Origin of the sequence: Rathayibacter sp. VKM Ac-2927 (genome assembly GCF_022815525.1) — a bacterium.
GTDB lineage: Bacteria > Actinomycetota > Actinomycetes > Actinomycetales > Microbacteriaceae > Rathayibacter > Rathayibacter festucae.
In genome coordinates this window covers 454273-567795 of the sequence record NZ_JALGRT010000001.1, presented here as the reverse complement: position 1 = coordinate 567795, position 113523 = coordinate 454273, and the positions used below count along the sequence as shown (strand labels likewise).

The following is a 113523-nucleotide window of genomic DNA, read 5'->3' as shown; positions in this document are numbered from 1 at the left end:
TCGTCCTTGGTGAAGCGGTAGTAGGTGTCGCCGTCCTTCGCGATGGTCGAGTCGATCGTGCCGCGGCCGGTGCCGCGCTGGACGTCGATCCACGGCTTCGCCTCCGAGAAGGTGACGAAGTCGTCGGTGGTCGCGTACATCATCTGGTTGTAGGTGACGGCGGTGCGGTCGGCCGCGTTCGTCGTCGGGTACATGTTCGAGGCCCAGAAGACGACGTAGGTGTCGAGCTCGTCGTCCCAGTACGCCTCGGGCGCCCAGGTGTTGCCGGCGAAGTCGGTCGAGACCTTCACGTGGCGCTGCGCCGACCAGTTCACCAGGTCGGTCGACTCCCAGACCTCGATGTACTTCGAGCCCGACTTCTGCGCGGTGTCGAAGCCGCCGGCCAGGCCGTCGATCTTCAGGTCCGTCGCGAGCATGAAGAACTTGTCGCCCTCGTGCGAGCGGAGGATGAACGGGTCGCGCAGGCCCTTGGTGCCCTGGTCGGAGGTGAAGACGGGCTGTCCGCCGTTCAGGGTGTTCCAGTCGAGGGCGTCGTTCCCCTTCGAGGCGGCGAGGCTGACGCGCTCGGCGCCGGCGCCCTCACCGGTGAAGAAGGCCCAGACGTAGGCCTCGGTGTCGACCGTGCCCGTGGGCAGCGGCTGGAGGCGGAGGGTGAAGTCGCGGGTGCGCGTCACCGATCCGCTGGTCGCGGTCGCGCGGACCGTCACGTCGACGGCCGGGCTGCCCGCGGCGGGGCGCTCGACGACGATGGTGCGGCTGTCGGCGGTGCTGCCGTCGCGGATCGTCGCGGCGCTCGAGCCGATGACGCTCCAGGCGATGCTCGAGCCGAGGGCGCCGCGGGCCGGCACCGAGATGTTGGTGCGGACGTCGCCGGCCTGGGCGACGGTCACGGCGTCGAGGTCGCGCTGGACCTTATCGGCGTCGGCGAGCTGCGCGGTGACGAGCACCGGGTAGTCGACGGTGCGCGTGTCGCTGCCGGAGGTGAACGTGGCGGTGAGCGTCACGGCGGCGTCGGGGGAGCCGGCGGCCGGTCGCGTGACGACGGCGCCGCCTCCGGAGACCGCGATGGCGGCGCTGCTCGAGCGCCAGGTCACGGCGACGCCGGCGCTGCTGGTGGGCAGCGCGAAGTCGGCGGTCGCGGTCGTCGGGATGCTGACGGAGGCGACGGCGCGGTCGATCGCCTGCGACGAGTACAGCGCGGTGACCGCGTCGGCGGTGAGCGCGCTGTCGTAGACCGCGAAGTCGTCGACGAGGCCGTTCCAGCCGGCGTCGTTGTAGGTCGAGCGGCCGAGATAGCCGACCAGCGAGGTTCCGAAGGACGAGACGTTGCGCGCGATCGCGTTCTGGCCGATCCGGGTGCCGTTGACGTAGACCGAGAGGGTGCCGTTCGTGCCGTCGATGACGGTCGTGTAGAGCGAGTAGCCGGCGGGAGTGCGCAGGCCGGTGCTCGCGGCGTTCGTCGAGCCGGGGCCGACCTCGGTGCCCCACGGGGCGCCGGCGTTGGTCGCGTTCGTGACGACCGACTTGACGAAGCCGGCCGGGTTCGTCGGGTTGAGCAGGTAGTAGCCGGAGGAGTAGGACGCGCCGGCCGCGACCGGGGCGCCGAGGAACGCGGCCGCGGTGTTCGCGGGCCCGGTCCGGTTCGAGACCCAGGTGGAGATCGTGAGGTCCTTCTTGCCGACCAGGCCCGTCGTCGGGATGTCGACATAGGGGGCCGCGGCGGCGGAGCCGCCCGGCAGGCTCAGCGCGCCCGCGGCGACGGTGGCGCCGCTGCCGCGCAGGGTGCCGTTGTAGCCGTTGCCGCTGGTGTCGGCGACGGTCGTGCCGGTAGGCGCGGTGTCGAAGCTGTAGTGGAGCAGCGGCTGGGCCGTCGCTCCGGAGGCGGAGACCGGGAGGGCGGCTCCGAGCAGCGCGGTGGCTGCGATCGTCGTGGTCGCCAGAGCGGTCCGCAACGTCGATCGTGATCGTCTCATGCAGGATTCCTCGTCGTCGAGAGGGCGACGAGGCCGCGGGCCCTCGGGGGTGAGGGTGCCGGTGCTCCGTCGCACGGGTGGTGAGGAACCACACACTAAAGGCTCGCGAGGGCGACACGCGAGCACTTTGTTACCGTTAACAAATATTGACACGGCGGACGCCGCGGGAGTGCGCTCCGGGGACATCGCCGGACGCGGCGAGGGGGGCGGCGACCTCGCGATCGCCGCCCCCCTCCTCCGTCACGGAGCGTCAGTCGACGTGCTTGCCGGAGTTCGCGGTGGTCGCGGTGCCGCCGTTGGCGAGCAGGTCGCGGATGTCGGCGAGGAGCTCGAGCTCGGTCGGCGCCTTGTCCTCGGCGGCCGGGGCGTCGTCCATCTTCTTCTTGAACGCGGTGTTCTTGAGGTGGTTGATCGGCAGCACGAACGCGAAGTAGAGCACGAACGCGACGATGACGAACTGGATCAGGGCGGAGAGGACGGCGCCCCAGGCCAGGACGGTGTCGGGCTCGCCGTTCTCTCCGGCGCGGAGGGTCCAGCCGATGCCCTCGAGCGAGGACGCGTCGAAGAGCACGCCGATGAGCGGGTTGAAGATGCCCGTCACTATCGCGTTGACGATCGTGGTGAACGCGGCGCCGATGACCACGGCGACCGCCAAGTCGATGACGTTGCCGCGGAGGATGAACTCTTTGAAGCCGTTGATCATGATCTGTTCCGTTTCTGCCGGCGGGCGGAGTGAGGTGCGCGGAGGCGGGCTCGCTCCCGAGGGAGCGGCGGCCCTAGGAGGAAGAGGAGGAGGCCCCTGACCCGGAGGACGAGGGCTTGGAGGAGGAGGAACCCGAGGAGCCGGAGCCCGATCCCGATCCCGATCCCGATCCCGAGGATCCGGAGCCGGAGGATCCCGACCCGGAGGAGCCCGACGAGGCGCCGGAGCCGCCCGAGGACGATCCGCCGGAGCCCGAGCCGGTCGAGGCGGGAGCGGACGACCCGCCGCCCGACTCGCCCTTCGACTCCTTCGAGCCGGACCCGGACCCCGAGGCGCGCGAGTCGGTCCGGTAGAAGCCCGAGCCGTTGAAGGTCACGCCGACCGCGCTGAAGACCTTGCGCAGCGCGCCCTGGCAGCTCGGGCACTCCGTGAGGGTGTCGTCGGTGAACTTCTGCTGGATGTCGAAGGCGTTGCCGCACTGGGTGCAGCGGTAGGAGTAGGTGGGCACTGGTGCTCCTGAGGCGGGTGGCGGCGGGGGAGTGGGAAAAGAGGGGAGCGGGTCAGCGCGGGATGTCGACGATGCCCGAGGGGGTGACGACGCCGTCGACCGCCTGGTCGTGAACCTCGCTGGGCACGTGCTCGACGAACTCGCTGTCGAAGACCACGGCGTAGACCGGCGGGCACTTCTCCATCGAGCCGAGCGTCTTGTCGAAGTAGCCGCGGCCCCAGCCCATCCGCATGCCCGAGCGGTCGACGGTGGCGGCGGGGACGATGATCAGGTCGACGTCGTTGATCGCGATGGGGCCGAGCAGCTGCCCGACCGGCTCGGGCATCCCGAACAGGCCCTGGGTCTCGGTGTGGCCGTCGCCGACCGCCCAGTCGAGCAGGCCGTCCTGGCGGGAGATGGGGAAGAGGACCCGGATCCCGCGGCTCTCGGCCCAGCCGAGGAAGGGACGGGTGCTCGGCTCGTCCGGCGCCGAGAGGTAGCAGGCGATCGACCGTGCGCCGACCCGGGTCGCCAGCTCCTCGAGGTGCTCGGTGAGGTGCAGGGTGGCCTGCTCGCGGGCGGTCGCGGTCTGCGTGCGTCGGCGCTCACGGAGCTCGGCGCGCAGCGCCCGCTTCTCGTGGGTGATGTCGGCTGGCATGGGGCTCAGTCTAGATCGGGGGTGTCGGGCCGTCCTCGCGGCCGGAGCCGCGGTCGTGGAGGAGTCCGGAGTCGAGGTCGTGAGGAGTCCGGGGTCGCGATCGTGTGGAGTCCGGGGTCGCGATCGTGAGGAGTCCTGCGGCGGCTCCGTCCGCGAGCGGGGTACACCGTTGGCAAGCCCCTCTCGGGGCCGAAACGTGCCCGACCACGGCCGCCGCTAGTATGGCGCCCCATGGGCACTCGAATCCGCAAAGCCGTCATCCCCGCCGCCGGTCTCGGCACCCGCTTCCTGCCGGCGACCAAGGCCATCCCCAAGGAGATGCTGCCCGTCGTCGACAAGCCGGCGATCCAGTACGTGGTCGAGGAGGCCGCGGACGCCGGACTCCAGGACGTCCTCGTCATCATCGGGCGCAACAAGAACGCGCTCGCCAATCACTTCGACTCGGTCCCCGAGCTCGAGCAGAACCTCGCCAAGAAGCTGGACGACGCCAAGCTGGCGCACGTGCAGTACGCGAGCGACCTCGCCGACGTGCACTTCGTCCGCCAGGGCGAGCCGAAGGGCCTCGGCCACGCCGTCTCGCGCGCTCAGCGCCACGTCGGCGACGAGCCGTTCGCCGTCCTCCTCGGCGACGACCTGATCGACGCGCGCGACCCGCTCCTCACCCGCATGATCGACGTGGCGGAGCAGCGCGACACCACGGTCGTCGCGCTCCTCGAGGTCGACCCGGACCAGATCCACCTCTACGGCTGCGCCGCGGTCGAGACGACCGACGAGGACGACGTGGTGCGCATCACCGGCCTCGTCGAGAAGCCCTCCAAGGAGGACGCACCCTCCAACCTCGCGATCATCGGCCGCTACGTCCTCAAGCCCGACGTCTTCGGCGTGCTCGAGCACACCGCGCCCGGCAAGGGCGGCGAGATCCAGCTGACCGACGCCCTCGAGCGCATGGCGCAGGACCCGGCGGAGTTCGGCGGCGTCTACGGCGTCGTCTTCCGCGGCCGCCGCTACGACACCGGCGACAAGCTCGACTACATCAAGGCCATCGTGCAGCTCGCCTCCGACCGCGAGGACCTCGGCGTCGACCTCAAGCCCTGGCTGAAGGACTTCGTCGCGGGCCTCTGAGTGAGGAGCCCGCGTGGGCGGGCGCTGCTCTTCGAACGGCACGCTTCGCGTTCTGCACATGCCGATCGAGCAGCCCGCCTAGCGGGGCGTTCGTTCCATGCTGATCGAGTAGCCCGCGCAGCGGGCGTATCGAGATCCACCGTCGTCTGCAGCTGAGCCTGCAGACCCGCCCTTCTGGCGGACGTGGGTCTCGATACGCCCCTCCGGGGCTACTCGACCAGCATGGAGTGGCGGCCCCCCGCTGCTCCGGCCCCTGCCGCGTTCCGGCGCTCCGGTCCACCCCCTTCGACCGCCGCGACCGCGCAGTAGGGTCAGCACATGCCGCTGCCGATACCGACGCTCACCGAGGGTCGTGTCACCATCCGCCCGATCCGGGTCCGGGACGCCCGCCCCCTCGAGCGCGAGCTGATCGCGAACCGCGCCTGGCTGCGGCAGTGGGAGGCGTCCGACCCCCGCGGCGGCGCGGCCTTCGACGTCCGGGCCAGCATCCGCTCGCTGCAGCAGAACGCGCGCGCCGGCGGCGGCGTGCCGTTCCTGATCGACTGGGACGGTGAGCTGGCCGGTCAGCTCAACATCTCCAACATCGGCTACGGCTCGCTCTCCTCCGGCTCGATCGGCTACTGGGTCTCCGAGCGCTACGCCGGCCGCGGCATCACCCCGGTCTCCGTCGCGCTCGCCACCGACCACGCCTTCTTCGACCTCGGCCTGCACCGGATCGAGATCTGCATCCGCCCCGAGAACCGGCCGAGCCTGCGCGTCGTCGAGAAGCTCGGCTTCCGCTACGAGGGCCTGCGCCGCCGCTTCATCCACATCAACGGCGACTGGCGCGACCACTTCTGCTTCGCGCTGGTGGCGGAGGAAGTGCCGCGCGGAGTATTGCGCCGCTACCTCGAGGGCCAGGTGCCGAGCGACGTCGGCGTGCCGACCGACGCCGACCAGCGCGCCTCCCGCCGATCGGGCCTCTCCGGACCGCCCGACGGCGCCGGCGTCCCCCCGACGGGGAGCCGATTGATCCGCGATCCGCACGGACACACCTACCCGTAATGACGGACGGGAGCGTCCCGTGCTCTTAGCGTTGGTCGCATGAGTAGCGACTGGCTGGGCGGGGGCGTCGTCTGGGCGCTCGCCGCCGTTCTGTGGGTCGCCTATCTCATCCCCGCGTGGATGCGCCGGCGGTCGTTCTACGCGACCGAGCGCAACGCGGTGAGGCTCCAGCAGACCCTGCGGATCCTCGCCGAGACCGCCGAGGTGCCCGAGCACGTGCGTGCGGAGGCGACGGCCCGCGAGGTCGCGCTGCAGCAGCGCACCCTCCGGGCGACCGAGACCAAACAACGAGCCGAAGAGAAGGCACAGGCGATGGAGCTGGCACAGGCGGAGAAGGCGGCGCGCGAAGCGCTGCGGCGGGCGGCCGCGAGCACACGGCAGAGCACGCGGACGGCTCCCGGCGCGATGCGCTGGCGCCAGGGCGCGGCGCTGACGGTGCTGATCGGCCTCGTCGTCGCCCTCGTCGGGCTGGTCATGCTGCCCTTCGGCGGTGCGGGCGTCGTACCGCTCGTCGGCGTGCTGGTGCTCGCCGCCGGGCTGGGCACCCTGATCCTGCTCGCTCCGGGCCGTCAGCGCAGCGCCGCGCCCGCCGCGGTCTCGACCAGCACCGCCGAGGTGGCCCGCCGCCGTGCTGAGGTCTTCGAGGCCGAGCTCGCCGAGGAGGCCGCCGCCCCCGAGGAGGAGGCCGCCGCTGCCGAGGAGACGCGCTGGACACCGCAGCCGCTGCCCAAGCCCCTCTACCTGTCCCGCGGCACCGTCGCGGCCAGCGCGATGGCCTCGATCGACGCCGTGGAGCGCCTCCGCGCCGCCGCCGCGGACGCCGAGATCGCCCAGCGCGCCGCCGCCTCGGCCCCCGAGGTCGCGCCGATCCGCTCGCCCCGCGCGACCGGCCCGGTCCCTGTGACCGAGGCGCCCCGCCCGTCCTCGCGCTTCGCCTCGATGGGCGTCGTCGAGGGCGTCGACGCGATCGACCTCGACCAGGCCCTGCAGCGCCGCCGCGGAGCCTGACCGGTCCTCCGCCCCTCGGCCACGTGCTAATGTGGACGAGTTGTTCGGGCCGGTGACGGCTCGGAAGGCACGGGTCCGTGGCGCAGTTGGTAGCGCGCTTCGTTCGCAATGAAGAGGTCAGGGGTTCGAATCCCCTCGGATCCACCACCACACGGAAGGCCCGCTCGAGAGAGCGGGCCTTCCGTCGTTTCGGGGGCGGGTTCGTTCGAGTGAGCGTCTGCCGCGTCGGGCCGGCTCCGGTTGCCGGGCCGAGGGCGCCGACTTCGTCCGTGTTCTTTCGCCCGCCGTCACTGCGTCTTACGCCATCTGCCTGTTGAGCGAACCAGACGAGTATGGTTCTCTCACAACACCATCCGATGAACGGCACCGACGGTGCTGGAGAGCAGGCAGAAACATGGTTCGACGCAGGACGACGGCGATGGCAGTAGGCGCCCTCGTGGCAGGAGGCATCCTCGCGGGTAGTGCGGTCAGCGCCTCCGCCGTGACGGAGCGTCCCTCCGAGGGCGGGGTCTGGGATCACGGAACCCGCTCCGGCGGCATCTACGGAAGCGGCGGTCAGGTCTACTCCGAGTACCAGCACAGTGGAAAGAGCCACAAGGCGACGGCCTGCGGTCACGGCGGCTGCGCGTACAGCGGTTGGCAGCCGTCCTCGACGCTCGCCGTAGCGCACTGGTCGCCCCTGCGAGCTTCGGGCAACACGGCTTACTACGACGTCCTCGAGTAGGTCGTCCGCCCCTCATGTCGAAGATGAAACGACTCGTCGTAGGAGGCGCAGTGCTGGTGCTCGGCCTGGCCGGATGCGCGGCTCCTGGACCGTCAGCCGACGGGTCCGCTCCCGTCCGGGAGGTCCCCGCTTTCAGCGGTCCGTGGGCATCGGAGTTCGCCGCCTCCTACGACAGGGCGACGGATGACTTCACCAGGTCCGTCATCGAGGACGGCGTGGTCTCGGAGCAGGAGCGCTCGGAGATGATCGACCGCTTCACCAGGTGCGTCGCAGATCTCGGCTACGGCATCGACGAGTACGCGCTCGACGGGTCGTTCCACCTGACGTTCGCTCCGGAGACGGACGCCGATGCCGCCAACGAAGACGTGAAGGGCTGCTCCCGCAGCTCGGGCGAGACCGAGATCGGCGCCCTCTACAGCTGGACCCATCGCAACCCGGATCGAGCTGACGAGACCACGCTGATCGTGGAGTGCCTCGCCCGCTCCGGCGTCGTGCCCTCCTCCTATTCGAAGGGTGATTACGCGGACGACACGTCGCGCGACGACTTCCCCTTCGTCGACGAGGACGCAGGGCGGGAGGCGCTGCAGGGGTGCCGAATCGATCCCCTGGGAGTCGGCTCGTGAGCCGTCTGCTCACAGTCGGGGACCGGCCACTTCTTGCGATTCGTTCGTTCTTCGAGCATGGCTGACAAACGGGGACCCGGCCTTGTCGTCCTCGCGGCCGTCGTCCTCACCGGCGCCGCGTTCGCGATCGGTCTGACCGTCGCGGCGACGCCGGAGGTGCCGCCATCGGTCGCGTTCCCGAGCTCCGCTCCTGCGGAGTTCGAGCCGACCGCCCAGTCGACGGTCGATGCGCGGGCTGTGAAGCTGGCGGTGGATCAGGGCGGACGGGAGCAGCTGCATGTGCAGCGTTCCGGCACGATCACTGCCCTGGACTGCGCACCCGGGACCGCCATCGACTCCTGGGGCAGCGTCCTCGCGGTCAACGGCTCGCGGCTCCTCAGCATCGCCACTGCGACGCCGCTCTACCGAGACCTCCGCGTCGGCGACACCGGAGACGACGTCCTCGCGCTCCAGAACGAACTCCGCCGCTTGGGTCACGCGGTCCGGGCGGACGGCGTCCTCGGGCGGACGTCCGTGAAGCTCGTCGACACGCGGCTGCGCGAGCTGGGTGCGGCGACGGAGCCGGACGGCATCGCGAGGGAGAGCCTCGTCTGGCTGCCATCCCCGTCGGCTCAGGTGACTGGCTGCTCCGTCGAGCTCGGCGCCACGGTGGAGTCCGGCGCGGCGATCGCCGAGCTGGAGTCGACAGTGTTGGCGGCGGCCGTCGATCCGATCCCCGGTGATCTCCTGCCCGGTGAGCGCGTCGTGCTCGTCGCGGAGCATCGGCTGGCCGTGGATGGTCTCGGGGCGATCCGGTCCGCGGAGGATCTCCGCCTGCTGCGGTCGTCCGCGGAGTTCGAGCAGGCGGTTCGAGCCGTCGGCTCCGGCGCGGGCGGAGGTGCGAGCATCGTAGGTGGCACCGCCACGGTCGTGCTCGACGCGACCCTCGAACTCGCGCAGCCGATCGAGACCTGGGCTGTCCCTCCGGCCGCGATCTACGCGCTCGAGGGGCGCCACGGCTGCGTGCTGGCCGGCGGAGAGGGGGTCGCCGTCGAGGTTGTGGCGTCCGAGCTCGGGAAGTCCTTCGTCCGCTTCGCCTCGCCCGAGCCACCCGCGCGGATCAGCACGGCCCCGGAGAGGACGGGAGGATGCTGAACGGTCGGGATCGGCAGTCCGCCGAGACACTCGACTCCGGCGCGGTCTTCGTCGAGCTGGTGGCAGTGAGTCATTCGTTCGACGCCCGCGCACCGCTCTTCGCTCCGGTGAGCCGACTCCTCCTGCCGTCGCGGACCTATGCGCTCACCGGTCCTTCCGGCTCGGGGAAGTCGACGCTGCTCGGGATCCTGGCGGGATCCCTCGCGCCCTCGCTCGGAACCATCCGGACCTGCGGCGTCGCGCGGACGGGCCGGGTGCTGCAGAACCCGCACGGCACGGCGAGGCGCTCGGCACTCGACCATGTCGTCCTCCCCTTTTTGGCGAGGGGCGAGCGACGGTGGTCGGCCCAGGTCCACGCCGAGGCCCTGCTCAGCACCTTCGGTCTGGAGGAGCGCGCCGCGACGCCGTTCGCGCGGCTCTCCGGCGGGGAGGCGCAGCGGCTCATGCTCGCGCGGGCGGTCGCCTCCGCTCCCGACCTGTTGCTCGTCGACGAGCCGACCGCGCAGCTCGACTCGAGGAGTGCGGAGACCGTCATCGAGGTGCTCGGCCACGTCTCGAGCGGCGGGAGCATCGTCGTCGTGGCGACGCACGATCCGCGTGCTGCGGCCGCCTGCGAGACGGCCATCGAGCTGGCGCCCTAGTGCGGCTCTCGTCCGTCCTCACCGAGGCGCTCCGCAGCACGGCCGCCCGCACGAGCAGGCCGATCCTCGCGCTGGTGTCGTTCGTCGTCGTCGTCGGAGCGCTCTGCCTCTACGACGTGGTGACGGTGAGGTCGATCGTGTCCGAGTTCCGGGCGTTCCACTCCGCCGGTGCGACCATCAGCACGGTGGGGTCGACGCGAGGCATCTCCGGCAGGGCCTGCGAGAGACTCGCCGGAGTAGCAGGGGCCGGAGCGGCCGGCGCCATGTCGGACGGCGGAGGGGTCGTCTTCGAGGCGCTGCCGTCCACGACGGTCCCGAGCCGGAACGTCACGCCCCACTTCGTCGACCTCCTGCCGCATCGGATCGATCCCGAGATCGCCGGTCTGCTCCTCTCCCGTGAGGTCGCGGTCGCCCTCGGCACCGACGTCGGCCAGACGGTGGCGACGACGGCGGGTCCCGTCGCGGTCGCGGGGATCTTCGACTACCCCGACGACGGCCGCCTGCCGGGACTCGGCTGGTCGGTTCTCGCCGTCGTCCCGGCGGACGGGCTGTTCGACGCCTGCTGGCTCGACGTCCCCTTCGTCCAGTCGCCCACGGCGTCGTTCCTTCTCACCGCGGTCACCCCGAGTCCGGCCGAGAAGCCGTCCGTGAGTCGGCTGAACTCCCGACTGGGCGAGCCCTACGACGTCGGCGAGGCCGTCCGCACCAGGTCTTCCCTTCTCGCGGTGCCGAGTGCGGCAGTGCTCGGAGTCGTGCTCGGAGCGGTACTCGTCCGCCTCCGTCGCCTCGAGCTGGCCTCGGCGCTCCACGTGGGCGTCCGTCGATCGGCTTTGCTGGTGCAACTCCTGGCCGAGAACGCGCTTTGGCTGGCCGCTGCCTGGGCCGTGATCCCGGTCGGCGTGCTCGTTCTCGCTCTGCCCGAGAGCCCCGGCGATCGGGCAGCCCTGCTGCACGGCTGCCTCCGCCTGCTCGTCCTGGCCTCGGCGGCGACGGCCGCGGGCTGCGCGGCCGCGACGCTCCTTGTGCGGGAGAAGCGCCTGTTCCGCTATGCAGCAGAGCGCTGACAGCGCCGGGAAACTTCCCATGCCTTTTCTAGGCGTCAACGCGAGAGTTGTCGGCAGTTCGGTCGGGTCCGTCGCTCATTGATGAGACGCTACCGAACGCCGGATCCAATAGAGAGTGACGAAGTGTCAGACGAGGATGAGTATCGCATCGATCGTCGCCTAGCCTGCTTGTTTGCCGGATGCTGGTCGCAGGAAAGTCGTTCGCGGTCGTGGTCCACCGTGTGATCACCGCAGCGTCTTACGCGGCCGCTCCTCTCAGATACGGAGGCTACGCAGCCACTCCGCAAGGGACTGGGTGAGCCGCGAGCTTCGATGGTGAGATCAGGACCCGCCACCGATACGAGTACGGCCGCCGAGTACGGCAGCTCCCGCTGCCACCGCAACGACACCGACTGCAGCGACCATGCTGAGGGCGTGAAGGACGAAGGCTTTGTGCTCGGAGTCTTTGAGTGCTTCGTCGTCGATTGCGGTCTTGAAGAGTTGCATCACCGCGAAACGGTCAGCTGAGCTGAGGTTCTCACGATCGAGCTCCCTAGAGAGCATTGCGCGATAGTCGGCAAATGCCTTGTGAACCTTCTTCTGGCTCTTCCAGTTCGACTTGGCCGCTTCCGAAGCCTGGTCTCGAACGACGGAGAACGAGTCGAGAACAAGAGTTTTGAAGTCCGGGAACTGCTCGATGACCTTCAGTGCGAGTTCCTCGCTCATGTTCGGTAGCTCGGAGGCGAAATCAACGAACTTCTCCCTCGACAAGTTCCGCCACGAGTCGATACCGAGCCTTTGCTTGAGTTGCTCTTCGTTGTCGATGTCCATGGTCGGTCCTTCCGGCGCTAATGAAGACGAGATTTCTCGGTGGCGACGAGGCCACCCTCTCAACTTACGCACTTCTGGTCTTTCCTGGCCCGACAAGTTTGGCCGCGTCTAGTCGGTCCGCAAACGGGTCGGCAGACCCTCGCGCCTCAGAGAGACTCTGGCCCCGTCGTATCACACGCAAATCGCCACAGAGGATACGCAAGTTCGGGGTGGCTCCTGCTCAGCGGGCCGCCGCGTCCGGGTCGCGCCAGTTCTCGATGGTCTGCAGGGTCCAGAAGGCGGTGAAGAGAGCGAGGGCGATCGCCTCGACGATCAGCAGCCACTGCTCGCCGAGGAGCGCCGAGGCCCGGCCGGTCAGCAGGAGGACGATCGCGGCGGCGTCGACCGCGGCCAGGAGGACGGCGAGCGCGGAGTAGGCGAGCGAGTAGGCGCGGAGCGAGCCCGGTCCGCGGACGCCCTGCGAGCGCACCGCGTGCGCGTGGATGCCGGCCACGGCGGCGATGAGCAGGAAGAACAGCGCGGCGGCGGCGTAGTGGCCGAGGTCGGCGAAGGCCGGGGTGGTGGAGAACACGGCGAGGCTTGCGAGAAGCACGGCGGCACCGCCGGCGCGCAGCCAGGCGCCGCGGTCGAGTGCGCGGTCGACGGCGAGGAAGGCGAGCGAGGCGACCAGGGCCGCCGCGGCGACGACGAGGTAGGCGAGCATCCCGACGGCGATCGCGTCCTCCGTGCCGGGGGCGACGCAGCGCGCGACGCCCGCGGGGCAGCCGGTGCCCGTCAGCAGCGCCAGCTCGTCGGAGGGGATCGGCGCGGGCACCAGGGCGATGACGGGAGCGGTGAAGCCGGCGATCACGAGCAATGTGCGGCGGAGGCTGCGCCCGGCGAGGACCACGAGGCCGACCGCGACGGCGAGCAGCGAGCCGACGAAGATCGAGCGCACGGGGGTGTAGTAGGCGGCGCTGATGGAGCGCAGGGGGCCGAGCGTGGCGAGGTGCCAGGTCACTCCGACGCCGAGGAACAGCACAGCAGCGACGAGCGACACCCGGACGTAGCGGTAGGTTCGCAGCGACGAGACGGTGCCGTCGGCCCGCAGCGCGTCGGGGGAGTGCACGGGGCTACTCCGCGCGCAGGCCCGAGGAGGCGAGGGCGAAGTCGACGTCGATGCGGATCGCGACGCGGAGCGGGTTCTCGCGGGGCGTCCGATAGCGCTGCGAGTAGAGCTCGACGGCATGCGCGACGGCCTCGGGGTCCTCCTCGATAGTGGCCGGGCCGCCGAGGCTGAGCCAGCGGATGCCGTCGACCTGGCTGACGGTCGCGGTGCCGCCGCGGCGGACGTTGAGCACCTTCTGGCTCTCGCGCGAGGTGATCACACGGACGACGCCGTCCTCGTAGGTGAAGCCGACGGCGACGACGTGCAGCCGCCCCTGCTGCCACGGGGTCGACAGGGTGGCCAGGTGCCGCTGCGTCACGAACTCGAGGCCGTCCGCGCTGAGGATGCTCATCCCGCGAGCGTAGCCGGGCGGGCTGACCCTCCCCGCGAGATGCCACTTGTGCACGCGACACGCCGCGAAAGGCGTGCACAAGTGGCATCTCGCGAGGGGGCGTCAGGCGCGGAGGAGGAGGGCCTCGCCCTGGCCGCCGCCGCCGCAGAGGGCGGCGGCGCCGAGGCCGCCGCCGCGGCGGCGGAGGGCGAGGGCCAGGTGCAGGGCGAGGCGGGCGCCGGAGGCGCCGACGGGATGGCCGAGGGCGATGGCGCCGCCGTCGAGGTTGACCGCCTCGGGAGCGACGCCGAGGTCGTCGGCGGACTGCAGGACGACCGAGGCGAAGGCCTCGTTGATCTCGATCAGGTCGAGGTCGGCGACGGTGCCGCCGCGACGGGCGAGGGCGCGGAGGATCGCGGCGGACGGCTGCGAGTGCAGCGAGTTGTCGGGGCCGGCGACCTGGCCGTGCTCGGCGATCTCGGCGAGCCAGGGCAGACCGCGCGACAGGGCCCAGCCCTTGCTCGCGACGACGAGGGCGGCCGCGCCGTCGGTGATCGGGGAGGAGCTGCCCGCGGTGATCGTCCCCTCGGGGCTGAAGGCGGGGCGGAGGCCCGCGAGGATCTCGACCGTGGTCTCCGGGCGGATGCCGTCGTCCTCGGACACCAGGAGGTCCGGGCCGCGGCGCTGCGGGACCTGGACCGGCACGATCTCCTCGGCGAGGACTCCGGAGTCGCGGGCTGCCGCCGCGCGCTGGTGCGAGAGGGCGGCGTAGGCGTCCTGGCGCTCGCGGCGGATCCCGCGCTCGGCGTTGCCGTCGTCGGTGACGCGGCCCATCATCCGGTCGTCGAAGGGGTCGAGGAGGCCGTCGTGCAGGAGCGCGTCCTCGAGGGGCCGCGCGCCGACGCCGAGGCCGGAGCGGGCGCCGAGCAGGAGGTGCGGGGTGTTCGTCATCGACTCCTGACCGCCGGCGACGACCACGGAGGCCTCGCCGGTGCGGATCAGGCGGGCGGCGTCGATCACGGCGGTGAGGCCGGAGAGGCAGAGCTTGTTGATCGTGGTGGCGGGAACGTCCCAGCCGAGGCCCGCGCGGATCGCGGTCTGGCGGGCGGGGCCCTGGCCGGCGCCGGCCTGGATGACCTGGCCGAGGATCACGGCGTCGATGTCGTTCGGGTGCGCGCCGGAGCGCTCGAGGGCGGCGCGGACGGCGGCGGCGCCGAGGTCGACCGCGGAGAGCGGGGCGAAGGCGCCGCGGAACCGGGCGAAGGGGGTGCGGGCGCCGCCGAGGATGACGGGGGTGGTGTCGTCGGTGGTCATGGCGGGACTCCTTCGTCGGCGGGTGGATCTCGATACGCCCGCTGCGCGGGCTACTTGATCAGCATGCATCTGCATCCTGGGGCGGGTCGCTTTGGCGGAGGCATCTGCACTCTTGCTGGTCGAGCAGTCCCGCAGGGGCGTATCGAGACCCGGTGTCATCAGCAGGGCGGGGCTGCAGACTCGCGTTCTGAAGCTGGTGGATCTCGATACGCCCGCTGCGCGGGCTACTCGATCAGCATGTGGTGCGCGTATTACTCGATCAGCATGTGGTGCACGTAGTGCTCGATCAGCATGTGGTGCACGTAGTGCTCGATCAGCATGTGGTGTGCGTAGTGCTCGATCCGCATGAGGTGCGCGGGTCGCTCGATCAGCATGCAGTGGGCGGGGTGCTCGATCAGCGGTGGGTCAGGGGACGAGGAGGATCTTGCCGCGGGTGTGGCCGTCCTCGCTGAGGCGGTGGGCGTCGGCGACGTCGTCGAGGGCGAAGCGCGGGCCGAGCTCGATCGAGAAGCGGCCGTCGGCGGCGAGCTGCGCGGCGCGGGGGATGCCCTCGCGGCGCAGCGCCTTCTCCTCGTCGGTCAGCGGGACGGGGCTGCCGCCCATCCAGGCGCGGATGCCCAGCTCGGCCGCCCGCGCGCCGACGACGACGGTGCCGACGTGCTGGGGGTCGCTGACCAGCGCGAGGGAGGCGGCGAGCGCCTCGTCGGTGCCCGCGGCATCGAGCACGCGGTCCACTCCGCCGGGAGCCGCCGCGCGCAGGCGCTCCTCGAGGCCGGGTCCGTAGGCGACGGGCTCGGCGCCGAGCTCGCGCAGCCGCTCGTGGTTGGCCGGGCTCGCCGTCGCGATCACCCGCGCGCCCCGCTCCACCGCGAACTGCACCGCGGCCTGGCCGACCGCGCCCGCGCCCGCGTGCACGAGGAAGACCGAGCCCTCCGCCACACCGAGCGAGACGACCGCCTGGTGGGCCGTGCTGATCGGCACGCCGAGCGCGGCGGCCTCCTCGAAGCCGAGGCCCGCGGGCTTGCCGTCGAGGCTCTCGGGCGCGACGACGACGGACTCGCCGTAGGTGCCGGTCGCGCTGCTCACGATCACCTCGTCGCCGACGCTCCAGCCGGAGACGTCCGCGCCGACGGCGGTGATCACGCCGGCGCCGTCCGAGCCGAGGCGGCGGGGGAAGGGCGGCCCGGGGCGGATGCCGGAGCGCATCTTCCACTCGATCGGGTTCACGCCGGCCGCGCGGATCGCGACGACGACGCCTCCCTCGGGGGCCTCGGGCTCGGGCGCCTCGACGACCTCGAGCACCTCGGGGCCGCCGTTCTCGGTGTACTGCACGAATCGCGTCATGGCGTTCTCCTTCATCGGGCTGTGACCAGTCGAGCTGTGACCAGTCGAGCTGGGACCCATCGAGCTGTGACCGGGAAAAGGGCGGAGCCGGCCGGCTCAGCCCAGCAGCGTCTCGCGCACCTCGCGGCGCAGCACCTTGCCGATCAGCGAGGTCGGCAGCGCGTCGACCGTCACCACCCGCTTCGGCACCTTGTAGGCCGTCAGGTGCAGTCGGCAGAAGTCGCGCAGCGCCTCGGTCTCGACGACCGTCCCGGCGCGCAGCACGACCGCGGCCGCGACGCTCTCGCCGCCCTCCGCGCGGGGCAGGCCGATGACCGCGGCGCGCACGACGTCCGGGTGCGACTCGAGCACGCCCTCCACCTCGGAGGGCGAGACGTTGAAGCCGCCCGTGATGATCAGCTCCTTCGCCCGGTCGACGATCGTGACGAAGCCGTCCGCCGAGACCGTGGCGATGTCGCCGGTGCGGAGCCAGCCGTCGGGCAGCAGCGTCGCCGCGGTGTCCTCGGGGCGCTTCCAGTAGCCCTGGAACACCTGCGGTCCCTGCAGCAGCAGCTCGCCGGACTCGCCGGGTCCGCGGTCGACGGAGGGGTCGGCCGGGTCGACCAGGCGGATCCGGGTGCTCGGGAACGGAACGCCGACGGTGCCCGGCCGGCGGCTGGGGCCGACCGGGTTGCCGAGCGCGACGGGCGAGCTCTCGGTCATCCCGTAGCCCTCGACGAGGAGTCCGCGGCTCGCGCGCTCCCAGCGGTCGACGGTCGCGACGGGCAGGCTCATCGCTCCCGAGATCGCGAAGCGGATGCCGCGCAGGCCGAGCTCGCCGCGCTCGGAGGCGCGGGCCAGCGCGTCGTAGACCGGCGGCACGGCGGGCAGGAATGTGGGCGGCGACTTCTTCGCGGCGGCCTTGACCAGTCCGACGTCGAAGGTGGGGAAGAGCACGACCTTGGCACCGATGCTGATCGCGAAGGTGAGGCAGAGCGTGAGCCCGTAGGCGTGGAAGAGGGGGAGGACCGCGTAGAAGGTCTCGTCGCCCTCGCGCAGGCCGGGCACCCAGGCCTGGCCCTGCAGCGCGTTCGCGCGGAGGTTGGCGTGCGAGAGGATCGCGCCCTTCGGCGTGCCGGTGGTACCGCTCGTGTACTGGAGCAGCGCGGTGTCGGCGAGCGCCGGGCGCGGGTGCGAGCGGGCGATCCGGCGGCCGCCCAGGAGGCGGTCGAAGGGGATCAGCGAGCGGGTGCGCGGGCTCGTGGTGAGCTTGGCGCGCGCCTCCCGCGCCTTCGCCAGGGGCAGCCTCAGGGCGAGGCGCTTGCCGAGCGGGAAGGACGCGGTGAGGTCGACCGAGACGACGCGCTCGACGCCGAGGTCGGCGGGCAGCGCGGCGATGACGTCGGCGGTCTTGTTCCAGACCACCGCGACGCGGGCGCCGTGGTCCTCGAACTGCCGGCGCAGCTCGCGCGGCGTGTAGAGCGGGTTGTGCTCGACGACGATCGCGCCGAGCCGCAGCACCGCGTAGAACGCGATGACGTGCTCGGGGCAGTTGGGCAGCACCAGGGCGACGCGGTCGCCGGCGCGCACACCGAGGCGGCGCAGCCCCTCCGCGGCCCGGGCGACCTTCTCGCCGAGCTCGGCGTAGCTCGTCTCGGCGCCGAAGAACTCGAGCGCGATGCCGCGCTTGTAGCGGGCCACCGAGTCCTCGAGCAGATCGACGAGGGTCTGCGTGGGCGGGTCGATCTCGGCCGGGACGCCCTCCGCGTAGGAGGTCAGCCACGGCTTCATCGCCAGGTTCGAGGTTCCGGAGGTCACGGAGCGAGTATCCGGCACCCGCCTCCGGGGATCCTCCGAGCACTCGGCAGGGGGTGACGCGACACGGGCGCGGCGAGCAGACTGGCGGGATGACTGCAGCCATCGACCTCCTCCGCGACGCCTTCGACCGGGTGCACGGCACTGTGCACGCCGTTCTGGACGACAGCACCCCCGAGCGCCTCGGCTTCCGGGCCGACGCGCAGGCCAACTCCGCGGCCTGGCTCGTCTGGCACCTGACCCGGGTGCAGGACGACCACCTCGCCCCGCTCGCCGGCCGCGAGCAGGTCTGGATCTCCGGCGGCTTCCACGAGCGCTCCGGACTGCCGTTCCCGGCCGAGACGAACGGCTACGGCATGGAGCCTTCCAAGGTCGCGGGGCTCGCCGCGGTGCCGGCAGAGCTGCTCGCCGAGTACTACGACGCCGTGCACGGGCGGACGCTCGCCTACCTCGACACCCTCGAGGACGCCGACCTCGCCCGCGTGGTCGACGAGGACTGGGACCCGCCGGTGACCCTCGCGGTGCGGCTCGTCTCGGTGATCGACGACGACACGCAGCACGCGGGGCAGGCCGCGTTCTCGGTCGGCCTCGCGGAGCGCGCCGGGCTCTGAGCGACGCCGGCCGCCCCTACGGTGGGACGGTGCGGTGGGGGATGAGGGCCCGAGGGGTCGGGGCGGAGTCGATCCCGGCGGGTCTCGTGCTCGTCGTCGCGACGCTGCTGACCCTGGTCGGCTCCTGGATCCCCTCCTACTGGAACGACGAGGCCGCGACCCTGCGCCTCGCGCGGCTGCCGTTGCCCGAGCTGCTCGCCTTCGCGCAGCAGAAGGACGCCGTGCACGTCGTCTACGCGCTGCTGATGCACGGCTGGATCGCGATCGCGGGGGAGTCGGAGCTGGCCGTGCGCGCGCCGTCCGCCCTCGCGGCGGGGGCGGGAGCGGCGGGCGTGCTGGTGCTCCTGCGCTCGCTGGGCCGGCCGCGGGCCGCGCTGCTCGCCGCGATCGTGTTCGTGCTGCTGCCCCGGACGTCGTTCAACGGGACGGAGGCGCGCTCCTCCGCGCTCGCCACGGCGCTCGTCGTGTGGGCGGCGGTGCTGGTGGTCCGAGCGGCGCGGGACGGCGGAGTGCTGCGCTGGGTCGCGTTCGTCGCGGTGGCGGGGCTCGCGAACGCCGTCTTCCTCTACTGCGTGCTCGTGCTGCCGGCCTTCGTGCTGCTCGCGGCGGCCGTCGGGCCCCGGCGCGGCCGCGTCTTCGGTGCCGGCGTGCTCGGCGCCGTGCTGTCGGTCGGGGTAGCGAGTCCGGTGATCCTCACTGCGGCGGGGCAGAGCGGGCAGATCGGCTGGCTCCGCTCGCAGCCGGTGAACGCCTACACGGTGGTCGTCGAGTCGTTCTTCGGCTCGGCGTGGTGGCTGGCGGCGCTCGCCGTGGGGCTGCTGGTCGTCGCGGCGGTCCGGACGCGAGCGGTGCGGTCGCGCGCGACCGGGGCGGGGGCGGTCCACCCGCCGCTCGTCCTCGTGCTGGCCGTCTGGCTGCTCCTGCCGGCCGCGGTCCTGCTCCTCGGCACCGCGCTGATCGAGCCGATGTTCACCCCGCGCTACCTCAGCCTCAGCTCGCCCGCGCTGGCGACAGTGCTGGGGCTGGCCCTCGCCTCCTGGCGCCCGGTGACGGCGGGCGTCCTCGTCGGTGCCCTCGCCGTCGCGGCGCTGCCTGCCCTCGTCCTGATGCGGACGGAGACCGGGAAGCCGGCCGGCCAGGACCTCCGCGCCCTCGCGCAGACGATCCAGGCCGGCGCGCGCCCGGGCGACGCGTTCCTCCTCGGCGACAGCGGGACCGTGTCGCTGCGGCCGCGGATCGCCCTCGCCGCCTACCCCTCGGCCTTCGCCGGGCTCGACGACGTCGCCCTCGAGCGCTCGTACGCCGCGACGAGCACCTACTCCGACGTCCTGCTCGAGGACGACGCGCTGCGGGCCGCCCTCGGGGGCGAGCAGCGCGTCTGGACCGCCGCTCCCGCCTCCGACCCGGCGGCCTTCGACTGGCTCGCGGCGGAGGGCTTCGAGGCCGGCCCCGCCTCGACCGTGCCGACCGCGACGATCACGCTGTGGGAGCGGCGCTGACGCGTCCGCTCCGCCCCGAGCCGTTACCCTGGACCCCGGCACCGTCGCTGAGCGGCGGGGCTCGCGGTGCGAAGACCGCGCCACCGGAAGGACCTGCTCACGTGACGCTGCCCACCACCTCCACCCCCTCCGGCGAGACCGGCCTGAAGCGCAAGGGGCGCGACGTCGCCCCCGAGATCGCCCGCTCCTGGCTGCTCGTCAACGCGACCCGCACCGACACCTTCGACGCGGCGCACGCCTCACGCGCCGACCAGGTCGTCCTCGACATCGAGGACGCGGTCGACCCGAAGGCCAAGCCCGAGGCCCGCGCGGACGTCGCCGCCTGGCTCAGCGGTGAGAAGCGCGCCTGGGTGCGCATCAACGACCACTCCACCCCGTTCTGGTCGGACGACGTCGACGCGCTGAAGGGCCTGCCCGGCCTGGCCGGCGTCATGCTCGCGAAGACCGAGGCCGGCGAGCACGTCACCGAGACCTTCGACCGCCTCGGCGGCGCGACCCCGGTGCTCGCGCTGGTCGAGTCGGCCCTCGGCATCGAGGAGGCGGTCTCGATCGCCCGCGCCCGCGGGACCTTCCGCCTCGCCTTCGGCAGCGGCGACTACCGCCGCGACACCGGCACCAGCGCCGACGACCTGGCGATGGCCTACCCGCGCTCGCGCCTCGTCGTCGCCTCGCGCATCGGCGACCTGCCCGGCCCGATCGACGGCCCGACCGTCTCCAACAGCCACCCGGTGCTGCGCGAGCAGTCCGCGCTCACCGTCTCGCTCGGCCTCACCGGCAAGCTCTGCCTCGACACCGAGCAGCTCGCGGTCATCAACGAGGTCATCAGCCCGACCCCGTCCGACGTGGCCTGGGCGCGCGACTTCCTCGACGACTTCGAGGCCCGCGGCCGCGTCATCCGCGACGGCAGCGACCTGCCGCGACTGGGCCGGGCGAAGAAGATCGACAAGCTCGCGACCGCGTTCGGGGTCAACCCGCTCTGACGCTCGGGCCGCTGACACATCGGCGGCTCCGACCGCTCCGGCCCGCGGAGGGGCACACTGGGGATCGACGAGGAGGCCGGCATGGGTGCAGTCAGCACGTTCCTGTGGTTCGACGACCAGGCGAGGGAGGCGGCCGAGTTCTACACCGAGCTCGTGCCGAACTCGCGGATCCTGAGCACCGAGGTGCTGCCCGAGGGCTCGCCCTCCCCGGGCACCGTCACGGTCGTGACCTTCGAGCTCGACGGGCAGCTCTTCCGAGCGATGAACGCCGGCCCGCGCTTCCCGTTCACGGAGGCGGTCTCGATCGAGGTCTCGGTCGAGGACCAGGCCGAGGTCGACCGGCTCTGGGACGCGCTGATCGCCGACGGCGGCGAGGAGAGCCGCTGCGGCTGGCTCCGCGACCGGTGGGGGCTCTCCTGGCAGATCGTGCCGACCGCGCTCGCGACCGTGCTCGGCGGCTCCGACGCGGAGGGCGCGGCGCGGGCGCTGCAGGCGATGCTCGGGATGACGAAGCTCGACGTCGCCGCCCTCGAAGCGGCCTATGCCGGCGCCTGAGCGGGGGCGCCCGCGGCGCTCGTCCGCCTCGCTGCGCGCGGCCTATCTGCGCGACTACCGCTACGCCTACGGCTCGCGGTTCACGCATCTGCGCGAGGGCTGGGACGTCTCGCGCTACGCCTCGGGCGACGGCGCGCCCGTCCTGCTGATCCCCGGGATCTACGAGACCTGGCAGTTCCTGCGGCCGATCGCCGACCGGCTGCACGCGGCCGGGCATCCCATCCACGTGCTGCCCGCGCTCGGCTACAACACTCGGCCGATCGTCGCGTCGGCCGCGCTCGGGCAGGAGTACCTGCGCGAGCACGACCTGCGCGGGGTCGTCGTCGTCGTCGCGCACAGCAAGGGCGGCCTGATCGGCAAGCACATGATGGTCGTCGACGACCGCGACGAGGGCCGGATCGACCGGATGATCGCCGTCTCGACGCCGTTCAACGGCTCACCGCTCGCGCGCATCGCGCCGGCCCGGGCGCTGCGCGAGTTCGGTCCGCACCGGCCCGTGATCCGGACGCTGCTGGCCGAGCGCGACGCCGACCGGCGCATCGTCTCGATCTACGGGATGCGCGACCAGTACATCCCGGGCGGGAGCCGCCTCACCGGCGCGCGCGAGAACATCGCGGTGTCGGTGGTGGGGCACTTCGTGCTGCTGTCGCACCCGCGGGTGCTGGCGCTCATCGCGGCCCGGGTCGAGCCGGAGGACGACGCGCCGGGGACGGACGACGTCATTCCGGAGACGACCGTCGTCGCTCCGGAGTGACGGCCGGCCGGGTCAGGACCAGGGCGTGAGCAGCACCAGCGGGATCTGCCGGTCGGTCTTCGTCTGGTACTCGGCGTAGTCGGGCCAGGCCGCGACCGCGCGCTCCCACCAGGCGGCGCGCTCGTCGCCCTCGAGGACGCTCGCGGTGTAGTCCTTCTTCACCGGGCCGTCCTGCAGCTCGACGTGCGGCTCCTTGACCATGTTCAGGTACCAGACCGGGTGCTCGGGCGCGCCGCCCTTCGAGGCGACGACGACGTAGGAGCCGTCGTGCTCGACGCGCATCAGCGCGGTCTTGCGCAGCTTGCCGCTGCGGGCGCCGACCGTGGTCAGGACGATGATCGGCTTGCCGCGGAGGAGGTTGCCCTCCGCGCCGCCGGTGGCCTCGTAGAGCTCCGCCTGCTCGCGGGCCCAGGCGGACGTGCTCGGTTCGTATTCTCCAGTGAGGGGCATGAGTCGATCGTATTGCGCGCAGAACATCAGCTGAGAAGGTCCTTCATCGGCGATGAGCGACGAACTCGGCTCGCAGCTGATGTTCTGCACCGCAGCCGCACCGTCCGGGCTCCGGGTGTGCACGAGGATGGAGCGGTGCAGCCAGCAGACCAGCTCGACCGAGCCCGCATCGCGCTCCTCGGCGACGACCTCACCCGTGCCCGCTACCGCGTCGACGCCGTCCGCGAGCTGTGGGGCGAGGCCGCGGGCGAGGCGCTGCACCGCGGCGACCGGGTCCCGGCCCGGCGGGCGCTCGAGCGCAGCGGCGATTGCGGGCCGCTGGCCACGCTGGCCCGGCTGTTCCTCCTCGCCGATCCGGTGCCGACGGAGCAGGCGGCGGCGGCGTTCCCGTCGCTCGGTCTCGACGGCGCCCTGGAGCTGGAGCTCGTCCGCTCCGAGGCCGGAGCGGTGGTCACCGCCGCGCTCGACCTGCGGCCCTACGACCTCGTCGACCTGCACGGCGCCGCCTCCTGGTGGATCGCCTCCGATCTCGGCGAGCTCGCGCTCGGCCGGCCGCTCGACGAGGACCACGTGCTCGGCGTCGGCGGCGCGAGCCTGACCCTCGCCGGGCTGATGATCCAGCGGCCGGTCGGCAGCCTGCTCGACCTCGGCACGGGCTGCGGGATCCAGGCGCTGCACGCCTCCCGGCACGCCGACCGCGTGGTCGCGACCGACGTCTCGCACCGCGCGCTGGCGATCGCGGCCTTCAATGCGGCGCTGAACGGCATCGACTCGATCGAGTTCCGGCACGGCAGCCTCTACGAGCCGGTCGCGGGGGAGCGGTTCGACCAGATCGTCACCAACCCGCCGTTCGTGATCACGCCGCGGACCGCGGGCGTCCCCGCCTACGAGTACCGCGACGGCGGCCTCGAGGGCGACGAGATCGTCCGTCGGGTGATCGTCGGCGCCGCCGAGCACCTGGTGCCGGGCGGTGTCGCGCAGCTGCTCGGCAACTGGGAGTACCGGGCCGACGCGGACGCGTTCGACCGGGTCCGCGCCTGGCTGGCCGACGACCGCAGCCCGCTCGAGCAGGCGCTCGAACCCGGGCACGCCGGACTAGCCGCCTGGATGGACGGCACCGCCTCGCCGCTCGACGTCTGGATCGTGGAGCGCGAGCAGCAGGATCCGGCGATCTACGCCGAGACCTGGATCCGCGACGGCGGGACCACCCGCGGCGCGGAGTCCGACGCCCTCGTCGACGCGTGGCTCGAGGACTTCGAGCGGCGCGGCGTGACCGGAGTCGGCTTCGGCTACGCGACCCTGCGGCTCCCCGCGACGCCTCGGCCGCCGATCCGCCGCCTCGAGCGGCTCGATGCGGCGTTCGCGACCGCGGGGCTGGGCGGGCACCTCGCGCACTGCCTCGACGCGCTCGACGCGCTGTCGGTGCTCGACGACGCCGACCTCGCGCGGCTGGCGCTCGTCGTCGCCGGCGACGTGACGGAGGAGCGGCACTACTGGCCGGGCAACGACGACCCGACCGTGCTCCGGCTGCGCCAGGGCGGCGGCTTCGCCCGGGTGGAGGAGGCGGACACGGCTCTCGCCGCGGTCGTCGGGGCCTGCGACGGCGAGCTGTCGATCGCGGCGATCACGGCCGCGGTGGCCTCGCTCCTGCACGTGGAGGAGGCCGCCGTGCTGGACTCCGTGCTGCCGCGGGTGCGCGAGCTCGTCGCGACCGGGATGCTGCGGCTGCCCTGAGCGCGAGGCGTCGGGTCAGAACAGCGTGGCGGGGGCGTCCTCGGTGTCGACGGCGGGCGTCACGGCGGGGGCGGCTCCCGGCCAGCCCGGCCCGGAGTCCACGGCCGTGCGGCGCTGGTAGGCGGTCGCGGCGGCGCGGGCGCGCACGTCGGCGGCCTCGTTCATCCGGTGGTTGGCGTGCCCCTTCACCCACTCGAAGGTGACGGCGCGGCCCTGCAGCTCCTCGTCGAGCGCCTTGATGATCTCGACGTTCATCACCGGCTTGCCGTCGGCCTTCCGCCAGCCCTTCCGCTTCCAGCCCGGCAGCCACTCGGTGCAGGCCTTGATGGCGTACTGGCTGTCGCAGAGGATGTGCACGGGCTCGCTCTCCTGCGCGGTGGCGCGGAGCAGCTCGAGGACCGCGGTGAGCTCGCCGATGTTGTTGGTGCCGTGCGACCAGCCGCCGGCCGCCCAGCGCTCGTCGTCGACGTACCAGGCCCAGCCCGCGGGGCCGGGGTTGCCCAGCGCTGATCCGTCTGCGGCGGCGATGATGCTCACGTGCGGTCCTCCTCGGAATCGGTGCGCCCTCGCGAGCGCCCTTCGAGGGTAGTCGCCCGCGCCGACGCCGGTCGCCGGGCGCAACCCGGTACCCGGTGTCGGGGGCCGCTGGCAGGGTGGAGGGATGACCAGCATCCCCACCCTCACTCTCAACGACGGCACGAGCATCCCGCAGCTCGGGTTCGGCGTCTTCCAGGTCGACCCCGCCGAGACGGAGCGCATCGTCGCCGAGGCGCTCGAGGCCGGCTACCGGCACATCGACACCGCGGCGATCTACGGCAACGAGGAGGGCGTCGGGCGGGCGCTCGCCTCCTCCGGGATCGCGCGCGACGAGCTGTACGTGACGACGAAGCTGTGGAACGACGACCAGGGCCGCGACACGGCGGCCGGGGCGCTCGACGCCAGCCTGGAGAAGCTCGGCCTCGACGCCGTCGACCTCTACCTCATCCACTGGCCGAAGCCGAAGCAGGACCGCTACGTCGAGAGCTGGGAGGCGATGCAGGAGCTGCAGGCCGCCGGACGCACCCGCTCGATCGGCGTCTCGAACTTCCTCGTGCCGCACCTGGAGCGACTGCTCGCCGCGACCGAGGTCGTCCCCGCCGTCAACCAGATCGAGCTGCACCCGTACCACCAGCAGCCCACGGTCACCGCGTTCGGTGCGCAGCACGGCATCGCGACGGAGGCCTGGGGCCCGCTCGGGCAGAACAAGTACCCGCTGCTCGAGCTGCCGGTGATCACCGGCGCGGCCGAGGCGCACGGAGTGACGCCGGCGCAGGTCGTGCTGCGCTGGCACCTCGACCGCGGCCACATCGTCTTCCCGAAGTCGTCGACGAAGGCCCGCATCGTGGAGAACATCGACGTCTTCGGCTTCGAGCTCACGTCCGACGAGCGCGACGCGATCACCGCGCTCGAGCGCGCCGGCCGCGTCGGCGGCGACCCGAACGAGGTCTGACGCGGGGTCTCCTGGGGAAGATCGCCTCGTACGGAGGGGGAAGCCATGCTGATCGAGTAGCCCTCTCAGAGGGCGTATCGAGATCCACCACCGTCGGAACGCGAGTCTGCAGACCCGCCCAGTCGGTGATGGTGGGTCTCGATACGCCCCTGCGGGGCTACTCGACCAGCATGATTCCCCGCCGCCGGCGCGGCTGTTCGACCAGCATGATGTGCTCGCCGCCGTCCCAGTGCGGGTGCCCGCTTCCATGTTGATCGAGTAGCCCCGGAGGGGCGTATCGAGATCCAGGTGTTCGGAGTGCGGTGGGTCTCGATACGCCGCTGGCGCGGCCACTCGACCAACATGAGGCGCTAGGAGGCGCGGCGGGCGATGGTGACGCGGGTCGCGTACGGCATGGCGACGCGGTCGCCGGGCAGGGCGTCGACGACCTCGGAGACGGCGGCGAGGACCGCGGCGCGCTCCTCCTCCGGCATCGCGATGACGTAGCTGCGCGAGGCGAACATGTCGAGCAGCGCCGGACGGTCGAGCTCGTACTTCCAGTCGAACTCGGCGTAGGCGACGCGCTCCAGCGCCGAGCCCAGCGGCGGCTGCACCGTCTCGAAGCGCTCGGCGGCCGAGGAGCCGGCGACCTCGCCGAGGCGCCGCACCCACGGCACCGACTCGTCGCGGATGTTCCAGACCAGCGCGAGCACGCCGCCGGGGACCAGCAGCCGCGCGACCTCGGCGCTCGCGCGCTCGGGGTCGACCCAGTGCCAGGACTGTGCTGCGGTGACCAGCTCGACGGACGCGTCCGGCAACGGGATCGCCTCGGCCGTCCCCGCCAGCGCCCGGACCGACGGCAGCTGCGCGGTCAGCCGCTCCAGCATCGCCGCGTCCGGCTCCACGGCGGTCACGTCGAGTCCGCGCGCCACCAGAGACGCGGTGAACTTCCCGGTGCCGGCCCCGAGGTCCGCGACGCGCACCCGGTCGGAGGCGTCCGCGCCGGCCGCCCGCGCGCGCTCGGGCACGAAGGCACCGGCCACCCGGGCGGGCGCGTGCCCGATGAGCCAGTCCACCGCGTCGTCGGGGTAGCCCGGGCGCCCGCGGTCGTAGGCGTCGACGGCCGAGCCGAAGGACCGGCCGAGCTCGGCGGGAGAGGCGGAGGGTGTCGCGTCGGAGGGCGTCATGCCCCCGACGCTACGCCCTGGCGACTTGCCCCGGAGCTACGCGTCCGGAGCCGTCGCCCCCAGGGTCCGCGCGAGGACGTCCACCGCGTAGCCGTAGCCCGCGATGCCGGCGCCGACGATCACGGCGACCGCGATGTCCGACAGGTAGGAGTGCCGCCGGAACTCCTCGCGCCGGTGCACGTTGCTCACGTGCACCTCGACCAGCGGCAGCTCGGTGGCGAGGACGGCGTCGCGGATCGCGATCGAGGTGTGGGTGTAGGCGCCGACGTTCAGCAGCAGGCCCGCGGCCGTGCCGCGCGCCTCGTGCAGGCGGTCGATGATCGCACCCTCCGAGTTGCTCTGGAAGAACTCGATCTCGAGGCCGAGCCGCTCCGCCGCGCGGGTGGCGAGCGCCTCTGCATCCGCGAGCGTGTCGGAGCCGTAGACCGCGGGCTCGCGAGTGCCGAGGAGGTTCAGGTTCGGGCCGTTCACGACGAGGATCTTCACGCTCCGACCCTAGCGACCCGCGGGCGCGGACCGGTCAGGCGAGCGTCGCCGCGAGGCCGACCGGCAGCGCCGGCAGCTCGGCGCGCAGCCGGATCAGCTCCCGCGCGTGCTCGTCCAGGCGGCGGTCCTCGTCGCTCCGCGGCTCGAGCGCCGGTACAGCCTCGGCCGCCCCGTGGTCGCCGCGCACCACGAAGACGCTCATGCACTGCGTCGTCAGCTCGAGCTCGCCGGTCCGCGGGTCGCCGGAGCGCACGTGGATCGCGAGGTGCATCGAGCGCGGCCCGGTGTGGATCAGCCGCGCCTCCACCTCGACGAGGTGCCCGATCCGCACCGGCCGGTAGAAGTGGATGCCGCCGGAGTAGACGGCGACCGCGTCGCGGCTGCTCCAGCCCTGCGCGACGGCGTTCGCGGCCTCGTCGATCCAGCGCATCACGATGCCGCCGTGCGCGTTGCCGCCCCAGTTGACGTCTCCGGGCGCGGCCAGGAAGCGGAAGACGATTCGCGGGCCGGTCCCCGCCTCCGTGTACTCCTGCGCGCGCATCACCTCGTGCAGCGCGCGCCGGCCGTCGATGCGGGCGGCGGCGCCCTCGGCGAGGGCGAGGTCCGCGATCGTGCGGGGGCTCCACTCCGGCACCGGGCGCGGCCGCTTCTCCTCGTCGACGGCGACGAAGATGAGGAGGCAGTGCGTCGCCTCCTCGTAGCGCCCGGTGCGCGGGTCGGCCTGGGCGACGCGCACCAGCACGTGCATGCTCGTGCGGCCGGTGTGGATGACCTGCGCGGTCGCCTCGATCAGGTTGCCGACGGCGATCGGCCGGGTGAAGTGCACGTTGCCGACGTAGGCGGTGACGCAGTAGCCGCCGCTCCAGCCGACCGCGCAGGCGTAGCCGGCCTTGTCGATCCACTCGAGCACGCGGCCGGCCTGGGCGCTCCGGCCGTCGGCGGTCGCGTCCTGCGGCGCGGCGAGGAAGCGGAGGGTGATGCGGTCGTCCATGGTGCCCGTCTGGTCGTGCGGAGGAGGGGGATCTCCACATGCTGGTCGAGTAGCCGCGCCAGCGGCGTATCGAGACCCACGTGCTCGGCGGTGGTGGATCTCGATACGCCCCTGCGGGGCTACTCGATCAGCATGAAGGTCGGAGGGAAGTGGACCCGCGGAGGGGGATGCGAAGAAGGGGATGGTTCCCCTCCGCGGGCCACAGGGGCGCCGGCGCGCGGCCGGCGGGATCGGGATCAGGCCGCGTGGGCGGCCGGCAGCTCCTCGGCGAGCAGCCGGAGCCGCAGCGCCCGCAGCTCGGCGGTCAGCTCGGGCGGCAGGCGGTCGCCGAAGCGGGCGAAGAACGCCTCCGTCAGGGCGCACTCGTCGAGCCACGCCTCCACCGGGACGGAGAACAGCTCCTCCTTCGCGGCGGCCGAGAGGTTCAGCCCGTGCGTGTCGATCGACAGCGGCAGGTCGCCGATCGCGCTGGGCCGCGACTCCGCGAGCCCCTCGATCCGCCGGACGAGCCACTGCAGGACTCGGGCGTTGTCGCCGAAGCCGGGCCAGAGGAAGGAGCCGTCGGCGCCCTTGCGGAACCAGTTGACCTGGAAGATCGCGGGCGCCTTCTCGCCGAGGTCCGCGCCGACCGCGAGCCAGTGCGCGAAGTAGTCGGCCATGTTGTAGCCGCAGAAGGGCAGCATCGCGAACGGGTCGCGCCGCAGCTCGCCGACCGTCCCCTCCGCCGCGGCCGTCTTCTCGGAGGCGATGGTCGCGCCCAGGAACACGCCGTGCTGCCAGGAGGTCGCCTGGGTCACCAGCGGCACGTTGCTCGCCCGGCGCCCACCGAAGACGATCGCGTCCAGCGGCACGCCCTCGAAGGCGTCCCACTCGGCCGAGAGGGTCGGGCACTGCTGGGCCGGTGCGGTGAAGCGCGCATTGGGATGCGCGGCCGGGGTCCCGGAGGCGGGCGTCCACGGCTCGCCCCGCCAGTCGGTGAGGTGCTCGGGCACCTCGTCGGTGAGGCCCTCCCACCAGACGTCGCCGTCCTCGCGGAGTGCGACGTTGGTGAAGATCGTGTTGCCCCAGAGGGTGTGCACGGCGTTCGGATTGCTGCTCTGCCCGGTGCCGGGCGCGACGCCGAAGAACCCGGTCTCGGGGTTCATCGCCCAGAGGCGGCCGTCCTCGCCCTTCTTCATCCAGGTGATGTCGTCGCCGAGCGTCTCGACGCGCCAGCCGGGGATGGTCGGCTGCAGCATCGCGAGGTTGGTCTTGCCGCAGGCGCTCGGGAAGGCGGCGGCCACGTGGTAGCTGCGGCCCTCGGGCGAGACGATGCGGATCAGGAGCATGTGCTCGGCCAGCCAGCCCTCCTCGCGGCCCATCGCGGAGGCGATCCGCAGGGCGAAGCACTTCTTGGCCAGCAGGGCGTTGCCGCCGTAACCGGAGCCGAACGACCAGATCTCGCGCGTCTCGGGGAACTGGGTGATGTACTTCGTCGCATTGCACGGCCAGGCGACGTCGTCGCGGGTCGTGCCGTCGGCGTCGCGGAGCGGGAAGCCCACCGAGTGCACACCGCGGACGAAGGCGGTCTCCTCGGTGAAGGCGGCGAGCGGCTCAGCGCCGACGCGCGCCATGATCCGCATGTTCAGCACGGCGTAGGCGGAGTCGGTCAGCTGCACACCGAGCTGCGAGAGCGGGCCGCCGACCGGGCCCATCGAGAACGGGACGACGTACATCGTCCGGCCGCGCATCGAGCCGGCGAAGCAGGGGGCGAGCTCGGCCTTCATCGCGGAGGGCTCGCGCCAGTTGTTGGTCGGGCCGGCGTCGGCCTCGTCCGTGGTGCAGAGGAACGTGCGGTCCTCGACGCGGGCGACGTCGTCGGGGTCGGTGCGGGCGAGGAACGAGCCGGGCCGCCACTCCGGGTTCAGGGCGATCAGCTTCCCCTCCTCGACCATCCGGGCGGTGAGGCGGTACCACTCGGCAGGGGAGCCGTCGCACCACTCGATCGCGTCGGGCTGGAGGATCGCGGCCGTCTCGCGCACCCAGCGGCGCAGGGCCAGCGGGGCGGGCGGCACGACCGGTGCGGCGACCGGGGTCGGCGCGGTCATGGTGGTCGTCTCGAGGAGGAGGGTGTTGCTGTAGATGCTCATGCTGGCTCCGCTTTCGGTGCAGTCGTCGTCGACGGGGTGGGGAGTCGGTCCTCGTGGCGGTCGTGATCCGACGGTGCGAGGGGCGCTCTCTGGCGCCTGAAGCCAGGATGGAGGAGGATCGAGGGGTATTTGCGAGGCCTTGACCGTCAAGAACCGCGGTTTTTGCGCTTCCGTCACAACCGATCGCTGGAGCTCGCCGTGACCGACACCACCGACCCCGCCACCGTCCCCACCGCCGGGACCGATGCCGCCCTGCTCGGGCAGCGCATCCGGCACTTCCGCACCCGCCGCGGGCTGACCCTCGGGCAGCTCGCCGAGCGCGTGGGTGTCTCGGGCAGCCAGCTCTCCCTGATCGAGACCGGACGCCGGGAGCCGCGGCTCTCGCTGATGCAGGCGCTCGCCACCGCGCTCGGCGTCGAGCTCGCCGCGCTGCTCTCGGACGAGCCGCCGAGCGAGCGCGCCGCCCTCGAGATCGAGCTGGCGCGGGTGCAGAAGGGGTCGCTCTACCGCTCGCTCGGGCTGCCGGAGTTCAAGGTCAACAAGAGCCTGACCACGCCCGTCCTCGAGGCGTTCCTCGGCGTCTACCGCGAGCTGGCGCGCCGCAAGAGCGAGGCCAGCGCGACACCGGAGGAGGCGCGGCGCGCCAATACCGCCCAGCGGCTGCAGCTGCGCGAGCGCAACGCGTACCTGCCCGAGATCGAGGCGGTCGCCGGCGAGATGCTCCGCACGGTCGGGCACCGCGGAGGCGCGCTGACCCACAGCTCGGTCTCGAAGATGGCGCGGCACCTCGGCTTCGAGATCATCCACGTCGGCGATCTGCCGCACTCAGCCCGCTCGGTGATCGACCTCGCCAACGGACGGATCTACCTGCCGCCCGCCTCGATCCCCGGCGGGCACGGGCTGCGGGCGCTCGCCCTGCAGGCGATGGCGCACCGGCTGCTCGGCCACGAGCGCCCGGTCACCTACGCCGACTTCCTCCGGCAGCGGCTCGAGATCAACTACTTCGCGGCCGCCTGCCTGATGCCGCTGGAGCCCGCCGTGGCGTTCCTGGAGGAGGCGAAGCGCGAGCGCGACATCTCGGTCGAGGACTTCCGCGACGGCTTCGGCGTCACGCACGAGGCGGCGGCGCTGCGCTTCACCAACCTGCTGACCTCGCACCTCGATATCCGGATGCACTTTCTCCGCGTGCTCGGCGACGGCTCGATCCAGAAGGCCTACGAGAACGACGGCCTGCCGCTGCCGACCGACGTGACCGGTGCGGTGGAGGGGCAGACCGTCTGCCGCTACTGGTCGGCGCGCTCCGCCTTCAGCCGCACCAACCGGACGACGGAGTACTACCAGTACGTGGACACGCCGGCCGGCACCTTCTGGTCGGCCTCGCAGACCGGCACCACCGCCACGGAGGAGTTCTCGATCACGGTCGGCGTCCCCTTCGCCGAGGCGCGCTTCTTCCGGGGCCGCGACACCGACCGCCGCGAGCAGTCCCGCTGCCCCGACGAGTCCTGCTGCCGCCGCGCCCCCGCCGAGCTCGCCCAGCGCTGGGACGGCAACGCCTGGCCGAGCGCCCGCCTGCACGCCCACGTCCTCGCCCCGCTGCCCTCCGGCACCTTCCCCGGCATCGACGACGCCGAGGTCTACGCCTTCCTCGACACCCACGCCCGCGAGTCCTGACCCTCCTCCCCAACCCTGCCGCCCTCCGCGAGATGCCACTTATGAGGTGATTCCTCGGCGTGTCGTGGTCATAAGTGGCATCTCGCGGGAGGGGGCTGTGGAGAACGCGCGCGGGGGAGCGCGGGGTGCGGCAGGGTCCTCGCATGCAGGACGACACAGAGACAAGGATCGTGAACGCGTCGACGAGCGAGCTGGCGCGGCACCGGCTGGTGGCGGAGTACCCGGTCGGCGTCTTCCGGGGTGCTCGTGCCGCGATCGAGCCGGTGACATACGGCGAGAGGATCGCGGCGTTCGCCGCGGTGATGCGACCGGGCGAGTTCTTCTCGCACGTCACCGCCGCTCATCTCCTCCAGCTGCCCGATCGGCGGGCGACGGAGACCACTCCGCTGCACGTGTCGGTCACGCCGCCGATGCGCGCCGCCCGTCGGGTCGGCGTGAAGTCGCACCATCTCTGGGACGAGGCGGTGACCGTCGTCGACGCGGGCCATCCGGTGACGGATCCCGCCTCGACCTTCTGCCATCTCGCCGACTCGCGATCGCTCGACGAGCTGGTCGTCCTCGGCGATGCTCTCGTGCGGCCCGACGAGGAGCTCGGTCGCCGCGGCCTCCGCGTCGATCTCGAGATCCTCGCGGCGCGGGCGGCACGGTATCGCGGGCGGGGCGGCCGGCGCGCTCGGGAGGCGGTCGGGTTCGTCCGGGTCGGCTCCGAGTCGCCGAAGGAGACGCTCCTCCGGCTGCTGCTGATCCGCGCGGGGCTGCCCGAGCCGGAGCTCAACGTCGAGCTGTACGACGCGGACGGTGTCTTCGTCGCGCGGGTGGATCTGCTCTATCGAAATCAGTGGGTCGTCGTCGAATACGACGGCGATCAGCACCGGACGGACACGCGGCAGTACGAGCGGGACATCGCGCGCAGCGAGGCGATTCAGGCGCTCGGCTACCGCCACATCCGCCGGCCTCGTCGACCACCCCGAGGCGACAGCCGCCCGCGTCCGTCGCGCTCTCGGCCTCTGACCTCCAGCGCGGCATGCCACTTATGACGAGATTCTGCGGCGTGTCGTGTTCGTAAGTGGCATCTCGCGGGAGGGGGTGGGGAGGGCGGGGTCAGCCGGAGATCAGGGCGCGGGCCGTGCCCTCGTCGAGGATGAGGTCGGTGAGGAGGCCGGCGGCGAGGGCGCCGCGCAGGCCCGGGAGCTTCGAGGCGCCCGAGACGACGCAGATGCGGCGGGAGGCGCGGCGCACGGTGGAGAGGTCCGGGCCGCTTGCACGTTCGTTCATGGGGATGTCGTCCCAGGTGCCGTCGGCCCGGTAGAACACGGTGGCGACGTCGCCGACCACGCCGGACGCACTGAGCGAGGTGAAGTCGCTCGGCTCCAGGTAGCCGCCGATGTAGACCTTCGAGGGCACCGCCGCGAACGGCGAGCCGAGGCCGAAGAGCGCGACGTCCATCCGCTGCTGCAGCTCCAGCACCCGCTTGGTCGAGCGCTCGCGCCAGACCGCCTTCTTGGTCATCGGGTCGTCGAAGAACGCCGGCACCGGGAACTGCTGCACCTTCGCGGCGTACGCGTCGCCGAAGCGCCTCAGGATCTCGCTGGAGTAGTTGATGCCGGTGGTCTCGGTGTTACCCGCGCCGTTGAGCTGCACGATCTGGGTGTTGTGCGTCTCCTTGGCGATCAGGTGCCGGCTCATCGCGCTCATCGTCGAGCCCCAGGCGATGCCGACGATCATGTTCGAGTCGATGAACGGCCCGAGGATCCGCGCGGCCGACAGCGCGACGCGCTCGAGCCGGTCGATCTCGCTGGTGTGGTCCGGCACCGGGACGATGTGCGCCGTGATGTCGAAGTGCGCGCGCACCTCCGCCGACAGGGCGCTCGCCCGGTCGAGGGGGGAGCGGATCTGGATGTCCACCAGCCCCGTCGCCCGGGCGTGCGAGAGCAGCCGCGACACCGAGGAGCGCGAGGTGTGCAGCTCGTGCGCGATGGCGTCCATCGTCAGGTCCTGCATGTAGTACAGCTGCGCGGCCCGGAGCGCGTCGCGCGTCTTGTCCGGGTGGGTCGCGTGCGTCGTCTCGTCCAGCTCGACGACCGGTCGGACAGGGGTCATTGCCACTCCTTGCACGTATTTCCACCCGTCTTGACCGGATGTGTTGTCGGGTCAAGGATGGCTGTATTCCCTCGCGATATCAACCGTCCATCTGGGGCGGCCACACTCGCACGAGGCATTCGACGCAACACCTACGACACGAAGGCGAGTACGAAGTGGCACAGTCTGTCGGAACTCCCGGAAGCTCCTCTCTCCGCGAGAGCGTCTCCGCACTGCGGGACACCCCCCGCGCGACCGTCCTCGTGATCGGCGGTGGCATCAACGGCATCGGGACGTTCCGCGAGCTCGCGCTCAACGGCGTCGACGTCGCCCTCGTCGAGCGCGGCGATTACGTCTCGGGCGCGTCCAGCGCCTCGAGCCACATGATCCACGGCGGCATCCGCTACCTCGAGAACGGCGAGTTCCGCCTCGTCAACGAGGGCGTGCACGAGCGCAACGGCCTGCTCAAGATCGCGCCGCATTACGTGAAGCCGCTGCAGACCACGATCCCGATCTACTCGACGTTCTCGGGCATCCTGGCCGCGCCGCTGCGCTTCCTCACCCACAAGTCGGGCAAGCCCCAGGAGCGCGGCGCGCTGCTGATCAAGGTCGGCCTGACCCTGTACGACTTCTTCTCCCGCGACGGCGGCGTCGTCCCGCGCCACCAGTTCCACGGCCGCAAGCGCTCGCTGAACGAGCTGCCCAAGCTCGACCCGAAGATCAAGTACACCGCCACCTACTTCGACGCCTCCGTGCACGAGCCCGAGCGCCTGGCGCTCGACGTGCTGCGCGACGCGCTCGTCGGCGGCACGAAGGCCCGCGCGGCCAACTACGTCGAGGCCGTCGGCACCGCCGAGGGCGGCGTGCTGCTGCGCGACCGCGAGAGCGGCGAGGAGTTCGCCTTCCAGGCGGACGTCGTCGTCAACGTCTCCGGACCGTGGACCGACTTCACCAACACGGCGCTCGGCACGACCACGAAGTTCATGGGCGGCACCAAGGGCTCGCACATCGTCCTCGACAACCCCGAGCTGGTCGAGGCCTGCGAAGGCCGCGAGATGTTCTTCGAGCACAGCGACGGCCGCATCGTGCTGATCTACCCGCTCAAGGGCCGGGTCATGGTCGGCACCACCGACATCGAGGCCGACCCCAACGAGCCGGCCGTCTGCACCGAGGAGGAGATCGACTACTTCTTCGACCTGGTGAACCACGTGTTCCCCTCCATCCCGGTCACCCGCGAGCAGATCGTCTTCAAGTTCTCCGGCATCCGCCCGCTGCCCCGTCACGACGACGAGACCCCCGGCTTCGTCTCCCGCGACTACCGCATCGAGCCCTCGACCCTCCCCGGCGGGAAGACCCCCGTGCTGAGCCTGGTCGGCGGCAAGTGGACGACGTTCCGCGCCCTGTCCGAGCACCTCTCGAACGAGGTCTTCAAGCGCATCGGCGTCACCCGCCGCGTCTCCACCGTGAAGACCGCGATCGGCGGCGGCAAGGGCTTCCCGCGCACGGACGCCTCGCGCGCCCAGTGGATCAGCCAGCACCGCTCCGGTCTGTCCTCGGCCCGCACCGGCCAGCTGCTCGAGCGCTACGGCACCCGGGCGGAGGAGGTCATCGAGGCCCTGGCCGACGGTCACGACGAGGCGCTCGACTTCGACAAGGACTTCACCACCGGTGAGATCCGCTACCTCGCCCAGCGCGAGAGCGTCGTGCACCTGATCGACCTGGTCATGCGCCGCACCAACCACGCGTTCACCGGCGGCCTGAGCCGCGAGCTGCTCGAGGAGCTCGCCCAGCACACCGGCGAGGTCCTCGGCTGGGACGAGGCGGCCCGCGCCCAGGAGGTCGACGCGACCATCGAGCACCTGAAGAAGTACAACGGCGTCGATGTCGGCGGCACCTCGGTGCAGGTGCCGACGGCGGTCGCAGCCTCCTAGCGGGGCGACTGGCGCGGATCGACGGGAGTCCCGGTTCGAGGAGTGATCTCGAGCCGGGACTTCCGTCGTCACAACGCACAAACGTGCACGCGGCGTTCCTTGTCCCCGGTACGGGGCGCCGATAACTTCACACTCGTCGGGCATCGATGCCCGATGCGGACGCGCTCGCGCGTTCCGACCGATGAAAAGGAAATGGTCAACGTGGACAATCTCGGAGTGGTGTTCCTCGCGGAAGTCGTGGGAACGGCGATGCTCGTGCTCCTCGGCTGCGGCGTGGTCGCCAACGTCGCGCTCGTGAAGAGCAAGGGTCTCAACGGCGGGACCCTGATGGTCAACTTCGGCTGGGGCTTCGCCGTCTTCGCCGGTGTGATCGTCTCCTACAACTCGGGTGCGCACCTCAACCCGGCCGTCACGCTCGGCCTCGCGGCCAGCGGAGCGACGGAGTTCGGCTCGGGCGTCCCGGTCAACATCGTCTCGATCCTGATGTACATCCTCGCCCAGATGATCGGTGCGATCCTCGGCGCCGTCTTCTGCTGGCTCGCCTACAAGCAGCACTTCGACCAGGAGCCCGACCCGGCCAACAAGCTCGGCGTCTTCTCCACGGGTCCTGCGATCCGCAGCTACGGCTGGAACTTCGTCACCGAGGTCATCGGCACCTTCGTCCTCGTCTTCGTCGTGATCGGCTTCGGCGGCGGACGCCAGGGCGACGGCGGACTCGCGGCGCTGGGCGCCCTGCCCGTCGCCATCCTGGTGATCGCGATCGGCGCCTCCCTCGGCGGCCCGACCGGCTACGCCATCAACCCCGCCCGTGACCTCGGCCCCCGCATCGCCCACGCGCTGCTGCCGATCAAGGGCAAGGGCTCGAGCGACTGGAGCTACGCCTGGGTCCCCGTCGCGGGCCCGATCGTCGGCGGTGTCCTCGCCGGTCTCGCCTCGACCGCGCTGCTGCCGATCCTCTAGCCGGTCCTGCGGGCCGCTGCGGCTCGCGATCCGCACTCCACTTCACCCTGTTACGAAGGAGTAATCATTCATGGCTGACTACGTCATCGCTATCGACCAGGGGACCACGTCGTCCCGCGCGATCATCTTCGACAAGAAGGGCTCGATCGTCTCGACCGGGCAGAAGGAGCACGAGCAGATCTTCCCGCGCGCGGGCTGGGTCGAGCACGACCCGATCGAGATCTGGAACAACGTCCGCGAGGTCATCGGCCAGGCGCTCTCCCGCGCCGACCTGACCCGTCACGACATCGCCTCCGTCGGCATCACCAACCAGCGCGAGACCGCGGTGGTCTGGGACAAGACCACCGGCAAGCCCGTCTACAACGCCATCGTCTGGCAGGACACCCGCACGCAGTCGATCGTCGACCGGCTCGCCGGCGACGAGGGCGCGGACCGCTTCAAGTCGATCGTCGGGCTCCCGCTCGCGACCTACTTCTCCGGCACCAAGATCGTCTGGATCCTCGAGAACGTCGAGGGCGCCCGCGAGAAGGCGGAGGCCGGCGACCTGATCTTCGGCACCACCGACACCTGGGTCCTCTGGAACCTGACCGGCGGAGTCGACGGCGGCGTGCACAAGACCGACGTCACCAACGCCTCGCGCACCCTCTTCCTCGACCTCGAGACGCTCGAGTGGCGCGACGACATCCTCGAGGCCTTCGGCGTGCCGAAGTCGATGCTCCCCGAGGTGTGCTCGTCCTCCGAGGTCTACGGGCAGGTCGAGTCCTCCTCGCTGCTGCGCGAGGTCCCGATCGCGGGCATCCTGGGCGACCAGCAGGCCGCGACCTTCGGCCAGGCGGCGTTCGATCCGGGCGAGGCGAAGAACACCTACGGCACCGGAAACTTCCTGATCTTCAACACCGGCACCGAGATCGTGCACTCCAAGAACGGGCTGCTCACGACGATCGGCTACAAGCTCGGCGACGGCGAGGTGCACTACGCGCTCGAGGGCTCGATCGCGGTCTCCGGCTCGCTGATCCAGTGGCTGCGCGACAACCTGGGCCTCATCGGCTCGGCCCCCGAGGTCGAGGCGCTGGCCGCGACGGTCGAGGACAACGGCGGCGCGTACTTCGTGCCCGCGTTCTCCGGCCTCTTCGCGCCGTACTGGCGAGCGGACGCGCGCGGTGCGCTCGTCGGCCTCACCCGCTACGTCAACAAGGGCCACATCGCCCGTGCTGCGCTCGAGGCGACGGCGTTCCAGACCCGCGAGGTCCTGGACGCGGTCAACGCCGACTCCGGCGTCCCGCTGCAGGAGCTCAAGGTCGACGGCGGCATGATCGCCAACAACCTGCTGATGCAGTTCCAGGCCGACATCCTCGGCGTCCCGGTCGTCCGGCCGGTCGTCGCCGAGACCACCGCGCTCGGCGCCGCGTACGCCGCGGGCCTCGCGGTCGGCTTCTGGGAGAACCTGGACGACCTGCGCCAGAACTGGCAGGAGGACTCGCGCTGGACCCCGCAGATGGACCAGGACGAGGCCGCCCGCCAGTACCGCCTCTGGAAGAAGGCCGTCACGAAGACCTTCGACTGGGTCGACGAGGACGTGCAGTAGGCACTGCACCACTGAACGACGAGGGCCCGCGCACGCAGAGTGCGCGGGCCCTCGTGCGTGGGTCCACTGGGAAGAGACGCCCGCAGACATGCTGGTCGAGTAGCGCGCAGCGCGTCTCGAGACCCGCCCCCGGCGGAGCTCCGTCAGAGCAGCGGGCGGCGACGCCCCGTCGCGACCGCGACGAGCGCGAGTGCCAGCAGCCAGGCCGGGCCCGCCAGCACGGCCGCGACCGTGGGCGGCGCGGACGCCGACAGGGCAGCGAGGGGCACGACGTCCTCGAAGGCGGTGCCGCTCGTGAAGGTCCCGGCGCTGAGCGGCACCAGGGCCGCGAAGAGCACGAACAGCGGTGCCCGGACGATCGTGCCGACCAGCGCGCCCCAGATCGCACCACCGACACCGGCCACAGGCACGAGGGTCACGACGCCGAGGTCCGGAGTGACCCTTCCCGCCGAGACGACCGCGACGCCGGCGACTCCGATCGCGACCACCGCCGTCGCGAGCACCGCACCGGCACCCGCCGTCACCAGGAACCGAGCCGCGAGCGCCGGCCGGAGCCCCGACGAGAGCACATCGCGCGCGAGGATCCCCTTCTCGAAGGCGCTCGCCGTCCGCAGTGCTCCGAAGGCCGCCGCCCCGACGACGCCGCCCTGCAGCAGCGCCGCCGTGATCGCGTGCTCGAGCGAGGCCGCTTCTCCGGGTGGGAGCGCGCTGAGATCGACCTGCGTCACGGCGAGGAGGAGGGGGAGCACGGGCAGCAGTCCGAAGACCAGTCCCCAGAGCGGTGTCCGGCTCGCGACCACGCGCCGGAGCTCCGCGGAGACGGCGCGGTCGAGAGGTCTCTCCGCCGCCGCCCGTTTCACCGGGCCCGCCGCTGCTCGAGGATCCGCGCGCCGCCGATCGCCAGGAGCGCCCAGACGGCCAGGACGGCCAGGGCGAGCAGCGCGGGGAGCATCCCCTCGACCGGCGCACCGGTCGCTCCCGCGACGGCTCCGATCGGGAGCAGTCGCCCGACGTCACGGGCGATGGTGAGCAGCGGCGCGGCGAGGGCGGCGGGGAGGACCAGCACGATCGGGATGCAGGCGTAGTAGTTCCGCACCGCGTAGCCGATGCCGACGCCCAGCACGCCGCTCAGGGCACAGGCGAGGACGACGCCGACCGAGGCGGACAGCAGAGTGATGTCCGGCGTCAGGCGACGGCCGGCCGTCGCCAGGACCACAGCGGTGATCGGCCACCAGCCCACGACCGCCACCACCCCGAAGACCGCGCCCGAGACCGCGCCGGCCAGCGCCTTCGCCACCAGGATCGCGTCCCGGCTGCCGAGCAGCAGCGTCCGGTCGAGCGAGTGGTAGTACGTCTCCCGGGTGTAGGCGTAGGACCCGTAGAAGCAGGCGCCCAGGGCGGCGCAGGCGGCGAAGCCGAGGACGAGGCGTGTCGCCCCGGCGTCGTCGAGGCCGTCGAGACGGTCGGTGACGTCGGCCAGGTTGATGCCGAAGAGGGGGATCAGGATCGCGTAGGCGAGGAGCACCGGGAACGACGAGCCGCTGCGGGAGCGCAGGATCTCGGCCCGTGCAAGCGCGCCGGCCCCGCTCATCGGCCGGCCTCGCCGTCGACGAGGTCGAAGTAGCCGTCCTCGAGACTCCGCCCTCCCGAGCGGGTGAGGTCCTCGAGCGGGCCGTGGAAGAGCATCCGGCGGCGCAGGACGACGACCTCGTCGACGGTGTGCTCGAGCTCGGCGAGCTGGTGGCTGGAGACGAGGACCGTCCGTCCGCGCTCGGCCTCGGCGCGGATCAGGCGCCGCAGCCAGCGGATCCCCTCGGGGTCGAGCCCGTTCGCCGGTTCGTCGAGGACGAGGATCTCCGGGTCACCCGCCAGGGCCGTGGCCAGGCCGAGGCGCTGGCGCATCCCGGTCGAGTAGCCGCGGACCGGCCGCCGCGCCGCCTCGGCGAGGCCGACCGTCTCCAGCAGCTCGTCGACGCGGGAGAGCGGTGCGCCGACCGCGCGGCCGACGATCGCGAGGTGCCGACGGCCGGTGATGCCGTTCTCGAAGCCGAGGCCGTCGAGGTGCACGCCGACGACCCGCGCGGGAGCGCGCAGCTCCGCGAACCGGTGGCCGCCGATCCGCGCCTCACCGGAATCGGGGCGCAGCAGTCCGACCAGCCCGCGGAGCGCCGTGCTCTTGCCGGCGCCGTTCGGGCCGAGGAGCCCGACGACCGTCCCCTGCCGCACGGAGAAGCTGAGGTCGTCCACGACGCGGCGGCCGCGGAAGGTCTTGGTGAAGTGCTGGAAGTCGAGCGCAGAGCTCATGGGCGGGCCTTTCGAGGGAGGGGGGTCATCGTCGTCGAGCGGTCGTCCCGCCGGCGCCGAGCGGTCGCGCGGACAGGTCGTCCAGGAGCCGGTGCACGGGGTCGACCAGCGTCGGGTAGTCGCCGGAGACCGACCGCGCGAGCACCTTCGCGGCGGCGAAGGCGAGGGCGGGCAGTGCGGCGTCCGAGTGCAGCCGCTCGCCGAGCACCTCGACGAGGGAGCGCCGGGCGTCCGGGGCGGCGAGGCTGTGCACGTAGAGGGTCGCGACGTCGAGGTGCTCGGGTCCGCGCCCCCAGGCCTCCCAGTCGGCGAGGCCGAGCGGTGCGACGAGCAGGTTGCCGGGGTGCAGGTCGCCGTGCGCCGTCGTCCAGCACGGGGTGCCGCGCGGGAACCGGTCGCCGAAGAAGCTGTGCAGCAGCCGGTCCACCGTGGCGGGGACGGTCGACTCCCGCTGCGTCGGGACGGCGGCGAGCGCGTCGAGGATCTCGCCGAGCTCGACCCAGACCGCCGGATCGACCTCCGTCTCGAGGGCGAGCTCCGCCGTCGGGGACAGGGCGCGACCGGGCAGGCGGGTCATCAGCTCGGCGCGGAGCCGGAACCCCTCGACGGAGGGCGGGTCCCACTCCTCGACGGCGAGCACGACCGGCTTGGGCAGGGCCGGGAGCACGGCGCTGTCCGCCGTGCCGGTCCACCACGCCCCCTGGGCGAGCGCCGAGGGGGAGCTGACGAGACGGAGCCAGAGCGGCTCGCGGTCGCGCCGGACAGGACCGGAGAGGGTCCTGCCTCGCCAGCCGGGGACCGTGTCACCGTCCCTCGCGACGGCGAGCACGCGGAGGGCGTGCTCGAAGGCGCGCTCGAGCGCGTTCCCGCCGGTCACCGGCCGACCCCCAGCCGGCGGAGTGCGTCCCCGGCGACGAGATCGAGCACCGCGCCGCCGATCGTGCCGCCGCCGAGGGAGACCGAGGCGCCGCCCACCGGGGGAGTCCTCGCGGAGTCGGGCAGGGCGAGGGGATAGCCGACGGCCGGCACGTCGTCGAGCCCGGTGAGGGGCGCGAGCGCGGCGATCGGGGCGAGCAGCGGCTCCGCGGGCCCGCTGACGACGGCCGTCGACCGCGGGGACCGCACCGCGATCCCGTTGCTGGTCAGCCGAACCGGGGTGCCCGGCACGATCCTCGGGTCGGCCGAGGTCCGCACGAGGGAGGCCTCGCCGTCGCGGACGACGTAGCCGGCCTCGATGCGCTCCTCGAGGGGGAGGGCGCCGACTCCGGCGAGAGCGGCAGCGAGGACCGCGGACGCGATGGCGACCCGGAGCCCTCCGACCCGGGCCTTCCTCGCGGCTCGCGCGAAGCGGACGAGGGAGACGACGAGCGCGCCGGAGAGCGCCGCCGCGAACACCAGCGCGATGATCGCCCCCGGCTCCGTGAGGATCAGGACGGGGACGCTGCGGACGTAGGCCCAGCCGATCAGGAGCAGGGCGAAGCCGCGGCAGCCGACCCCGAACAGGACGAGCCAGGGGGAGGCGCGTGGCGCGGTTCCGCCCAGCAGGCGCAGGACGGCGTCGCCGACGGCGCCGATCGCGGTTCTGCGCAGGAACGGCCGGTCGAGGACCGCGACCAGGGCGAGATAGCCGTCGAGGTGCACGAGCGGAATGAGATTGGTCACCGCGCTGAGTGCGGCCGCGACGACGAAGCACGCGAGAGCGGACCGGCCCGTCGGCGCCCACAGCAGGGCGGTGGCGGCGCTCGCCGCGAGGACGAGGTGCACCGCCGGGCCGGCGAGCGCGACCGCCGCGCGGGAGCGCCGGTCGCCGAGACGCCAGCCGTCTGTGACGTCGCAGAAGAACGCGGGCGCGAGGTAGAAGATCATCAGCCCGGCCCGGCGGGGTCGTCCGCCGAAGGCGGCGAGGGACACCGCATGACCGGCCTCGTGCACCGCTCCCGCGAGCAGGAACGCGACCGACACCGCGAGCAGCGAGGGCAGCGGCAGCGGCTCGGCGAGGACAGCGGCGATCTCGACGGAGTGGACGATCGCGCTCACGCCGCCCAGGAGCAGCACGGCGCCGACGGCGGTGACCGCGAGCAGCCGGACCGGTCGTCGGCGCAGGAGCCGCGCGAGCACGAGCGCCGGCCGCGTCGCATCGAGCAGGGTCAGCTGGAGACTCGCCGGCGGTCGGAACTGCAGCCGATGCGACCGCGGCTCGCGGCGCTCGGAGCCGGCGAGGAGCCCGGCCGCCGCGAACTCGCGGAGCAGGGCGGCCGTCTCCTCCTCCGTCAGGGAGGTGCTCCCGGTGCCCTCGGTCTCGTCCGTCTCGTGCGCGCTCGGACGCAGCCCGGCGGCGAAGGTCGCCACCGCGGGACCGACCCGTGCGCGCGGGACGCCCCGCACCGAGAGGATCCACGGAGCGCCGGGAGCGATCGGCTCGTCGATCGTCACGGTGTCCGCCAGCCGGGGCGCGGGATCGCTCATGCCCGGACCAGCTGCAGCAGCGTCGAGTCCTCGGTCTCCACCAGCGCGGTCCGCGCGACGAGCCGCAGTCCCGCGCGCTCGGCCTCCACCGCGACCTGGTCGGCGTCGACGACGTTCACCCGCGAGCGGAAGAAGCGCGCCGCCGCACGCCCCTCGGGATCGAGACCGACCTGCACGACCTCGACGTCCCGGTGGAGACCGTCGGGGGTGACGGCGGACGTCACGACGGCCGCCCCCGGTCCGCCGGACGGCCCGGGCACGGCGCGGATGCGCGAGCTGCGGCTTCCGGCGACGTAGGCGTGGTCGGGGCTCGACGCGGTGATCAGGAGGATGCCGTCCGCTCCGAGGTGCTCGCGGGCGGCTCGGAGGAAGGCGTGCCGGCCGGCTCGGTCCAGGAGCGCGATGGACGTGGCGCCGAGGACGACGGCGCCGAAGCGCTCCGGCAGGTGGAAGCAGGTCATGTCGCCGACCAGCGCCCGGGAGCCGTCGGCGATCCTGGCGGCGGGCAGCGCCGCGATCCGCGACCGGAGGATGTCGACCATCGTCGGCGAGAGGTCGAGGCCGACGACGGGGCGGCCGAGGCCCAGGAGGGGCACCGTGAGGCGTCCGCCGCCGCAGGCCAGCTCGAGGATCGGCCCCTCGGTCCGGCGGACCGCTGCCAGCAGCGGGCTGATCTCGCTGCGGTCCTCCGCGGTGAAGTACTCGTAGACGACGGACCCGTCGGGTCCGTAGAGGTCCTCCGGCGCCACGGTGGCGGGGGAGAGGGCGCCGAGGAGGGCGGCGCTCGCCGCGGTGAGGGGCGGCGGGTCCGAGGGGTGCTGCATGGTCGCTCCAGGTCTGAGAGGGAGCGGTCCCGGACGCTCGAGCGTCCGGGACCGCGGGAGGTGCACGGTCGGCTAGGTCGCGAGCAGCACGATGCTGCCGAGCGCGATCACGATCCTCAGACCGGCGTCGGCGGTCCGCCAGCCGTCGGCCGGAGCGACCGCGGGTTCGATCTCCTGGAAGAGAACGGGATTCTCCATTTCTCACCTCCTCGGTGATGAGGTCCTCGGTGAAGAGGTGCTCTCCTCGAGAGCTAGGTCAGGACGATCGCGCCGAGCCCGAGGCCGACAGCGATCCCGAGCTTCGTGGCGATGTACCAGTCGGAATCGGGTGCGGCCATCGACTCGATCTCCTCGAATCGCAGGGGGGTGGGTGGTTGCATGCGTCGTCTCCTCGTGTCGTCGTCTGGAATCCGGATGTCATCGGTCGGTCCCGGTCAGGTGAGGAGACCGACGAAGACGCCCGCGACGAGGAGCCCCGTCGTGAAGCCGGAGGCCGCCGACTCCCAGTCGGGAGCGACCGCCTGCTCCAGCTCATGGAACTCGAGCTCGTTCGTGGTGTTCATGTGTTCACCTCCCTCGTTCGGTCGTAGGGCCCGCGCCGGCGGGAAGGCCGCGCGCAGGAGTCGGAGGGCGTCGTCGAGCGCCAGGCCGGGCAGCGCCGAGCTGTCCCAGCGGGCGACGATCGCGAGTGCCGCGTCGCGGAGGGCGCGGTCGGCGACGGCCGGAGCGGTGATCCCCCACCGCTCGGACCACTGGGCGCTGCCGACGACGGGATCGACGTCGAGCCCGAGGGGAGCGGCGAACCACTGCCAGACGGCCCGTCGTCGCGCGCGACGCTCCGGGGAGTCGCGACTCCACAGGACGGGCAGCAGCGGCATCGTCGCCGGCACCTTCCGCAGTCCCGCGCGACTGCTCACCTCGTTCGCGAGGTACCAGTGCGTCGCCGCGAAGGGATCGGCGGTCGCCGAGCGCAGCACGCCGTGACTGCTGGCGCTCGCCGCAGCGAGCGTCGCGCGGTCGGCGCGGCGGACGAGTCCGGCGCTCTCGGCGACGCGGCCGCCGGCCTCGCCCAGCGCCCCCAGCAGTCGCCTCGACCGATCGTCGGCGGAGTGGTCGGCGGGCGATCCGGACCGCGAGCCGATCAGTCGCAGGGCCGCCTCCGCCGCTCCCTCGAGTACGGAGGAGCGGGTCAGCGTTGCCGTGAGATCGGCGTCGAGTACGGCGGCGTCGGCCCGGAGTGCGTCGCCGACCACGACGGAGCGCAGGCCGCCGATCTCGCGGCAGGCCGCGGCGCTCGTCTCGCTGCCGGGTCCGATCGTCGTAGGTACCAGGACGAGACGAGGGACCTCCGTCGACGCGGGGAGGTCTGGAGCGAGAAGCCCGCCGTGCCTGCTCATCAGTCCGTCGATGCGCGATCGGAGGGCGCGGTCGGCGGCGAACAGGCGCGCCAGCGCCGCCACGTCGTGCAGCCTGCCGCCGCCGATGCCGACGAGGCGGTCGGGACGGACAGCGCGGAGGGCGCGGTCGACGGTGTCGAGCAGCAGACCCTGCTCGATCGCGACGTCGAGGACGACCACCGGTCCGTGCAGTCGCTCGGGCTCGACGGCTCCGCTCCGGACGAGCGCGCTGTCGAGCACGAAGAGGGTCCGCCGGGAGCCGGTGGTCGCTGCATCCGACGCCAGACCGGACCGCAGATCGGTGCTGCGGACCCTCATGCGTCGAGCGCCGCACTGATGATGCGCGGGATGTCGGCGAGGTCGCGGTCGCTGGACACCGCCGCAGGCAGGAATTGGATCCCGCCCGGCGCGGGATGCACGACCGCCCCGCGCCGCCGGACGTCCTCCACCAGGCCGAGGACCTCGTCGGCGTGGGCGACCCCCGCGATCCGCAGGGCCCGGAAGGACCCGACGCCGGAGGATCCGAGCACCCGAGGATGAGCGGACAGCGCGGTGACGGCGCGGTCGAGGCAGGTGCTCACGCGCGGGAAGCCGTCGGCTCCGAGGAGTTCGGGAAGCAGCGCGAGGCTCTGCAGGACGGCGGCGCAGACCGCGGGTGTCCCCGCCTGCGTCTCCGCATGGACGAAGGGGGCGTCCGCGGCGTCGATCTCCGCGAGGAGCCGCTCGCCGACGACCACGGCGGCCGCCGCGAGCGTGCCGTTCGTCAGAGCCTTCGACAGAACGACCGCGTCGGGCGCGAACGGCCAGCGCGAGGAGGCGAGGAACGGGCCGGTGCGGCCGAAGCCCGTCGCCACCTCGTCCGCGACGACGGGGACGCCCTCCCGGGACGCGCGCTCGAGCACCGCGAGGAGTGCGTCCGAGAGCGGGAGGGCGCCGGAGCCGAGGACGGGCTCCACGACGATGCCGCAGATGCGCCGTCCCTCCCGGTGGAGCAGCGACTCCAGCGCGTCCGGATCGTCGTGCGCCACGTGCCGGACCCCCGAGCGATCGACGCCGTAGACGTCCTGGCCCAGCTCGTCGCCGCTCAGGGCGTGGGCGCCGTAGGTGAGCCCGTGGTAGCTGCCGGACAGGCCGACGACCAGCCGGCGCTCCGGCCGACCGAGGAGCGCGGCCCGCTGGCGGAGCAGCTTCATGACCGCGTCGTTCGCGCTGCCGCCCGAGGTGGTGAGGAGGACGCGCCGGAAGGAGGCGTGCGGGAGCGCGTCGCCGACGACCGTGAGCAGTGCCGCGGCCGCCCGCTCCGCCCAGGGGTGACTCCGCCGGAAGAGGGACAGGTAGGAGGCCTCGGCCAGAGCCGCGGCGATGGCAGCGGTGAACTCCGGTCGGCCGCAGCCGAACGGCGCGTTCCACAGTCCGCTCGTGAGGTCGATCGCCTCGACGCCGTCGGCGAAGCGGATGCGCGTCCCCGTCGCGCTCACCGCCGCGACGGTCCTGGCCGCCGCCGTCGGCGAGACCAGGGGCACGAGGACCGGCGAGGCCGTCATGCTCCTCTCCGGAGGTGGACGCCCTCGTGCTCGAACCGCTCGACGAGCCGCGAGACGAAGGCCTCGTCGGCCGGCGTGCGCGGCTCGTCGTCCGGGCCGTCGCTCAGCAGCCGTTCGACGACGACCGCGGTGGCGGGTGCGAGGGCGAACCGCCGCAGGGTCCGGGGCTCCACCAGGACGCGCTCGTCGCCCCGGTGCAGGAGGATCAGGTCGGAGCGCGTGAGCGTCGTCACCTCCCCGTCCGGTCGGAGGGACGTTCCGAGCCCGACCACCGACCACGCCGGGCCGGTGTCGTCGGCGGCGGCGAAGGCGAGGCCGGCGCGGTACAGCGCCAGCCAGGGGCGGCGCGCGATGTCATCGGCGACACCGCCGCCCAGCGCGGCGAGCCGGTCGAGCGGACGGTACGACCTGTCGAGGGCGGCCGCGAGACCGTCGGGGTCTCGGGCGTCGCCGAGGACCAGCCCGTCCGGACCGAGCGTCGCGACCCCGTCCCGGCCGACATCGACGGCAGCGACGGGTCCGGCAGCGGGGTCGTCCGTCAGCGGCAGACCGCTCACGGCGACCGCGGCTCCCAGGAGCTGCGGGACCAGCCGACCGGAGGCGCGGGCGGCGTCGGCGTCCTCCAGATAGGCCTGCCAGCCGTTCGCATCGCGGAGCCGTGCGGTCGTCGCACCGGTGACCGGGAGGAACGCGATCGAGGCGTAGTCCTCCGTCTGGACCCGCAGCTCGCCGAACCAGGCGACGTCTCCCGGCTCGTCGAGTCCACCGCGGTAGTCGAGGACGGCCGCGCGGTCGCAGGTCGGGGCCTCGCGGGTCTCATCGTCGTCGGTCACGCTCTCGCTTGGGAGGAGCAGGACGTCCTCCGGCCCGAGCAGTGGCTCCACCGCTCCTCGCCACCGCCGGTCGGCGAGGCGCACGACCCGTCGAGCGTCGACCCGATCACCCGTCACCCACTGGAGGACGGCCCGGGCGACTCCGCGTCGATCCACCGCGGTCGCTCGCGTGTCGGCGTCGGCGAGACCGGTCGGAGTCGAGAGCGCCGTTCGCGAGCCGCGGTCGCCGCGATCGAGGGAGCGCGTCGCGTCTCCGTCGGAGCGGATCGGTCCTGGGCTGGTTGCCATACGTGGATGGTAGCCGACTGAAGCTCACGTCTGTCAAGGCCGACTCGCCGACCGAGCTGATGATCACCGATGCGCGCCACGGGCGAGCTCGGCGCGCGCCTTCGACACCGGGCGCCGACGTAGGTGCTAGACATACGAGTATGACGAACGCAGCAGCATGCAGACGACTCCCAGCACGGCGGTGGCTGTCGTGAGATCCCGATTCGACCTCGTCGTTCTCGTCGTCTTCGGTCTGTACGGCCTCGTCCGAAGCGTCCTCGACGCCCCCGCGGTCATCGCGGCACCGAGCGCCGTCGGGATCGCGTCGCTGTGCGCCTCCGCCTTGCTCCTCGTCGTGGCGATCGCGGCGCTCGCCCTCGAGCTGCGGCGCAGACGGAGGAAGCGCGCGGCGGCGGCCTCGACCGTCGCCGCCCGGACGGGCCGAGAGGCCGACTGCGAGCGGTAGAGCCGGAGGCGTCGGCCCGCCGACCTGCGTCAGCGCCCACCGTGCGCCGACCTCCCGTCATGCTGGTCGAGTAGCCCCGCAGGGGCGTATCGAGACCCACCCTCCTCAGAAGGCCGGTTTGCAGGCTCGTCCTCTGACGCTGGTGGATCTCGATACGCCCGCTTCGCGGGCTACTCGATCAGCATGAAGTCCGTGCGTCGAGTCCACTCATGCTGGTCGAGTAGCGCGGAGCGCGCGTCGGGACCCGGGCCGGGAGCGGCACGCACGTCGTGCGATCCGCGCCAGCGACAAGAGGGCCTCGCGCGCTGTGGCAAGGTCCCGGGATGACAGTGCCGAAGAAGAAGGAAGACCGCGTGCGCCGCTTCGCGCTCGCCCTGCTGGGAGTGAGCATGGGAGTCGCCGTCGTGACGACGATCGTCGGAGGGATCGACGATCCGTACGACGTTGTGACTCTCGGCGTGTGCGGCTCCTGTGCCTCCCTGGTGATCGTCACCTTGATCCGCGAACGATGAACCTCGCGCTGGCGCTCGGGCGGAGGCGTGCACAGAGGTAGCGCGCTGACGCTGCATCCGGACGCTCCGCCGAGGACGAGTGAACGGTCAGCCCGTCGGCCGAGGGTCAGCGCAGCCCCGCGACCGCGTCCAGCTCGTCCAGCGAGCCGATCCGCACCACCCCGAGCTCGACGGCCTCGGAGGGCAGCTCGCGCCCGTGCTCCGGCCCGCCGACGCGGTCGAGCCACACCCCGCGCAACCCGGCGCGTGCCGCGCCGATCGCGTCGGTGCCCAGCCGGTCGCCGACGTACAGCGCGTCGGCCGGAGCGACGCCGAAGCGCTCGCAGGCGACGTGGAAGATCCGCGCGTCCGGCTTCGTCACGCCGACCTCGCCCGACGCGACGAGGTGCTCGACCCGCTCCGTCAGACCGATCGCGTCCGTCTTGGTCGTCTGGAAGTCCACATCGCCGTTGGTGATGACGCCGATCCGGACACCCGCCGCGTCGAGCCGATCGAGCACCGGCAGGGCGTCGTCATGCAGCGTCCACGCCGCGACGTAGTGCCCCAGGTAGGCGGCGAACCACTCGCTCGCCTGCTCCGGCGTCAGCTCGACGCCCGCGTCCGCGGCGAAGGCGATGGCGCGGGCGCGCCGCTGCCCCTCGTAGTCGAGCTCGCCGGCGAGGTAGCGGTGGTAGTGCTCCTCCTCCAGCGCGTACCAGCGGAGTTGCAGCGCGCCCGCCTCGCCCGCGTACGCGTCGCCGAGGGACGCCGCGTAGGCGACGATCCCCTCGCGCACCGCGCGGGCGTGCGCGAAGAGCGTGTCGTCGAGGTCGAAGAGGGCGAGCCGGATCATCGAGGGCTCAGCGACTGCGGCGCAGGAAGCCGACCCGCTCGTACACGGTCGCGAGCGTGCGCTCGGCCGTCTCCGAGGCGCGGTCCGCCGCGCGGGAGAGCACTCGGTCGAGCTCGGCCGGGTCCTCGAGCAGCTCGGCGGTGCGCGCGCGGATCGGATCGAAGGTCGCCGCGACGACCTCGACCAGGCCTTTTTTCAGGTCGCCGTAGCCGCGGCCCGCGTACTCCTGCTCGAGCGACTCGATCGTGCGGCCGGCGAGAACGGAGTAGACGGTGAGCAGGTTCGAGACGCCCGGCTTGGCCGTGCGGTCGAAGCGCACCTCGGACTCGGTGTCGGTGACGGCGCGCATGATCTTCTTCGCGGTGACCTTCGGCTCGTCGAGCACGCTCAGGAGGCCCGCGTCCGACTCCGCCGACTTCGACATCTTCGCGCCGGGGTTCTGCAGGTCGTAGATCTTCGCGGTCTCCTTGGCGATGTACGGCTCCGGGATCGCGAAGGTCTCGCCGAAGCGCGTGTTGAAGCGGCCTGCGAGGTCGCGGGTCAGCTCGAGGTGCTGGCGCTGGTCCTCGCCGACCGGCACGGCGTCGGTCTGGTACAGCAGGATGTCGGCGGCCATCAGGATCGGGTAGGTGAAGAGGCCGACCGAGGCCGCCTCCGTGCCCTGCTTCGCCGACTTGTCCTTGAACTGCGTCATCCGGCTGGCCTCGCCGAAGCCGGTCACCGTGTTCAGGATCCAGGCCAGCTCGGCGTGCGCCGGGACGTGCGACTGGATGAACAGCGTCGAGCGCTCCGGGTCGATGCCGGCCGCGATGTACTGCGCGGCGGTGGCGCGGGTGCGCGCGCGCAGCTCGGCGGGCTCCTGCGGCACGGTGATCGCGTGCAGGTCGACGACGCAGAAGTGGGCGTCGAAGTCGTCCTGCATCGCGACCCACTGGGTGAGGGCGCCGATGTAGTTGCCGAGGTGCAGCGAGCCGGAGGAGGGCTGCATGCCGGAGAAGATGACGGGCTTCGCGCCCGGAGTGCTGGGGGTCATGGTGAGGCCTCGTGAGTGATGGCGGCGCGGTCGGCGCCGGGGGAGAAGGGGGTCAGAGCTCGTAGTCGACGACGACAGGCGCGTGGTCGGACCAGCGGGTGTCCCACGCGCTGGCGCGGTCGATCTCGTAGCTGCGGGCCAGGGCGGCGAGCTCCGGCGTCGCGAGCTGATAGTCGATCCGCCAGCCGGTGTCGGTGTCGAACGCCTGGCCGCGCTGCGACCACCAGGTGTAGGGCCCGGGCACCTCGCCGGCGAAGCGGCGGCCGAGATCGACCCAGCCCATCCCGGCTCCGGCGTTGTAGCCCTCCTCGCCCTCGGCGCCGACGAAGCGGTCGAAGTAGGCGCGCTCCTCGGGGAGGAAGCCGGCCTTCTTGACGTTGCCCTTCCAGTTCTTGATGTCGAGGGTGCGGTGGCCGACGTTGAGGTCGCCCATCACGACGGCGAGCGGGTTGTGGGCCTGCAGCTGGGGGAGGCGCTCGATCATCGCGTCGAGGAAGCGCATCTTCTCGTCCTGCTTCGGCGTGCCGACGCCGCCCGAGTGCACGTAGGTGGACACGACGGTCACGGTGCGGTCGCCGACCTCGTAGTCGGCCTCGAGCCAGCGGCCCGCGGAGTCGAAGTCGTCGGCGCCGAGCGCGACCCGGTGGATCGTCGCGCGCTTGCGGGAGGCGAGCGCGACTCCGGCGCGGCCCTTGGCGGTCGCCTCGTCGTGCAGCACGTCCCACTCGTCGCCGAGCAGGCCGGTGAGGTCGTCGGTGGAGGCGCGGACCTCCTGCAGGGCGAGGATGTCGACGTCGCGGGCGGTGAGCCAGTCGCCCATGCCCTTGCGGAAGGCGGCGCGGACGCCGTTGACGTTGACGGAGGCGATGCGGAGCGGCTTTCGAGTCACCGGAGCAGTCTACGGAGGACCGCCGACAGCGCGCGGCGCACGGAGCAGCGGCGGACCGCCTCGCCCCCCGGGCACGCAGAAGCCGGCGGCCCCGCCCCGCGCCGCCCCCTCGGAGGAGAGGGGCGACGCGGGGACGGGACCGCCGGCGGGACCGCTCAGGACGGTCGGTCGGTGCGGATCAGACGGCGACGGGGCGGGCCGTGGCCGGCTCCGGGACCTCGGCGACGATCGGAGCGCGCTTGATGCTCTTCGCGATGATCACGCAGACCGCCGTGACCACCATGCCGACGAGGATCGCGACCAGGTAGAGCAGCGGCTGCCCCACCAGCCCGGTCACCCAGACGCCGCCGTGCGGGGCGCGCAGCGTCGAGCCGAAGAGCGCGACGAGCGCGCCGGTGACGGCGGAGCCGATCATGGCGGAGGGGATCACGCGCAGCGGGTCGACCGCGGCGAACGGGATCGCTCCCTCCGAGATGAAGGAGGCGCCCAGCAGGTAGGCCGCCTTGCCGTTCTGGCGCTCGGCGTCGGTGAACAGGCGCTTGCGGAGCGACGTGGCGAGCGCGAGGCCCAGCGGCGGCGTCATGCCGGCCGCCATCACGATCGCCATCACCTTGAACTGCACCGAGTTCGGGTCGCCGTCCGCGGGGACCGAGGCGAGCCCCGTGGTCGCGAAGGCGTAGGCCACCTTGTTGACCGGGCCGCCCATGTCGAACGCCATCATCAGGCCCAGGATGATCCCGAGGATGATCAGGTTGCCGCCGGTGAGGCCCGAGAGCCAGGCCGACAGTCCCTCACTCAGCGCGCGCAGCGGCGCACCGAGGACGACGAACATCAGGAAGCCCGTGATGAAGGTCGCGATCAGCGGGATGATGACGACCGGCATCAGCGACTTGAAGGCCGCCGGCAGCTTGATCCGCGAGATGTAGAGCGCCGCGTAGCCGGCGATGAAGCCGGACGCGAGGCCGCCGAGGAAGCCGGCGCCGACGGTGACCGCCACGGCGCCGCCGAGGAAGCCGGGCGCGATGCCGGGGCGGTCCGCGATGCCGAAGGCGATGAAGCCCGAGAGCACCGGCACCAGGAAGGCGAAGGTCGCGCCTCCGATGAGGAACATCACTCCGGCCCAGTCGGTGATGTTCGCGATGTTGAAGCCGTTGTCGATGATCTGCTGCGGCGTGTAGCTGACGATCTGGTAGCCGCCGAAGAGGAACGACAGTGCGATCAGCAGACCGCCCGCCGCGACGAACGGGATCATGTAGGAGACGCCGGTCATCAGGTTCTGGCGGATGCGCGTGCCGACGCCGACCTTCTTCGGGGCGGCGGGCGCCGCGGCCGGAGTCGAGCGGGCGGCGGACGGAGCCGTGCCGGTGCCGCGCAGGGCGAGCGCCCGGTCGAGCACCTCGTCCGGCTTCGAGAGTGCCTCGGCGACGCCGACCTGGAGGATCGGCTTGCCGGCGAAGCGGTCCTTGCCGCGGATCTCGAGGTCGGCGGCGAGGATGACGACGTCCGCGGCGGCGATGTCGCCCGCGGTCATCTCGTCCGAGCCGGCGGCGCCCTGGGTCTCGACGTGGATCGGGTAGCCCCGCTTCTTCGCGGCCTGCTCGAGGGCCTCGGCCGCCATGTAGGTGTGCGCGATGCCGGCGATGCAGCTCGTCACCGCGACGAAGCGCGGGGCGCCCGTCGAGGCGGCGGCGGGAGCGTCCTGGACCTTCGCGGCGGCGCGGTCGATGACGTCCGCGGCCTTCGCGAGCGCCTCCGAGGTGCCGACCTCGAGGGTCGGCTTGCCGGCGAAGCGGTCCTTGCCGCGGACCTCGAGGTCGGCGGCGAGGATCACGACGTCGGCGTCGGCGATCGTCTGGTCGGACATCGGGTCGGAGCCGGCCGCGCCCTGGGTCTCGACCTGGATCTGGTAGCCCTTCTTCTTGGCGGCCTGCTCGAGGGCCTCGGCCGCCATGTAGGTGTGCGCGATGCCGGCGATGCAGCTGGTGACGGCGACGATCTTCACGAGACGACGACCTCTCGGGCGATGATGTCCGCGACTTCCTTGCCGCTTCCGGCGGCGCGGAGGGATCCGGTGAAGGACTCGTGGATCAGCTTGCGGGCGAGCTGGGCGAGGATCTTGAGGTGGGCCTGGTCGGCGCCGTCGGGGGCGGCGATGAGGAAGATCAGGTCCGCGGGGCCGTCCGGGGCGCCGAAGTCGACGCCGGACTTGGCGATGCCGACGGCGACGCTGGGCGAGACGACGTGCGAGGAGCGGGCGTGGGGGATCCCGATGCCGCCGGGCATGCCGGTGGCCATCTGCGACTCGCGGTCGCGGACGTCGGCCAGGAAGCCGTCGAGGTCGGTGACGCGGCCGGCGTCGGCGAGCGTCTTCGCGAGCTGCGCGGTGGCGTCGTCCTTCGTGGCGGCGGTGAGGTCGACGATGACCGTCGACGCCTCGGTGAGAGCAGTCATGCGCTCAGTTCTCCAATCGGGAGGGTGGGGTCGGGGTTCTCGACGACGGAGACGTCGTCGAGGCGGAGGGAGTCGGGACCCGGGGCTTCACTGCCCGGGAGGGTGACGGCGGCGGTGCCCCAGGCGACGGCCGTCCGCAGACGCTCCGCCTCCGAGGCGTCGGTCGCCGACAGGTAGCCCGCGAGGGTGCTGTCGCCGGCGCCGACGGTGCTGAGGGGCACGACGGGGGGTGCGCCCGCCCACCACGACGAGTCCGCCGTGACGAGGAGGGCGCCGTGCTCTCCGAGGCTCACGAGCGCTCGCGCGTCCGGGAGGCGGAGGAGTGTGCGGGCTCCGTCGACGACGTCGCCGACGGTCGCGAGGGAGCGGCCGAGGAGCTCCTCGAGCTCCTCGAGGTTGGGCTTCACCAGCGTCGCGGTGCCGGCCGCGATGATCGCGGTCAGGGGTGCTCCGGAGGTGTCGACGGCGAGGGGGACGCCGAAGTGGGTGGCGAGGCGGCCGAGCGCCGGGTAGAAGTCGTCGCCGAGGCCGGGCGGGACGCTGCCGCAGGCGACGAGCCAGCGCGGGCCGGCGACGACGTGGTCGCAGATCAGAGCGGAGAGCGCCTTCGCCTCCTCCGGCGTGACGGCCGGGCCGGGCTCGTTGATCTTGGTGGTGCGTCCGGTCGCGTCGTCGACGACGGTGATGTTGGTGCGGATCGGCTGCGCGATGGGCGCACTCGCCGAGGCGACTCCGGCCGCCTCGAGCATGGAGCGCAGGTCCAGGCCCGTGGAGGCGTCGGCCGGGTAGATCGCCGTGGCCTCGACGCCGTTGCGGGCGAGGGCCCTGGCGACGTTGACGCCCTTGCCGGCCGGGTCGCGGCGCACGCCGTGGGCGCGGTTGACCTCGCCGACGGCGAAGCCGCTCGTCGACAGGGTGACGTCGATGCTGGGGTTGGCGGTGACGGTGACGATCATGCGCGGACGACCTCCGGGCCGGCCGATTCGATGTCGTCGGCGAGCTCGTCGTCGACTCCTCGATCGGTGATGACGGTGTCGATCGCGGACAGCGGGGCGACGTGCCCGAAGTCCTGGCGGCCGAACTTGGAGTGGTCGGCGAGGACGACGACCCGGCGCGCGGCGGCGATGAGCGCGGTCTTGACGACGGCCTCGTCGAGGTCGGGGGTGGTGAGCCCCCGCTCCCGGCTGATGCCGTTCGTGCCGATGAAGGCGACGTCCACCGAGACGGTGGGGATCACCTGGGCGACCCACGGCCCGACGGCGGCCTGCGTGACCCCGCGCAGGTGCCCGCCGAGCAGGTGGAGGTCGATGTTGGGCCGGCCGACGAGCGCCACCGCGACAGGGAGGGAATGGGTGACGACCGTCAGCCGGCGGTCCAGGGGGAGCAGCTCTGCGAGGCGGACCGTGGTGGTCCCGGCGTCGATGGCGATCGAGCCGCCGTCGGGGACCTCGGCCAGTGCGGCGGTGGCGATGCGGTCCTTCTCCGCGGCGAGGTGGCCCTCGCGGGCGGCGACCTCGGGCTCGATGCCCAGGCGCTCGACGGGGATCGCGCCGCCGTGGGCCCGGCGCAGCAGGCCGCGCTTCTCCAGGCTGGTGAGGTCCCGGCGGATCGTCTCGGGCGTGACCGCGAGGGACTGCGCGAGGTCGCGGACCTCGACCCGCCCGTCGGTGCGGGCGCGGTCCAGGATCGCCTGGTGCCGCTCCGGTGCGTACATGTGGACTCCGTCGTCTCGCGAGATGCTACGCCTCGTCCGCGGTGTCGGTGTCGACCTCGGATCTGCGTTTACATCTTTTTAGACCCGTTCGTGTCCGATGTCAACAGAAACGGACATGTTCGACAGACGTCGTTCCGCGCCAGGGCTCCGTCGGCCGCATCGGCGTCGAGGAGAGCGTGTGTCGAGGAGAGCGACTGTCGCGGAGTCAGGCGGCCGCGTTGGCCAGCTCGTCCTCGAGGCGCGAGAGCTGCTTCTCCAGGCGCCGGCGCTTGAGCAGCGACGCGTCCGGCAGGGCGGCGCGGAGGCGCTCGCGCTCCGCCTCGGCGAGGGTGCGGCGGGCGAGGCGCAGCTGCTCCTCGCGCTCGCGCTCGATCTCGTCCGGCGTGCGCTTGCGCGCCGAGATGCCGGCGTCGCTCATGCCCACCGAGATCCAGGAGGCGACGATCAGGATCACCTGGCAGACCAGGTTGAACCAGATCAGCAGACCGATCAGGACGGCGAAGGAGGCGAGCAGCGGGTTGCGCGAGGCGCCGCCGAGCAGTTGGGTTCCGAGGACCTTGAGTGCGCCGAGCGCGATCCCGCCCATCAGCGCGCCGACCCAGAGGTTCTTCCACGGGATCGGGATGCCGCTGAGGATCCGGAACGAGCCGGCGAGCGTCGCGGTGTCGAGCGCGAGCATGATCAGCAGGCCGACGACGGTGCCGGTGACCCGGCCGAGGGTCGAGTCGCTGCCGATCCCGAGGACGTCGAACGCGACGTCGACGAACGAGGTCGAGAAGACCGAGAGCGCTGCGGACACGACGAGGACGGCGCCGAAGACGAGCGCGAGCCCCGCGTCCTTGAGCTTGAGCAGGACGAACAGGACGGTCGGACCCGGCAGGGAGAACAGGATCCGCACCGCCTGCCGGAGGCTGCCGAGGAAGTTGAGCGCCGTCCAGAGCAGACCCGCCGCGGCGATCACTCCGGTCCAGCCGAGGATCGTGGAGTCGAGCAGCGTGTCGATGGAGACCAGCGCGTTCCTGTCCCCGATCAGCCCGGGCACCGAGCTGGTGAGCAGCTGCAGCAGCGAGTCGCGCAGCGCCGCGTTGTCGCGCAGGACGAAGCCGAAGACAGCGAAGAACACGAACAGCGCCGCGAAGATCGCGAACAGCGCCTGGAAGGCGAGCCCCGACGCGAACAGCGGCCCGCCGCTCTCGGAGTAGTGCAGCATCACCCGCACCGGCCGCGTCCGCATGATCCGCTCGAACAGCGCCGGGATGCCGCGCGGTGCCTCGGTCGCCGCCTCCGTCATGCCCTCCAGCGTAGAGGCGCCGGGCGGCCGTCGTGCCCACCCCGCTCCGCCTCGCCGGGGCCCGGGGACGACGAACGGCCCGCCGGATCCGAGGATCACGACGGGCCGAACGGGGAGGAAGCGTCAGGCGCGGCCGCGGATGACGGCCTGCTTCACCTCGGCGATCGCCTGGGTGATCTGGATGCCGCGGGGGCAGGCCTCCGTGCAGTTGAAGGTCGTGCGGCAGCGCCACACGCCCTCCTTGTCGTTGAGGATGTCCAGTCGGGCTCCGCCCGCGTCGTCGCGCGAGTCGAAGATGAAGCGGTGCGCGTTCACGATCGCGGCGGGGCCGAAGTACTGCCCGTCCGTCCAGAACACGGGGCAGGACGACGTGCAGGCGGCGCAGAGGATGCACTTGGTGGTGTCGTCGAAGCGGGCGCGGTCGGCGACGGACTGCACGCGCTCCTTGCCCTTGGTGGGCGGGGTGTTCGCGATCAGGAACGGCTGCACCTCGCGGTAGGAGGCGAAGAACGGCTCCATGTCCACGACGAGGTCCTTCTCGAGGGGCAGGCCCTTGATCGCCTCGATGTAGATCGGCTGCGAGATGTCGAGGTCCTTGATCAGCGTCTTGCAGGCCAGGCGGTTGCGACCGTTGATCCGCATCGCGTCGGAGCCGCAGATGCCGTGCGCGCAGGAGCGGCGGAAGGTCAGCGATCCGTCCTGGTCCCACTTGATCCGGTGCAGCGCGTCGAGGACGCGGTCGGTCGAGAACATCTCGACGTCGAAGTCCTGCCAGCGCGGCTCGGTGTCCTGCTCCGGGTCGAAGCGGCGGATGATGAACGTGACGGTGAACGCCTCCGGGGCCGGGGGGGCGGCGGGGGGCTGCTCGAGAGTGGCGGACGACACGACTAGTACTTCCTCTCCATCGGCTGGTACCGGGTGATCACGACGGGCTTCCAATCGAGGCGGATGTGGTCGCCCGCGTCGGAGGAGTGGGCGTCACCGGAGAGGTACGCCATCGTGTGCTGCATGTAGTTCTCGTCGTCGCGCTTGGGGAAGTCGTCGCGCATGTGGCCGCCGCGGCTCTCCTTGCGGTTCCGGGCGGAGTAGACGACGACCTCGGCGAGGTCGAGGAGGAAGCCGAGCTCCACGGCCTCCAGGAGATCGGTGTTGAAGCGCTTGCCCTTGTCCTGCACCGAGATGTTGCGGAACCGGTCGCGCAGGCGCTGGATGGTGCCGGTGACCTGCTCGAGCGACTCGTCCGTGCGGAACACCTGGGCGTTCTTGTCCATCTCGTCCTGCAGCTCCTTGCGGATCGAGGCGATCCGCTCGGTTCCGGTGGCGCCTCGGAGCGAGGCGAGCATGTCGCGGATCGCGCCGGCGGGGTTCTCGGGCAGGGGAGTGAAGTCGACGGTCTGCGAGTAGTCGGCGGCGTTGTTGCCGCTGCGCTTGCCGAAGACGTTGATGTCGAGCAGCGAGTTGGTGCCGAGGCGGTTCGAGCCGTGCACCGAGACGCAGGCGCACTCGCCGGCGGCGTAGAGGCCGGGGACGACGGTGGTGTTGTCCGAGAGGACCTCCGCCTTGACGTTCGTCGGGATGCCGCCCATCGCGTAGTGCGCGGTCGGCATGACCGGCACCGGCTCGACGACCGGGTCGACGCCCAGGTAGGTGCGGGCGAACTCGGTGATGTCCGGGAGCTTCGTCTCGAGCACCTCGGCGCCGAGGTGGGTGCAGTCCAGCAGCACGTAGTCCTTGTGCGGGCCGGCGCCGCGGCCCTCCGCGACCTCCTGGACCATGCAGCGGGCGACGATGTCGCGCGGCGCGAGGTCCTTGATGGTCGGGGCGTACCGCTCCATGAAGCGCTCGCCCGAGGCGTTGCGGAGGATCGCACCCTCTCCTCGCGCTCCCTCGGTGAGGAGGATGCCGAGCCCGGCGAGGCCGGTCGGGTGGAACTGGAAGAACTCCATGTCCTCGAGGGGGAGGCCCTTGCGCCAGATGATGCCGACGCCGTCGCCCGTGAGGGTGTGCGCGTTCGACGTCGTCTTGTAGATCTTGCCGAAGCCGCCGGTCGCGAAGATGATCGCCTTCGCCTTGAAGACGTGCAGCTCGCCGGTCGCCAGCTCGTAGGCCACGACGCCGGACGGCTTGTTCACGCCGTCGACCTCGGTCATCACGAGGTCGAGCACGTAGAACTCGTTGAAGAAGTTGATGCCCAGGCGGACGCAGTTCTGGAACAGCGTCTGCAGGATCATGTGGCCGGTGCGGTCCGCCGCGTAGCAGGCCCGGCGCACGGGTGCCTTGCCGTGGTCGCGGGTGTGACCGCCGAATCGACGCTGGTCGATCTTGCCGTCCTCGGTGCGGTTGAACGGCAGGCCCATGTTCTCGAGGTCGATGACCGCGTCGATGGCCTCCTTCGCGAGGATCTCCGCCGCGTCCTGGTCGACGAGGTAGTCGCCGCCCTTGACCGTGTCGAAGGTGTGCCACTCCCAGCTGTCCTCCTCGACGTTCGCGAGGGCGGCGGCCATGCCGCCCTGCGCCGCACCGGTGTGCGAGCGCGTCGGGTACAGCTTGGAGATGACGGCGGTCTTCGCCTTGGGCCCGGCCTCGATCGCGGCGCGCATGCCCGCTCCGCCGGCTCCCACGATCACCACGTCGAACTGGTGGTAGTGGACGCCGTCGGCGCCGAGGGTCTGGGTGAAGGCGCTCTGATCAGCGCCGCCGCTGTGGACGTGGCCTGGTGTGCTCACTGGGTGACTGCTCCGTTGAACGGGGTGGAAGGGCGGGAGTGGGGGAGGGGCGCTCCCGGTGGCGTGGCGGTGCCGCGCGGACGGACCACGCGGCACCGGGCGCCTAGGCGGCGCAGAAGGAGGGCAGCAGGCTCGGGTCCCCGCCGGTGGGGCAGGGGTTGAAGCCGAAGACGACGTAGGTGCCGAGCGCGATCAGCGCGACGACCGAGACGACGATGCCGCCCTTGAAGACGCGGGCCAGCAGCGGCGAGGTCGCGTAGTCGTTGACCAGCGTGCGCATGCCGTTGCCGCCGTGGATGAGCGCGAGCCAGAGCATCGCGACGTCCCACCACTGCCAGAACGGGTTGGCGAGCTTGCCGCCGACGAAGCCGAAGTCGATCGCCTTGATGCCGTCGCCGAGCAGCAGGTTGAAGATCAGGTGCCCGAAGATCAGGACGATCAGCACGACGCCGGAGGCGCGCATGTAGATCCAGCCCCACTTCTCCCAGTTGGTGCCGGAGGAGCGGGTCGGGACATGCGGAGTCCGCGGTGCGGCGACGGTGCTCAATGGGCACCTCCCTCGCTGAAGACGTTGATGAGGTGGCGGGGCGCGAAGCCGAGCATCAGCACGACCCACAGGCCGATGACGACCCAGAAGAGCAGGCGCTGGTTCCGGGTGGCCCAGCTCCAGAAGTCGACGAGGATGATGCGCAGGCCGTTCATGGCGTGGAACGCGATCGCGGCCACGAGGCCGGTCTCGCCGAGGCCCATGATCGGGTTCTTGTACTGGGCGATGACCGCGTTGTACGCCTCGGGGCTCACGGCGATGAGGGCCGTGTCGAGGACGTGCACGAGGAGGAAGAAGAAGATGGCGACACCGGTGATCCGGTGCAGCACCCACGACCACATGCCTTCGCGACCGCGGTAGAGGGTTCCGGCCGGACGGCGGATCTTCCCCTGCTTCCGGGGTGCGAGGGTTTGAGCAGCTGAAACTGACACGAACAACCCTCCCTGGTTGACTGCTCCGTCGGCCTGACCGGACCCGCGACTCGAGGACGCGGGCGGGGCGGAGGAGCGGCGAGAACACTCGCTCCACGATTCTAAGCGCCGGGCCCGGTCGCCGCGGCTTAGGCGAGCCTTAGCTGCCGCGGGCCATCGACACCGGTGCGCCGACCGTCGCGTAGTGCGCGAGGAGCTCGTCCGTGAGCGCGCTCCAGGTGCGGTGCAGCACGCGGCGCCGGCCCGCCTCGCCGAGCCTCGAGCGGAGCCCCGGATCGTCCAGCAGCCGCTCGACCTGCCGACGCAGATCGGAATCGCTCTCCGGCGCGTAGAGCAGCCCGTCCACGCCGTGCTCGATCAGATCGGTCGGGCCGCCGGCGTGCGGGGCGACGACCGCCGTGCCCGAGGCCTGCGCCTCCTGCACGGTCTGGCCGAAGGTCTCCTCGGTGCCGGTGTGCACGAAGACGTCCAGGGCCGCGAAGACCGCGGGCAGTCGCTCCCCGTCGAGCCGTCCGAGCATCCGCGCCGAGGAGCCGAGCGCCGCCGCGACCCGGGAGGAGGAGGGGCCGTAGCCGCCGACGACCAGGTCCGCGCCCGGAAGAGAGGAGAGGGAGGCCAGGCGCTCGACGCGCTTCTCGGGGGAGAGACGGCCGATGTAGCCGACGAGCGCGTCACCGGGCGCGACCGGCGCCCGCACCTCGGCGGCGTAGGGGGAGGAGCGCATCCGCGGGTGGAAGCGGTCGCTCTGCACGCCGCGCCCCCAGAGCGCGGTGCGCTCGATGCCGGCCGCGGCGAGGTCGTCGAGCGCGCTGGTCGAGGGGGCGAGCGTCAGGTCGGCGCCCGCGTGGATCTGGCGGATCACCCGCCAGGCCAGGGCCCGGGCGCCGCGGATCCCGTAGCGGGCGGCGAAGCGCGGGACGTCGGTCTGGTAGATCGCGACGCTGGGCACCCCGAGCCGGTTCGCCGAGGCGATGGCCCGCGCCCCCAGAAGGAAGGGCGAGGCGACGTGCACGACATCGGGTTCGAAGGCGGCCAGCTCGCGGGTGAGCGCCAGCGTCGGGATGCCGACGGGGAAGTCGCGGTAGGCGATCGCCGGGTGCTCGACGACGCGGTGGCCGGCGTAGTGCCCGGGCGCACCCGCGGCAGGGCAGACGACGAGGGCCTCGATCCCGCGCGCCGCGAACTCGTCGAGGACCCGGAGGACGCTCGTGGTGACACCGTTCAACGACGGGAGGAAGCTCTCCGTGACGACCGCGACTCTCACCCTCCGGACGCTACGGGCGCCGTGTGAACGCGGGAGCGCGCCCGGGTGAACGGACGGACACGTCCGGGCGCCCTTGTATCCTGCGGACATGACATCACCTGAGACCGATGGCCGCGCCCCGCTCGACCGCTTCTACAGCGTGATCCCGGCAGGCGGGATCGGCTCGAGGCTGTGGCCGCTCTCCCGGGCCGACGCCCCGAAGTTCCTGCACGACCTCACCGGCTCGGGCCAGACCCTGCTCCGCGACACCTGGGACCGCCTCGCCCCGATCTCGGGTGCCGACCGGATCATGGTCGTCACCGGCCGTGCGCACCGCGCCGCGGTGGAGCAGCAGCTCGAGAGCCTCGAGGACCTCAACGTCGTCCTCGAGAGCGAGCCGCGCGACTCCTCCGCCGCGATCGGCCTCGCCGCCGCGATCCTCGAGCGCCGCGAGCCCGGCGTGATCATCGGCTCGTTCGCAGCCGACCACGTGATCAGCGGTCAGCACCTCTTCCACGACGCGGTGGCCGAGGCTGTCGTCGCCGCCGACGCCGGCTTCATCGCGACGATCGGCATCACGCCGACCGAGCCGGCGGTGGGCTTCGGCTACATCCGCACCGGCGACCACCTCGGCATCGAGGGCGCCGCGCACACGCTCGCCGTCGACTCCTTCGTCGAGAAGCCCGACGCCGACACCGCCCGCACCTACGTGCAGAGCGGTCAGTACCTCTGGAACGCCGGCATGTTCATCGCCCGCGCCGACCGCCTGCTCGAGGAGCTCGGCCGCTCGAAGCCGAAGCTGCTCGCCGGCCTGCTCGAGCTCGCGGAGGCGTGGGACACCCCGGAGCGCGGCGCGGTCGTCGACCGCATCTGGCCGGGCCTGGAGAAGATCGCGATCGACTACTCGGTCGCCGAGCCGGCCGCCGCGGAGGGCAAGCTCGCCGTCGTCCCCGGCCACTTCTCCTGGGACGACGTCGGCGACTTCGCCTCCATCGCGAAGCTGCACGCGAGCGGCCTGCGCTCCGACCTGGCGATCCTCGGCGAGGACGCCCGCGTCCTCGCCGACTCCGCCACCGGCATCGTGGTCAGCGGCGGCAATCGCACCATCGCGCTGATCGGCGTGAAGGACATCGTCGTCGTCGACACCCCCGACGCCCTCCTCGTCACCACCACGGAGAACGCCCAGAAGGTGAAGGGCGTCGTCGACGCCCTCCGCCTCTCGGGCCGCACCGACGTCCTCTAGTCGATCGACCCGAGATCCGTCGTCCTGGAACAGGTGGATCTCGATACGCGCGCTCCGCGCACTCCTCGATCAGCATGCCCGTGCGACCGCGAGCCCTGAGGGCGCGCGCCGTGAGCAGCTGGCAATGCCCCTGGCTGGACATGTGCCCTCCGCGGCGCGGGCCTCCCGGACTCCCTCGCCCGAAGGGTCGAGGGCCGCGAGCGGAAATCGCGTGCCAGCGATTTCCGCCAGCCCGACGCGACACGCTCTGCAGAACGCACCACCTCGATGGGCCGACCGCGGGGGAGGAGCCGCTCGCGGCTCCTCCCCAAGATCAACACTGTGTAACGCTTCCCGAGTTGGCCCTCCGCGGCGGCTGAGCGTTCCGACACCTTGGGTAACGTGAGGTCATCGATGCCCTGCAGTGCCGATCGTGCGCGCGGGGCCGAATCTTGGAGGACGAATCTTGACTATCACCACGCGTAAGGCCGCGTTCGGCGGTCTCGCCGCTCTGGGCGTCACCGCGCTTCTCGCCGGTTGCGCCTCCGCCCCCGAGGAGAGCGGCTCGAGCGCCGCCGCCGGTGGCGACTTCCTGCCCTGCATGGTCTCCGACGCGGGCGGGTTCGACGACAAGTCGTTCAACGAGCTGGGCTACAACGGCCTGGTCGCGGCGTCCGAGGACCTCGGCGTCACCCCGAAGACCGTCACCTCGGAGTCCGAGACGGACTACGCGCCCAACCTGACGAGCCTCGTCGACCAGGGCTGCAACCTGATCATCACCGTCGGCTTCGCCCTCGCCGAGGCCACCTCGGCCGCGGCGGAGGAGAACACCGACATCGACTTCGCCATCATCGACGACGCGTCAATCGACCTGCCGAACGTCAAGCCGATCACGTTCGACACCTCGCAGTCGGCGTTCCTCGCCGGCTACGCGGCGGCGTCGTACTCGAAGACGGGCGTCGTGGGCACCTACGGCGGCCAGCAGTTCCCGACCGTCACGATCTTCATGGACGGCTTCGCGGACGGCGTGGCGTACCACAACGAGCAGAAGGGCACCGACGTCAAGGTCGTCGGCTGGGACGTCGCCGCGCAGACGGGCTCGTTCACCGGAGGCTTCGCCGCCGGTGTCGAGGCCAAGTCGGCCGCGCAGTCCCTGATCGACCAGAACGCCGACGTCATCCTCCCGGTCGGCGGCCCGATCTTCCAGTCGGCCATCGAGGCCATCCGCGACTCCGGCAAGGAGATCGCCATGGTGGGTGTCGACGCCGACCTGTACGAGACCTACCCCGACGGCGGCGACCTGTACCTGACCTCGATCCTCAAGGGCATCGAGGCCGGCACGACCGACGTCACCTCCACCGCGGGCGCCGACGCCTTCGACGCGACCCCGTACGTGGGCACGCTCGAGAACGACGGTGTCGGCATCGCGCCGTTCCACGACTTCGAGTCGAAGGTCTCGGCCGACCTGCAGGGCGAGCTGGACACCATCAAGGAGGGCATCATCGACGGCTCGATCACCGTCGAGTCGCCGTCCGCTCCCGCCGCGTCCTGATCTCCGGATCGATCGCAGCGCACTGACGAAGAGGCCGGTGGGCCCGAGTTCTGCTCGGGCCCACCGGCCTCTCGTCGGCTGTCCCGCCGGCTCCCGCGCGCTGGCAGCCCGCACCGAAAGTTAGATTGGACCCATGAAGCTCGAACTGCGGGGCATCACGAAGCGCTTCGGCGCTCTCGTGGCCAACGATCACATCGACCTCACCGTCGAACCCGGTGAGATCCACTGCCTCCTCGGCGAGAACGGCGCGGGCAAGTCCACGCTGATGAACGTCCTGTACGGGCTGTACCAGGCGGAGGAGGGCGACATCCTGCTGGACGACGTGGTCCAGCGCTTCTCCGGCCCCGGCGACGCCATGAAGGCGGGGATCGGGATGGTGCACCAGCACTTCATGCTCGTCCCGGTCTTCTCGGTCGCCGAGAACGTCATGCTCGGCCACGAGGAGACGAAGTCGGGCGGGCGGCTCGATCTGGCCGCGGCGCGCGCCCGCGTCCGCGACATCTCCGACCGCTTCGGCTTCGACGTCGACCCCGATGCGATCGTCGAGGACCTGCCCGTCGGCGTCCAGCAGCGGGTCGAGATCATCAAGGCGCTCTCCCGCGACGCGAAGGTCCTCGTCTTCGACGAGCCGACCGCCGTGCTGACCCCGCAGGAGACCGACGAGCTGATCGCGATCATGCGGCAGCTGCGCGCCTCCGGGACCGCGATCGTCTTCATCACGCACAAGCTGCGCGAGGTCCGCGAGGTCGGCGACCGCATCACGGTCATCCGCCTCGGCCAGGTCGTGGGGGAGGCCTCGCCGACCGCGAGCAACGCGGAGCTGGCCTCGCTGATGGTCGGCCGCGCCGTCGAGCTCACCGTCCAGAAGGAGCCGGCGCGGGCGGGCGACGAGGCCCTCGTCGTCAGCAACCTCACCGTCCGGGACGCGAACGGGCAGGCCGTCGTCGACGACGTCTCGTTCGAGGTCCGCCGCGGCGAGATCCTCGCCATCGCCGGCGTGCAGGGCAACGGCCAGACCGAGCTGACCGAGGCGATCATGGGCCTGCAGGAGCGTGTCGAGGGCACGGTGACCCTCGACGGCCGCCGGCTCGACGGCCTCTCCGTCCGCCGGGTGCTCGACGCCGGCGTCGGCTTCGTCCCCGAGGACCGCACCGAGGACGGCCTGGTCGCCGAGTTCACCATCGCCGAGAACCTGATGCTCGACCGCAGCGACAGCGGCCCCTTCGTCAAGGGTCTCGGCCTGCAGCTGAAGGCGCTGGAGACGTTCGCCGAGGAGCGCGTCCGCGAGTTCGACGTCCGCGCGCAGGGCATCACCACCCACGTCGGCCGCCTCTCCGGCGGCAACCAGCAGAAGGTCGTCCTGGCCCGCGAGCTCAGCCGTGAGCTGCGGCTGTTCATCGCCGCCCAGCCGACCCGCGGCATCGACGTCGGCTCGATCGAGTTCGTGCACAAGCGCATCGTCGAGACCCGCGACACCGGCGTGCCCGTCATCGTCGTCTCCACCGAGCTCGACGAGGTCGCGGCTCTCGCCGACCGCATCGCGGTCATGTACAAGGGCGGCATCATCGGGATCGTCCCCGCCGACACTCCCCGGGAGACCCTGGGGCTCATGATGGCCGGGCAGTCGCCCGCCGAGAAGGGTGCGGCCGCATGAGCGACGCGCAGTTGCCCGCCGTCGATCCGGACGCCGAGTCCGAGAGGGCGACCGGTCTCGAGCCGGGCCAGAAGCCGGGTCAGGAGGCGCGGCCCGGCCCGATCGAGAGCGGGGCCTCGCGTGTCCTCCGCGAGATCCTCTCCGGCACCGCTCTGATGTCGGTGCTGGCCGTCCTGCTCTCGCTGATCGCGGGCGGCGTGCTGATCGCCGCCACCGACCCCGAGGTCCAGTCGGCCTCGGGCTACTTCTTCGCCCGGCCGCTCGACACGCTGCAGGCGATCTGGCAGTCGGTCGCCGGGGCGTACTCCTCGCTCTTCCAGGGCTCGGTCTACAACTTCCGCCGCGAAGGCTTCGCGAACGGCATCAAGCCGCTGACCGACACCCTCGCCTTCGCCACGCCGCTGATCGCGGGCGGCCTCGGCGTCGCCCTCGCCTTCCGCGTCGGGCTCTTCAACATCGGCGGCCGCGGCCAGATGCTGATCGCCGCCGCCTGCGCCGGCTGGGTCGGCTTCTCCTTCGACCTGCCGTTCGGCGTGCACCTGGTGATCACCCTCGCCGCGGGCATCCTGGGCGGGGCGCTCTGGGGCGGACTCGTCGGCCTGCTCAAGGCGCGGACCGGCGCTCATGAGGTGATCCTCACCATCATGCTCAACTACGTCGCGTTCTACTTCGTCTCCTATCTGCTGCGCACGCCGGGCGCCCTCCAGGCTCCGGGCTCGAACAACCCGAAGTCGCCCGGGATGAAGGACACGGCGGTCTTCCCCGACCTGCTCGGCTCCGGCTACTCGCTCAACCTCGGCTTCGTCGTCGCGATCCTCGCGACCGTCTTCGTCTGGTGGCTGCTCAACCGCTCGAGCATCGGCTTCAAGTTCCGCGCGGTGGGGGAGAACCCGCACGCGGCCCGGGTCGCCGGCATCGACGTCAAGAACAGCTACGTCTACGCGATGCTGCTCTCCGGCGGTCTGCTCGGCCTCGCCGGCAGCGCGCAGGTGATGGGCACCGTCACCACCGGCTTCACCTCCGGGATCGACGCGGGCATCGGCTTCGACGCGATCACCGTCGCGCTGCTGGGCCGCTCGCGGCCCTGGGGCGTGTTCTTCGCCGGCATCCTCTTCGGCGCGTTCAAGGCCGGCGGCTACTCGATGCAGGCCGCCGAGGGCGTGCCGATCGACGTGGTCCTCGTCGTGCAGTCGCTGATCGTCCTCTTCATCGCCGCGCCGCCCCTGGTGCGCGCGATCTTCCGCCTCCCGACGCCCGGGGTCGCCCCCAAGCGCCGCGCGCGCCGCACCACGGAGGTGTCCGCATGACCACCGCAGTCTCCCGTGCCCCCGGGACCGCGTCCCGGGTCGCCGTCCGCAGCTGGAAGGCCCCGATCGCGTTCGGGATCTTCTCGCTGCTGGCCGTGATCCTGTTCGTGGCCCTCGGCCGCGACGGCACCAGCTCGTTCCGCCTCGCCTCCGGCAACGACTTCTTCGCCCTGCCGGACCTGCCGTTCCCGACCCGCGCCACCGGCGTGGTCGTGGCGGTCGTCCTGGTCGGTCTGACGGCGGTCGCCGTCGCGTTCACCCGCTCGGCCCGCCGCCTGCCGCTCTGGCTCTCGGCGCTCTTCGCGCTCGTCTTCCTGGTCGGCTTCCTGGTCTGGGCGTCCGCGGGCGCGACGCTGCCGCTGCCGGGGCTGCTCCTCGGCACCGTCGGGCTCGCGACTCCGCTGATCTTCGGCTCGCTCGGCGGGGTCATCTCGGAGCGCGTCGGCGTGGTCAACGTCGCGATCGAGGGCCAGCTGCTGGCCGGCGCCTTCACCGCGGCGATGGTCGGCTCGCTGACCCGCCAGCCCGTGCTCGGCCTGCTCGCGGCGATGATCGCGAGCGTGCTGGTCTCGTTCGTGCTCGCCGCCTTCGCGATCAAGTACCTGGTCGACCAGGTGATCGTCGGCGTCGTCCTCAACGTCCTCGTGACGGGGCTCACGAGCTTCCTCTACTCGCAGGTGCTGACCAGCGACGCCGCCGTCTTCAACTCGCCGGTCAAGTTCGACCGGCTGCCGATCCCGGGACTCAGCCAGGTGCCGATCCTCGGACCGGTGCTGTTCAACCAGACGATCATCGTCTACCTGATGTACTTCGCGATCTTCGCCGTGTGGTGGGGGCTCTTCAAGACGAAGTGGGGCCTGCGGCTCCGCGCGGTCGGCGAGCACCCCCAGGCCGCGGACACCGTCGGCATCAACGTCGCCAGGACGCGGTTCTGGAACGTCTCGCTGGCCGGCGCGATCGCGGGCATGGGCGGGGCGTACTACACGCTCGACGCGGTCGGCGCCTTCGGCAAGGAGATGACAGCGGGCGCGGGCTTCATCGCCCTGGCGGCGGTCATCTTCGGCCGCTGGGACCCGATCAAGGCCACCCTCGCCTCGCTGCTGTTCGGCTTCGCGACCAACCTGCAGAACGTGCTCGGCGTCATCGGCTCGCCGGTGCCGAGCGAGTTCATGCTGATGCTGCCCTACGTGGTGACGATCTTCGCGGTCGCCGGCCTGGTCGGGCAGTCGCGGGGTCCGGCCGCCGCCGGCAAGCCCTACTTGAAATCGTGAGGACGGAACCGATGACCGACATCGACTGGGACGCGCTGCGCTCCGCCGCGCTCGACGCGATGGGCAAGGCCTACGTGCCGTACTCGAAGTTCCCCGTGGGCGTCGCCGCGCTGGTCGACGATGGCCGGGTGATCTCCGGCTGCAACGTCGAGAACGCCTCCTACGGCCTGACCCTCTGCGCCGAGTGCGCGCTGGTGTCCTCGCTGCACATGACGGGCGGCGGCCGGCTCGTCGCCTTCACCTGCGTCGACGGCAAGGGCGGCGTGCTGATGCCCTGCGGGCGCTGCCGTCAGCTGCTCTTCGAGCACTCCGCCGACGGGATGCTCCTGCAGACCGTGTCGGGCGTGAAGTCGATCGACGAGGTCATCCCCGACGCGTTCGGTCCGCGCACCCTCGAGGCGTACGCGGCCGAGTAGTCCCGCCCCGCCGACGCCCTCCGCGGCGCCGACGGCCCTCCGCGGCCGTGCCGCGCCGCCGCCTCCCGCTCCCACTCCTGAACCGAGGACCCCGCATGACCCCGTCCACCCCCGTCGAGGCGTTCGACGCCGTCGACGTCATCCGCACCAAGCGCGACCGCGGCACGCTCTCGACCGCGCAGATCGACTGGCTGATCGACGCCTACACCCGCGGCTACGTCCAGGGCGAGCAGATGGCCGCCTTCGCGATGGCCGTGCTGCTCAACGGGATGGACCGCGACGAGATCCGCGACCTGACCCTCGCGATGATCGCGAGCGGCGAGCGGATGAGCTTCGACGGCCTCGGCAAGCGGACGGTCGACAAGCACTCCACCGGCGGTGTCGGCGACAAGATCACGCTGCCGCTGATGCCGCTGGTCGCCTCCTTCGGCGTCGCGGTGCCGCAGCTCTCGGGTCGCGGCCTCGGCCACACCGGCGGCACGCTCGACAAGCTCGAGGCGATCCCCGGCTGGCGCGCGGACCTCAGCAACGAGGAGATGTTCGAGCAGCTGCGGACCGTCGGCGGCGTCATCTGCGCCGCGGGCTCCGGTCTCGCCCCGGCGGACAAGAAGCTCTACGCCCTGCGCGACATCACCGGCACCGTCGAGGCGATCCCGCTGATCGCCTCCTCGATCATGTCGAAGAAGATCGCGGAGGGGACCGACGCCCTGGTCCTCGACGTCAAGTTCGGCTCCGGCGCGTTCATGACCGACGTCGAGCGCTCCCGCGAGCTGGCCCGCGCCATGGTCGATCTCGGCAACGACGCCGGCGTCCGCACCACGGCGCTGCTGACCAACATGAACGTGCCGCTCGGCCTCGCGATCGGCAATGCGAACGAGGTCCGCGAATCCGTCGAGGTGCTCGCCGGAGGCGGCCCCGCGGACGTCCGCGAGCTGACCCTCGCGCTCGCCCGCGAGATGCTGGCGCTGGCCGGGCAGCCCGACGCGGACGTCGAGGGCGCGCTCGACGGCGGCGCGGCGATGGACACCTGGCGTGCCGTCATCCGCGCCCAGGACGGCGACCCGGACGGCGCGCTGCCGGTCGCCCGCGAGACGCACGTCGTCCTGGCCGAGCGTGACGGCGTCCTGGTCGAGCAGCAGGCGCTGCCCTTCGGCATTGCGGCCTGGCGTCTCGGCGCGGGGCGCGCGCGCCAGCAGGACGCGGTGCAGCACGCCGCCGGCATCGACCTGCACGCGAAGCCCGGCGACCGGGTCCGCGCCGGTCAGCCGCTCTTCACCCTGTCCGCCGACGAGCCGTCCCGCTTCTCCCGCGCGCTCGAGGCGCTGGACGGCGCGTACCGCATCGGCGACGAGGGCGACGCCGTCCTCGACGGCGGCCCGCTCGTGGCGGAGCGCATCGCCTGACCCGGACGGGGTGGCAGCGGCGAGGGGGGCCGGCGCGGGCGGCACCGTAAGGTGGTCGGCGACCCGTCGTCCCACCGGAGGAGCACCGTGACCGACAGCACCGAGACCGGCAGCAGCCACGAGGAGTACCTCCTCCCGGGCGAGGGCATCCTCATCGACGACCTGCCCAAGGTGTCGCTGCACGACCACCTCGACGGCGGACTCCGCGCCGAGACGATCGTCGACATCGCCGCGCAGACCGGCGTCGCCCTGCCCGCCGAGGACCCCGAGGCTCTCGAGCGGTGGTTCACCAGCACGGCGGACTCCGGCTCGCTCGAGGACTACCTCGCCACCTTCGAGACCACGATCGCCGTCATGCAGACCGCCGCGTCGCTCGAGCGCGTCGCCCGCGAGTTCGTGCTCGACCTCGCCGCCGACGGAGTCGTCCACGGCGAGATCCGGTGGGCCCCCGAGCAGCACCTCCGCGCCGGTCTCACCCTCGACGCGGCCGTCGAGGCCGTGCAGGAGGGACTCGAGCAGGGCGTCCAGGAGGCGGCCGCGCACGGCTCGCGGCTCGGCGTCGGCCAGCTGATCACCGCGATGCGGCACACCGACCGCTCGCTCGAGATCGCCGAGCTGGCCCTGCGCCACCGCGAGCGCGGCGCGATCGGCTTCGACATCGCCGGCGCGGAGGCGGGCTTCCCCGCGTCGCGGCACCGCCCCGCCTTCGAGCTCCTCGCCGCCGCGCACTTCCCGACGACCGTGCACGCGGGCGAGGCCGACGGCCTCGACAGCATCCGCTCGGCGCTCCTGGACGGCCGGGCGCTGCGCCTCGGCCACGGCGTCCGGCTCGCGGAGGACATCCGCGTCGAGCGCCAGGACGACGACGCCAGCTACGTCACGCTCGGCGAGCTCGCCGAGTGGGTGAAGGACCGGCGGATCGCGCTCGAGCTCAGCCCCTCCTCGAACCTGCAGACCGGGGCGATCGCCGCGTGGGGCGCCGAGCTCGCCGATCACCCGTTCGACCTGCTCTACCAGCTCGGCTTCCGCGTCACCGTCAACACGGACAACCGCCTGATGAGCGGCACGACGCTCAGCCGCGAGCTCGCGCTGCTCTCGGACGCGTTCGGCTACGACCTCGACGACCTCGAGGCGTTCCAGGTCAACGCGGCCGAGGCGAGCTTCCTGCCGCTGGACGAGCGCCGCGAGCTGATCGAGACGATCAGCGCCGGCTTCGAGGCGGCCTGAGCATGCCGCTCGACCCGCTCTCCGACGCCGCGGTGGCACTGCGCCACCCCGCCTCCAGCTGGCGCGAGGCGGTCATGGAGGCGGGCCGCGCCCTCGAGCGCAGCGGCGCCGTCGACCCCGCCTACTCCCGCCGGATGGTCGAGCAGGTCGACGTGCTCGGGCCCTACATCGTGATCGCCCCCGGCCTCGCCCTCGCGCACGCCCGCCCCGGCAACGACGTGCTCGCGGACGGGATCTCGGTGGTCACCCTCGCCGACCCCGTCGCCTTCGGCCACAGCACCAACGACCCGGTCTCGGTCGTCATCGGCATCGCCGCCACCCAGGCGCACGGCCACGTCGGCTTCGTCTCCGGCCTCGCCGACGTCCTCAGCAAGCCGGACGCGGTCGCGGCCCTCGCCGCCGCCCGCACCGTCCGCAGCATCAACGCCGTCCTCACCGACGACACCCCGCACCACGGAAGAAGCGCATGAAGATCGTCACCCTCTGCGGCGCCGGAATCGGCACCTCCGCCATCCTCAAGCTCGGCGCCGAGCGCGCCCTCGAAGCACTCGACCTCGAGGCCGAGGTCGTCGCCTCCGACCTCGCCTCCGTCGACGCCCTCGCCGCCGACGCGCAAGTCATCCTCACCTCCCGCGAGCTGATCGGCAGGATCGGCAAGACCTTCGCCGAGGTCGTCGTCATCGACAACTACCTCGACCAGACCGAGATCACGGCGAAGATCGAGCGCGCACTCGGCTGATCCGCCGGAGGCGGATCAGTTGCGTCGTTTTCTGAGCCGCTCCCTGCGCGGCTCATCGCGGTCGGCTTGTCGACGTGGTGCGTCCCGTGGAGCGGGTTGCGTCGCGCTGTCGAGAATCGCTTGGCACGCGATTCTCGATCGCGCGCTCTGCCTTGAGGGTGCTCGTTCCTGGTGGGTGCGAGGGCGTTCCGAGTCGCGAGATGCCACTTGGGTGCGCGACACGCCGGGGGAAGCGTGCGCAAGTGGCATCTCGCGGAGGGGGCGGCGGGTCAGGGGGCCAGCAGGGTGAGGGTGCGGGTGAGGAGGGCTCGGGCGCGGGCGGGGGAGAGGCGGGTCGGCTGCTCGGCGGCGCGGGTGACGGCGATGCCGTCGAGGACGGCGAGGAGGAGCGCAGCGTCGTCGGGGTCGAGCGGCGCCGTGGGGTGCGCGGCGCGCAGCAGCTCCAGGACGACGTCCTCCGTGCGCGACCAGCCGGCGGTGTGCAGGGCGCGGATCTCCGGGTCGGTGCCGGCGCGCGAGGCGAACGCGGTCCAGACGACGGCGTCGGGGACGTCGGCGTCCTCGACGCAGGCGATCGCCTCGCAGAAGGCGCGCAGGCGAGCGTCCGCCGACGGCTCCTCCTCCCGCAGGTCGAGCATCCGCCGGCGGAACCGCTCCTCCACCGCTGCCATCGCGCCCGTCAGCAGCGCCTGCTTCGTCGGGAAGTGGTGCTGGACGGCGCCCGCCGAGACGCCCGCTTCGGCGGCGACGGTCCGGATGCTGAGCTGATCCGCCCCGCGCGTCGAGAGGACGGTGACGACCGCCGAGAGGATGTCGCTCCTGCTCTCGCGCCGATCGGCCACGTGCGCTCCTCTCGATCCGTCCGCTTGAGCAGGCTACGCTCTCGACCATGACCAATACGACTGTATTGCCCGCCGCTGAGACGGCGAGAGCGCGCATCGACTCGCTGGACGTGGTCCGCGGCGTCGCGATCATCGGGACCCTCGGCACCAACATCTGGCTGTTCTCCCACCCCTGGGGACTGCTCGGGATGCTCAGCGAGCCGGTGACGGCCGGGACGTCCCCGGGCGCGCAGACCGTGCAGCTGGTGCTGATGGCTCTGGCGCAGGGGAAGTTCCTCGCCCTGCTCTCGCTCACCTTCGGCATCGGGCTGGCGATCCAGCACGCGTCCGCGGTCCGCCGCGGGCGAGGCTGGCCCGGCCGCTACCTCTGGCGGGCGACGCTGCTCCTGCTCGACGGCGCGGTGAACTACGTGCTGATCGCGGAGTTCGACGTGCTGATGGGCTACGCGGTCACGGGAGCGGTGGTGGCCTGGCTGCTGCTCACCCGGCCGCGGACGCAGCGGCGCACGGTGGTCGTCCTCGGCGCGCTGCACGTCCTGCTGATCTCGGCGCTCGTGGCGCTCGTGGCGACGCAGCCCGGTGCCTCCGGTCAGGGTCCCGCCGGTCGCAGCCCGTACGCGGACGCCTCCTTCCTCGGCCTCGCCCTCTTCCGGCTGCAGAACGCGGCAGTCTTCCGGGCGGAACCCGTGCTGATCGGCGTCCTCAGCCTGGCGATGTTCCTGCTCGGCGCCCAGCTGCTGCGAGCCGGCCTCTTCGCGGAGGAGGGGCGACTGCGGCGGCGGCGGCTGATGGTCCTCGGTACGGTCGCCGCTCCGGTCGATCTGGCGCTCGGACTCACCGGGAGCGCGGCCGGTCTGATGGCCGAGCGCTACCTCGTCGCTCCGCTGGTGGCACTCGGGCTGCTCGCCCTCCTCGCCGAGCTCGGCCTGCGCCGGGGCAGCGACGGCGGGCTCGCGCGTCGCGCTCGCGAGGTCGGCCGGGTCGCTCTGAGCGCCTATCTCCTGCAGAACCTGCTCGGGGGCGCTCTGTTCTACGGCTGGGGTCTCGCGCTCGCGGTCTCCGCAGCCCCGTGGCGGGTGCCGGTGACGATCGGCGCCTTCGTCCTGATCGCGGCGATCGTCGTGCTCGCCGCGCATCTCTGGCTCCGCCGCTTCGCTGTCGGCCCGGTCGAGTGGCTCTGGAGGCGCGGCGAGCAGCTGGGGAGTCGTCCCTCCCGCTGACGACGTGGTGCGCCAGGTCCCGCGCCAGGACGGCGGGGTCGGGACAGCCGTGCGATTCTCCGACGTGGCTCCGTCTCCGAGCCTCTTCATAGAATCGAGAGGACTGAAGTGCGCACTCGCATCCGCTGCACGATCGCCGGGCTCACCACCCTCGGGCTCCTGGCGGGAGGTGCTGTTCTGGGGGCGGGACCCGCCCTCGCTCAGACCGCGTCCCCCGTCTCGTCGACGGCCGCCGCCGAGTCCTCTGCCACCCCGGAGTGGAGCGCGACCACGATCTACACGGGCGGGCAGCAGGTGACCCGCCAGGGGAAGCTCTACACCGCCGGCTGGTGGACCAGCGGCGCGGACCCGCTGCTGGTCTCGGGGGCCGTCGGGACCGGCAAGGTCTGGCAGCCCGCCGCGGGCGTGACCGTGCCGACGGTCGCTCCGACCCCCGCCGCCGCGCCGGCGCCGACCGCCGCTCCCGCACCGACCCGCGCTCCTGCGCCCGTCACCGTCTCGGCGCCGCCCGTGAACTCCGCGCCGGTCGCCCCCGCGACGAACCCCTTCCCGGGTGTCGCGGAGTGGAGCGCGACGGCGACCTACACCGGCGGCCAGCAGGTCGTGCGCGACGGGAAGCTCTACACCGCCGGCTGGTGGACCAGCGGTGCGGACCCCCGCGAGGACTCTGGACCGATCGGCTCCGGCAGGGTCTGGCAGCCGGCCGCCGCGGTGACTCCGGCACCGGCACCGACTCCCGCGGTCACTCCGACGCCGGCGAGCACCACGACCCCGTCGCCCGCGCCCGCTCCGACCACCGATCCCGGGAAGGCCCCGAGACCTTCGGCGGCGCCCGCGACCGGAACGTCCCCCGCCGTCCTGCGCTCCGGCTATAAGGACATCACCATCAACATGGACTGGAACACCCACCAGCTGCGGACGGTGCTCGACGGGAAGATCGTCCCGCTCGCGGGGCCGGACTCCTGGGCGAGCCGGACCGGCAGCAGCGCGGTCACGCTCGCCTTCGCCTCCGGCACCGGGGACGCCCCGAGCTGGGCGGGCGTCACGGCGGACGAGTTCCGCAGCTCGATCGACCAGCTCGTCGCCGCGGATGTGGACTACGTGCTCGCCACCGGAGGAGCCTCGGCGGTGTTCACCGCGAACGCCGCGCAGCTCGACTCGTTCATCAGCCGCTACGCCTCGAAGAACCTGATCGGCATCGACTTCGACATCGAACGGGGGCAGACTCCCGCGCAGATCCGCGAGCTCGCCGACGCCGCGGCCGTGGCCGAGGTGAAGTATCCGGACCTCCGCTTCCAGTTCACCCTCCCCACCTCGGCGGCCTCGGACGGGTCGAAGACGAGCCTGAACGACGTCGGAGTCCCCACCGTCGAGGCGATCAAGGCCTCCGGCGTGCAGCACTACACCGTGAATCTGATGGCCATGGACTACGGGTCGGCCACTGCCGCGAACGCGGTCATCGACTCGAAGACCGGCAGGACCGACATGGGAGCGTCCGCGATCCAGGCCGCCCGGAACGTCCACGAGAAGTACGGCATCCCGTACTCGAAGCTCGAGCTGACCGCCATGATCGGCGTCAACGACGTGACCGAGGAGGTCACCTCCGTCGAGGACTTCGAGGAGATCGCCGCCTTCGTGAAGACGCAGGGCCTCGCCGGACTGCACCACTGGTCCGTCGACCGGGACACGCCCTCCACGGTGGGCGTGGTGTCTCCGCTGGGCTCCGGGACGGCCATCCCGTCGGGGGCGTTCGCCGCGGTCGTCAACCGCGCCGGCTGACCCCCGCCCGTTCGCTGCGCCGCCCCGCCGACCCGCGGGGCGGCGCAGCGGCGCGCCCCGGATCCGGCCCTCGACGTCGATGTCGCTCGCCCTTCTCTGCATCCGCCCTCTCCGCCCGCCCCCTTCCCAGGAGCCGACCACCCATGTCCTCGATCCCGTCCGACCCCTCCTCGCCCGGCCTCCGGCACGCCTCCCGACATCCGCGTCCGCTGCCCCGCCGACTCCTGTCCGTCCTCGCGACGGCCGTCGCCGTCGTCCTCGGGCTCGCCCTGTCGACGGTCGCGGCGGCGTTCGCGCTCACCGCGTCCCTGCCCTTCGCGATCGTCGTGTGGGTGGTCCTGTCCCTGCTTCTCGTCTTCCTGCTGGTCTCGGCCGTGCAGCGCCTGCTCCCGCGACGGCCTCGGCCGGTCCGCCGGTCGGTGCGCCTGCGCACTCCGGTCGTCGTCGCGGTCGTCGCGACCGCCGCCGTCAGCGCACTCGCCGGCGGGACCGTCCTCGCGCCGATCGGCGGGTCGTCCGCAGGCTCCAGCCCGGTCGCCCCGCAGTACTGGGACCTCTCCACCGGTTCGCACCTCGCCTACTGGAAGACCGCGGCGACCACTCCCGGCGGATCCGACGTCCCGATCGTCTACCTCCACGGCGGCCCCGGTGCGTTCGTCACCCCCGCGGACCTCGACTCCCTGCCCACCCTCGCCGAGACCGGCCACGACGTCTACCTGTTCGACCAGGCCGGTGCCGGCTACTCCGCTGATCTCCCGCTGCGCGACTACAGCTTCGAGCGGTCGCTCGCCGACATCGACGCCGTCCGCGAGCGGACCGGCGCGGACCGCGTGATCCTCGTCGGTCACTCCGCGGGCGGCTTCCTCGCGGCCGCCTACGCCGCTGAGCACCCCGAGCACGTCGAGAAGGCGGTCCTCATCGCCGCCGGAACCTATGACCCGTCCGAGGAGGGGCGACGCGCGTCCGACGAAGCGCGGGCGGCGGCCGATGCCCGCATGAGCGAGGACCCGAACGCCGAGCAGTCGGCCCCTCTTCCGCTCGGCACTCAGCTGCGCCTGACCGCCGGCCTGGCGCTCCTGCGGACCGTCGGCCCCGACGCCGCCGTGAACCTGCTCTCCCAGGACGACGGCAGACGGGCGACGGCGACGCTGACGGGCCAGCCCAGCGGTCTCAACATCTTCTCGAACACGCTGCTGAACGCCGACTTCGAAGCCCACTGGGAGACGACGCTCGCCGAGCTCGGCGCGGTGCAGGTGCCGACGCTGCTCGTCCGACCGCAGTACGACCACGTCGACTGGCGCGGCCAGCACGCGCTCGCCCGGGCGATCCCCGGTGCTCAGACGGTCTACGTCGCGGGCGCCGACCACGATCCGTGGGCCGCGGCGTTCGAGCGGACACGCGCCGCCGTGTCCGACTTCCTCCTGGACCGGGCGCAGCCGATCTACACCGGCGACGCCGACCCGGGGCTGGCGGACGCTCCCGATCGCGGCTGACCGCCGCTCAGCGCAGGAGCTCGGCGGCTCCCGTCCGCAGGGCGTCGAGGCGGGCGGCGACCGCGCCGCGGCGGGCGTCGGCGTCCGCCTCGTGCGACCACGCGTCGAGGTAGAGCTTCACCTTGGGCTCGGTGCCGCTCGGCCGGGCGATCAGGCGGGCGCCGTCGAGGGTGAACCGCAGCGCATCCGTCGGCGGCAGCGCTCCGCCCGCCGCGAGCAGGTCCTCCGTGCGCTGCACGGCGAGGCCGCCGATCGCGGCGGGCGGCGCGCTGCGCAGCCCCGCCATGATCCGGCCGATCTCCGAGAGGTCGGTCACCCGGAGCGAGATCTGCTCCGAGCCGAACAGGCCGAAGCGCTCGGCGAAGGCGTCGAGCTCGTCGGCGATCGTGCGGCCCTCCGCGGCGAGCGACGAGGCGAGGTCGAGGAAGGCGAGCGCCGCCGAGATCCCGTCCTTGTCGCGGACCGTCTCCGGGTTCACGAGGTAGCCGAGAGCCTCCTCGTAGCCGAAGACGAGGTCCGGGACGCGGGAGATCCACTTGAAGCCGGTCAGCGTCTCCGCGAACTCCAGACCGTAGTCGCGGGCGACCGCGCCGAGCGCGGGGGAGGAGACGATCGAGCAGGCCAGCGCGCCGCCCTCCCGTCCCGCGGCGCGGGCGCGCTCGGCGGCGCGCCAGCCGAGCAGCGCGCCCACCTCGTTGCCGGAGAGGCGGCGGAAGCCGTCCTCGAGCGACGCGTCCGGGATCGCCGCGGCGAAGCGGTCGGCGTCGGGATCGTTGGCGACGATCAGCTGAGCACGGCCCGAGCGGGCCGTCGCGAAGGCGAGGTCGAGCGCGCCGGCCTCCTCGGGGTTGGGGAAGGCCACGGTCGGGAACGCGGGATCGGGATCGATCTGCTCGACGACCACGGCCGGCTCGTCGAAGTCGGCGGCCGAGAGGACCCGGTGCGCCGTCTCCCAGCCCACGCCGTGCATCGCCGTGTAGACGACGCGGAGCGGCGCCGACTGGCGGCCGACCGCCGCCGTCGCGGCGATGTAGGCGTCGACGACGGATTCGTCGGCGACCCGGTACTCACCCCGGGGCAGCTCGGTGACCCGGCGCTCGGTCGCGACCGCGAGGATCCGCTGGGCGATCGAGGAGTCGACCGGCGGCACGATCTGCGAGCCGTCGTCGTCGCCGCCGAGGTAGACCTTGTAGCCGTTGTCCTGCGGCGGGTTGTGGCTCGCCGTCACCATCACTCCGGCGTCGGCGCCGAGGTGGCGGACGGCGAAGGCGAGCACGGGAGTCGGCAGCAGGCGGGGGAGCAGCACGGCGTCGGCACCCGCGCCGGCCATCAGGGCGGCCGAGTCCTCGGCGAAGACGCGGGAGTTCCTCCGCCCGTCGTAGCCGATGACGATCAGCGGTCGCTCGAGGCCCTGCGCGCGCAGATGGTCGGCGAGCCCGACGGCCGCCTGCGAGACGAGGACGCGGTTCATCCGGTTCGACCCGGCCGCGATCGCCCCGCGGAGCCCGGCGGTGCCGAAGGCGAGGCGCTCGCGGAAGCGGTCCGCCAGCTCGGCCGCGGCGGCGGGGTCACCGGCGGCGTCGGCCGACAGCAGGTCGACGAGCTCCTGCCGCGTCTCCGGGTCGGGGTCCTGGGCGAGCCAGTCCTCGGCGCGCGCGCGGACGTCCGCCGTCACAGTGCGCCCGTGATCCCGGCGAGGAGGCGGGCGAGGTCGTCCTCGGCGTTCCGCCCGGCCTCGAGGACCTCCTCGTGGCTCAGCGGCGTCTTCTGGATGCCCGCCGCCAGGTTCGTGATCAGCGACATGCCCAGCACCTCCATGCCCGCCTCGCGCGCCGCGATCGCCTCGAGGGCGGTCGACATGCCGACGATGTGGCCGCCGATGATCCGGGCCATCTGCACCTCGGCCGGGCTCTCGTAGTGCGGGCCGCGGAACTGCACGTAGACGCCGTCGTCGAGGTCGGCGCGGGTCTCGCGGGCCAGCGCGCGCAGGCGGGCCGAGTAGAGGTCGGTGAGGTCGACGAAGGTCGCGCCCTCGAGCGGGGAGTCCGCGGTGAGGTTGATGTGGTCGCTGATCAGGACCGGGGTGCCGGGCGTCCAGTGCTCCTTGATGCCGCCCGCGCCGTTGGTCAGGATCATCACCGAGGCGCCGGTCGCCGCGGCGACCCGGACGCTGTGCGCGACCCGGCGCACGCCGTACCCCTCGTAGTAGTGGGTGCGGGCGCCGATGATCAGCGCGCGCTTGCCGGTCGGCAGCAGCACCGAGCGGAGGCTGCCGCCGTGGCCGTGCACGGCCGACTTCGTGAAGCCGACGATGTCGGTCGCCGGGACCACGGCCGTCGTCTCGCCGATCGCGTCGGCGGCCTTGCCCCAGCCGCTGCCGAGCGTGAGGGCGATGTCGTGCTTCTCGACGCCGGTCGCCTCGATGATCTGGGCGGCGGCCTCGGCGGCGATCGCGAAGGGATCGGCGTCGGCGGAGTCGAGCGGATTGGGGGTCTGGTCAGCCATTCCCCCACCCTATCCACGCGCGACGCGGGGGCGGGCTCGGCCTGCGGACCCTCCTGGACCCGCGTCGATTGGGCGAACTCCCAGCACGGGAGGACAATGGGAGGCATGCCTTACGAGTTCGAGCGCACGCAGCGGATCGCCGTCCTCGGAGGGGGACCCGGCGGCTACGAGGCCGCCCTCGCCGGAGCCCAGCTGGGCGCCGAGGTCACCCTCGTCGAGCGGGTCGGAGTGGGCGGCTCGGCCGTCATCACCGACGTCGTGCCCTCGAAGTCGCTGATCGCGACCGCCGAGGCCACCAATGCGATCGGCGAGGCCGCCGACCTCGGCGTGCAGTTCTTCACCCGCCACGAGCAGACCAACAAGCCGGTCCGCCCCGAGGTCGCGGTCAATCTCGCCACGGTCAACAAGCGCCTCCTCGGGCTCGCCCGCCAGCAGTCCGAGGACATGCGCGCGAACCTCGTCCACCACGGCGTGCGCATCGTGCAGGGCGACGGACGCCTCGACGGCTCGAACGCGCTGATCGTCGCGACCGCGCCCGGCGACGAGGGCATGGACTTCGACCGGATCGAGGCGGACACCATCGTCGTGTCCGTCGGCGCCAGCCCGCGCATCCTGCCGTCCGCCGCGCCCGACGGCGAGCGGATCATGAGCTGGACCCAGCTCTACAACCTCAAGACGGTGCCCGAGCACCTGATCGTGGTCGGCTCCGGCGTCACCGGCGCCGAGTTCGCCTCCGCCTACCGCGCCCTCGGCGCCAAGGTCACGCTGATCTCCTCCCGCGACCAGGTCCTCCCCGGCGAGGACGCCGACGCCGCCGCCGTGATCGAGAACGTCTTCAAGCGCAACGGCATGGTCGTGCTGTCCAAGTCGCGCGCCGACCGCGTCGAGCGCACCGAGACCGGTGTCCGCGCCGTGCTGTCCGACGGCCGCGTCGTCGAGGGCTCGCACTGCCTGATGGCCGTCGGCTCGATCCCGAACACCGCCGGCATCGGCCTCGAGGAGGCGGGCGTCCAGCTCACCGAGTCGGGCCACATCCGCGTGAACCGCGTCGCGCGCACCAGCGTCCCCTCGATCTACGCGGCCGGCGACTGCACCACGTTCCTGCCGCTCGCCTCCGTCGCCGCCATGCAGGGCCGCACCGGCGTCTTCCACGCCATGGGCGACGCGGTGAACCCCACCGAGGTGCGCAACGTCGCGGCGAACATCTTCACCCAGCCCGAGATCGCGACCGTCGGCTGGAGCCAGAAGGAGATCGAGGAGGGCCTCGCCCAGGGCGAGATCTACAAGCTCCCGCTCGCCGCCAACCCGCGGGCCAAGATGATGGGCATCCGCGACGGCTTCGTGAAGGTCTTCGCCCGCACCGGCTCCGGCACCGTCATCGGCGGCGTCATCGTCGCCCCTAAGGCCAGCGAGCTGATCTTCCCCCTCGCTCTCGCCGTCGAGCACCGCCTCACCGTCGACCAGGTCGCCCGCGCCTTCACCGTCTACCCCAGCCTCACCGGCTCCATCTCGGAGGCGGCGCGCGCCATGCACATCGTCGGCTGAAAGCCGACGGCAGTGTTCATTTCCGGGCCGCTCCCCGCGCGGCCCGGCGCAGTCGGCTTTGCGATGGAATGCGTTCCGCAGAGCGGGTCGCGTCGCGCTGCCTCGAATCGCTGACACGCGATTCTCGCTCGCGCGCTCTGCCCTGCGGGTGAGCGGCTCCGGCGGGTGCCCGCCCCCTGCTGATCGAGTGGCGCGTGGAGCGCGCGTATCGAGATCCGGCGATGCCCGAGGCGCGGTGTCAGCGGTGGTGGTGGGAGCGGCATTCAACCGCACTGCTGATCGTGGGAGGGTCTCGATACGCCGCTGCGCGGCTACTCGACCAGCATGAACCCGCCGAGCCCGCCCGCGAGCGGCGGCCCAGCCCGCCTGCGTGGAGCGGCCCAGCTCGCCCACGAGCAGACTCAGGCAGAGCGCGTGAGCGAGAAACGCGTGTCAGCGTTTCGAGGCAGCGCGACGCAGGACGCTCTGCGGGACGCACCGCGCGAACGGGCCGACCGCGCTGAGCCGCGCGGGGAGCGGCTCAGACATGAGCACAGCCGGAGCGCACGACCGAGAAACGCGTGTCAGCGTTTCGAGGCAGCGCGACGCAGGACGCTCTGCGGAACGCACCGCGTCGCGAAGCCGACTGCGCTGAGCCGCGCAGGGAGCGGCTCAGAAAAAGGCTCAGCTCTCGATAGAGAGCAGCACGTGGCCCGAGGAGACCGTGGTGCCGGCCTCCGCGTTCAGGGAGCGGACGACGCCGTCCTTGTGGGCGGTGAGGGGCTGCTCCATCTTCATGGCCTCGAGGACGACGACGAGGTCGCCGGTGACGACGGTGTCGCCCTCGGCGACGGCGACCTTGACGATGGTGGCCTGCATCGGGGCGGTGACGGAGTCGCCGGTGACGGTGCTGACGGAGGCGGAGCCGCGGCGCTTGGGGGCGGCGGCAGCGGGACCGCGGGACGGGCCGGAGCCGACGAGGTCGCTGGGCAGGGTGACCTCGACGCGGCGGCCGTCGACCTCGACCACGACGCTCTGGCGGGCGGCCGGTCCGTCGATCGCGCCGGGCTCGCCGCTCCACGCCTCGATGGTGTTGTCGAATTCGGTCTCGATCCAGCGGGTGTAGATCGAGAACGGCTCGTCGCCGGCGGGGGCGAAGGCCGGGTCCTCGACGATCGCGCGGTGGAACGGCAGCACGGTGGGCAGGCCGGTGACCTCGAACTCGGCGAGGGCGCGGCGCGAGCGCTCGAGCGCCTCGGCGCGGGTCGCGCCGGTGACGATCAGCTTGGCCAGCAGCGAGTCGAACGAGCCGGAGATCACGTCGCCGGCGACGACGCCGGAGTCGACGCGCACGCCCGGTCCGCCGGGCGCCTTGAAGACGTGCACTGGGCCGGGGGCGGGCAGGAAGCCGCGGCCGGCGTCCTCGCCGTTGATGCGGAACTCGAAGGAGTGGCCGCGGGGCTGCGGGTCGTCGTAGTCGAGCAGGCCGCCCTCGGCGAGGCGGAACTGCTCGCGGACGAGGTCGATGCCGGTGACCTCCTCGGAGACGGGGTGCTCGACCTGCAGGCGGGTGTTCACCTCGAGGAAGGAGACGGTGCCGTCCTTGCCGATCAGGAACTCGCAGGTGCCGGCGCCGACGTAGCCGACCTCGCGCAGGATCGCCTTCGAGGCGCGGTAGAGCTCGGTGTTCTGCTCGTCGGTGAGGAACGGCGCGGGCGCCTCCTCGACCAGCTTCTGGTGCCGGCGCTGCAGCGAGCAGTCGCGGGTGGAGACGACGACGACGTTCCCGTCGGCGTCGGCGAGGCACTGGGTCTCGACGTGCCGGGGCTGGTCGAGGTACTTCTCGACGAAGCACTCGCCGCGGCCGAAGGCGGCGATCGCCTCGCGGGTGGCGGAGGCGAACATCTCCTCGACCTCGTCGCGCTCGCGGGCGACCTTCAGGCCGCGGCCGCCGCCGCCGAAGGCCGCCTTGATGGCGACCGGGAGGCCGTGCTGGTCGACGAACTCGAGCACCTCGGCGGCGCCCGAGACGGGGTTCAGAGTGCCGGGCGCGAGCGGAGCGCCGACCTTCTCGGCGACGTGGCGGGCCGAGACCTTATCGCCGAGGCGCTCGATGGCCTCCGGCGACGGGCCGATCCAGATCAGTCCGGCGTCGATGACGGCGCGGGCGAAGTCGGCGTTCTCGGCGAGGAAGCCGTAGCCGGGGTGCACGGCGTCGGCGCCGGAGCGGCGGGCGACCGAGAGCAGCTTCTCGATGACGAGGTACGTCTCGGCGCTGGTCGTGCCGCCGAGCGCGTACGCCTCGTCGGCGAGGCGGCTGTGCACGGCGTCGCGGTCCTGGTCGGCGTAGACGGCGACGGAGGCGATGCCGCTGTCGCGGGCGGCCCGGACGACGCGGACGGCGATCTCGCCTCGGTTGGCGATGAGCACCTTCGTGATACCTGGCATGGTCCCCAACCCTAGAGGGCGGCCCGCGGATGCCCGGCGCGGCTCACCACAAAGAAGGGCGAGCGCTTCGTCGGTTCCCGACAAGGGCGGCCGGGAGCGGGCGGTGTCAGCGGATGCCGGGCGTCAGCGGTTCCAGAGCGACGGCCAGGACACCCCGAGCTCGCGCACGAGCGAGCGCAGCGTCGGCACGGACATCCCGATCACCGTCGACGGGTCGCCCTCGATCGCCGTGATGAAGCCGGCGCCGCGCCCGTCGATCGTGAACGCGCCGGCCACCTCGAGCGGCTCCCCGGTCGCGACGTAGGCGTCGATCTCGTCGTCCTCGATGTCCGCGGCGAAGGTGACGGCGGCGGAGGTGACCGCTCCGGTCTCGGCGACGATCCGCCCGCCGCGGTGGTCGATCAGCCAGTGGCCGGAGTGCAGGCGGCCGGTGCGCCCGCGCTGCGCCCGCCAGCGCTCGCGGGCGCGCTCGGGCTCGTGCGGCTTGCCGTGCACGACGCCGTCGAGCACGAAGGCGGAGTCGCCGCCGAGGACCAGGCCGTCGATCTCCGGCCCGAGGACGGCCGTCGCCTTGGCGCGGGCGAGCAGCGCCACGGTCGCGTCGGCGTCCAGCGCGGCTCCGCGCTCCCGCTCGGCCCGGGCGACGGCGGCCGGCTCGTCGACCTCCGAGGGGACGACCACGGGCTCGATCCCGGCGGCGCGCAGCAGTGCCAGTCGGGCGGGGGAGGTGGAGGCGAGGTGGAGGCGCACGAGGGCTCCCTGCGATCGGGCCCACGCTGTGGGATGCTCGACGGATGGCACAGACCCCGCCCCGCGCGTCCGACCGAGCCGCGGGGACCGGCGAGGCACTCGGGACCGAGATCGAGCTCGACATTAGCAACGTCGCCCACGGCGGCGTCTTCGTCGCCCGGCACGAGGGCCGGGTCGTCTTCGTCCCCGATGTGCTGCCCGGCGAGCGGGTCCGCGTGCGGGTCAGCGAGATCCGCCACGACAGCTTCTGGCGCGGTGAGGCGCTCGAGGTGCTCGAGGCGTCGCCGCACCGCGTCGAGCACGTCTGGGCGCAGGCGGGCATCGACCGCCGCCCCGAGGAGCGCGTCGGCGGCGCCGAGTTCGGCCACGCCGCGCTCGAGTACCAGCGCGAGCTCAAGCGCGCCGTGCTGGTCGACTCCTTCTCCCGCTTCGCCCGGCGCGAGGTCGACGTCGTCGTCGCACCGGTCGCGGGCGACGACGAGACCGGCGGCCTCGGCTGGCGCACCCGCAACCGCCTGCACGTGGACGACTCCGGCCGTGTCGGGCCGTACGCCGCGCGCAGTCACCACGTCGTCGACGTCGAGGGCCTGCCGCTCGCGACCGCCGCCTCCTCGGCCGCGGCCCCGCTCGACCAGCGTCTGGCTCCGGGTTCCGTCGTCGACCTCGTCGACGCCGCCGGCTCGGACGGCGCGGCCGTGCTCGTGCACGACCCGTCCGACAAGCGCGCCAGGAGGGACCGGACGGTCGTCTCCGAGTTCGTCGCCGACCGCACCTTCCGCGTCGACCGCTCCGGCTTCTGGCAGGTGCACCGCGGCGCCGCGGCGACCCTCTTCGACGCGGTGCAGGCCGCCGTCGACGCCGGCGTCGCCGACGTCCGGGCCGCGAACCACGACCTCTACGGCGGAGTGGGGCTGCTCGCCGCCGCGCTGGCCGACCACCTCGGTGCCGGCGTCCGCGTCACGAGCGTCGAGAGCGACGCGCGGGCCACGGAGCACGCCCTGGAGAACCTCGCGGACCAGGTCGGTGCCCGCGCGGTGACCGCCCGGGTCGACCGCTACCTCCGCGACGCGCTCGCCCAGGCCGACGCCCGCGAGCGCGGGCGCTGGCGGGCCGCGACGGTCGTCCTCGATCCGCCCCGCGCCGGTGCCGGCCGCGCGGTGACCGACGCGCTGATCGAGCTGGCGCCCGCGCAGCTGGTCTACGTCGCCTGCGATCCGGTGGCGCTGGCCCGCGACGTCGGCGCGCTCTCCGCGGGCGGCTACGAGCTCGAGCGGCTCGACGGCTTCGACCTCTTCCCGCACACCTCGCACGTGGAGGCCGTCGCCCGCCTCGTGCGCCGAGACGCCTGAGCGCGGCGTCGCCAGCATGAGCCCGAGGGAGACCACCGATGACCGCTGAGTCCGCTGCCGCGCCGAGGGTGCGGGTCGCCATCGTGGACGACCACGAGTCCGTCCGCCTGGGTGTCGCCGCCGCTGTCGAGGCCGCGGGGATGCAGGTGGTGGCCGCGGCCGAGACGGTGCGCGCGCTCGAGGAGGTCCTCGACGGCTCGGAGATCGAGGTGCTCGTCCTCGACCTCTCCCTGAACGACGGATCGAGCATCACGGCGAACGTCAAGTGGGGTCAGGTGCGCGGCTCGGCCGTCCTGGTCCACAGCATCGCCGACCGCGTGGTCGCCGTTCGCGAGGCGCTCGCGGCGGGCGCCGCCGGAGTGATCCCGAAGTCCTCTCCGATGTCGACCGTGGTCGCCGCGATCCGCACCGTCGCGCGCGGCGAGGTCCTGAACAACCTCGAGTGGGCGTCGGCGATCGACGCGGACGACGACTTCGCCCGCGCGGTGCTCGGGCGCCGCGAGCGCGACGTGCTGCACCTCTACGCCTCCGGCCTGCCGCTCAAGCTCGTCGCCGACCGCCTGCAGATCTCGGTGTCGACGGCCAAGGAGTACCTCGACCGGATCCGCGACAAGTACGTCGAGATCGGGCGGCCGGCCCCGACGAAGGTCGATCTGCTGCGCCGCGCCGTCGAGGACGGCATCCTGCCGGGCATCGATCCGGACGACGGCGATGCCGGGCGCTGAGGTCGTCCCCGCGCGCGCTCCGGCGAACCGCGAGCGCATCGACCGGATCATCAGCACGGTCGTCTCGTTCTTCGGCTTCGGCTTCGCGCTGCAGACCGTGCCGCCCATCCTCGGTCAGCTCCCGGTCCTGCGGCCCGAGGTCGCCTGGCCCGTGCTGGTCGTCGTCTTCGGCGCGCTCGGCGCCTCGGTGGTCACCGCGGTCGCGCGGCGCGGGACGCAGGTCAGCGGCGCCGTCGTCGCCGCGTCGCTCCTGCTCGCGCTGCTCACCTGGCCGCTGACGATCCGCCCTGACGCCGTCCCCCAGGAGACGCCGTGGATCTGGTACCTGCTGACGATCGGCACGGCCTTCTGCACGATCGTCGCGCCGCTGCGGCTGGCGATCGTGTACGCCTCCGTCACCACGATCCTGTTCGGCGTCCTGCGCGTCCTCCCCTCGGGCGGCGGAGCGTCGCCCACCCGTGCCGCCCTCGACGCCGTCTACGTGGGCATCGTCGGCTTCGTCATGCTGGTGCTGATCACCGTGCTCCGGCAGTCGGCGGACCGGGTCGACCGTGCGCAGCGCACCGCGATGGAGCAGTACGAGGGGGCGATGCGCCAGCACGCCGGCGAGGTCGAGCGGGTCGAGGTCGACGCCCTCGTGCACGACAACGTGCTCGCGACCCTGCTCGCCGCGGCGACGGCCGAGTCGGGCGCCGAGCGCGCCCTCGTCTCCTCGATGGCGCGGAAGACGCTCTCGGTGCTGCTCCCGGACGAGGAGTCCGACCTCGACGCAGGAGAGGTGCCGCTGGAGCTGCTCGAGCGGCAGCTGTCTCACGCGGCTTCGACCTTCGTCGCGGAGTTCGGGGTCGTCCTCGACGGCGACGTCGACCCGCGGACGACGACGATGCCGCGGCCGGTCGCGGAGGCCGTCCTCGGCGCGGTCTGGCAGGCCCTGACCAACAGCGTCCAGCACGCCGGCCCGAGCGACGCCGTCCGGCGATCTGTGCGCGGGCAGCTCTCGGCGTGCTCCGTCGAGGTCGTCGTCGAGGACGACGGCCGCGGTTTCCTCCTCGCCGACGTCCCGCGCGAGCGGCTCGGCATCCGGCTCTCGATCCTCGACCGGGTGCACCAGGTGCAGGGCTCGGCGCGCGTCGACACCGTTCCCGGCGAGGGCACCCGGGTCGTCGTCCTCTGGCCCGCCGCGAAGGGCCGATCGTGATCGCCTACCCGCGCCCGCTGCTCTACGCGCTGGGCGGGGGCTTCTCGCTCTACCACGTCGTCCTCGCCTTCTTCTCCTACCGGCTGACACCCGCCACTCCCGCCGATCTGACGGCCGTCGCCGTCTACATCGCCGCCACCGTGATCGCCCTCCTGCCGAGCTCGACCACGCGGATGAACGCGGTGACCGCCTGGGCGATGGCGGGAGTGGCGGTGGGGCTGCCGCTGCTCGTCTCGCCGTCGCTGGACCCCGGTGCCTCCAACGGCTACTCCACCTGGTACATCGCGGCGGTCGGCACGCTCATGACGATCGTCTGCGCCCGTCGGCGCCCCCTGGCGGCGTGGACCGGGATGGCGTTCCTGATCGTGCACACGACGGTCTGGGCGGGTCCCGTCGCTCTGGCGACCCTCGGCGTCGTCGGCGGCATCGCCTGGGTCGGCATCGCGCAGCTCCTGATCATCGAGCTCGGCCGCGCCGGCTCCGAGGCGCGCGTGCTCGAGGCCGCCGAGCGGGCCGCCGCGTCGTGGCGCGCGGCGGAGGAGGCGCACCTCTCCGAGCGGGAGGTGCGGCTGGAGCAGACCCGCACCATCGCCTCCGAGATGCTGCTGCGCATCGCCACCAGCCCGGTGGGCCTCACCGATGAGGAGCGCCGCGAGTGCGCCCTGCTGGAGGCGTCCGTCCGGGACGAGATCCGGGGGAGGCGGCTGCTGGACGACGACGTCCGCCGCCTGGTGCTCGACGCGCGACGTCGGGGCGTCACGGTATCGGTGCTGGACGACGGCGGGCTGGACCGGACCACGGAGGAGGAGAGCCGGCGGGTGCTGCGCGAACTCGCCCGGGCGCTCGGCGGCATCGGCGAGGGGGTCGACCGCGTCGTCGTCCGCACGGCGTCGGCGGACTCGCCGTCGGCGGTGACGGTCGTGGGCCTGCGGACCGCGGGCGACGGCAGCGCGGGCGCCCTCGGCTCGGACGACGCGGGCGACGAGGTGGACGCCTGGGTCGAGATCCGGCGCGACGAGCAGGGCGTCCTCGAGGACTGAACCGAGCCGTCCGTGCCGCCCGGTGCGCTGCGGACCTCCGGTGCGCCGGGCGGCCGAGAAGACGTTGAACCGCAGGAGACGTTAAAAGAGTGCGGCGGGCTGTCCACTCCTCCGAAGAGGGGGCCCAGCCCGCCGTCAAACCCCGAGTGAGGGTGACAACCCGAATGTCACCCTCACTCGCCCCCAAAACACCCGCCTGCTTACCCTGGTCGGCGAGTGATTGGCGATGCCCCCTCCGTGGAGTGAGCACCTAACACGCATAACTATGCCGAGGACTGCGAGGGGCGGGTAGTCGGCACTTTAGGGGACTAATCGGGGTACAAAACCCGCGTACCGCGTCGTTCCGACCCGAGCAGGCCTCCCGCAGCGCTCAGCCGGAGAACGAGCGCCAGGCTCCGGGAGCCGGCTGCAGCGGTGCCCGGACGGCGGCGGCGCGGTCGCTCCAGCCGCCGCTGGGGACGACCGGCACCTCGGCGACCGGGTGCGACTGCGCGGCGAGCGCGGTCACGACCGCGGTCACGGCGGCGATCTCGCGCGCATCGAGGCCGGGAGTGGTGATGACGACGGTGGGGGCGGAGTCGGCTGCGCTCATCCCGCGACGGTACCGCATGCCGTTCACGGTCCCGCGTGCGGGCCGGTGACTATGCTGACGCCGGACGCCGCCGGAGCGACGCCCCTTCCGTCCGAACAGGAGTGTCACCGCATGCCGTCGTGGTCCCTGAAGCGCGGCCGCGCCTCCGCCCGTCGCGTCGCCGCGGTCCTCCGGTCCTCGCCCGCGGCCTTCGCGACGACGGCGGCGGTCCTGCTCGCCAGCGCGGCGGCCGGCACCCTTGTCGCCCCGGCGAGCGACGAGACCGGCGCCTGGTGGGCGGCCGGCGCCGGCACGATCCTCGGCGGCCGGCCCTGGGCCGCGGTGACCGGCCTGCTGATCGCGTCGGGCCCGCCCGCGCTGCTCCTCGTCGTCCTCCTGCTCCTGCCGCTGCTGATCGCGGCCGAGCGCCGTCTCGGAGCGCGCCGGCTGGTCCTCGCCTTCCTGCTCACCGGGGCGCTCGGAACGACGGTCGGAGCGGCCCTGCAGAGCGTCGGCGCCTCCGTCGGCGAGTGGTGGGCCGGGGACACGGTCGGCGACCACACCTTCGACCCGCTGATCGGCGGCGTCGGCGCGCTGCTGGCCGCGACGGCCTTCATGGGCGGCCTCTGGCGCCGGCGCCTGCGCGTCACCGTCTTCGCGGTGGTCCTGATGTTCGTGCTCTACGCCGGCGACTCCGCCGACGTGTACCGACTCCTCGCGGGCATCGCCGGCCTGGCGATCGGGGCCGTGCTGGCGCACGGGGTGAGCGGACTGCGCCCGCAGCGCCCCGCGCCGAGCTCGCACCGGGAGTCGCGCGCCCTGCTCGCCGCGGTGGTCGCGGTCACCGCCCTCGGTCCGCTCGTCGCCGTGCTCTCCGACTCGGGCTACGGGCCGTTCTCGTTCCTCGGCCGGCTGCTGCAGAGCGCGTTCACCGGCGCCGCCGATCTCGAGGACCCCTGCGGCGCCACGGTCCGGCACTGCGCGCACCACGTGCGGCTGAACCTGATCTCGCCCGGGCCGATCCTGCTCACCTTCGTCCCGATGATCCTGCTGCTCGTCGCGGCGTACGGGATGCGCTCCGGGCGCCGTCTCGGTCTGCTGCTCGCGATCGGCGTCAACGCCGCCATCGCGATCCTCGACATCGTCCTTCTGCAGCGCGCGGCGCGGCACCCCGACTTCCAGTACTACGCCGAGTACCTGCTCTGGGTGGCCACCACCGTGGTCGTCCCGGTCGCGGTCATCGTCCTCCTGGCGGTCGGCAGCAGGCACTTCCGGATCCGGGCTCCGCGGGAGTCGGCGCGCCGCTGGTCACTGGTGGTCGGCATCGGCTTCGTCGTCTCGCTCGGCGGCTACCTCGCGCTCTCGGCCTCGACCCGGACCAGCTTCGAGCCGGTGCTCGGGATCGGCCGGCTCCTCCTCGACGGGCTGCTGCGCTTCGTGCCGTCGAGCTTCCTCGGTGGGCACGGCCTGCTGGCGGTGCCGCGGGAGCCGCTCGCCCGCCTCGGCTTCGAGTGGGTCGGGCCGGTCTTCTGGCTCCTCGTCGTCGTCGCGGTGATCGCGCTCCTGCGGGCCACCGACGTGCAGGGCGTGCGCGGCGACGAAGCGGTCTACCGCCGGCTGCTCGTGCGCCACGGCGCCGGCAGCCTCGGCCACCAGGGCACCTGGCAGGGCAACGAGCACTGGATCGCCCCCGACGGCGAGGGCGGAGTCGCCTACCGCGTCGTGGGCGGGGTCGCGATCACGCTGTCCGACCCGGCCTGCGCGCCCGAGCGGCGCGCGGAGGTGGTCGCCGGCTTCGTCGCCTTCTGCGACGAGCGGAGCTGGACGCCGGTCTTCTACAGCGTCCACGACGAGCTGCTGCCGGTCTTCGACGGCCTCGGCTGGTCGCGGATCTCGGTGGGCGAGGAGACGATCATCGAGCTCGGTGGCTTCGAGCTGACCGGGAAGCGCTGGCAGAAGGTGCGCTACCCGCTCACCCGCGCGATCAAGCTCGGCATCGAGCCGGTCTGGACGAGCTGGCCGGAGCTGTCGCTGGGGATGGCCAGCCAGATCGTCGACCTGTCCGAGAAGTGGGTGTCCGAGAAGGCGCTGCCGGAGATGGGGTTCACGCTCGGCGGGATCGACGAGGCGCGCGACCCGGACGTCGCGCTGCTGCTCGCCGTCGGCCCGGACGGGGTGCTGCAGGGGATCACCAGCTGGCTGCCCGTGCACCGCGACGGCCGGATCGTCGGCTGGACGCTCGACTTCATGCGCCGCTCGGACGAGGCGATGCCCGGGATCATGGAGTTCCTGATCGCGTCCGCCGCCCTCCGTGCGCAGGAGCAGGGCGCAGAGTTCGTCTCGCTGTCCGGCGCACCGCTCGCGACGGCGCCCGTGCCGGAGGGGGAGCAGCCGCCGGAGCCGACCGCGCTCTCGGGTCTGCTCGAGTTCCTGGCGCGGACCCTGGAGCCGGCCTACGGCTTCACCTCGCTGTTCCGCTTCAAGGCCAAGTTCCACCCGCGCTACGAGGGACTGTGGATGGCCTACCCCGACGCGCTGCAGCTGCCGCGGATCGGCGCGGCGATCGGGCGCGCCTACCTGCCGGACGTCTCCCCGCGCGAGGCGCTCGCCTTCGCCCGGGCGCTGGGAGCGCGCCCGGAGGAGAAGACGCCGCCCGCGGAGAAGCCGGGTGCGGAGAAGCCGGGTGCGGAGAAGCCCGGTGCCGAGAAGCCCGGTGCCGAGAAGCCCGGTGCCGAGAAGCCCGCTGCCGAGAAGTCCGGCGGCGACACCCCGGCGCAGGGGAAGCCGACGGCGCCGGCGCCCGAGAAGGCGCCGACGGCCGGCTGACCGGGGCTCAGAGCGGGATGTTGCCGTGCTTCTTGGCCGGCAGGTTCGCGCGCTTGGTCCGGAGCGCGCGCAGCGCCTTGATCACCGACACCCGGGTCGCCGACGGCTCGATGACCCCGTCCAGCTCGCCGCGCTCGGCCGCGAGGAACGGGCTCGCCACGTTGTAGGTGTACTCGTTCGCCAGCCGGGTGCGGACGGCCGCGACGTCCTCGCCGGCCTCCTCGGCCTTGCGGATCTCGTTGCGGTAGAGGATGTTGACGGCGCCCTGGCCGCCCATCACCGCGATCTCGGCCGTCGGCCAGGCGAGGTTGATGTCGGCGCCGAGCTGCTTGGAGCCCATCACGATGTACGCGCCGCCGTAGGCCTTGCGCAGGATGACGGTGACCAGCGGCACGGTCGCCTCCGCGTAGGCGTAGAGCAGCTTCGCGCCGCGGCGGATGACGCCGGTCCACTCCTGGTCGGTGCCGGGCAGGTAGCCGGGGACGTCGACGAGCGTGAGGATCGGCAGCGAGAACGCGTCGCAGAACCGGACGAAGCGCGAGGCCTTCTCGCCGGCCTCGATGTTCAGGGTGCCGGCCATCGCGCTGGGCTGGTTGGCGATGATGCCGACCGAGCGGCCCTCGACCCGGCCGAAGCCGATCACGATGTTCGGCGCGAAGAGCGGCTGCACCTCGAGGAAGTCGCCCTCGTCGACGATGTGCTCGATCACGGCGCGCATGTCGTACGGCTGGTTCGGGCTGTCGGGGATGACGGTGTCGAGGAAGCGGTCGGAGTCCGTGGTCTCGAGGTCGACCTCGTTGTCGAACACCGGCGCGGGCGAGAGGTTGTTGTCGGGGAGGAAGGAGAGCAGGGTGCGCGCGTAGTCGAGCGCGTCGTTCTCGTCGCTGGCGAGGTAGTGCGAGACGCCCGAGATCTTGTTGTGGGTGAGCGCGCCGCCGAGCTCCTCCATGCCGACGTCCTCGCCGGTGACGGTCTTGATCACGTCAGGGCCGGTGACGAACATCTGGCTGGTCTTGTCGACCATGATCACGAAGTCGGTGAGGGCGGGGGAGTACACCGCGCCACCGGCCGCCGGGCCGCAGATGATCGAGATCTGCGGGATGACGCCGCTCGCCGCGGTGTTGCGGCGGAAGATCTCGCCGTACTTGCCCAGGGCGACGACGCCCTCCTGGATCCGCGCTCCGCCGGAGTCGAGGATGCCGATGATCGGGACGCCGGTCTTCAGCGCCAGATCCATCACCTTGATGATCTTCTCGCCGGCCACCTCGCCGAGCGAGCCGCCGAAGATCGTGAAGTCCTGCGAGTAGACGGCGACCTGGCGGCCGTGGATGGTGCCGGTGCCGGTCACGACGGCGTCGCCGTAGGGCCGCTTCTTCTCCATGCCGAACGCGTGGGTGCGGTGGCGGACGAACTCGTCGAGCTCGACGAACGAGCCGGGGTCGAGGAGGGTGTCGATCCGCTCGCGGGCGGTCATCTTGCCCTTGGCGTGCTGCTTCTCGATCGCGGCCTCACCGCTGGCGGTGACCGCCTCGTGGTAGCGGGCCTTCAGGTCCGCGATCTTCCCCGCGGTCGTGAAGAGATCGGGCGCGGGACGTTCGATGTTCGCGGTCACTCGCCCACCTTATCGGCGCGGATGGACCCCTCCGTTGTCGCACCCGCACAGGGAGCGGCGGGTCCGATGGGAGGGTCCGCACAAGCCACGGCGCCGGCGACCGGCTCCGGGGCTTCTCGCGGGGCCCGCCGGTAGCGTGGCCGCATGCAGCTCCCGCTCTCCCTCTCCGTGTCGCCGCAGGTCCTCTGGCTCGAGAGCGCGGGCTCGACCAACGACGAGCTCCGCGAGCGCGCGACGGCCGAGCCCGCGGCCTGGCCGCACCTCTCCGTCGTGGCGACCGACGACCAGCGCGCGGGCCGCGGACGCCTGGGCCGGGTCTGGCAGGCGCCCGCCGGGCGGACCCTCGCGGCTTCCACGCTGGTGGACGCGGCGGCCCTCCCCGCCGCGGCGGTCGGCTGGCTGCCGCTGCTGGCCGGCGCGGCCCTCGCGCGGGCGCTCGCCCCGCTGGTCGGCGGCGCGGTCGAGGTCAAGTGGCCCAACGACGTGCTGATCGACGGGCGGAAGACGGCGGGCGTCCTCGCCGAGCGCCTCGCCGACGGCCGCGTGATCGTCGGCACCGGGATCAACCTGCTGCTGAGCGAGGAGGAGCTGCCGGTGCCGACCGCGACCTCGCTCGCCCTGGCCGGTGCCGCGACCACCGGCGCCGACGCCGTGCTCGCCGCCTTCCTCACCGAGTTCTCGGCGCTGCTCGCGCCGCTCCTCGCGCTCGGCGACGCCGACGCCGCGGGCACGGCCGCCGTCGTGCGCGCGCACCTCGGCACCCTCGGCCGCTCCGTGAGGGTCGAGCTGCCGGACGGCTCCGTCGAGGAGGGCACCGCGGTCGCGCTCGACGCCGACGGCTCGCTCGTGCTCGAGCAGGACGGCGCCCGGCGCTCGTTCTCCGCGGGCGACGTCACCCACCTGCGCCAGTGAGCGCCGGCGGCCGGGACCGGCTCACGGAGGGGGACCGGGAGCTCGCCCGGCTCACGCCGCGCGCCCGTCGCGCCGTCGCTCCCGTCGCCGGCTTCCTCCTGCTCACGTGGACCGGCTTCTACTTCGCCGCGCAGTTCGAGCTGGAGCTGCAGCGCTGGATCATCGCCCTCGGCGCGGCCGTGCTCGTGCTGCTGCTCTGCGTGCCCGGCATCGCCGGCTGGGCGAGCATCCGCTACCGGATCACGCAGCGCGGGCTGCACGCCCGCCGAGGCGTCCTGTCGGTGCGCCGCGCCGACCTCGACTTCGACCCGCGGATGGCGGTCGGCGTCTCGCGGAGCCTGAGCCAGCGCATCGCCCGCTGCGGTGACGTGCGGATCACCCGGGACGGCGCCGAGGCGTTCGTGCTGCGCGACGTGGAGGACCCCGAGCTCGTCGCCGAGCTGCTGCGGGACGCGATCGCGGCGGTCCCGATGCCGCTGCCCGACTGGCCCGCGCCCGACCCGCTCTGACCGCCGCGTCCGCGACGGAGCCCTCGCCGCGTCCGCGCCCCTCGCTACCATGGAGCCGCCCCGCGCCCGCGGGCGGAACCAGGAGGATCGTCATGCGCGTCGGTGTGATCGGAGGCGGCCAGCTCGCCCGGATGATGATCCCCGCGGCGGTCGAGCTCGGCCTCGAGATCGCGGTGCTCGCCGAGGCCGAGGGCGCTCCCGCGGGCCTCGCCGCGTCCCGCGTCGGCGACTACCGCGACGAGGAGACGGTGCTCGGATTCGCCCGCACCGTCGACGTCGTCACCTTCGACCACGAGCACGTGCCGCAGGCGATCCTGCGCCGGCTCGTCGCCGAGGGCGTGGCCGTGCACCCCGGCCCGGACGCCCTCCTCTACGCCCAGGACAAGCTGATGATGCGGCAGCGCCTCACCGAGCTCGGCGTCCCCGTGCCCGACTGGGCGGCGGTCTCCTCCGCCGACGAGCTGGCCGCGTTCCTCGACGAGCACGGCGGACGCGGTGTGGTGAAGACCGCGCGCGGCGGCTACGACGGCAAGGGCGTCCGCGTCGTCCGCGGCGCGCACGAGGCCGACGACTGGTTCGCGGCGCTCGCCGAGGACGGCCGCGGCGGCGCGCTGCTCGTCGAGGAGCTGGTCGGCTTCCGCCGAGAGCTCGCGCAGCTCGTCGCCCGGCGCCCCTCGGGCGAGAGCGTCCTCTGGCCGGTGGTGGAGTCGATCCAGCGCGACGGCGTCTGCGCCGAGGTCCTCGCTCCCGCGCCCGCCTCGGCCGGCCGCCTCGCGGACGCCGCCGCCGACATCGCCGAGACGATCGCCGAGAGCCTCGGCGTCACCGGCGTGCTGGCGGTCGAGCTGTTCGAGACGACGGACGACCGCCTGCTCGTCAACGAGCTGGCGATGCGCCCGCACAACAGCGGGCACTGGACGATGGACGGCTCGACCACCTCGCAGTTCGAGCAGCACCTGCGCGCGGTGCTCGACCTGCCGCTCGGCGCGACCGGCTGCCGCGATCCGTGGACCGTGATGGTGAACGTCCTCGGCGGTCCGGTGGGCGAGTCGCTGACCGACCGCTACCCGCTCGTGCTCGCCGCGCACCCCGCGGTCAAGGTGCACAACTACGGCAAGGAGCCGCGTCCGGGGCGCAAGGTCGGGCATGTCAACGCCACCGGCGACGAGCTCGAGCTCGTCGTCTACGAGGCGCGTGCCGCGGCGGCCGTTCTCACCGACTGAGACGTACCATGGTGGCCGTGACCCGCCCCACGCCCTCCGCCACCCCCGCCGGTACCGCCCCGTGAGCGCCGACGCGCTCGTCAACGGTCCCTCCCCGCTCGTCGGCGTCGTGATGGGCTCGGACTCCGACTGGTCGGTCATGCAGGCCGCCTCGACGACCCTCTCGGAGTTCGGCGTGGCGCACGAGGTCCGCGTGGTCTCGGCCCACCGCACCCCGCAGGCGATGATCGACTACGGCCGCGGGGCGCGTGCACGGGGTCTGCGCGTCGTGATCGCGGGCGCCGGCGGAGCCGCCCACCTGCCCGGGATGCTGGCCGCGGTCACCTCCCTCCCCGTCGTCGGCGTCCCCGTGCCGCTCGCGCGCCTCGACGGCCTCGACTCGCTGCTCTCGATCGTGCAGATGCCCGCCGGCGTCCCCGTCGCCACCGTGTCGATCGGCGGCGCCCGCAACGCGGGGCTGCTCGCGGTGAAGATGCTCGCGATCGGCGACGACGCGCTGTCCGAGCGCCTCGACGCCTTCGCGGCGGACCTGGAGGCGCAGGTCGCCGCCAAGAACGACGCTCTGGTGGCCGGCCTGTGACGGCGATGACGCTGCCGCTGCGGCATCCGGACGTCCGCTCGAGCTCGTTCATGACCCGGCGCGCCTGGTGGCTGCTGATCGGCAACCTGCTCGTTCCCGGCTCCGCGCAGGTGCTCGCGGGCAACCGGCGCCTCGGGCGGCTCGGCCTCGGCTTCACCCTGGCGCTCTGGACGGCGCTGCTGGTCGCCGTCCTCCTCTACTTCGTCTTCCCGACGGGCCTCTACACGCTCGCGACCTTCGATCTGTCGATGCTCGCTCTGCAGGCGGCCCTGGTCGTCTACGGCGTGGTCTGGCTCGTGCTCACCCTGGACACCCTCCGGCTGATCCGGCTGGTGCGGGCGCGGCCGCGGATGCGGGCCGTGCTCGCCTTCGCGACGATCGCGCTGATGGCCGTCTCGGTCGGCTCGACCGCCTACGGCACCTACCTGATCGGGATCACCCGCGGCACGCTGTCCTCGATCTTCGGCGGCGGGGCGATGGAGGCGCCGATCGACGGCCGCTACAACATCATGCTGCTGGGCGGCGACGCCGGCGAGGACCGCGACGGCCTGCGCCCGGACAGCATCTCGGTCGTCAGCATCGACGCGTCGACCGGCGCCGCGACCACGATCGGCGTCTCGCGCGAGTTCGTGAACATCCCGTTCCCCGAGGACAGCCCGATGCACGAGCTGTATCCGGACGGCTACACGACCGACAACTGCGCCGTCGACGTCTGCAAGCTCAACTCGATCTACACCGAGGTCGAGCTGAAGCACCCCGAGCTCTACCCGGATGCGGTCGCGGAGGGCAGCGAGCCCGGCATCGAGGCGACCCGCGACGCGGTCGAGGGCATGCTCGGCATCCCGATCCAGTACTACGCGCTGATCGACATGGAGGGCTTCGCCCAGCTGATCGACTCGCTCGGCGGCATCGACGTCGACTACCAGGGCACCGAGCCCCTGCCGCTCGGCGGGCTCCCCGACTCCGACGGCGTGATGCAGGGCGTGAACCAGTGGATCGACCCCGGTCCCTGGCACTTCAACGGCGAGCAGGCGCTAGCCTACGCCCGCTCGCGCTACACGACGAGCGACTACGACCGGATGGCACGGCAGCGCCAGGTGCAGACCGCGCTGCTCGAGCAGTTCGAGCCGGCCAATGTGCTCTCGAAGTTCCAGGACGTCGCCGCCGCCGGCTCCCAGGTGATCAAGACCGACGTCCCGCAGGGGATGCTCGGCTACTTCGTGCAGCTGGGCCTGAAGACGAAGTCCCAGCCGGTCGGCGTCGTCGAGCTCGTCCCGCCCGCGGTCGACGTCGACGGCGACCCCGACTACGACGTCGTCCGCTCCCTCGTGCACGAGGGCCTCTTCCCGGACGCCACGGCGCAGTAGCGTCGACAACCGCCCCGATGGCGGGCGCGGTCTCGAGACGCCCCTGCGGGGCTGCTCGATCGACCGAGGTGGCCGATCGCGTTCATGCTGATCGAGTAGCCCGCGCAGAGGGTGTATCGAGATCCACCGGTGCCCGGAGTCGGGTCTGCACATCCGCCCTCTCGGTGATGGTGGGTCTCGATACGCCCCTGCGGGGCTACTCGACCAGCATGTCTGCGGGCGTCTCGTCCAAGTAGATCCACCGGCATCAGGAGAAGGGTCTGCAGACCCCGCATGCCTCAGAGGTCGGCGTGCAGGGCCCAGACGCGCTCGGCGGAGTCGCGCCAGCTGAAGGCGCGGGAGCGGTCGCGGCCGGCGACCGAGAGGCGCTCGCGGAGGCCGGTGTCGGAGAGCACGCTGCTCATCGCGAGCGCGAGCCGCTCCGGGTAGTGCTTGGCGTCGGCGCGCTCGACGGCGACACCCGCGTCGGCCGCGACCTCGAGCAGCGCCGGGTCGTCCGAGTGCACGACCGGCACGCCGAAGTGCATGGCCTCGAGCACCGGCAGGCCGAATCCCTCGGCAATGCTCGGGTAGACGAACAGGGTGGCCCGGCTGAGCACGAGCGCGAGGTCGGTGTCGCTGAGGACGCCGAGCGCCCGCACCCTCTCCTCGCCGAGGCCCTGCTCGTCCGCGACGGAGGCGATGTCGAGCTCGCCCCAGCCGGTCGGTCCGACGATCAGGAGCGGGAGCTCCGGGGCCGACGCCTCGCCGAACGCCGCGATCAGCGAGACCAGGCCCTTGCGCGGCTCGAGCGTGCCGACGCTGAGGACGTACTCGGCCGGCAGCCCGAGGGCCTCCGCGCGCTCGTCGGCGTCGTCAGGAAGGACGAGCCCGGAGCCGACGGCCCCGCCGATCACGCGGATCCGGTCGCCGAAGTCGAGGACCTGGGAGAGCTGCTGAGCGACCGCGTGCGTCGGGACGACGACGGCATCGGCGAACTTCTGCGCGCGCTTCGCCATCGCGCGGTGCCACTTGGCGCCGTGCGGGGTGAGCGTCTCGGGGTGCGTCCACGGCACCGTGTCGTGGATCGTGACGGCGATCTGCTCGCCCTCGCGGCCCTCGTGGCTGCGCAGCGGGGCGAACAGGCTCGGAGCGTGCATCATGCCGCCGCCCGAGGGGATGCCGATGCCGTACTGCCAGGCGCGGGACAGCTCGCGGCGGCCCAGGTGCAGGCGGTGCAGTCGGGCGAGGCCGGGCAGGCGCAGCCGCAGCTCCTCCTCCTTCTCCGGCGGATGCGCGGAGAAGACCGCCTCGACCTCGCAGTCGCGCGGGGCGGTGCGGATCAGCTCGCGGGTGAGCTCTTCGGTGTAGCGGCCGATGCCGCCGGGGACGCGGGCGAGCATCTGGTCGACGACCACCCGCAGCGTGGTCGTCACGGCGTGACCGCCTCGAGCGGAGCGGCGGCCAGCGCGTCCTGCCAGGAGCGCATCGGCTCGAGGCCGGCGTCGGCCCAGGCGTCGTGGCCGAGGACGGAGTAGGCGGGCCGCGGGGCCGGGCGGACGAAGCTGCCGCTGTCGGTCGGCCGGATCCGCTCCGGGTCGAGCCCGGCCTTCTCGAACACGGCGCGCGCGAAGCCGAACCAGGTCGTCTCGCCGGCGTTGGTGCCGTGGTAGATCCCGGCCGGAGCCGCGGCGTCGACGAGGGCGATCAGGCGGTCGGCGAGATCCCCGGTCCAGGTGGGCTGACCGCGCTGGTCGTCGACGACGGTGAGGGTGGGGTGCGCGCCGGCGAGGCGGACCATCGTCTTGGCGAAGTTGCCGCCGTGCGCGCCGTAGAGCCAGGCCGTCCGGACGACGTAGCCCCGTTCGGGGTTCGCGGCGAGCACGAGCTCCTCACCCTCGGCCTTCGTGCGGCCGTACGCCGAGATCGGGCCGCGGGGGTGGGACTCGGCGTAGGGGCTGGTGGCCGAGCCGTCGAAGACGTAGTCGGTCGAGACCTGGACGATCGCGGCGCCGATCTCGGCGGTGGCGATCGCGAGGTTCTGCGCGCCGAGGGCGTTGACGCGGCGGGCCTCCTCCTCGTCGCTCTCCGCGTCGTCGACCCGCGTGTACGCCGCGCAGTTCAGCACCGCGTCGTGGCCGGCGACCGCGGCGCGGACCGCGTCGAGGTCGGTCACGTCGAGGTCGGCGCGGCCGAGCGCCGTGACGGCGCGATCGCCGAGGGAGGAGCGGAGGTCGGTGCCGAGCATGCCGGAGGCGCCCGTGAGGAGGAAGGTCACCCGCTCATCATGCCGGAGGCCTCCGACGTGCGGACCCCCGGCGCACCGGCGACGACGGCCGACCGGGGCGTCGGCGGGCCGCCGAGCGCTCAGTACACTCGTGACCGTGCAGATCAGAGAGCTCGAGATCCCCGACGCCTACGAGGTCACACCGCGGCAGTTCCCCGACGACCGGGGGGTGTTCTACGAGTTCTACCGCTTCGACCGCCTCGCGGAGAAGGTCGGGCACCCGCTGTCGCTGCAGCAGGGCAACACCTCGGTCTCCAAGCGCGGCACCGTCCGCGGCATCCACTTCGCGCAGATCCCGCCGTCGCAGGCCAAGTACGTCTCCTGCTTCTCCGGGGCGGTGCTCGACTACATCATCGACGTGCGCGTCGGCTCGCCGACCTTCGGGCAGTGGGACTCGGTCCTGCTCGACGACGTCGACCGCCGCTCGGTCTATCTCGGCGAGGGCCTCGCCCACGCGTTCGTCGCGCTGACGGAGGGTGCGGTCGTCTCCTACCTCGTCTCCTCGACCTACGACCCGGTCCGCGAGAAGGGCATCGACCCGCTCGACGAGCGGATCGCCCTGCGCTTCCCCGAGGAGGCGGGCGAGCCGCTGCTCTCGCCGAAGGACACCGACGCGCCGACTCTGGCCGAGGCGGAGGCGCAGGGCATCCTGCCGACCTGGGCCGAGGCGAAGGCGCTCTACGCCCAGCTGGACGGAGCGCAGTCGTGAAGGGCATCATCCTCGCCGGCGGCTCCGGCTCGCGGCTCTGGCCGATCACCAAGGGCATCTCGAAGCAGCTGATGCCGATCTACGACAAGCCGATGGTCTACTACCCGCTGTCGACGCTGATGATGGCCGGGATCGACGAGGTCCTGATCATCACCACCCCGGAGTACAACGACCAGTTCCGCGCGCTGCTCGGCGACGGCTCGAGCCTGGGCATGACCCTCTCCTACGCGGTGCAGGAGTCGCCCGACGGGCTCGCGCAGGCGTTCCTGATCGGCGAGGACTTCATCGGCGACGACTCCGTCGCGCTGGTGCTCGGCGACAACATCTTCCACGGCACGGCGCTCGGCACGGCACTCGCGGCGAACACCGACATCGAGGGCGCGGTGATCTTCGCCTATCAGGTGGCGGATCCGCGGGCCTACGGCGTCGTCGAGTTCGACGACGCGTTCCACGCGCTCTCCATCGAGGAAAAGCCGGCGAAGCCCAAGAGCAACTACGCCGTGCCGGGTCTGTACTTCTACGACAACTCCGTCGTCGGCATCGCCAAGACGATCGAGCCCTCCGCCCGCGGCGAGCTCGAGATCTCGACGGTCAACGAGCGCTACCTCGAGGCCGGCACCCTGAACGTGCAGGTGCTGGACCGCGGCACCGCCTGGCTCGACACCGGGACGTTCGACTCGATGATCGAGGCCACGGAGTTCGTCCGGGTGATCGAGCAGCGCCAGGGCTTCAAGATCGGCTGCATCGAGGAGATCGCCTGGCGTCACGGCTGGATCGACGACGCGGCGCTGGCCGACCTCGCCGCCCCGCTGGTGAAGAGCGGCTACGGCGCGTACCTGCAGCGCCTGCTCGAGCTCGGTCGCTGACGCGGCGGGTCTCGATGCGCCGCTGCGCGGCTGCTCGACCAGCATGTGCTTCTTGCTGATCGAGTAGCCCGCGGAGCGGGCGTATCGAGATCCCGCCGTCAGCGGCTGGGCCGCAGGCGCATCAGCGCGACGCGCACGCCGAGGCCGAGGCGGACCGCCAGGCGGACGGGCGCCTGGTACCAGGCGTCGTACTTCTGCGCGAGGTAGAGGTAGGCGCTGCGGTGGTGCACCGCGAGCATCCGCGCCGAGGCCAGTCGCGTCGAGTGCCCGCCCAGATGCGACACGACCGCGTCGGCGAGGTAGACGTTCGACCAGCCGCGCTGCCCGAGCGAGTCGCCGAGCTGCACGTCCTCGAAGTACATGAAGTAGCGCTCGTCGAAGCCGCCGATCTGCTCGAACGCGGTGCGCCGCACCATCACGCAGGCGCCCGACAGCCAGCCGGCCGTCATGCTGCCGTGCTGCATCGTCTCGACCGCGCGCGAGCGGCGGTACCGGCGCGACCAGGGGTTGCCCGGCCAGACGTGCGCGAGCAGCGCATGGCCGACGCCCGTGCCGAGCGAGGGCAGTGCGCGGGCCGAGGGGTAGATCGTGCCGTCAGAGTCCAGGATGCGCGGGCCGATCGAGCCGATCCCGGGGTCGGCGGTCGCCGCCGCGTAGAGGGCGTCGATCGAGCCGGGGAGGAAGACCGTGTCCGGGTTCGTGACCAGGATCCACTCGATCTCCGGGCCGAGCCGGTCGACCGCGTAGTTGATCGCCCTGCCGTAGCCGAGGTTCTCGCCGGTCTCGTGGAAGAGCACCTCGGGGCGGCGCTCGACGACGCGGCGGACGGAGTCGTCGGTGGTCGCGTTGTCGACGACGACGACGCGCACGTCGTGTGCGGTCGCCTCCGGGATCGACTCCAGGCAGGCGCGGAGGACCTCACCCGAGAAGTGGGTGACGACGACGACCGCGATGGGCAACGTCGAGCGGGCGATGAGAGCCTCCGGGGGAGCGGCGTCGACGGGCGGGGGCACCGTCGGAAGAACTCGACGAGGCTAGCACGGGCCCCGAGCGGGCCTCCGGCGCTCAGCGCGCGGCGGACTCCACCTCGTCGACGACCTCGCCCAGCTCGGGGGCGACGGCCGCGGACGGCGCGCGGAACACGACGAACTTGTAGAGGCAGAAGTTCCAGACCAGGCCGACCATCACGGCGACGGCCTTCGCGACGTTGATCGCGAGGAAGGCCTTCTCGCCCGCGCTGGGAAGGAAGAGGAGCGAGGTGCCGAACCGGGTGTCGAAGAAGACCTCGAAGCCGTAGATGATCAGCGACTGGAGCACGAGCGAGCTGAAGCCGGTGACCAGGAAGAACTGGGCGAAGGTGCGCACGGTCGGCCGGTCGGGGTGCCGGAAGACGAAGAAGTGGTTGAGGAAGTACGAGATCGAGATGCCGACGGTCACCGAGGCGACGTTCGCGACCAGGGTCGGCAGGCCGACCAGCAGCGCGAGCGCGTTGAGGATGAGGAAGTCGAGGGCGGTGTTGAGCGAGCCGGCGACGAGGAATCGCACCTTCTGCGATTCCAGCAGGCGCGCCGCTCTCCCCGCAGACGGACTCGACTGACGCGACACGGTGCTCCTCGGGGTCCTCGCGACCCGGGCGGGAGCGATGAGGGCGAGAGTACGCGGCCGATCTGTACTGGAACCCTCCGTAGGGGGAACTGAACCTGAGAACCGCGACGCGACGTCCTGCTTCCTCTCACACAGGACGGCATGGTGCACGCTGATACTGTTCCACCGCCTCCGCCCCGGCGGACCGTCCACGTCCCCGCCCGAATCGGAACCAGATGCTCTCGCTCACCATCGTCACCCCCACGTACAACGAAGCGGACAACATCGCCGAGCTGCTGCGCCGGGTCGCCGCCGCTGTGGCCCGCGAGACCGACGTCGTCGTCCGCTCGGTCGTCGTCGACGACTCCTCGCCGGACGGGACGGCGGAGAAGGCGCGTGCCCTGGCGGCCGAGCTCGAGACCCCGTCGTACTCGGTGCAGGTGCTCGAGCGCGCGACCAAGGAGGGGCTCGGCGCGGCCTACCTCTGGGCGTTCGAGCGGATCCTCGAGGCCGACGACGCCCCGGACTGCATCCTGCAGATGGACGCCGACCTCTCGCACGACCCGAAGTACCTCGCCGACTTCCTCCGTGAGGTGCGCGCGGGCGCCGACCTCGTCGTCGCGTCCCGCTACATCCCCGGCGGCGGCACCCCGGACTGGACGCTCGACCGCAAGATCCTCAGCCGCGGCGGCAACATCTACGCCCGCGCGATCCTGGGCTCCCGCCTCACCGACTGGACCGGCGGCTTCAACCTCTTCAGCCGCGAGCTGCTCGAGCGGATCCACTTCGAGACCGTCGACGCCACCGGCTACGGCTTCCAGATCGCGCTCAAGCACCGCGCGCTCACCGCCGCGCGGCGGGTGCGCGAGATCCCCATCGTCTTCCTCGATCGCACGGAGGGGACCTCGAAGATCCCCGGCAACACCCTGCTCCGCAGCCTCCTGCTCGTCCTGCGCATCCGCCTCGGACGCGACGGGTCGCGATGACGGCGGTCGCCACCGCTCCCTCCCGTCGCTGGGCCGTCGTCCTCGAGGCGGCCGGCCTGCTCCTCGTCCTCGCGGCGACGCTGCTCGTGCTCGGCCGCCTGTCGTCGACTCCGTGGTGGGAGTACCTGCTGTCGGACGGCGACTCGCTGGCGCTCCCGCTCCTGGTGCGCTCGGTCGCCGAGGGCGAGCCGTTCCAGTGGGTGATGACGAGTCAGCTCCTGCTGTTCCCGGAGCTCCCGCTCTACCTGGTGAGCCTCGCGCTCGCCGGCGGATCGGTCGTCGGCGCGCTCGTGGTGAACGCCTTCGTCAACGCCGCCGCGCTCTACGGCTGCGTGCGCTGGCTGGCCGCGCGGGTGCTGGCCGGGCGCACCCGGCCGTGGCGGGTGAGCGCCGCCGCGCTGGCGACCGGGACCGTCGTCGTGCTCGCCGCCACCGAGGGCCGGGGGCTGATCAACTCGGGCGCCTTCGCGAGCGGGATCCTGCTGACCACCTACTACTCCGGGGTGGCGCTGGCCGCCGTGCTCGCCCTCGCCCTGATGGCCGAGGCGAGCGGCGGCTTCGATCCCGCGCGGCCGCCGTCGCGGGTCCGCACGGCGTGGGCGCTCGTCGGGGCGGTCCTGGTGTCCGCGGCGACGACGCTCTCCAATCCGCTCTTCGCCCTCCAGTTCACCGCGCCGGCCGTCGTCTCGCTGCTGGCGGTGCTCGTGCTCCGGCGGATGTCGTGGCGGCGCGCGCTGCTGATCTCCGCCGCGCTGGTCGCGGGCGCGGGGATCGGCTACGCGGCCCGGGACGCGGTCGCCCGGTTCGTCGCCGTCGACGCCGGGACCTACGTGCACCTCGAGCGCGCGGGTGCCGCGGTCGACGGGTTCCTCCTGCAGCTGCGCGACGTGGGGTCGGCTCCCACCGGGAAGCTCGAGATCCTGATCGTCGGCGTGCTGCTGCTGGCCGCGCTGGTCACCCTGGTCCTCGCCGTCGCGACCCAGGTGCGGCCCGAGACGCCGTGGGCGGTCGCGGACTCGAGCGTGGTCCTGGCGACCTTCGTGCTCGTCGCCTCCGCCTCCCTCGTCCTCGGGCAGATCGTCACCGGCAGCCTGGTCAGCCGCTATCTGCTGCCGCTCGCGGTCTTCCCCGCGCTGATGCTGCTGCCCGCCTCCCAGGACTGGATCCCGCGGCGTCTCGCCGCGCGCGTCCCGCTGCTCCGGCCGCGCAGCTTCTCCACCGGCGTGCGCGCGGCGCTCGCCGCCGCGGCGGCCGCCGTGGTCGTCGCAGCGGGCGTCGTCGCCGGGCCCGCGGTGCGGGCGGCGGCGGAGCAGGCCGGCAGCACGCCGGAGCGCGCCTGCCTCGAGCAGTGGCTCGACGGCCGCGAGCTCTCGGGCGTCGGCTCGTTCTGGAGCACGCGTCCGCTGGAGCTCTACGGGGACGCGTCGGTCGACGTGCAGCAGGTGAACTTCGACTTCACGGCGCAGCTCTGGATGAACAACGCCGCGTCCTACCGCGGCAAGGACTTCAGCTACGTCCTCGCCGACCGGGAGCCGGACTGGGCGGAGCTCGCGCTCGGCCACCTGGGCGAGCCCGCTGCCATCACCGCCTGCCCGACGTTCGACGTCTACGACTACGCGGGCACCCCCGGGGAGACCGCGCTGAACGCGATCGTCGGCGCCAGCATCGAGAAGGCGAGCGCCGAGCGTGGCTTCTGAGACGTGGGCCGCCCCCCGCCCCCGCCTGCGGCGGATCGGGCGCGACCTCGGCTGGGCCGCCGCCGCCGCGCTGGTGAGCGTGCTGGCGGCGATGATCGCCCTCGGCGCGACCCCGGGCTCGCTCGCCGAGCGCTGGCGGGCGGGCGGCGACGACCAGATCCTGCACTACCTGCTGTTCCGCAGCGCCACCCAGGCCTTCCCGTTCGCCGAGAACGGCGCGCTCGCCTTCCCCTCGGGCTACAACTCGTTCTACACGGCGCAGTTCGACGTCGCGTCCGCGCTGACCGCCTCGGCCCTCGCGCTGGTGATCCACGACGGCTTCCTGCTGCTGAACGTCTTCTACCTGCTCACCTTCGCCTTCGTCGCGCTGACCGGCTACGCCTTCTTCCGCTGCCTCCGCGTGCCGGCCTGGTCGAGCGCGCTCGTCGCCGTCGTCTTCAGCCTCGCGCCGTACCACTTCCAGCGGATCGGGGCGGGGCACGCCTTCCTCGCCAACTACTGGGCGATCCCGCTGCTGGGCATCCTGATCCTGGTGGTGGCGGGGGAGCGCACCGATCCGTTCCGGGCCTGGCGGCTGCGCGGGGCGACGCGCCGAGCGCGGCTGCTGCGCGGCGCCGTCCCGGTGGTGGTGCTGCCGCTGCTCATCGCGACGACGGGCGGCTACTACTACGTCTTCAGCGTGCTGGTGCTCGGCGGCGTCTGGCTGCTCGGCGCACTGGCCGGGCTCGCGACCCGGGTGCCGCTGCGCGCGGTGCTGGCGCGCGTCCTGCCGCTGGGCGTGCTCGGCGTCCTGGTGGCGGTCGAGCTGGTGCTGCTGGGCGGCGACTGGGGGGAGCGCTACGCGCCGTACTTCGAGAGCCGCGGGGTGGGGGAGTCGGAGGACTTCGCCGGCAAGATCCTCTCGCTCTTCCTGCCGTGGCAGGGCACCGAGGTGCCCAAGATCGGCGCGCTGACGAACATCTACCAGGTGACCACGGCGGTCGCGGTCAACACCGAGCCGCCCGGGCTGCCGCTGATCGCGATCGCGGGGCTGTGCCTGATGCTGGTCAGCCTGCCGCTGCTCGGGCTGGTCGGCGGGCGAGCGCTCCGGGTCACCGCCTTCGGCCGCTTCGTCTCGGACGAGCACGTGCGGGTGCTCGCCGTGGCGGCGCTCTGGACGCTGCTGTTCTACGTGGTGACCGGCTTCGGGATGGCGGTCGCGCTGATCGCGGGGTCGACCATCCGGGCCTGGTCGCGGCTCTCGATCGTGCTGGCGCTGCTGGCGCTCGGCGTCGTGGCGATCGGACTCGCGCGGATCGGCCGGCGCTGGATCCGGATCGCGGTGGTCGCGCTCGTCGTGGTCGTCGGCGTGCTCGACCAGCTCGCCGGGGTCGCCCGGATGGTGCCGATCGCGCCGACCGAGGACGCCGAGATGACCGACTTCGTCGCGCAGGCCGATGCGGCGCTGCCGGACGGCTGCGGCGTCGTGCAGCTGCCGATCAAGAGCTTCCCCGACAGCGGGTCGGTCGGCCGGATGGCCGACTACGACGAGGCGCTGCCCTACCTCTACACGGAGGGCGCGAACCTGGAGTGGAGCTACGGCGCGGTCCGCGGCACCACCGGGTTCGACGTCTTCGGCGGGGCGAGCACGCCCGAGGACTTCGCCGCCGCGGTCGAGGCGAGCGGCGCGTGCGCCGTGTACGTCGACACGGCGGCCTACGTCGGCCGCGAGGGCGCCTGGTACGGCGACGTGCTCGCGGCGAGCGGCTCGCTCACCCCGATCGCGCAGTCCTCGTCCGGACGCTGGCTGGTCTTCCCCGTCGAGGGCTGACGGGGCGGGTCTCGATACGCCGCTGCGCGGCTGCTCGACCAGCATGAAGGGGGCCCTGCGGGGCTGCGCTGCTTTCGGGGAGCGGGCGCGCTCCATGCTGATCGAGTAGCCCGCGGAGCGGGCGTATCGAGATCCACCGTCGTCCGGTGGGTGGGTCTCGATACACCGCTGCGCGGCTACTCGACCAGCATGAAGGCCCTGCGAGCCTCGACCGGCATGACTGGTCGCGTCAGTACAGGCCCCAGGGCTGCGAGGTGACGGCGAACGGCTCGTCGTAGAAGTAGACGGTGTAGCCGCCGCGGACGATCCGCTCGTGCGGCGGCAGCAGGGTGGAGGTCCGCAGCTCCTGGTCGTTGTAGTCGCCGGTCGTGACGACGATCACCGGCGGGCCGTCGGCCTGCGCCAGGGCGTCGTAGCCGGGGTAGCGGCGGGTGACGAGGGCGGCGACCGTGACCTCCTCGTTCGTGGACGCGGTCATCGCGTAGCTGAGCCAGTAGTCGCCCCAGACGTGCTCGGCGCCGCGGCGCTCGAGCAGCTCGACCACCGCGCGGTAGCCGCCGTCGAAGCGGTTCGAGGTGTCGCTGCGGAACCCCTCCGAGCGGTCCCACACTCCCGAGACGGTCAGCGCCGCCGCGACGAGCACCGCGACCAGGGCGACCGGTCGCCAGCGCGCGAGCAGCCACGCGCCCGCCAGGGCGAACGCGGGCATCAGGAAGACGCTGTAGCGCACCGAGTCGTAGTCGAGGTCGAGCCCGGCGCCGAGGATCAGCACGGCGCAGAGCAGCAGCGTGCCGGTGCCGACCAGCACCGGGGCGAGACGCCGCCGGACCGCGCCGACGAGGACCAGCCCGGCCAGCAGGACGACCGCGGTCCAGCCGACGATCGAGTCGGCCGGCTCGCCCGGGGCGACGGTGAACGCGACGGGGAGCATGTCGTGGAAGAGCGCGGTGACGCTGTCGATCGTCGGCTCCCAGTCGCTGGTGCCGGCGCCGAGCGGCGCGGTCGCGCTCGAGCTGCGCAGCGCCTCCAGGAGCCACGGCGAGCCGGCGACGACCGCCGTGCCGATGCCCAGCAGCCAGTGCAGCGGGCGCCGGATGTCGCGGATCACCAGCGCGAGGACGGCCGGGGCCGCCAGCGCGACGCTCATCGGCGAGGTCCAGAGCGCGAGACCGCTGAGCGCGCCCGCGGCGATCCAGGAGAGCAGCGGTCGCCGCAGCGACGCGGTGGCGACCGCGATCACGCCGAGCGCGACCACGATGCTCGGCCCGTAGAAGCCCGGGTCCCTGGTCGACACCTGGAGCAGGACGACGCCGGGGAACCAGAACAGCAGGCCGGCCGTGGCGCCCGCCTCCGGACCGGCGAGGCGCCGAGCGATCACGCGCAGCAGGACGGCCGCCCCCAGGAACCACAGCGAGGAGACGATCGCGAGCACCTCGATGTGCGCGCCGAAGACGAGCATCGCCAGCCCGGCCGTGGTCTGCAGCAGCGTGCCGCCGTAGGACTGGCCCCAGAAGAAGGCGGGGAGCTCGCCGTCCGCGACGTGCTTGGCCATCAGGTAGACGACCGCGTGATCGGCGTCGAAGGTGTGCGCGGGACTGACGATGAAGAGGACCCGCAGAGCCAGGCCGACGGCCGCGAGGATCCAGAACACGAGACCCGCGGAGTGGGCGCCGAGCCGGCGCAGCGTGCGTGTGCCGAGACCGGGAGCCGGCGCGTCCTCGGTCGTCATCGTCAGCTCCCTGGGCGCCCGGGCCGACGGATCGCAGCCGCAGAGAATCTAGTGCATGCGGGTGACCGGCACCGTCGACCGGCGCCCGCCTCCGGGCCCTGGATCGGCCCCGTGCTAATCTCTCCGATTGCCCGTCCGACGGGCGACCCCTCCTCCCCTCCATCGAAAGGCAGCCGTGACCGCATCGCGTCGCTTCCTCCTGGCCGGCGGGGCGGGCTTCCTCGGCTCGAACCTCGCCGCTGAGATCCTCCGCCGGGGGGACGAGGTCGTGGTGATCGACGACCTGATCACCGGCTCCACCCGCAACATCGGTCCGCTGCTGGCCCACCCGTGCTTCAGCTTCGTCCAGGACGACGCGGCGAACGCGCTCGCGGTGCCCGGTCCGTTCGACGTCGTGCTGCACTTCGCCTCGCCGGCGTCGCCGCCGCGATATCTGGCGCACCCGATCGAGACGCTGCACGCCGGCTCGACGGTGACCGAGGCGCTGCTCGAGGTCGCCAAGCGCGACGGTGCCCGCTTCGTGGTCTCCTCCACCTCCGAGGTCTACGGCGACCCGCACGTGCACCCGCAGCACGAGGAGTACTGGGGCAACGTCAACCCGAACGGGCCCCGCAGCGTCTACGACGAGGCCAAGCGCTACGCCGAGGCGATCACCTTCGCCTACCGCCGGTACTTCGACGTCGACACCGGCGTGGTGCGCATCTTCAACACCTACGGCCCGAACATGGACATCGACGACGGCCGCGCCGTCCCGGCGTTCGTGAAGGCGGCGCTGGCCGGCACCTCGATCCCGATGCACGGCGACGGCACCCAGACCCGCTCGCTGCTCTTCGTCGACGACCTCGTCGACGGGATCCTGCGGATGGCCGACTCGAAGGACGCGGGTCCGATCAACCTGGGCAGCGTCGACGAGCTGGAGCTGGGCGAGATCGCCCGCCGCATCGTCGCGCTCGTCGGCAGCGACTCGGAGATCCACTACGAGCCCCGCCCGATCGACGACCCGGAGCGCCGGAAGCCCGACATCACCAAGGCGCGCGAGATCCTCGGCTGGCAGCCGACGATCCCGCTCGAGGACGGACTGGCGCGGACCATCGCCTGGTTCCGGGCCACCGTCGTCACCGCGCCGTAGGCCGCCGCGCCCCGCCCTCCACCGCGCCACGAACCCCTCGCGCCCCGAACCCCTCGCGCCCTGACCCCACCGCGCGCCGCAGCCCGCCCGGCGCCGTACGAGAGAGAATCCCGACGTGAAGCTTTCCATCCTCATGCCCGTCTACAACGAGCAGGCGACCCTCCAGAAGGCCGTCGACCGCGTCCTCGCGATCCGGTTCCAGGACGGCGTCGAGATCGAGTTCGTCATCGTGAACGACGGCAGCCGCGACCGCACGAAGCAGATCCTCGACGCGCTCGACGATCCCCGCATCCGCGTCTTCCACCAGCCGATGAACCAGGGCAAGGGCGCGGCGATCAGCCGGGCCGTGCAGGAGGCGACCGGCGACTACGTCATCATCTGCGACGCCGACGAGGAGTACCGGCCCAGCGAGATCCCCTCGCTCCTGCAGCCCGTCCTCGACGGCGAGGCGCAGCTGGTCTACGGCAGCCGCACCTTCGGCAGCCACACCTCGTTCTCCTACTGGTACGTCATCGGCAACAAGGGCGTGAACCTGATCACGAACGTGCTCTTCAACGCCTACGTCTCCGACGTCGAGACCTGCTTCAAGCTGATGCCCCTGAGCCTGTACCGCTCGCTGGAGATCAAGGAGAAGGGCTTCGGCATGGAGGCGGAGGTCACCGCGAAGCTGCTCGCCCGCGGCTACCGCCCCTACGAGGTCGGGATCAGCTACAAGGCCCGCA

107 protein-coding genes and 1 tRNA gene (2 of these 108 cut by a window edge) are annotated in these 113523 nt (G+C 72.4%); 54 read left to right on the top strand and 54 right to left on the bottom strand.

Annotated elements, in window-relative coordinates; genetic code table 11:
- The 4 genes from MT353_RS02615 to MT353_RS02600 form a co-directional block, all read right to left on the bottom strand.
- On the bottom strand, positions 1-1973 hold the 5' portion of the coding sequence (locus MT353_RS02615; protein WP_243623548.1) for an immunoglobulin-like domain-containing protein. The gene continues 952 nt to the left of window position 1, outside the view; only the first 1973 of its 2925 coding nucleotides appear in the window; its start codon is at positions 1971-1973; its stop codon lies beyond the left edge, outside the window.
- 250 nt (positions 1974-2223) lie between these two features.
- On the bottom strand, positions 2224-2676 hold the full coding sequence (gene mscL / locus MT353_RS02610; protein ID WP_243586354.1) for a large conductance mechanosensitive channel protein MscL: 453 nt from the start codon (positions 2674-2676) through the stop codon (positions 2224-2226).
- A 73-nt stretch (positions 2677-2749) separates the two neighbouring features.
- A complete protein-coding gene (locus MT353_RS02605; protein ID WP_243623547.1) occupies positions 2750-3184 on the bottom strand; it encodes an FmdB family zinc ribbon protein in 435 nt (144 codons plus the stop codon).
- A 52-nt stretch (positions 3185-3236) separates the two neighbouring features.
- Positions 3237-3821: a 5-formyltetrahydrofolate cyclo-ligase gene (locus tag MT353_RS02600; RefSeq protein ID WP_123445234.1), complete on the bottom strand. Its 585-nt coding sequence runs from the start codon at positions 3819-3821 to the stop codon at positions 3237-3239.
- 231 nt (positions 3822-4052) lie between these two features.
- Between MT353_RS02600 and galU the strand changes: the two genes are divergently transcribed.
- The 9 genes from galU (at position 4053) to MT353_RS02555 (ending at position 11181) form a co-directional block, all read left to right on the top strand.
- The gene (gene galU, locus MT353_RS02595; RefSeq protein WP_123445235.1) at positions 4053-4943 is read left to right on the top strand and encodes a UTP--glucose-1-phosphate uridylyltransferase GalU; all 891 of its coding nucleotides are present in this window, start codon (positions 4053-4055) and stop codon (positions 4941-4943) included.
- A 318-nt stretch (positions 4944-5261) separates the two neighbouring features.
- Positions 5262-5987: a GNAT family N-acetyltransferase gene (locus MT353_RS02590; protein ID WP_123445236.1), complete on the top strand. Its 726-nt coding sequence runs from the start codon at positions 5262-5264 to the stop codon at positions 5985-5987.
- 39 nt (positions 5988-6026) lie between these two features.
- On the top strand, positions 6027-6995 hold the full coding sequence (locus MT353_RS02585) for a hypothetical protein (RefSeq protein WP_243623546.1): 969 nt from the start codon (positions 6027-6029) through the stop codon (positions 6993-6995).
- A gap of 71 nt (positions 6996-7066) precedes the next feature.
- Positions 7067-7142: transfer RNA gene (locus MT353_RS02580), tRNA-Ala, on the top strand.
- Between the two features lie 271 nt (positions 7143-7413).
- Positions 7414-7719, top strand: a complete 306-nt coding sequence (locus MT353_RS02575; RefSeq protein WP_243623545.1) for a lactococcin 972 family bacteriocin — start codon at positions 7414-7416, stop codon at positions 7717-7719.
- A gap of 215 nt (positions 7720-7934) precedes the next feature.
- Positions 7935-8342 (top strand): hypothetical protein, encoded by a 408-nt coding sequence (locus MT353_RS02570; RefSeq protein WP_243623544.1) that lies wholly within the window; start codon positions 7935-7937, stop codon positions 8340-8342.
- Between the two features lie 57 nt (positions 8343-8399).
- Positions 8400-9476, top strand: a complete 1077-nt coding sequence (locus MT353_RS02565; protein ID WP_243623543.1) for a peptidoglycan-binding protein — start codon at positions 8400-8402, stop codon at positions 9474-9476.
- Positions 9470-10117: an ATP-binding cassette domain-containing protein gene (locus MT353_RS02560; RefSeq protein ID WP_243623542.1), complete on the top strand. Its 648-nt coding sequence runs from the start codon at positions 9470-9472 to the stop codon at positions 10115-10117. Before MT353_RS02565 ends, MT353_RS02560 begins: the two co-directional genes overlap by 7 nt.
- Positions 10117-11181, top strand: a complete 1065-nt coding sequence (locus tag MT353_RS02555) for a hypothetical protein (protein WP_243623541.1) — start codon at positions 10117-10119, stop codon at positions 11179-11181. Before MT353_RS02560 ends, MT353_RS02555 begins: the two co-directional genes overlap by 1 nt.
- Before the next feature lie 321 nt (positions 11182-11502).
- Here MT353_RS02555 and MT353_RS02550 read toward each other — a convergent pair whose 3' ends face one another.
- The 7 genes from MT353_RS02550 to MT353_RS02525 all read right to left on the bottom strand — a co-directional run bounded on the left by MT353_RS02550 (position 11503) and on the right by MT353_RS02525 (position 17924).
- Positions 11503-11991: a hypothetical protein gene (locus MT353_RS02550; protein ID WP_123733866.1), complete on the bottom strand. Its 489-nt coding sequence runs from the start codon at positions 11989-11991 to the stop codon at positions 11503-11505.
- Positions 11992-12211: 220 nt separating this feature from the next.
- The gene (locus tag MT353_RS02545) at positions 12212-13099 is read right to left on the bottom strand and encodes a hypothetical protein (protein WP_243623540.1); all 888 of its coding nucleotides are present in this window, start codon (positions 13097-13099) and stop codon (positions 12212-12214) included.
- 4 nt (positions 13100-13103) lie between these two features.
- Entirely contained in the window at positions 13104-13490 is a 387-nt protein-coding gene (locus MT353_RS02540) for a pyridoxamine 5'-phosphate oxidase family protein (RefSeq protein ID WP_243623539.1), read from the bottom strand.
- Positions 13491-13592: 102 nt separating this feature from the next.
- Positions 13593-14783: an acetyl-CoA C-acyltransferase gene (locus tag MT353_RS02535; RefSeq protein ID WP_243623538.1), complete on the bottom strand. Its 1191-nt coding sequence runs from the start codon at positions 14781-14783 to the stop codon at positions 13593-13595.
- Between the two features lie 251 nt (positions 14784-15034).
- Entirely contained in the window at positions 15035-15157 is a 123-nt protein-coding gene (locus MT353_RS21395) for a hypothetical protein (protein ID WP_279400463.1), read from the bottom strand.
- Positions 15158-15188: 31 nt separating this feature from the next.
- Positions 15189-16127: an NADP-dependent oxidoreductase gene (locus MT353_RS02530; RefSeq protein WP_243623537.1), complete on the bottom strand. Its 939-nt coding sequence runs from the start codon at positions 16125-16127 to the stop codon at positions 15189-15191.
- Between the two features lie 96 nt (positions 16128-16223).
- Positions 16224-17924 carry a long-chain-fatty-acid--CoA ligase gene (locus MT353_RS02525; RefSeq protein WP_308197500.1) on the bottom strand — a complete coding sequence of 567 codons (1701 nt, stop codon included), beginning with the start codon at positions 17922-17924 and terminating at the stop codon, positions 16224-16226.
- Positions 17925-18013: 89 nt separating this feature from the next.
- Here MT353_RS02525 and MT353_RS02520 point away from each other — a divergent pair, with 89 nt between their 5' ends.
- The 5 genes from MT353_RS02520 (at position 18014) to MT353_RS02500 (ending at position 22320) form a co-directional block, all read left to right on the top strand.
- Entirely contained in the window at positions 18014-18532 is a 519-nt protein-coding gene (locus MT353_RS02520) for a DinB family protein (RefSeq protein ID WP_243623536.1), read from the top strand.
- A 41-nt stretch (positions 18533-18573) separates the two neighbouring features.
- The gene (locus MT353_RS02515) at positions 18574-20031 is read left to right on the top strand and encodes a glycosyltransferase family 39 protein (RefSeq protein ID WP_243623535.1); all 1458 of its coding nucleotides are present in this window, start codon (positions 18574-18576) and stop codon (positions 20029-20031) included.
- Between the two features lie 143 nt (positions 20032-20174).
- Positions 20175-21011: a CoA ester lyase gene (locus MT353_RS02510; RefSeq protein ID WP_123445387.1), complete on the top strand. Its 837-nt coding sequence runs from the start codon at positions 20175-20177 to the stop codon at positions 21009-21011.
- An 81-nt stretch (positions 21012-21092) separates the two neighbouring features.
- The gene (locus MT353_RS02505) at positions 21093-21566 is read left to right on the top strand and encodes a VOC family protein (protein ID WP_123445250.1); all 474 of its coding nucleotides are present in this window, start codon (positions 21093-21095) and stop codon (positions 21564-21566) included.
- The gene (locus MT353_RS02500) at positions 21553-22320 is read left to right on the top strand and encodes a triacylglycerol lipase (protein ID WP_243623534.1); all 768 of its coding nucleotides are present in this window, start codon (positions 21553-21555) and stop codon (positions 22318-22320) included. Before MT353_RS02505 ends, MT353_RS02500 begins: the two co-directional genes overlap by 14 nt.
- 12 nt (positions 22321-22332) lie before the next feature.
- Here MT353_RS02500 and MT353_RS02495 read toward each other — a convergent pair whose 3' ends face one another.
- Positions 22333-22770: a nitroreductase family deazaflavin-dependent oxidoreductase gene (locus MT353_RS02495; RefSeq protein WP_123445252.1), complete on the bottom strand. Its 438-nt coding sequence runs from the start codon at positions 22768-22770 to the stop codon at positions 22333-22335.
- A 135-nt stretch (positions 22771-22905) separates the two neighbouring features.
- Between MT353_RS02495 and MT353_RS02490 the strand changes: the two genes are divergently transcribed.
- Complete coding sequence (locus MT353_RS02490) at positions 22906-24504, top strand: methyltransferase (protein ID WP_243615360.1); 1599 nt, start codon at positions 22906-22908, stop codon at positions 24502-24504.
- 15 nt (positions 24505-24519) lie between these two features.
- Here MT353_RS02490 and MT353_RS02485 read toward each other — a convergent pair whose 3' ends face one another.
- Positions 24520-25041: a ribonuclease H gene (locus MT353_RS02485; protein WP_127886034.1), complete on the bottom strand. Its 522-nt coding sequence runs from the start codon at positions 25039-25041 to the stop codon at positions 24520-24522.
- 124 nt (positions 25042-25165) lie between these two features.
- Between MT353_RS02485 and MT353_RS02480 the strand changes: the two genes are divergently transcribed.
- On the top strand, positions 25166-25993 hold the full coding sequence (locus MT353_RS02480; protein WP_243615361.1) for an aldo/keto reductase: 828 nt from the start codon (positions 25166-25168) through the stop codon (positions 25991-25993).
- A 350-nt stretch (positions 25994-26343) separates the two neighbouring features.
- On the opposite strand, the gene MT353_RS02475 is transcribed toward MT353_RS02480, so the two are convergent.
- The 4 genes from MT353_RS02475 to MT353_RS02460 all read right to left on the bottom strand — a co-directional run bounded on the left by MT353_RS02475 (position 26344) and on the right by MT353_RS02460 (position 30723).
- A complete protein-coding gene (locus tag MT353_RS02475) occupies positions 26344-27159 on the bottom strand; it encodes a class I SAM-dependent methyltransferase (RefSeq protein WP_243623533.1) in 816 nt (271 codons plus the stop codon).
- Between the two features lie 36 nt (positions 27160-27195).
- Positions 27196-27645 (bottom strand): type II 3-dehydroquinate dehydratase, encoded by a 450-nt coding sequence (gene aroQ / locus MT353_RS02470; RefSeq protein WP_123735176.1) that lies wholly within the window; start codon positions 27643-27645, stop codon positions 27196-27198.
- Positions 27646-27679: 34 nt separating this feature from the next.
- The gene (locus MT353_RS02465) at positions 27680-28636 is read right to left on the bottom strand and encodes an acyl-CoA thioesterase (protein ID WP_243623532.1); all 957 of its coding nucleotides are present in this window, start codon (positions 28634-28636) and stop codon (positions 27680-27682) included.
- A 236-nt stretch (positions 28637-28872) separates the two neighbouring features.
- On the bottom strand, positions 28873-30723 hold the full coding sequence (locus MT353_RS02460) for a phosphoenolpyruvate carboxykinase (GTP) (protein WP_243599273.1): 1851 nt from the start codon (positions 30721-30723) through the stop codon (positions 28873-28875).
- A gap of 240 nt (positions 30724-30963) precedes the next feature.
- Between MT353_RS02460 and MT353_RS02455 the strand changes: the two genes are divergently transcribed.
- Entirely contained in the window at positions 30964-32436 is a 1473-nt protein-coding gene (locus MT353_RS02455; RefSeq protein WP_243623531.1) for a helix-turn-helix domain-containing protein, read from the top strand.
- Positions 32437-32579: 143 nt separating this feature from the next.
- Positions 32580-33473, top strand: a complete 894-nt coding sequence (locus MT353_RS02450; protein WP_243623530.1) for a hypothetical protein — start codon at positions 32580-32582, stop codon at positions 33471-33473.
- A gap of 64 nt (positions 33474-33537) precedes the next feature.
- On the opposite strand, the gene MT353_RS02445 is transcribed toward MT353_RS02450, so the two are convergent.
- Entirely contained in the window at positions 33538-34536 is a 999-nt protein-coding gene (locus MT353_RS02445) for a sugar-binding transcriptional regulator (RefSeq protein ID WP_123445261.1), read from the bottom strand.
- 155 nt (positions 34537-34691) lie between these two features.
- Between MT353_RS02445 and MT353_RS02440 the strand changes: the two genes are divergently transcribed.
- The 3 genes from MT353_RS02440 (at position 34692) to glpK (ending at position 38991) form a co-directional block, all read left to right on the top strand.
- Complete coding sequence (locus MT353_RS02440; RefSeq protein ID WP_243623529.1) at positions 34692-36446, top strand: glycerol-3-phosphate dehydrogenase/oxidase; 1755 nt, start codon at positions 34692-34694, stop codon at positions 36444-36446.
- Positions 36447-36638: 192 nt separating this feature from the next.
- Positions 36639-37406, top strand: a complete 768-nt coding sequence (locus MT353_RS02435) for an MIP/aquaporin family protein (protein WP_243586379.1) — start codon at positions 36639-36641, stop codon at positions 37404-37406.
- Positions 37407-37476: 70 nt separating this feature from the next.
- A complete protein-coding gene (glpK, locus tag MT353_RS02430; protein WP_123445264.1) occupies positions 37477-38991 on the top strand; it encodes a glycerol kinase GlpK in 1515 nt (504 codons plus the stop codon).
- 143 nt (positions 38992-39134) lie between these two features.
- Here the strand turns inward: glpK and MT353_RS02425 are convergent, their stop codons facing one another.
- The 11 genes from MT353_RS02425 to MT353_RS02385 all read right to left on the bottom strand — a co-directional run bounded on the left by MT353_RS02425 (position 39135) and on the right by MT353_RS02385 (position 48647).
- Positions 39135-39791: a hypothetical protein gene (locus tag MT353_RS02425; protein WP_243623528.1), complete on the bottom strand. Its 657-nt coding sequence runs from the start codon at positions 39789-39791 to the stop codon at positions 39135-39137.
- 56 nt (positions 39792-39847) lie between these two features.
- Entirely contained in the window at positions 39848-40582 is a 735-nt protein-coding gene (locus MT353_RS02420) for a hypothetical protein (protein WP_243598810.1), read from the bottom strand.
- On the bottom strand, positions 40579-41295 hold the full coding sequence (locus MT353_RS02415; protein WP_123702532.1) for an ABC transporter ATP-binding protein: 717 nt from the start codon (positions 41293-41295) through the stop codon (positions 40579-40581). Before MT353_RS02415 ends, MT353_RS02420 begins: the two co-directional genes overlap by 4 nt.
- Before the next feature lie 25 nt (positions 41296-41320).
- Positions 41321-42172 carry a phosphotransferase gene (locus tag MT353_RS02410; RefSeq protein ID WP_243623527.1) on the bottom strand — a complete coding sequence of 284 codons (852 nt, stop codon included), beginning with the start codon at positions 42170-42172 and terminating at the stop codon, positions 41321-41323.
- On the bottom strand, positions 42169-43761 hold the full coding sequence (mpaP, locus tag MT353_RS02405; protein ID WP_243623526.1) for a daptide biosynthesis intramembrane metalloprotease: 1593 nt from the start codon (positions 43759-43761) through the stop codon (positions 42169-42171). The genes MT353_RS02410 and mpaP overlap by 4 nt, the downstream gene beginning before the upstream one ends.
- Positions 43758-44585 carry a daptide-type RiPP biosynthesis methyltransferase gene (mpaM, locus tag MT353_RS02400; protein ID WP_243623525.1) on the bottom strand — a complete coding sequence of 276 codons (828 nt, stop codon included), beginning with the start codon at positions 44583-44585 and terminating at the stop codon, positions 43758-43760. The genes mpaP and mpaM overlap by 4 nt, the downstream gene beginning before the upstream one ends.
- A 72-nt stretch (positions 44586-44657) precedes the next feature.
- On the bottom strand, positions 44658-44783 hold the full coding sequence (locus MT353_RS21390) for a hypothetical protein (protein ID WP_260311822.1): 126 nt from the start codon (positions 44781-44783) through the stop codon (positions 44658-44660).
- A gap of 53 nt (positions 44784-44836) precedes the next feature.
- Complete coding sequence (locus MT353_RS21385) at positions 44837-44965, bottom strand: daptide-type RiPP (protein WP_260311824.1); 129 nt, start codon at positions 44963-44965, stop codon at positions 44837-44839.
- Between the two features lie 54 nt (positions 44966-45019).
- Complete coding sequence (locus MT353_RS02395) at positions 45020-46300, bottom strand: iron-containing alcohol dehydrogenase (RefSeq protein WP_243623524.1); 1281 nt, start codon at positions 46298-46300, stop codon at positions 45020-45022.
- Positions 46297-47526, bottom strand: coding sequence for a daptide-type RiPP biosynthesis aminotransferase (mpaD, locus tag MT353_RS02390; RefSeq protein WP_243586384.1), 1230 nt, complete (start codon positions 47524-47526; stop codon positions 46297-46299). Before mpaD ends, MT353_RS02395 begins: the two co-directional genes overlap by 4 nt.
- Positions 47523-48647, bottom strand: coding sequence for a hypothetical protein (locus tag MT353_RS02385; protein WP_243623523.1), 1125 nt, complete (start codon positions 48645-48647; stop codon positions 47523-47525). Before MT353_RS02385 ends, mpaD begins: the two co-directional genes overlap by 4 nt.
- A gap of 190 nt (positions 48648-48837) precedes the next feature.
- Between MT353_RS02385 and MT353_RS02380 the strand changes: the two genes are divergently transcribed.
- Both MT353_RS02380 and MT353_RS02375 read left to right on the top strand, forming a co-directional pair.
- Positions 48838-49092: a hypothetical protein gene (locus MT353_RS02380; RefSeq protein WP_243586386.1), complete on the top strand. Its 255-nt coding sequence runs from the start codon at positions 48838-48840 to the stop codon at positions 49090-49092.
- 323 nt (positions 49093-49415) lie between these two features.
- Positions 49416-49604 (top strand): hypothetical protein, encoded by a 189-nt coding sequence (locus tag MT353_RS02375; protein WP_133671882.1) that lies wholly within the window; start codon positions 49416-49418, stop codon positions 49602-49604.
- Between the two features lie 106 nt (positions 49605-49710).
- On the opposite strand, the gene MT353_RS02370 is transcribed toward MT353_RS02375, so the two are convergent.
- The 13 genes from MT353_RS02370 to MT353_RS02310 form a co-directional block, all read right to left on the bottom strand.
- The gene (locus MT353_RS02370; protein WP_243623522.1) at positions 49711-50436 is read right to left on the bottom strand and encodes an HAD family hydrolase; all 726 of its coding nucleotides are present in this window, start codon (positions 50434-50436) and stop codon (positions 49711-49713) included.
- 7 nt (positions 50437-50443) lie between these two features.
- On the bottom strand, positions 50444-51469 hold the full coding sequence (gene trpS / locus MT353_RS02365) for a tryptophan--tRNA ligase (RefSeq protein WP_243623521.1): 1026 nt from the start codon (positions 51467-51469) through the stop codon (positions 50444-50446).
- 52 nt (positions 51470-51521) lie between these two features.
- Positions 51522-52358 (bottom strand): exodeoxyribonuclease III, encoded by an 837-nt coding sequence (locus tag MT353_RS02360; protein WP_374204682.1) that lies wholly within the window; start codon positions 52356-52358, stop codon positions 51522-51524.
- Positions 52359-52536: 178 nt separating this feature from the next.
- Positions 52537-54360 carry a PTS fructose-like transporter subunit IIB gene (locus MT353_RS02355; protein ID WP_208645075.1) on the bottom strand — a complete coding sequence of 608 codons (1824 nt, stop codon included), beginning with the start codon at positions 54358-54360 and terminating at the stop codon, positions 52537-52539.
- Positions 54357-54809: a PTS sugar transporter subunit IIA gene (locus tag MT353_RS02350; RefSeq protein WP_243623520.1), complete on the bottom strand. Its 453-nt coding sequence runs from the start codon at positions 54807-54809 to the stop codon at positions 54357-54359. The genes MT353_RS02355 and MT353_RS02350 overlap by 4 nt, the downstream gene beginning before the upstream one ends.
- Entirely contained in the window at positions 54806-55765 is a 960-nt protein-coding gene (locus MT353_RS02345) for a 1-phosphofructokinase family hexose kinase (RefSeq protein WP_123445280.1), read from the bottom strand. Before MT353_RS02345 ends, MT353_RS02350 begins: the two co-directional genes overlap by 4 nt.
- Complete coding sequence (locus tag MT353_RS02340) at positions 55762-56523, bottom strand: DeoR/GlpR family DNA-binding transcription regulator (protein ID WP_123445281.1); 762 nt, start codon at positions 56521-56523, stop codon at positions 55762-55764. The genes MT353_RS02345 and MT353_RS02340 overlap by 4 nt, the downstream gene beginning before the upstream one ends.
- Before the next feature lie 205 nt (positions 56524-56728).
- Entirely contained in the window at positions 56729-57814 is a 1086-nt protein-coding gene (locus tag MT353_RS02335; protein WP_243623519.1) for a YihY/virulence factor BrkB family protein, read from the bottom strand.
- Between the two features lie 123 nt (positions 57815-57937).
- On the bottom strand, positions 57938-58699 hold the full coding sequence (locus MT353_RS02330) for a succinate dehydrogenase iron-sulfur subunit (RefSeq protein WP_243623518.1): 762 nt from the start codon (positions 58697-58699) through the stop codon (positions 57938-57940).
- Positions 58700-58701: 2 nt separating this feature from the next.
- Positions 58702-60444, bottom strand: coding sequence for a succinate dehydrogenase flavoprotein subunit (gene sdhA, locus MT353_RS02325; RefSeq protein WP_243623768.1), 1743 nt, complete (start codon positions 60442-60444; stop codon positions 58702-58704).
- Positions 60445-60643: 199 nt separating this feature from the next.
- The gene (locus MT353_RS02320) at positions 60644-61087 is read right to left on the bottom strand and encodes a succinate dehydrogenase hydrophobic membrane anchor subunit (RefSeq protein ID WP_123702562.1); all 444 of its coding nucleotides are present in this window, start codon (positions 61085-61087) and stop codon (positions 60644-60646) included.
- The gene (gene sdhC, locus MT353_RS02315) at positions 61084-61518 is read right to left on the bottom strand and encodes a succinate dehydrogenase, cytochrome b556 subunit (protein ID WP_123445287.1); all 435 of its coding nucleotides are present in this window, start codon (positions 61516-61518) and stop codon (positions 61084-61086) included. Before sdhC ends, MT353_RS02320 begins: the two co-directional genes overlap by 4 nt.
- A 139-nt stretch (positions 61519-61657) precedes the next feature.
- A complete protein-coding gene (locus MT353_RS02310; protein ID WP_123445288.1) occupies positions 61658-62782 on the bottom strand; it encodes a glycosyltransferase family 1 protein in 1125 nt (374 codons plus the stop codon).
- Between the two features lie 88 nt (positions 62783-62870).
- Between MT353_RS02310 and MT353_RS02305 the strand changes: the two genes are divergently transcribed.
- The 10 genes from MT353_RS02305 to MT353_RS02260 all read left to right on the top strand — a co-directional run bounded on the left by MT353_RS02305 (position 62871) and on the right by MT353_RS02260 (position 73552).
- Positions 62871-64004 carry a mannose-1-phosphate guanylyltransferase gene (locus tag MT353_RS02305; protein WP_123445289.1) on the top strand — a complete coding sequence of 378 codons (1134 nt, stop codon included), beginning with the start codon at positions 62871-62873 and terminating at the stop codon, positions 64002-64004.
- 445 nt (positions 64005-64449) lie between these two features.
- Complete coding sequence (locus MT353_RS02300; protein WP_123445290.1) at positions 64450-65535, top strand: BMP family protein; 1086 nt, start codon at positions 64450-64452, stop codon at positions 65533-65535.
- Between the two features lie 133 nt (positions 65536-65668).
- Positions 65669-67189, top strand: a complete 1521-nt coding sequence (locus MT353_RS02295; protein WP_123445291.1) for an ABC transporter ATP-binding protein — start codon at positions 65669-65671, stop codon at positions 67187-67189.
- Positions 67186-68496, top strand: a complete 1311-nt coding sequence (locus tag MT353_RS02290) for an ABC transporter permease (protein WP_243623517.1) — start codon at positions 67186-67188, stop codon at positions 68494-68496. Before MT353_RS02295 ends, MT353_RS02290 begins: the two co-directional genes overlap by 4 nt.
- Positions 68493-69767 carry an ABC transporter permease gene (locus MT353_RS02285; RefSeq protein ID WP_123735200.1) on the top strand — a complete coding sequence of 425 codons (1275 nt, stop codon included), beginning with the start codon at positions 68493-68495 and terminating at the stop codon, positions 69765-69767. Before MT353_RS02290 ends, MT353_RS02285 begins: the two co-directional genes overlap by 4 nt.
- An 11-nt stretch (positions 69768-69778) precedes the next feature.
- Positions 69779-70183: a cytidine deaminase gene (locus MT353_RS02280; protein WP_243623516.1), complete on the top strand. Its 405-nt coding sequence runs from the start codon at positions 69779-69781 to the stop codon at positions 70181-70183.
- A gap of 95 nt (positions 70184-70278) precedes the next feature.
- Positions 70279-71586 carry a thymidine phosphorylase gene (locus MT353_RS02275; protein ID WP_243623515.1) on the top strand — a complete coding sequence of 436 codons (1308 nt, stop codon included), beginning with the start codon at positions 70279-70281 and terminating at the stop codon, positions 71584-71586.
- 87 nt (positions 71587-71673) lie between these two features.
- A complete protein-coding gene (locus MT353_RS02270; RefSeq protein WP_374204681.1) occupies positions 71674-72813 on the top strand; it encodes an adenosine deaminase in 1140 nt (379 codons plus the stop codon).
- Positions 72814-72815: 2 nt separating this feature from the next.
- Positions 72816-73283 carry a PTS sugar transporter subunit IIA gene (locus MT353_RS02265; RefSeq protein ID WP_243598826.1) on the top strand — a complete coding sequence of 156 codons (468 nt, stop codon included), beginning with the start codon at positions 72816-72818 and terminating at the stop codon, positions 73281-73283.
- Entirely contained in the window at positions 73280-73552 is a 273-nt protein-coding gene (locus MT353_RS02260) for a PTS sugar transporter subunit IIB (protein WP_123733901.1), read from the top strand. The genes MT353_RS02265 and MT353_RS02260 overlap by 4 nt, the downstream gene beginning before the upstream one ends.
- A gap of 269 nt (positions 73553-73821) precedes the next feature.
- Here the strand turns inward: MT353_RS02260 and MT353_RS21845 are convergent, their stop codons facing one another.
- Entirely contained in the window at positions 73822-74394 is a 573-nt protein-coding gene (locus MT353_RS21845) for a TetR/AcrR family transcriptional regulator (protein ID WP_243623514.1), read from the bottom strand.
- 47 nt (positions 74395-74441) lie between these two features.
- Between MT353_RS21845 and MT353_RS02250 the strand changes: the two genes are divergently transcribed.
- The 3 genes from MT353_RS02250 (at position 74442) to MT353_RS02240 (ending at position 78886) form a co-directional block, all read left to right on the top strand.
- A complete protein-coding gene (locus MT353_RS02250; protein ID WP_243623513.1) occupies positions 74442-75614 on the top strand; it encodes a DUF418 domain-containing protein in 1173 nt (390 codons plus the stop codon).
- Positions 75615-75722: 108 nt separating this feature from the next.
- On the top strand, positions 75723-77393 hold the full coding sequence (locus tag MT353_RS02245; RefSeq protein ID WP_243623512.1) for a carbohydrate-binding protein: 1671 nt from the start codon (positions 75723-75725) through the stop codon (positions 77391-77393).
- 143 nt (positions 77394-77536) lie between these two features.
- On the top strand, positions 77537-78886 hold the full coding sequence (locus MT353_RS02240) for an alpha/beta hydrolase (RefSeq protein ID WP_243623511.1): 1350 nt from the start codon (positions 77537-77539) through the stop codon (positions 78884-78886).
- Positions 78887-78893: 7 nt separating this feature from the next.
- Here the strand turns inward: MT353_RS02240 and MT353_RS02235 are convergent, their stop codons facing one another.
- Positions 78894-80561, bottom strand: coding sequence for a phospho-sugar mutase (locus MT353_RS02235; protein ID WP_243623510.1), 1668 nt, complete (start codon positions 80559-80561; stop codon positions 78894-78896).
- Positions 80558-81391 (bottom strand): purine-nucleoside phosphorylase, encoded by an 834-nt coding sequence (locus MT353_RS02230; RefSeq protein ID WP_123735208.1) that lies wholly within the window; start codon positions 81389-81391, stop codon positions 80558-80560. Before MT353_RS02230 ends, MT353_RS02235 begins: the two co-directional genes overlap by 4 nt.
- Before the next feature lie 105 nt (positions 81392-81496).
- Here MT353_RS02230 and MT353_RS02225 point away from each other — a divergent pair, with 105 nt between their 5' ends.
- Entirely contained in the window at positions 81497-82936 is a 1440-nt protein-coding gene (locus tag MT353_RS02225) for an NAD(P)H-quinone dehydrogenase (RefSeq protein ID WP_127886072.1), read from the top strand.
- Between the two features lie 663 nt (positions 82937-83599).
- Here MT353_RS02225 and MT353_RS02220 read toward each other — a convergent pair.
- Positions 83600-85363 (bottom strand): biotin carboxylase N-terminal domain-containing protein, encoded by a 1764-nt coding sequence (locus MT353_RS02220; RefSeq protein WP_243623509.1) that lies wholly within the window; start codon positions 85361-85363, stop codon positions 83600-83602.
- 123 nt (positions 85364-85486) lie between these two features.
- Entirely contained in the window at positions 85487-86113 is a 627-nt protein-coding gene (locus tag MT353_RS02215; RefSeq protein ID WP_123445306.1) for a nucleoside triphosphate pyrophosphatase, read from the bottom strand.
- Positions 86114-86157: 44 nt separating this feature from the next.
- Here MT353_RS02215 and MT353_RS02210 point away from each other — a divergent pair, with 44 nt between their 5' ends.
- From MT353_RS02210 to MT353_RS02195, 4 genes are read left to right on the top strand one after another with little or no spacing between them, the layout of a single operon-like run.
- A complete protein-coding gene (locus tag MT353_RS02210) occupies positions 86158-87462 on the top strand; it encodes a class I SAM-dependent RNA methyltransferase (protein ID WP_243598834.1) in 1305 nt (434 codons plus the stop codon).
- Positions 87463-87500: 38 nt separating this feature from the next.
- The gene (locus MT353_RS02205; RefSeq protein ID WP_243615387.1) at positions 87501-88187 is read left to right on the top strand and encodes a response regulator; all 687 of its coding nucleotides are present in this window, start codon (positions 87501-87503) and stop codon (positions 88185-88187) included.
- Positions 88174-89385 carry a sensor histidine kinase gene (locus tag MT353_RS02200; protein WP_243623508.1) on the top strand — a complete coding sequence of 404 codons (1212 nt, stop codon included), beginning with the start codon at positions 88174-88176 and terminating at the stop codon, positions 89383-89385. The genes MT353_RS02205 and MT353_RS02200 overlap by 14 nt, the downstream gene beginning before the upstream one ends.
- Complete coding sequence (locus MT353_RS02195; protein ID WP_123735215.1) at positions 89382-90425, top strand: hypothetical protein; 1044 nt, start codon at positions 89382-89384, stop codon at positions 90423-90425. Before MT353_RS02200 ends, MT353_RS02195 begins: the two co-directional genes overlap by 4 nt.
- Before the next feature lie 370 nt (positions 90426-90795).
- On the opposite strand, the gene MT353_RS02190 is transcribed toward MT353_RS02195, so the two are convergent.
- The gene (locus tag MT353_RS02190) at positions 90796-91017 is read right to left on the bottom strand and encodes an acyl-CoA carboxylase subunit epsilon (protein WP_123445310.1); all 222 of its coding nucleotides are present in this window, start codon (positions 91015-91017) and stop codon (positions 90796-90798) included.
- 111 nt (positions 91018-91128) lie between these two features.
- Between MT353_RS02190 and MT353_RS02185 the strand changes: the two genes are divergently transcribed.
- Positions 91129-93822, top strand: coding sequence for a bifunctional lysylphosphatidylglycerol flippase/synthetase MprF (locus MT353_RS02185; protein WP_243623507.1), 2694 nt, complete (start codon positions 91129-91131; stop codon positions 93820-93822).
- 7 nt (positions 93823-93829) lie between these two features.
- On the opposite strand, the gene MT353_RS02180 is transcribed toward MT353_RS02185, so the two are convergent.
- The gene (locus MT353_RS02180) at positions 93830-95434 is read right to left on the bottom strand and encodes an acyl-CoA carboxylase subunit beta (RefSeq protein ID WP_243582397.1); all 1605 of its coding nucleotides are present in this window, start codon (positions 95432-95434) and stop codon (positions 93830-93832) included.
- A 144-nt stretch (positions 95435-95578) separates the two neighbouring features.
- Here MT353_RS02180 and MT353_RS02175 point away from each other — a divergent pair, with 144 nt between their 5' ends.
- The 5 genes from MT353_RS02175 to MT353_RS02155 all read left to right on the top strand — a co-directional run bounded on the left by MT353_RS02175 (position 95579) and on the right by MT353_RS02155 (position 100025).
- On the top strand, positions 95579-96346 hold the full coding sequence (locus MT353_RS02175; protein WP_243598838.1) for a biotin--[acetyl-CoA-carboxylase] ligase: 768 nt from the start codon (positions 95579-95581) through the stop codon (positions 96344-96346).
- Positions 96343-96855 (top strand): PH domain-containing protein, encoded by a 513-nt coding sequence (locus MT353_RS21840; RefSeq protein WP_243615391.1) that lies wholly within the window; start codon positions 96343-96345, stop codon positions 96853-96855. The genes MT353_RS02175 and MT353_RS21840 overlap by 4 nt, the downstream gene beginning before the upstream one ends.
- Positions 96856-96947: 92 nt before the next feature.
- Entirely contained in the window at positions 96948-98078 is a 1131-nt protein-coding gene (locus MT353_RS02165; protein WP_279392134.1) for a 5-(carboxyamino)imidazole ribonucleotide synthase, read from the top strand.
- A gap of 112 nt (positions 98079-98190) precedes the next feature.
- On the top strand, positions 98191-98658 hold the full coding sequence (gene purE / locus MT353_RS02160; RefSeq protein WP_123445392.1) for a 5-(carboxyamino)imidazole ribonucleotide mutase: 468 nt from the start codon (positions 98191-98193) through the stop codon (positions 98656-98658).
- Between the two features lie 5 nt (positions 98659-98663).
- A complete protein-coding gene (locus tag MT353_RS02155) occupies positions 98664-100025 on the top strand; it encodes an LCP family protein (RefSeq protein WP_123735595.1) in 1362 nt (453 codons plus the stop codon).
- A 278-nt stretch (positions 100026-100303) separates the two neighbouring features.
- On the opposite strand, the gene MT353_RS02150 is transcribed toward MT353_RS02155, so the two are convergent.
- The gene (locus tag MT353_RS02150; RefSeq protein WP_243598840.1) at positions 100304-101440 is read right to left on the bottom strand and encodes a glycosyltransferase family 1 protein; all 1137 of its coding nucleotides are present in this window, start codon (positions 101438-101440) and stop codon (positions 100304-100306) included.
- Positions 101437-102282, bottom strand: coding sequence for a dTDP-4-dehydrorhamnose reductase (gene rfbD / locus MT353_RS02145; protein WP_308197305.1), 846 nt, complete (start codon positions 102280-102282; stop codon positions 101437-101439). Before rfbD ends, MT353_RS02150 begins: the two co-directional genes overlap by 4 nt.
- A 106-nt stretch (positions 102283-102388) precedes the next feature.
- On the opposite strand from rfbD, the gene MT353_RS02140 reads away from it, so the two are divergent.
- Complete coding sequence (locus MT353_RS02140) at positions 102389-103000, top strand: dTDP-4-dehydrorhamnose 3,5-epimerase family protein (protein ID WP_243598841.1); 612 nt, start codon at positions 102389-102391, stop codon at positions 102998-103000.
- Entirely contained in the window at positions 102997-103866 is an 870-nt protein-coding gene (gene rfbA / locus MT353_RS02135; protein ID WP_132435862.1) for a glucose-1-phosphate thymidylyltransferase RfbA, read from the top strand. The genes MT353_RS02140 and rfbA overlap by 4 nt, the downstream gene beginning before the upstream one ends.
- A 98-nt stretch (positions 103867-103964) precedes the next feature.
- Here the strand turns inward: rfbA and MT353_RS02130 are convergent, their stop codons facing one another.
- The gene (locus MT353_RS02130; RefSeq protein WP_243615392.1) at positions 103965-104879 is read right to left on the bottom strand and encodes a glycosyltransferase family 2 protein; all 915 of its coding nucleotides are present in this window, start codon (positions 104877-104879) and stop codon (positions 103965-103967) included.
- Between the two features lie 52 nt (positions 104880-104931).
- Positions 104932-105411: a GtrA family protein gene (locus MT353_RS02125; protein ID WP_243582402.1), complete on the bottom strand. Its 480-nt coding sequence runs from the start codon at positions 105409-105411 to the stop codon at positions 104932-104934.
- Positions 105412-105686: 275 nt separating this feature from the next.
- Here MT353_RS02125 and MT353_RS02120 point away from each other — a divergent pair, with 275 nt between their 5' ends.
- The 3 genes from MT353_RS02120 to MT353_RS02110 are packed head-to-tail and all read left to right on the top strand — an operon-like array spanning position 105687 to position 109943.
- Positions 105687-106436, top strand: coding sequence for a polyprenol monophosphomannose synthase (locus MT353_RS02120; RefSeq protein ID WP_123735223.1), 750 nt, complete (start codon positions 105687-105689; stop codon positions 106434-106436).
- Positions 106433-108133, top strand: a complete 1701-nt coding sequence (locus tag MT353_RS02115; RefSeq protein ID WP_243623506.1) for a hypothetical protein — start codon at positions 106433-106435, stop codon at positions 108131-108133. The genes MT353_RS02120 and MT353_RS02115 overlap by 4 nt, the downstream gene beginning before the upstream one ends.
- Positions 108123-109943: a hypothetical protein gene (locus MT353_RS02110; RefSeq protein WP_243623505.1), complete on the top strand. Its 1821-nt coding sequence runs from the start codon at positions 108123-108125 to the stop codon at positions 109941-109943. Before MT353_RS02115 ends, MT353_RS02110 begins: the two co-directional genes overlap by 11 nt.
- Positions 109944-110172: 229 nt before the next feature.
- Here MT353_RS02110 and MT353_RS02105 read toward each other — a convergent pair whose 3' ends face one another.
- The gene (locus MT353_RS02105; protein ID WP_243623504.1) at positions 110173-111672 is read right to left on the bottom strand and encodes a glycosyltransferase family 39 protein; all 1500 of its coding nucleotides are present in this window, start codon (positions 111670-111672) and stop codon (positions 110173-110175) included.
- Positions 111673-111847: 175 nt separating this feature from the next.
- On the opposite strand from MT353_RS02105, the gene MT353_RS02100 reads away from it, so the two are divergent.
- Together MT353_RS02100 and MT353_RS02095 are read left to right on the top strand one after the other, a co-directional pair.
- Positions 111848-112801: an NAD-dependent epimerase/dehydratase family protein gene (locus MT353_RS02100; RefSeq protein WP_243623503.1), complete on the top strand. Its 954-nt coding sequence runs from the start codon at positions 111848-111850 to the stop codon at positions 112799-112801.
- A 115-nt stretch (positions 112802-112916) separates the two neighbouring features.
- Positions 112917-113523: the 5' portion of a glycosyltransferase family 2 protein gene (locus MT353_RS02095; protein ID WP_243615397.1), read on the top strand. The gene runs 119 nt beyond the window's last position; only the first 607 of its 726 coding nucleotides appear in the window; the start codon lies at positions 112917-112919; its stop codon lies off the right edge, out of view.

Excerpts from the sequence above, each read along its gene's own strand:
- mscL (WP_243586354.1), bottom strand. The coding sequence starts at position 2,676 with ATGATCAACGGCTTCAAAGAGTTCATCCTCCGCGGCAACGTCATCGAC.
- MT353_RS02600 (WP_123445234.1), bottom strand. The coding sequence starts at position 3,821 with ATGCCAGCCGACATCACCCACGAGAAGCGGGCGCTGCGCGCCGAGCTC.
- galU (WP_123445235.1), top strand. The coding sequence starts at position 4,053 with ATGGGCACTCGAATCCGCAAAGCCGTCATCCCCGCCGCCGGTCTCGGC.
- MT353_RS02590 (WP_123445236.1), top strand. The coding sequence starts at position 5,262 with ATGCCGCTGCCGATACCGACGCTCACCGAGGGTCGTGTCACCATCCGC.
- MT353_RS02585 (WP_243623546.1), top strand. The coding sequence starts at position 6,027 with ATGAGTAGCGACTGGCTGGGCGGGGGCGTCGTCTGGGCGCTCGCCGCC.
- MT353_RS02575 (WP_243623545.1), top strand. The coding sequence starts at position 7,414 with ATGGCAGTAGGCGCCCTCGTGGCAGGAGGCATCCTCGCGGGTAGTGCG.
- MT353_RS02565 (WP_243623543.1), top strand. The coding sequence starts at position 8,400 with ATGGCTGACAAACGGGGACCCGGCCTTGTCGTCCTCGCGGCCGTCGTC.
- MT353_RS02560 (WP_243623542.1), top strand. The coding sequence starts at position 9,470 with ATGCTGAACGGTCGGGATCGGCAGTCCGCCGAGACACTCGACTCCGGC.
- MT353_RS02550 (WP_123733866.1), bottom strand. The coding sequence starts at position 11,991 with ATGGACATCGACAACGAAGAGCAACTCAAGCAAAGGCTCGGTATCGAC.
- MT353_RS02540 (WP_243623539.1), bottom strand. The coding sequence starts at position 13,490 with ATGAGCATCCTCAGCGCGGACGGCCTCGAGTTCGTGACGCAGCGGCAC.
- MT353_RS02535 (WP_243623538.1), bottom strand. The coding sequence starts at position 14,783 with ATGACCACCGACGACACCACCCCCGTCATCCTCGGCGGCGCCCGCACC.
- MT353_RS21395 (WP_279400463.1), bottom strand. The coding sequence starts at position 15,157 with ATGCTGATCGAGCGACCCGCGCACCTCATGCGGATCGAGCACTACGCA.
- MT353_RS02530 (WP_243623537.1), bottom strand. The coding sequence starts at position 16,127 with ATGACGCGATTCGTGCAGTACACCGAGAACGGCGGCCCCGAGGTGCTC.
- MT353_RS02520 (WP_243623536.1), top strand. The coding sequence starts at position 18,014 with ATGACTGCAGCCATCGACCTCCTCCGCGACGCCTTCGACCGGGTGCAC.
- MT353_RS02515 (WP_243623535.1), top strand. The coding sequence starts at position 18,574 with ATGAGGGCCCGAGGGGTCGGGGCGGAGTCGATCCCGGCGGGTCTCGTG.
- MT353_RS02505 (WP_123445250.1), top strand. The coding sequence starts at position 21,093 with ATGGGTGCAGTCAGCACGTTCCTGTGGTTCGACGACCAGGCGAGGGAG.
- MT353_RS02500 (WP_243623534.1), top strand. The coding sequence starts at position 21,553 with ATGCCGGCGCCTGAGCGGGGGCGCCCGCGGCGCTCGTCCGCCTCGCTG.
- MT353_RS02495 (WP_123445252.1), bottom strand. The coding sequence starts at position 22,770 with ATGCCCCTCACTGGAGAATACGAACCGAGCACGTCCGCCTGGGCCCGC.
- MT353_RS02480 (WP_243615361.1), top strand. The coding sequence starts at position 25,166 with ATGACCAGCATCCCCACCCTCACTCTCAACGACGGCACGAGCATCCCG.
- MT353_RS02475 (WP_243623533.1), bottom strand. The coding sequence starts at position 27,159 with ATGACGCCCTCCGACGCGACACCCTCCGCCTCTCCCGCCGAGCTCGGC.
- MT353_RS02465 (WP_243623532.1), bottom strand. The coding sequence starts at position 28,636 with ATGGACGACCGCATCACCCTCCGCTTCCTCGCCGCGCCGCAGGACGCG.
- MT353_RS02460 (WP_243599273.1), bottom strand. The coding sequence starts at position 30,723 with ATGACCGCGCCGACCCCGGTCGCCGCACCGGTCGTGCCGCCCGCCCCG.
- MT353_RS02450 (WP_243623530.1), top strand. The coding sequence starts at position 32,580 with ATGCAGGACGACACAGAGACAAGGATCGTGAACGCGTCGACGAGCGAG.
- MT353_RS02445 (WP_123445261.1), bottom strand. The coding sequence starts at position 34,536 with ATGACCCCTGTCCGACCGGTCGTCGAGCTGGACGAGACGACGCACGCG.
- MT353_RS02435 (WP_243586379.1), top strand. The coding sequence starts at position 36,639 with ATGGTCAACGTGGACAATCTCGGAGTGGTGTTCCTCGCGGAAGTCGTG.
- glpK (WP_123445264.1), top strand. The coding sequence starts at position 37,477 with ATGGCTGACTACGTCATCGCTATCGACCAGGGGACCACGTCGTCCCGC.
- MT353_RS02420 (WP_243598810.1), bottom strand. The coding sequence starts at position 40,582 with ATGAGCGGGGCCGGCGCGCTTGCACGGGCCGAGATCCTGCGCTCCCGC.
- MT353_RS02415 (WP_123702532.1), bottom strand. The coding sequence starts at position 41,295 with ATGAGCTCTGCGCTCGACTTCCAGCACTTCACCAAGACCTTCCGCGGC.
- mpaP (WP_243623526.1), bottom strand. The coding sequence starts at position 43,761 with ATGAGCGATCCCGCGCCCCGGCTGGCGGACACCGTGACGATCGACGAG.
- mpaM (WP_243623525.1), bottom strand. The coding sequence starts at position 44,585 with ATGCAGCACCCCTCGGACCCGCCGCCCCTCACCGCGGCGAGCGCCGCC.
- MT353_RS21390 (WP_260311822.1), bottom strand. The coding sequence starts at position 44,783 with ATGGAGAATCCCGTTCTCTTCCAGGAGATCGAACCCGCGGTCGCTCCG.
- MT353_RS21385 (WP_260311824.1), bottom strand. The coding sequence starts at position 44,965 with ATGCAACCACCCACCCCCCTGCGATTCGAGGAGATCGAGTCGATGGCC.
- MT353_RS02395 (WP_243623524.1), bottom strand. The coding sequence starts at position 46,300 with ATGAGGGTCCGCAGCACCGATCTGCGGTCCGGTCTGGCGTCGGATGCA.
- mpaD (WP_243586384.1), bottom strand. The coding sequence starts at position 47,526 with ATGACGGCCTCGCCGGTCCTCGTGCCCCTGGTCTCGCCGACGGCGGCG.
- MT353_RS02385 (WP_243623523.1), bottom strand. The coding sequence starts at position 48,647 with ATGGCAACCAGCCCAGGACCGATCCGCTCCGACGGAGACGCGACGCGC.
- MT353_RS02375 (WP_133671882.1), top strand. The coding sequence starts at position 49,416 with ATGACAGTGCCGAAGAAGAAGGAAGACCGCGTGCGCCGCTTCGCGCTC.
- MT353_RS02370 (WP_243623522.1), bottom strand. The coding sequence starts at position 50,436 with ATGATCCGGCTCGCCCTCTTCGACCTCGACGACACGCTCTTCGCGCAC.
- trpS (WP_243623521.1), bottom strand. The coding sequence starts at position 51,469 with ATGACCCCCAGCACTCCGGGCGCGAAGCCCGTCATCTTCTCCGGCATG.
- MT353_RS02350 (WP_243623520.1), bottom strand. The coding sequence starts at position 54,809 with ATGACTGCTCTCACCGAGGCGTCGACGGTCATCGTCGACCTCACCGCC.
- MT353_RS02345 (WP_123445280.1), bottom strand. The coding sequence starts at position 55,765 with ATGATCGTCACCGTCACCGCCAACCCCAGCATCGACGTCACCCTGTCG.
- MT353_RS02340 (WP_123445281.1), bottom strand. The coding sequence starts at position 56,523 with ATGTACGCACCGGAGCGGCACCAGGCGATCCTGGACCGCGCCCGCACC.
- MT353_RS02335 (WP_243623519.1), bottom strand. The coding sequence starts at position 57,814 with ATGACGGAGGCGGCGACCGAGGCACCGCGCGGCATCCCGGCGCTGTTC.
- MT353_RS02305 (WP_123445289.1), top strand. The coding sequence starts at position 62,871 with ATGACATCACCTGAGACCGATGGCCGCGCCCCGCTCGACCGCTTCTAC.
- MT353_RS02295 (WP_123445291.1), top strand. The coding sequence starts at position 65,669 with ATGAAGCTCGAACTGCGGGGCATCACGAAGCGCTTCGGCGCTCTCGTG.
- MT353_RS02290 (WP_243623517.1), top strand. The coding sequence starts at position 67,186 with ATGAGCGACGCGCAGTTGCCCGCCGTCGATCCGGACGCCGAGTCCGAG.
- MT353_RS02285 (WP_123735200.1), top strand. The coding sequence starts at position 68,493 with ATGACCACCGCAGTCTCCCGTGCCCCCGGGACCGCGTCCCGGGTCGCC.
- MT353_RS02280 (WP_243623516.1), top strand. The coding sequence starts at position 69,779 with ATGACCGACATCGACTGGGACGCGCTGCGCTCCGCCGCGCTCGACGCG.
- MT353_RS02275 (WP_243623515.1), top strand. The coding sequence starts at position 70,279 with ATGACCCCGTCCACCCCCGTCGAGGCGTTCGACGCCGTCGACGTCATC.
- MT353_RS02265 (WP_243598826.1), top strand. The coding sequence starts at position 72,816 with ATGCCGCTCGACCCGCTCTCCGACGCCGCGGTGGCACTGCGCCACCCC.
- MT353_RS02260 (WP_123733901.1), top strand. The coding sequence starts at position 73,280 with ATGAAGATCGTCACCCTCTGCGGCGCCGGAATCGGCACCTCCGCCATC.
- MT353_RS02250 (WP_243623513.1), top strand. The coding sequence starts at position 74,442 with ATGACCAATACGACTGTATTGCCCGCCGCTGAGACGGCGAGAGCGCGC.
- MT353_RS02240 (WP_243623511.1), top strand. The coding sequence starts at position 77,537 with ATGTCCTCGATCCCGTCCGACCCCTCCTCGCCCGGCCTCCGGCACGCC.
- MT353_RS02230 (WP_123735208.1), bottom strand. The coding sequence starts at position 81,391 with ATGGCTGACCAGACCCCCAATCCGCTCGACTCCGCCGACGCCGATCCC.
- MT353_RS02225 (WP_127886072.1), top strand. The coding sequence starts at position 81,497 with ATGCCTTACGAGTTCGAGCGCACGCAGCGGATCGCCGTCCTCGGAGGG.
- MT353_RS02220 (WP_243623509.1), bottom strand. The coding sequence starts at position 85,363 with ATGCCAGGTATCACGAAGGTGCTCATCGCCAACCGAGGCGAGATCGCC.
- MT353_RS02210 (WP_243598834.1), top strand. The coding sequence starts at position 86,158 with ATGGCACAGACCCCGCCCCGCGCGTCCGACCGAGCCGCGGGGACCGGC.
- MT353_RS02205 (WP_243615387.1), top strand. The coding sequence starts at position 87,501 with ATGACCGCTGAGTCCGCTGCCGCGCCGAGGGTGCGGGTCGCCATCGTG.
- MT353_RS02200 (WP_243623508.1), top strand. The coding sequence starts at position 88,174 with ATGCCGGGCGCTGAGGTCGTCCCCGCGCGCGCTCCGGCGAACCGCGAG.
- MT353_RS02190 (WP_123445310.1), bottom strand. The coding sequence starts at position 91,017 with ATGAGCGCAGCCGACTCCGCCCCCACCGTCGTCATCACCACTCCCGGC.
- MT353_RS02185 (WP_243623507.1), top strand. The coding sequence starts at position 91,129 with ATGCCGTCGTGGTCCCTGAAGCGCGGCCGCGCCTCCGCCCGTCGCGTC.
- MT353_RS02175 (WP_243598838.1), top strand. The coding sequence starts at position 95,579 with ATGCAGCTCCCGCTCTCCCTCTCCGTGTCGCCGCAGGTCCTCTGGCTC.
- MT353_RS02165 (WP_279392134.1), top strand. The coding sequence starts at position 96,948 with ATGCGCGTCGGTGTGATCGGAGGCGGCCAGCTCGCCCGGATGATGATC.
- purE (WP_123445392.1), top strand. The coding sequence starts at position 98,191 with ATGGGCTCGGACTCCGACTGGTCGGTCATGCAGGCCGCCTCGACGACC.
- MT353_RS02155 (WP_123735595.1), top strand. The coding sequence starts at position 98,664 with ATGACGCTGCCGCTGCGGCATCCGGACGTCCGCTCGAGCTCGTTCATG.
- MT353_RS02120 (WP_123735223.1), top strand. The coding sequence starts at position 105,687 with ATGCTCTCGCTCACCATCGTCACCCCCACGTACAACGAAGCGGACAAC.
- MT353_RS02115 (WP_243623506.1), top strand. The coding sequence starts at position 106,433 with ATGACGGCGGTCGCCACCGCTCCCTCCCGTCGCTGGGCCGTCGTCCTC.
- MT353_RS02105 (WP_243623504.1), bottom strand. The coding sequence starts at position 111,672 with ATGACGACCGAGGACGCGCCGGCTCCCGGTCTCGGCACACGCACGCTG.